This is a genomic window from Microbulbifer bruguierae, from assembly GCF_029869925.1.
GTDB classification, from domain to species: Bacteria; Pseudomonadota; Gammaproteobacteria; order Pseudomonadales; family Cellvibrionaceae; genus Microbulbifer; species Microbulbifer bruguierae.
The window spans coordinates 461,227-576,569 of record NZ_CP118605.1 but is presented as its reverse complement, the minus strand read 5'-3'; the positions used below and the strand labels follow the sequence as shown (position 1 = coordinate 576,569).

At 55.8% G+C, this 115,343-nt stretch carries 94 protein-coding genes and 3 tRNA genes (2 of these 97 only partly in view); 66 read left to right on the top strand and 31 right to left on the bottom strand.

The features are described 5' to 3' along the window. The 11 genes from PVT68_RS02500 to PVT68_RS02450 form a co-directional block, all read left to right on the top strand. On the top strand, positions 1-481 hold the 3' portion of the coding sequence (locus PVT68_RS02500; protein WP_280321008.1) for a hypothetical protein. The gene continues 302 nt to the left of window position 1, outside the view; only the last 481 of its 783 coding nucleotides appear in the window; its start codon lies beyond the left edge, outside the window; the stop codon is at positions 479-481. Between the two features lie 272 nt (positions 482-753). Continuing rightward, the gene (locus PVT68_RS02495; protein ID WP_280321007.1) at positions 754-1,374 is read left to right on the top strand and encodes a MotA/TolQ/ExbB proton channel family protein; all 621 of its coding nucleotides are present in this window, start codon (positions 754-756) and stop codon (positions 1,372-1,374) included. A 29-nt stretch (positions 1,375-1,403) separates the two neighbouring features. Continuing rightward, a complete protein-coding gene (locus PVT68_RS02490; RefSeq protein WP_280321006.1) occupies positions 1,404-1,823 on the top strand; it encodes an ExbD/TolR family protein in 420 nt (139 codons plus the stop codon). 112 nt (positions 1,824-1,935) lie between these two features. Further along, on the top strand, positions 1,936-3,777 hold the full coding sequence (gene msbA / locus PVT68_RS02485; protein WP_280321005.1) for a lipid A export permease/ATP-binding protein MsbA: 1,842 nt from the start codon (positions 1,936-1,938) through the stop codon (positions 3,775-3,777). A 70-nt stretch (positions 3,778-3,847) separates the two neighbouring features. Next, positions 3,848-4,879, top strand: coding sequence for a tetraacyldisaccharide 4'-kinase (gene lpxK / locus PVT68_RS02480; protein WP_280321004.1), 1,032 nt, complete (start codon positions 3,848-3,850; stop codon positions 4,877-4,879). 91 nt (positions 4,880-4,970) lie between these two features. Then, positions 4,971-5,726, top strand: coding sequence for a 3-deoxy-manno-octulosonate cytidylyltransferase (gene kdsB, locus PVT68_RS02475; RefSeq protein ID WP_280322568.1), 756 nt, complete (start codon positions 4,971-4,973; stop codon positions 5,724-5,726). A 35-nt stretch (positions 5,727-5,761) separates the two neighbouring features. After that, complete coding sequence (murB, locus tag PVT68_RS02470) at positions 5,762-6,826, top strand: UDP-N-acetylmuramate dehydrogenase (protein WP_280321003.1); 1,065 nt, start codon at positions 5,762-5,764, stop codon at positions 6,824-6,826. Between the two features lie 333 nt (positions 6,827-7,159). After that, positions 7,160-7,804 (top strand): response regulator, encoded by a 645-nt coding sequence (locus PVT68_RS02465; protein WP_280321002.1) that lies wholly within the window; start codon positions 7,160-7,162, stop codon positions 7,802-7,804. A gap of 79 nt (positions 7,805-7,883) precedes the next feature. Further along, a complete protein-coding gene (uvrC, locus tag PVT68_RS02460) occupies positions 7,884-9,698 on the top strand; it encodes an excinuclease ABC subunit UvrC (protein WP_280321000.1) in 1,815 nt (604 codons plus the stop codon). 104 nt (positions 9,699-9,802) lie between these two features. Continuing rightward, positions 9,803-10,369, top strand: coding sequence for a CDP-diacylglycerol--glycerol-3-phosphate 3-phosphatidyltransferase (gene pgsA / locus PVT68_RS02455; RefSeq protein WP_280320999.1), 567 nt, complete (start codon positions 9,803-9,805; stop codon positions 10,367-10,369). Between the two features lie 282 nt (positions 10,370-10,651). After that, complete coding sequence (locus PVT68_RS02450; RefSeq protein WP_280320998.1) at positions 10,652-11,236, top strand: HNH endonuclease family protein; 585 nt, start codon at positions 10,652-10,654, stop codon at positions 11,234-11,236. A 12-nt stretch (positions 11,237-11,248) separates the two neighbouring features. Here the strand turns inward: PVT68_RS02450 and PVT68_RS02445 are convergent, their stop codons facing one another. From PVT68_RS02445 to PVT68_RS02430, 4 genes are all read right to left on the bottom strand, one after another. Next, on the bottom strand, positions 11,249-12,583 hold the full coding sequence (locus PVT68_RS02445) for a serine hydrolase domain-containing protein (protein WP_280320997.1): 1,335 nt from the start codon (positions 12,581-12,583) through the stop codon (positions 11,249-11,251). A 109-nt stretch (positions 12,584-12,692) separates the two neighbouring features. Further along, a tRNA-Leu gene (locus tag PVT68_RS02440) sits at positions 12,693-12,779 on the bottom strand. A 76-nt stretch (positions 12,780-12,855) separates the two neighbouring features. Continuing rightward, a tRNA-Cys gene (locus PVT68_RS02435) sits at positions 12,856-12,929 on the bottom strand. 558 nt (positions 12,930-13,487) lie between these two features. Then, complete coding sequence (locus tag PVT68_RS02430; RefSeq protein WP_280320996.1) at positions 13,488-14,726, bottom strand: hypothetical protein; 1,239 nt, start codon at positions 14,724-14,726, stop codon at positions 13,488-13,490. Between the two features lie 394 nt (positions 14,727-15,120). Here PVT68_RS02430 and PVT68_RS02425 point away from each other — a divergent pair, with 394 nt between their 5' ends. Together PVT68_RS02425 and PVT68_RS02420 are read left to right on the top strand one after the other, a co-directional pair. Beyond that, the gene (locus PVT68_RS02425) at positions 15,121-15,975 is read left to right on the top strand and encodes a phage integrase Arm DNA-binding domain-containing protein (protein ID WP_280320995.1); all 855 of its coding nucleotides are present in this window, start codon (positions 15,121-15,123) and stop codon (positions 15,973-15,975) included. Positions 15,976-15,997: 22 nt separating this feature from the next. Beyond that, entirely contained in the window at positions 15,998-16,546 is a 549-nt protein-coding gene (locus PVT68_RS02420) for a hypothetical protein (protein ID WP_280320994.1), read from the top strand. A gap of 281 nt (positions 16,547-16,827) precedes the next feature. Here the strand turns inward: PVT68_RS02420 and PVT68_RS02415 are convergent. Together PVT68_RS02415 and PVT68_RS02410 are read right to left on the bottom strand one after the other, a co-directional pair. Next, positions 16,828-16,904, bottom strand: a tRNA-Pro gene (locus PVT68_RS02415). 120 nt (positions 16,905-17,024) lie between these two features. Continuing rightward, the gene (locus tag PVT68_RS02410; protein WP_328517460.1) at positions 17,025-17,849 is read right to left on the bottom strand and encodes an acyl-CoA thioesterase; all 825 of its coding nucleotides are present in this window, start codon (positions 17,847-17,849) and stop codon (positions 17,025-17,027) included. Positions 17,850-18,195: 346 nt separating this feature from the next. On the opposite strand from PVT68_RS02410, the gene PVT68_RS02405 reads away from it, so the two are divergent. The 4 genes from PVT68_RS02405 to PVT68_RS02390 all read left to right on the top strand — a co-directional run bounded on the left by PVT68_RS02405 (position 18,196) and on the right by PVT68_RS02390 (position 24,297). Further along, positions 18,196-18,894 (top strand): TetR/AcrR family transcriptional regulator, encoded by a 699-nt coding sequence (locus tag PVT68_RS02405; protein WP_280320992.1) that lies wholly within the window; start codon positions 18,196-18,198, stop codon positions 18,892-18,894. Then, positions 18,887-19,453 carry a DUF1285 domain-containing protein gene (locus PVT68_RS02400; protein WP_280320991.1) on the top strand — a complete coding sequence of 189 codons (567 nt, stop codon included), beginning with the start codon at positions 18,887-18,889 and terminating at the stop codon, positions 19,451-19,453. Before PVT68_RS02405 ends, PVT68_RS02400 begins: the two co-directional genes overlap by 8 nt. 338 nt (positions 19,454-19,791) lie before the next feature. Beyond that, positions 19,792-21,447, top strand: coding sequence for a serine/threonine protein kinase (locus PVT68_RS02395; protein ID WP_280320990.1), 1,656 nt, complete (start codon positions 19,792-19,794; stop codon positions 21,445-21,447). Positions 21,448-21,552: 105 nt separating this feature from the next. After that, positions 21,553-24,297, top strand: a complete 2,745-nt coding sequence (locus PVT68_RS02390) for a TonB-dependent receptor domain-containing protein (RefSeq protein WP_280320989.1) — start codon at positions 21,553-21,555, stop codon at positions 24,295-24,297. A gap of 190 nt (positions 24,298-24,487) precedes the next feature. On the opposite strand, the gene PVT68_RS02385 is transcribed toward PVT68_RS02390, so the two are convergent. Further along, positions 24,488-26,110: an electron transfer flavoprotein-ubiquinone oxidoreductase gene (locus PVT68_RS02385; protein WP_407666169.1), complete on the bottom strand. Its 1,623-nt coding sequence runs from the start codon at positions 26,108-26,110 to the stop codon at positions 24,488-24,490. Between the two features lie 453 nt (positions 26,111-26,563). Between PVT68_RS02385 and PVT68_RS02380 the strand changes: the two genes are divergently transcribed. From PVT68_RS02380 to PVT68_RS02305, 16 genes are all read left to right on the top strand, one after another. Beyond that, a complete protein-coding gene (locus PVT68_RS02380; RefSeq protein WP_280320987.1) occupies positions 26,564-27,313 on the top strand; it encodes an electron transfer flavoprotein subunit beta/FixA family protein in 750 nt (249 codons plus the stop codon). Then, positions 27,313-28,242, top strand: a complete 930-nt coding sequence (locus PVT68_RS02375) for an electron transfer flavoprotein subunit alpha/FixB family protein (RefSeq protein WP_280320986.1) — start codon at positions 27,313-27,315, stop codon at positions 28,240-28,242. The genes PVT68_RS02380 and PVT68_RS02375 overlap by 1 nt, the downstream gene beginning before the upstream one ends. 203 nt (positions 28,243-28,445) lie before the next feature. After that, positions 28,446-29,129 (top strand): type II secretion system protein N, encoded by a 684-nt coding sequence (locus PVT68_RS02370; RefSeq protein WP_280320985.1) that lies wholly within the window; start codon positions 28,446-28,448, stop codon positions 29,127-29,129. A gap of 78 nt (positions 29,130-29,207) precedes the next feature. Next, complete coding sequence (gene gspD / locus PVT68_RS02365; protein WP_280320984.1) at positions 29,208-31,172, top strand: type II secretion system secretin GspD; 1,965 nt, start codon at positions 29,208-29,210, stop codon at positions 31,170-31,172. Further along, on the top strand, positions 31,172-32,650 hold the full coding sequence (gene gspE, locus PVT68_RS02360) for a type II secretion system ATPase GspE (RefSeq protein WP_280320983.1): 1,479 nt from the start codon (positions 31,172-31,174) through the stop codon (positions 32,648-32,650). Before gspD ends, gspE begins: the two co-directional genes overlap by 1 nt. 1 nt (position 32,651) lies before the next feature. After that, entirely contained in the window at positions 32,652-33,869 is a 1,218-nt protein-coding gene (gspF, locus tag PVT68_RS02355; protein WP_280320982.1) for a type II secretion system inner membrane protein GspF, read from the top strand. 110 nt (positions 33,870-33,979) lie between these two features. Then, a complete protein-coding gene (gene gspG, locus PVT68_RS02350; RefSeq protein ID WP_280320981.1) occupies positions 33,980-34,408 on the top strand; it encodes a type II secretion system major pseudopilin GspG in 429 nt (142 codons plus the stop codon). Between the two features lie 19 nt (positions 34,409-34,427). Further along, positions 34,428-35,066 carry a type II secretion system protein gene (locus tag PVT68_RS02345; RefSeq protein WP_280320980.1) on the top strand — a complete coding sequence of 213 codons (639 nt, stop codon included), beginning with the start codon at positions 34,428-34,430 and terminating at the stop codon, positions 35,064-35,066. Further along, a complete protein-coding gene (gene gspI, locus PVT68_RS02340; protein ID WP_280320979.1) occupies positions 35,056-35,499 on the top strand; it encodes a type II secretion system minor pseudopilin GspI in 444 nt (147 codons plus the stop codon). The genes PVT68_RS02345 and gspI overlap by 11 nt, the downstream gene beginning before the upstream one ends. Before the next feature lie 3 nt (positions 35,500-35,502). Continuing rightward, positions 35,503-36,375: a type II secretion system minor pseudopilin GspJ gene (gene gspJ, locus PVT68_RS02335; RefSeq protein ID WP_280320978.1), complete on the top strand. Its 873-nt coding sequence runs from the start codon at positions 35,503-35,505 to the stop codon at positions 36,373-36,375. Between the two features lie 29 nt (positions 36,376-36,404). Continuing rightward, positions 36,405-37,349 (top strand): type II secretion system minor pseudopilin GspK, encoded by a 945-nt coding sequence (gene gspK, locus PVT68_RS02330; protein ID WP_280320977.1) that lies wholly within the window; start codon positions 36,405-36,407, stop codon positions 37,347-37,349. Beyond that, positions 37,350-38,687: a type II secretion system protein GspL gene (gspL, locus tag PVT68_RS02325; protein WP_280320976.1), complete on the top strand. Its 1,338-nt coding sequence runs from the start codon at positions 37,350-37,352 to the stop codon at positions 38,685-38,687. It begins immediately after the preceding gene. A 59-nt stretch (positions 38,688-38,746) separates the two neighbouring features. Then, positions 38,747-39,235, top strand: coding sequence for a type II secretion system protein M (locus PVT68_RS02320; protein ID WP_280320975.1), 489 nt, complete (start codon positions 38,747-38,749; stop codon positions 39,233-39,235). A gap of 224 nt (positions 39,236-39,459) precedes the next feature. Next, on the top strand, positions 39,460-39,729 hold the full coding sequence (locus PVT68_RS02315; protein WP_280320974.1) for an acetyltransferase: 270 nt from the start codon (positions 39,460-39,462) through the stop codon (positions 39,727-39,729). A gap of 184 nt (positions 39,730-39,913) precedes the next feature. Beyond that, positions 39,914-40,120, top strand: a complete 207-nt coding sequence (locus PVT68_RS02310) for a DUF2788 domain-containing protein (RefSeq protein ID WP_280320973.1) — start codon at positions 39,914-39,916, stop codon at positions 40,118-40,120. 57 nt (positions 40,121-40,177) lie between these two features. Then, a complete protein-coding gene (locus PVT68_RS02305) occupies positions 40,178-42,382 on the top strand; it encodes a hybrid sensor histidine kinase/response regulator (protein ID WP_280320972.1) in 2,205 nt (734 codons plus the stop codon). 71 nt (positions 42,383-42,453) lie between these two features. Here the strand turns inward: PVT68_RS02305 and PVT68_RS02300 are convergent, their stop codons facing one another. After that, positions 42,454-45,603: a TonB-dependent receptor gene (locus PVT68_RS02300; RefSeq protein ID WP_280320971.1), complete on the bottom strand. Its 3,150-nt coding sequence runs from the start codon at positions 45,601-45,603 to the stop codon at positions 42,454-42,456. Between the two features lie 344 nt (positions 45,604-45,947). Here PVT68_RS02300 and PVT68_RS02295 point away from each other — a divergent pair, with 344 nt between their 5' ends. Continuing rightward, positions 45,948-46,745, top strand: coding sequence for a S1/P1 nuclease (locus PVT68_RS02295; RefSeq protein ID WP_280320970.1), 798 nt, complete (start codon positions 45,948-45,950; stop codon positions 46,743-46,745). Positions 46,746-46,859: 114 nt separating this feature from the next. Here PVT68_RS02295 and arsH read toward each other — a convergent pair whose 3' ends face one another. The 6 genes from arsH to PVT68_RS02265 all read right to left on the bottom strand — a co-directional run bounded on the left by arsH (position 46,860) and on the right by PVT68_RS02265 (position 53,304). Beyond that, positions 46,860-47,582 carry an arsenical resistance protein ArsH gene (gene arsH / locus PVT68_RS02290; RefSeq protein ID WP_280320969.1) on the bottom strand — a complete coding sequence of 241 codons (723 nt, stop codon included), beginning with the start codon at positions 47,580-47,582 and terminating at the stop codon, positions 46,860-46,862. Beyond that, a complete protein-coding gene (gene arsB / locus PVT68_RS02285; RefSeq protein ID WP_280320968.1) occupies positions 47,572-48,633 on the bottom strand; it encodes an ACR3 family arsenite efflux transporter in 1,062 nt (353 codons plus the stop codon). Before arsB ends, arsH begins: the two co-directional genes overlap by 11 nt. 2 nt (positions 48,634-48,635) lie before the next feature. Then, positions 48,636-49,109, bottom strand: coding sequence for an arsenate reductase ArsC (locus PVT68_RS02280; protein WP_280320967.1), 474 nt, complete (start codon positions 49,107-49,109; stop codon positions 48,636-48,638). A 127-nt stretch (positions 49,110-49,236) separates the two neighbouring features. Beyond that, positions 49,237-50,052 carry an exodeoxyribonuclease III gene (gene xthA, locus PVT68_RS02275; protein ID WP_280320966.1) on the bottom strand — a complete coding sequence of 272 codons (816 nt, stop codon included), beginning with the start codon at positions 50,050-50,052 and terminating at the stop codon, positions 49,237-49,239. A 135-nt stretch (positions 50,053-50,187) separates the two neighbouring features. Beyond that, a complete protein-coding gene (locus tag PVT68_RS02270; RefSeq protein WP_280320965.1) occupies positions 50,188-52,290 on the bottom strand; it encodes a carboxy terminal-processing peptidase in 2,103 nt (700 codons plus the stop codon). Between the two features lie 369 nt (positions 52,291-52,659). Beyond that, positions 52,660-53,304 (bottom strand): TetR family transcriptional regulator, encoded by a 645-nt coding sequence (locus PVT68_RS02265; protein ID WP_280320964.1) that lies wholly within the window; start codon positions 53,302-53,304, stop codon positions 52,660-52,662. Between the two features lie 396 nt (positions 53,305-53,700). On the opposite strand from PVT68_RS02265, the gene PVT68_RS02260 reads away from it, so the two are divergent. Together PVT68_RS02260 and PVT68_RS02255 are read left to right on the top strand one after the other, a co-directional pair. Next, on the top strand, positions 53,701-54,918 hold the full coding sequence (locus tag PVT68_RS02260; RefSeq protein WP_280320963.1) for an efflux RND transporter periplasmic adaptor subunit: 1,218 nt from the start codon (positions 53,701-53,703) through the stop codon (positions 54,916-54,918). A gap of 5 nt (positions 54,919-54,923) precedes the next feature. Next, on the top strand, positions 54,924-58,106 hold the full coding sequence (locus PVT68_RS02255) for an efflux RND transporter permease subunit (RefSeq protein ID WP_280320962.1): 3,183 nt from the start codon (positions 54,924-54,926) through the stop codon (positions 58,104-58,106). A gap of 146 nt (positions 58,107-58,252) precedes the next feature. Here the strand turns inward: PVT68_RS02255 and modC are convergent, their stop codons facing one another. The 3 genes from modC to modA are packed head-to-tail and all read right to left on the bottom strand — an operon-like array spanning position 58,253 to position 60,889. Continuing rightward, complete coding sequence (gene modC, locus PVT68_RS02250) at positions 58,253-59,404, bottom strand: molybdenum ABC transporter ATP-binding protein (RefSeq protein ID WP_280320961.1); 1,152 nt, start codon at positions 59,402-59,404, stop codon at positions 58,253-58,255. Beyond that, positions 59,397-60,086, bottom strand: a complete 690-nt coding sequence (modB, locus tag PVT68_RS02245) for a molybdate ABC transporter permease subunit (protein ID WP_280320960.1) — start codon at positions 60,084-60,086, stop codon at positions 59,397-59,399. Before modB ends, modC begins: the two co-directional genes overlap by 8 nt. Before the next feature lie 2 nt (positions 60,087-60,088). Further along, the gene (gene modA, locus PVT68_RS02240; protein WP_280320959.1) at positions 60,089-60,889 is read right to left on the bottom strand and encodes a molybdate ABC transporter substrate-binding protein; all 801 of its coding nucleotides are present in this window, start codon (positions 60,887-60,889) and stop codon (positions 60,089-60,091) included. A gap of 234 nt (positions 60,890-61,123) precedes the next feature. Here modA and PVT68_RS02235 point away from each other — a divergent pair, with 234 nt between their 5' ends. Continuing rightward, positions 61,124-61,765: an RNA polymerase factor sigma-70 gene (locus PVT68_RS02235; protein ID WP_280320957.1), complete on the top strand. Its 642-nt coding sequence runs from the start codon at positions 61,124-61,126 to the stop codon at positions 61,763-61,765. 2 nt (positions 61,766-61,767) lie between these two features. After that, entirely contained in the window at positions 61,768-61,980 is a 213-nt protein-coding gene (locus PVT68_RS02230) for a zf-HC2 domain-containing protein (protein ID WP_407666119.1), read from the top strand. A gap of 37 nt (positions 61,981-62,017) precedes the next feature. Here PVT68_RS02230 and PVT68_RS02225 read toward each other — a convergent pair whose 3' ends face one another. The 4 genes from PVT68_RS02225 to PVT68_RS02210 are packed head-to-tail and all read right to left on the bottom strand — an operon-like array spanning position 62,018 to position 67,266. Further along, a complete protein-coding gene (locus PVT68_RS02225) occupies positions 62,018-62,875 on the bottom strand; it encodes a mechanosensitive ion channel family protein (protein ID WP_280320955.1) in 858 nt (285 codons plus the stop codon). Positions 62,876-62,935: 60 nt separating this feature from the next. Beyond that, complete coding sequence (locus PVT68_RS02220) at positions 62,936-64,150, bottom strand: efflux RND transporter periplasmic adaptor subunit (RefSeq protein ID WP_280320954.1); 1,215 nt, start codon at positions 64,148-64,150, stop codon at positions 62,936-62,938. Position 64,151: 1 nt separating this feature from the next. After that, positions 64,152-66,527 carry an ABC transporter permease gene (locus tag PVT68_RS02215; protein ID WP_280320953.1) on the bottom strand — a complete coding sequence of 792 codons (2,376 nt, stop codon included), beginning with the start codon at positions 66,525-66,527 and terminating at the stop codon, positions 64,152-64,154. A 7-nt stretch (positions 66,528-66,534) separates the two neighbouring features. Beyond that, on the bottom strand, positions 66,535-67,266 hold the full coding sequence (locus PVT68_RS02210; protein WP_280320952.1) for an ABC transporter ATP-binding protein: 732 nt from the start codon (positions 67,264-67,266) through the stop codon (positions 66,535-66,537). A gap of 167 nt (positions 67,267-67,433) precedes the next feature. Here PVT68_RS02210 and atpD point away from each other — a divergent pair, with 167 nt between their 5' ends. The 8 genes from atpD to PVT68_RS02170 are packed head-to-tail and all read left to right on the top strand — an operon-like array spanning position 67,434 to position 73,647. Further along, on the top strand, positions 67,434-68,822 hold the full coding sequence (gene atpD / locus PVT68_RS02205; protein ID WP_280320951.1) for a F0F1 ATP synthase subunit beta: 1,389 nt from the start codon (positions 67,434-67,436) through the stop codon (positions 68,820-68,822). A gap of 14 nt (positions 68,823-68,836) precedes the next feature. Then, on the top strand, positions 68,837-69,232 hold the full coding sequence (locus PVT68_RS02200; protein WP_280320950.1) for a F0F1 ATP synthase subunit epsilon: 396 nt from the start codon (positions 68,837-68,839) through the stop codon (positions 69,230-69,232). A 19-nt stretch (positions 69,233-69,251) separates the two neighbouring features. Next, on the top strand, positions 69,252-69,557 hold the full coding sequence (locus PVT68_RS02195) for an AtpZ/AtpI family protein (protein ID WP_280320949.1): 306 nt from the start codon (positions 69,252-69,254) through the stop codon (positions 69,555-69,557). Between the two features lie 3 nt (positions 69,558-69,560). After that, positions 69,561-70,250, top strand: a complete 690-nt coding sequence (locus tag PVT68_RS02190; protein WP_280320948.1) for a F0F1 ATP synthase subunit A — start codon at positions 69,561-69,563, stop codon at positions 70,248-70,250. After that, entirely contained in the window at positions 70,243-70,518 is a 276-nt protein-coding gene (gene atpE / locus PVT68_RS02185) for an ATP synthase F0 subunit C (protein WP_280320947.1), read from the top strand. Before PVT68_RS02190 ends, atpE begins: the two co-directional genes overlap by 8 nt. Positions 70,519-70,543: 25 nt before the next feature. Beyond that, on the top strand, positions 70,544-71,305 hold the full coding sequence (locus tag PVT68_RS02180) for a F0F1 ATP synthase subunit delta (protein ID WP_280320946.1): 762 nt from the start codon (positions 70,544-70,546) through the stop codon (positions 71,303-71,305). Positions 71,306-71,308: 3 nt separating this feature from the next. Then, the gene (locus PVT68_RS02175) at positions 71,309-72,796 is read left to right on the top strand and encodes a F0F1 ATP synthase subunit alpha (protein ID WP_280320945.1); all 1,488 of its coding nucleotides are present in this window, start codon (positions 71,309-71,311) and stop codon (positions 72,794-72,796) included. Beyond that, on the top strand, positions 72,793-73,647 hold the full coding sequence (locus PVT68_RS02170) for a F0F1 ATP synthase subunit gamma (RefSeq protein ID WP_280320944.1): 855 nt from the start codon (positions 72,793-72,795) through the stop codon (positions 73,645-73,647). Before PVT68_RS02175 ends, PVT68_RS02170 begins: the two co-directional genes overlap by 4 nt. A 3-nt stretch (positions 73,648-73,650) precedes the next feature. Here the strand turns inward: PVT68_RS02170 and PVT68_RS02165 are convergent, their stop codons facing one another. Beyond that, positions 73,651-75,990: a heavy metal translocating P-type ATPase gene (locus PVT68_RS02165; protein ID WP_280320942.1), complete on the bottom strand. Its 2,340-nt coding sequence runs from the start codon at positions 75,988-75,990 to the stop codon at positions 73,651-73,653. Between the two features lie 225 nt (positions 75,991-76,215). Here PVT68_RS02165 and PVT68_RS02160 point away from each other — a divergent pair, with 225 nt between their 5' ends. Continuing rightward, positions 76,216-78,924 carry a cation-translocating P-type ATPase gene (locus PVT68_RS02160; protein ID WP_280320940.1) on the top strand — a complete coding sequence of 903 codons (2,709 nt, stop codon included), beginning with the start codon at positions 76,216-76,218 and terminating at the stop codon, positions 78,922-78,924. A gap of 14 nt (positions 78,925-78,938) precedes the next feature. On the opposite strand, the gene PVT68_RS02155 is transcribed toward PVT68_RS02160, so the two are convergent. From PVT68_RS02155 to ppsA, 3 genes are read right to left on the bottom strand one after another with little or no spacing between them, the layout of a single operon-like run. Next, positions 78,939-79,349: a low affinity iron permease family protein gene (locus tag PVT68_RS02155; RefSeq protein ID WP_280320939.1), complete on the bottom strand. Its 411-nt coding sequence runs from the start codon at positions 79,347-79,349 to the stop codon at positions 78,939-78,941. A gap of 15 nt (positions 79,350-79,364) precedes the next feature. Further along, positions 79,365-81,260 carry a potassium transporter Kup gene (locus tag PVT68_RS02150; protein ID WP_280320938.1) on the bottom strand — a complete coding sequence of 632 codons (1,896 nt, stop codon included), beginning with the start codon at positions 81,258-81,260 and terminating at the stop codon, positions 79,365-79,367. A 46-nt stretch (positions 81,261-81,306) separates the two neighbouring features. Continuing rightward, entirely contained in the window at positions 81,307-83,739 is a 2,433-nt protein-coding gene (gene ppsA / locus PVT68_RS02145) for a phosphoenolpyruvate synthase (RefSeq protein WP_280320937.1), read from the bottom strand. Between the two features lie 236 nt (positions 83,740-83,975). On the opposite strand from ppsA, the gene PVT68_RS02140 reads away from it, so the two are divergent. The 4 genes from PVT68_RS02140 to groL all read left to right on the top strand — a co-directional run bounded on the left by PVT68_RS02140 (position 83,976) and on the right by groL (position 95,811). After that, a complete protein-coding gene (locus tag PVT68_RS02140) occupies positions 83,976-84,965 on the top strand; it encodes a universal stress protein (protein WP_280320936.1) in 990 nt (329 codons plus the stop codon). After that, positions 84,962-93,595: a GH36-type glycosyl hydrolase domain-containing protein gene (locus tag PVT68_RS02135; protein ID WP_280320935.1), complete on the top strand. Its 8,634-nt coding sequence runs from the start codon at positions 84,962-84,964 to the stop codon at positions 93,593-93,595. Before PVT68_RS02140 ends, PVT68_RS02135 begins: the two co-directional genes overlap by 4 nt. A 124-nt stretch (positions 93,596-93,719) precedes the next feature. Beyond that, positions 93,720-94,172 carry an Hsp20/alpha crystallin family protein gene (locus PVT68_RS02130; RefSeq protein ID WP_280320934.1) on the top strand — a complete coding sequence of 151 codons (453 nt, stop codon included), beginning with the start codon at positions 93,720-93,722 and terminating at the stop codon, positions 94,170-94,172. Positions 94,173-94,266: 94 nt separating this feature from the next. Further along, positions 94,267-95,811 (top strand): chaperonin GroEL, encoded by a 1,545-nt coding sequence (gene groL / locus PVT68_RS02125; protein WP_456085775.1) that lies wholly within the window; start codon positions 94,267-94,269, stop codon positions 95,809-95,811. 144 nt (positions 95,812-95,955) lie between these two features. Here groL and PVT68_RS02120 read toward each other — a convergent pair whose 3' ends face one another. Beyond that, positions 95,956-96,873 carry a 1-phosphofructokinase family hexose kinase gene (locus tag PVT68_RS02120; RefSeq protein ID WP_280320933.1) on the bottom strand — a complete coding sequence of 306 codons (918 nt, stop codon included), beginning with the start codon at positions 96,871-96,873 and terminating at the stop codon, positions 95,956-95,958. 23 nt (positions 96,874-96,896) lie between these two features. Further along, complete coding sequence (gene gap / locus PVT68_RS02115) at positions 96,897-97,895, bottom strand: type I glyceraldehyde-3-phosphate dehydrogenase (RefSeq protein WP_280320932.1); 999 nt, start codon at positions 97,893-97,895, stop codon at positions 96,897-96,899. Between the two features lie 346 nt (positions 97,896-98,241). Between gap and PVT68_RS02110 the strand changes: the two genes are divergently transcribed. Genes PVT68_RS02110 through hypE form a run of 11 tightly spaced genes read left to right on the top strand, consistent with a single transcriptional unit; the run spans position 98,242 to position 108,255 of the window. Then, the gene (locus PVT68_RS02110) at positions 98,242-99,363 is read left to right on the top strand and encodes a 4Fe-4S dicluster domain-containing protein (RefSeq protein ID WP_280320931.1); all 1,122 of its coding nucleotides are present in this window, start codon (positions 98,242-98,244) and stop codon (positions 99,361-99,363) included. Beyond that, complete coding sequence (locus PVT68_RS02105; RefSeq protein ID WP_280320930.1) at positions 99,360-99,842, top strand: cyclic nucleotide-binding domain-containing protein; 483 nt, start codon at positions 99,360-99,362, stop codon at positions 99,840-99,842. The genes PVT68_RS02110 and PVT68_RS02105 overlap by 4 nt, the downstream gene beginning before the upstream one ends. Next, complete coding sequence (locus PVT68_RS02100; RefSeq protein WP_280320929.1) at positions 99,839-100,663, top strand: FAD/NAD(P)-binding protein; 825 nt, start codon at positions 99,839-99,841, stop codon at positions 100,661-100,663. Before PVT68_RS02105 ends, PVT68_RS02100 begins: the two co-directional genes overlap by 4 nt. Beyond that, positions 100,639-101,460 (top strand): NADH-quinone oxidoreductase subunit B family protein, encoded by an 822-nt coding sequence (locus PVT68_RS02095; RefSeq protein WP_280320928.1) that lies wholly within the window; start codon positions 100,639-100,641, stop codon positions 101,458-101,460. Before PVT68_RS02100 ends, PVT68_RS02095 begins: the two co-directional genes overlap by 25 nt. Continuing rightward, entirely contained in the window at positions 101,447-102,766 is a 1,320-nt protein-coding gene (locus tag PVT68_RS02090) for a Ni/Fe hydrogenase subunit alpha (protein WP_280320927.1), read from the top strand. Before PVT68_RS02095 ends, PVT68_RS02090 begins: the two co-directional genes overlap by 14 nt. After that, on the top strand, positions 102,763-103,248 hold the full coding sequence (locus PVT68_RS02085; protein WP_280320926.1) for a hydrogenase maturation protease: 486 nt from the start codon (positions 102,763-102,765) through the stop codon (positions 103,246-103,248). Before PVT68_RS02090 ends, PVT68_RS02085 begins: the two co-directional genes overlap by 4 nt. Next, a complete protein-coding gene (locus PVT68_RS02080; RefSeq protein WP_280320925.1) occupies positions 103,230-103,499 on the top strand; it encodes a hydrogenase/urease maturation nickel metallochaperone HypA in 270 nt (89 codons plus the stop codon). The genes PVT68_RS02085 and PVT68_RS02080 overlap by 19 nt, the downstream gene beginning before the upstream one ends. Next, positions 103,492-105,864: a carbamoyltransferase HypF gene (gene hypF / locus PVT68_RS02075; RefSeq protein WP_280320924.1), complete on the top strand. Its 2,373-nt coding sequence runs from the start codon at positions 103,492-103,494 to the stop codon at positions 105,862-105,864. The genes PVT68_RS02080 and hypF overlap by 8 nt, the downstream gene beginning before the upstream one ends. Beyond that, positions 105,855-106,097, top strand: coding sequence for a HypC/HybG/HupF family hydrogenase formation chaperone (locus PVT68_RS02070; protein WP_280320923.1), 243 nt, complete (start codon positions 105,855-105,857; stop codon positions 106,095-106,097). The genes hypF and PVT68_RS02070 overlap by 10 nt, the downstream gene beginning before the upstream one ends. Positions 106,098-106,100: 3 nt before the next feature. Then, the gene (hypD, locus tag PVT68_RS02065) at positions 106,101-107,228 is read left to right on the top strand and encodes a hydrogenase formation protein HypD (protein WP_280320922.1); all 1,128 of its coding nucleotides are present in this window, start codon (positions 106,101-106,103) and stop codon (positions 107,226-107,228) included. After that, a complete protein-coding gene (hypE, locus tag PVT68_RS02060; RefSeq protein ID WP_280320921.1) occupies positions 107,218-108,255 on the top strand; it encodes a hydrogenase expression/formation protein HypE in 1,038 nt (345 codons plus the stop codon). The genes hypD and hypE overlap by 11 nt, the downstream gene beginning before the upstream one ends. Positions 108,256-108,304: 49 nt before the next feature. Here hypE and PVT68_RS02055 read toward each other — a convergent pair whose 3' ends face one another. After that, entirely contained in the window at positions 108,305-109,324 is a 1,020-nt protein-coding gene (locus PVT68_RS02055; RefSeq protein ID WP_280320920.1) for a site-specific integrase, read from the bottom strand. A gap of 218 nt (positions 109,325-109,542) precedes the next feature. On the opposite strand from PVT68_RS02055, the gene PVT68_RS02050 reads away from it, so the two are divergent. The 4 genes from PVT68_RS02050 (at position 109,543) to PVT68_RS02035 (ending at position 113,438) form a co-directional block, all read left to right on the top strand. Next, positions 109,543-110,616, top strand: coding sequence for a DNA-binding protein (locus PVT68_RS02050; protein WP_280320919.1), 1,074 nt, complete (start codon positions 109,543-109,545; stop codon positions 110,614-110,616). Positions 110,617-110,704: 88 nt separating this feature from the next. Then, positions 110,705-111,223, top strand: coding sequence for an acyl-CoA thioesterase (locus PVT68_RS02045; RefSeq protein ID WP_280320918.1), 519 nt, complete (start codon positions 110,705-110,707; stop codon positions 111,221-111,223). A 54-nt stretch (positions 111,224-111,277) separates the two neighbouring features. Then, a complete protein-coding gene (locus tag PVT68_RS02040) occupies positions 111,278-111,910 on the top strand; it encodes an NAD-dependent epimerase/dehydratase family protein (protein WP_280320916.1) in 633 nt (210 codons plus the stop codon). 259 nt (positions 111,911-112,169) lie between these two features. Continuing rightward, positions 112,170-113,438: a tyrosine-type recombinase/integrase gene (locus PVT68_RS02035; RefSeq protein WP_280320914.1), complete on the top strand. Its 1,269-nt coding sequence runs from the start codon at positions 112,170-112,172 to the stop codon at positions 113,436-113,438. 18 nt (positions 113,439-113,456) lie between these two features. Here PVT68_RS02035 and PVT68_RS02030 read toward each other — a convergent pair whose 3' ends face one another. The 3 genes from PVT68_RS02030 to PVT68_RS02020 all read right to left on the bottom strand — a co-directional run. Beyond that, the gene (locus PVT68_RS02030; protein ID WP_280320913.1) at positions 113,457-114,050 is read right to left on the bottom strand and encodes a ferritin-like domain-containing protein; all 594 of its coding nucleotides are present in this window, start codon (positions 114,048-114,050) and stop codon (positions 113,457-113,459) included. Positions 114,051-114,257: 207 nt separating this feature from the next. Next, positions 114,258-114,893 (bottom strand): response regulator transcription factor, encoded by a 636-nt coding sequence (locus tag PVT68_RS02025; RefSeq protein ID WP_280320912.1) that lies wholly within the window; start codon positions 114,891-114,893, stop codon positions 114,258-114,260. Between the two features lie 27 nt (positions 114,894-114,920). Then, positions 114,921-115,343, bottom strand: partial view of a histidine kinase gene (locus PVT68_RS02020; RefSeq protein ID WP_280320910.1) — the end only. It continues 1,173 nt past the right edge of the window; 423 of the gene's 1,596 nt are visible here — the last part of the coding sequence; its start codon lies beyond the right edge, outside the window — the gene reads right to left on this strand; its stop codon occupies positions 114,921-114,923.

The following is a 115,343-nucleotide window of genomic DNA, read 5'->3' as shown; positions in this document are numbered from 1 at the left end:
GCCTGAAATGGAAGAGGGGAAAGGCGGTCACGCTGGTATGGGTTACGGAAACGTTCTGATTACCATGGCACTTGCTGAAAAGCTTGCCGGTATGTATGAGGTTGAGCCCGTTGAAGGCGAAGTGGACGGCGAGATCGCCCCGGGTGCCGAGTATTACGTCAATCAAATCCTGGGTATGCGCCAGCGAGATGGTATGGGGTGGGGCAATATCGCCAAAGAGCTCGGCGTTAACCTGGGTGAAATTGTCAGTGGTATTCACTCCAATCGCCCGGAAATGACCGAGAAACTGGCACGCCGCGATTCTCGCGATGCCATGCGTGCGGAGAAACACGCCGCGCGAGATTTGGCTCACGCAGAGCGCGCAGAGAAGGGGGCGAAGGTAGAGCGTGTCGCGAAAGTTGATCGCCCGGAAAAGCCTATGCGCGCTGAAAAGGTCGAACGCCCCGAGAAGCCGCAACGTCCAGAGCGTCCCGGCAAGTAAACGCGGGTGCGTGAACCATATGAAGGGCCGCCTGAGGGCGGCCTTTCTCGTTTCGGGCTCGGGTGGGAGAGTGGGATGGCAGCGTCAATACCTGATTTTGCGAGGGTTTGAAGCGGAGATTGTTGTGGAACACTGATCACAGGGATGAAAAACATGCCGAAGTCCCTCTTAGCCGGCGCCAAGACCTGTGGTAGAGTCACCGGCCACGACCTGAATTCGCTACGTTCAAGGTTCGGTCATATTCCGTTCCGTTGTTTTGGGGCAAAGAAAACGTGTTAGAAATTATAAAAAGCGGCGGCTGGTTGATGCTGCCAATCCTGCTCTGTTCTGTTGCGGTAATCGCTATTTTCATTGAGCGCCTGTGGACATTGAATGAGCGCAAAATTGCGCCGCGTAGCCTTCTGGGTGAAGTCTGGAGGGGGTTGAAGAGCAATCAACTGACAACAGAGAAAATTAAGGAATTACGGGATTCCAGCCCGCTTGGTCGTATTTTCGCCGCCGGCCTGTCCAATTCCCGTCACGGCCGTGAAGTCATGAAAGACAGCATCGAAGAGGCCGCCAGTCAGGTGGTACACGAGCTGGAGCGTTTTCTGAATGTGTTGGGTACCATCGCTGCAGTGGCACCGTTGATTGGCCTGCTGGGTACCGTGGTGGGGATGATCCAGGTGTTTACTGCGATCATGCTGGAAGGCACCGGCAACGCCGGGGTGCTTGCCGGCGGCATATCCCAAGCCCTGATCACAACTGCTGCAGGCCTGACCGTCGCCATTCCGGCGCTGATGGCGCACCGCTACTTCCAGCGCCGTGTTGACTCCATCGTGGTCACCATGGAGCAGGAAGCGGTAAAGCTGGTGGACGCCCTGCACAGCGATCGCCGTATCGAAACCGCCTGAGTGCTTGACGTTATATCCGGGAGCACTTGATGCAATTTCGTCGCCAGAATACCGAGCAGGACGGGGTAAACCTGACACCACTGATCGACGTGGTGTTTTTGCTGCTGATCTTTTTCATGGTGTCCACCACCTTCACCAAAGAGAGCCACCTCAAGCTGAACCTGCCTGAGGCGGCCGGACCCCAGGCGGAGGTGCCACCATCTACCATTGAAGTTCTGATCAATGCGGATGGCTCTTACTCCGTGGATGGCAGGGCGCTTATCAACAAGAAACTGACCACGCTCAAATCTGCACTGTCGGAAGTATCTGCTGGCGAGTACAATCGCCCGCTTATCATAACCGCCGATGCCACCGCTCAACATCAGGCGGTGGTTCGTGCCATGGATGCCGCGGGGCAGCTGGGATTTGTACATCTCAGTATCACCACCCGGCAGCCAGACGAACAGTAATCTATAAAGTGTTGAACCGCCGGGCTGGGAATTCACCTTGCCCGGGAGTCACCTGTTGGCCCCATGGCATGCTGGTGACTCTAAGCGTGGGGAACACTCTGCCAAGACATTTATGGATAAATCCCCCCAGCCCGTATTGAAGCCCCAACACGGCGCGCAGACTTATCGTCGCTTGCTTTCCTACGCCATACCTCAGTGGCCGCTGTTCGTGGTTGCGGTGTTCGGCTTTATGCTGTTTTCCTCCATGGAGGTTGTGCTGATCGCTGTCACCGAGTTGTTGCTCGATGCGGTGGGGGCGGGCATTCAGGAGGGCAGGGGCTTTCTGTCGCAGTTTGTCGCCAAATATTTCCCCGGTGGGGAAATGCCGCAGAACGTCGCCCGCTGGTTGGTCCCTTTGACCATGCTGGTCATCATCATCTTGCGTGCAATTGGCAATTTTGTCGGTAGTTACGGCCTGGCTTACGTGGCGCGGGCGGTGATCCATCAATTGCGCACCGAACTGTTCGAGCATATTGGCCAGCTCCCGAGTAGCTACTTCGACCGTTACACCGGCGCCTTCCTGATTTCCAAGGTGGCTTATAACGTCGAGCAGGTAACCAACTCCATTACCAAGGCACTGAAGGTGATGATCCGCTCGTCCTTCACCGCATTGGGGTTGTTGACCTATCTGCTGATGGTGAACTGGAAGCTGACGCTGACCTTCTTCCTGTTCGTGCCGATTATTGCCCTGATCGTACGTGTGGTCGGCAAGCGGTTCCGCAAGCTGAGCCATCGAATTCAGAACACCATGGGCGATGTCACTCACGTAACCCAGGAAGCGATCAACGGGTATGAAGTGGTGCGTATGTACGGTGGATGCGACTATGAAAATACTCGCTTTCAGGCCGCCAGTAACGCCAACCGCCAGCAGTTTATGAAGCTGGTGGTGGCGGACAATGCCAGTGTGTCCGTGATCCAGATCATGGTAGGGCTCGCGACCGCAGTGCTGGTGTGGTTCGCGCTGGCGCCGGGGATGGTGGAATCAATGACTCCCGGTGTGTTTGCGTCTTACATTGGTGCCGCCGCCTCGCTGGCCAAGCCGATTCGTAACCTGTCAGAGGTCTATGCCGAAATCCAGAAAGGTATCGCGGCGGCAGAAAGTATTTTTGAAGTGTTCGACGCGCCCAAGGAACCACTCGGCGGTACCTTGCAGCTGCCGGGCCCGGTAACCGGCGCAGTCAGCTTTGAACATCTGGGTTTTCGCTACATCGATGGCGGTCCGGATGTCCTTACAGATATCGATTTTTCTGTAAATGCCGGACAGACAGTCGCCCTGGTTGGGGCATCAGGTTCCGGTAAAAGTACCCTGGTGAGCCTGTTGTCCCGGTTTTACGAGCCGACCAGTGGCCGGATTTTGCTGGACGGTGTGGATATCACCCAGGTCCCGGTGACGGACCTGCGCGCTCAGATCAGTCTGGTTTCGCAAAATATTGTGCTGTTCAACGATACCGTTTACCGCAATATCGCATACGGCGAGCTGGAAAGTCGCTCAGAGCAGGAAGTGTTGCGGGCGGTCGAGCTGGCGCACGCGAAAAACTTTATTGATGAATTACCGAATGGATTGCAGACGGTACTTGGAGACAATGCGCAGATGCTTTCCGGCGGTCAGCGCCAGCGTCTGGCTATTGCCCGTGCGCTATTGAAAGACTCCCCGCTGCTCATTCTGGATGAGGCAACTTCTGCATTAGACAACGAATCAGAGCGACATATTCAGGCCGCGCTGGCGGAAGTCATGAAAAACCGCACCACTTTTGTGATCGCTCATCGTCTCAGTACTATCGAAAACGCGGACTGCATTCTGGTGATGGATCAGGGGCGGATAGTAGAGAGCGGTACTCATCGGGAGCTGCTTGCCCAGGGTGGGCGCTACGCACTGCTGTTGCAGCAGCAGTCCGGCCAACAGGCAATTGAGTGATCGTTAGCGCGCTTTACCGCAGCGGCTGTCACCAAAGCAAATAGGATCGAAATAGGGAGCGCTATGCGCAATGTCGCTTGAGGATTGGTTGAACAAACGCTGGTATCCTGCCTCCGACGGTGGGGACCGTGAGGCGATGCAGTTGCCCCTACTGGCGCCTCTGGAACTGGCTTTTCGCCACGGCAGCCGCTGGCGCAAAATGCGCAACCAACCGCAACCATTGCCGGTGCCGGTGATTGTGGTGGGCAATATCACCGTCGGCGGTGTCGGCAAAACGCCATTAGTGGCGGAGCTGGGTCGCTGGTTGCGGGAGCGCGGGCACAAGCCTGGCATTATCAGCCGCGGTTACGGCGGTCGTGCAAAACACTATCCCTATGACGTCACCGCGCAATCCCACCCCCTGGAATCCGGCGATGAGCCGCTGATGTTACACCTGATGACGGGGCTGCCGGTGATGGTGGCGCCGAAGCGGGTGGAGGCGGCAGAAGCCCTGATTAAACAGCACGGTTGCGACGTTATTCTCTCCGATGACGGTCTGCAGCACTATGGCCTGTGGCGAAGTCTGGAAATCTGTGTGATCGACGGTCGTCGCGGTCTGGGCAACCAGCATCTGCTGCCCCGGGGGCCATTGCGCGAGTCTGTCGACAGGCTCGACAACGTCGACATGGTCGTAGTCAATGGTCAACCCAGCGAACTCGCGCTATCCCAGTGTGGCGATCGAATCGACTTCACCATGGAACTGGTGCCGTCTCGCTGGCACCAGTTCAACCTGGACCAGACCTCCACCCTCAGATTGAAGTCGGGCCCGGAAATTGGTCCCTGCCATGGGGTAGCGGCCATCGGCAACCCGCAGCGCTTTTTCAATACGCTGCGCGCCCTGGGCTATACGGTGATGGAAATGGCGTTTCCGGATCACCACCAGTACAGCCCCCAGGAGCTGCAGCTGGATGGTATCACCCCGGTCATCATGACCATGAAGGACGCGGTCAAATGCCGAGATTTCTGGCAGAGTCACTGGTGGGCGATGGAGGCCCAGGCACATCTACCCGACCTGTTTTATCAGCATATTCATCAGCATCTGGAAAGCTTCAGGGCCGAGTGATTCGCGCGGTCGCCCCACGAGACCAGGGTCGCGAAGTTCGCAGCAACAAGTTTGGAACGAGAGGTAAGAAACCCGCGTGTCTGATACTGAATTGGCGTTTGACGTTATTATCCCCGCGCGATTCGGCTCCAGCCGTTTGCCCGGTAAGCCGTTGGCTGATATTGCCGGCAAGCCCATGGTGCAGCGGGTTTATGAGCGCGCTATCGAGAGTCGCGCGCAGCGCGTAATCGTGGCAACTGACGATATGCGGGTAGCGGAAGTGGTACGCGCATTTGGTGGCGAGGTTTGTATGACCAGCACCAACCATGTATCTGGCACCGACCGTTTACAGGAGGTTGCCGCTAATCTGGCGGTTGCCGACGACAGAATACTGGTCAATGTCCAGGGTGATGAACCCCTGATTCCGCCCTTGGTGATCGATCAGGTTGCACGCAATCTGGCACAAAATCACCGGGCCGGAGTTGCCACCCTGGCGGAACCGATCACCAGCGTGGAAGACTTCCTCAATCCCAATATCGTCAAGGTGGTTGCGGAGGAATCCGGTCTGGCCAGGTATTTCTCCCGCGCACCGGTCCCCTGGCCCCGGGATGCCTTTACTCACGGGCAGCAAGCCCTGCCGGATGGTCTGAACCCTCGCCGGCATATTGGCATCTATGCTTACCGGGCCGGTTTATTAAAGCTGTTTGTGAGTTGGCCTGTGGCGCCAATTGAGCGGTTTGAATCGCTCGAGCAGCTGCGCTTTCTCTACCATGGCCATGACATCCACGTGGCGGATGCCTGTGAAGAGGTGCCTGGTGGCGTGGACACCGCGCAGGACCTCGAGCGCATGCGTGCACTTTTCACGTAGCTTTTAACTGGTTGATTTTATGTCGGTGTGGGGACGTGGGGCACTGGCTTCTGGCCGGCTACCGGCGCGAATTTTGGGATGACATGATTCAGTCTGACGTTGATTTACAGCCGTTCAATACCATGACCATAGCCGCGCAGGCGAAATACTTCTGTGCGGCGTCCTCTCTTGACGACGTGCGCGAAGCCCTTGTATTCGCTCGAGAGCATCAGCTTCCTATCCTGCCTCTCGGAGGCGGCAGCAATATCGTTCTGACCGGCGACTATCCTGGGCTGGCACTGCATCTGGGCCTGCAGGGGCTTGAATTTGAGACGCTCGATGAGGGAGTGCGCGTGCGGGCAGCCGCGGGCGAAAATTGGCACCAGCTGGTGATGCGCTGTGTGGCAATGGACCGGGGGGGACTGGAAAACCTGGCGCTGATTCCTGGCAATATCGGCGCGGCACCCATCCAGAATATCGGCGCTTACGGGGTGGAGCTGAAGGACAGCTTTGAGCAGCTCACGGCGATGGAGATTGCCAGTGGCGAGCTGGTGACCTTTTCCGCTGCGGACTGCAGGTTTGGCTACCGGGACAGCGTGTTCAAGGGGGCGGCCAAAGACAGGTATTTGATTTGTGAGGTGGTGCTGAAGCTCTCGAATGACTGGCAGCCTGCGGTTGAGTACCCTGCGCTGCAACAGTATTTTGCCGAACGCAAGCAATCTCAGAAGGGGCTCACCCCGTCGGCTATCGCTAATGCGGTTATTGCAATCCGTAATAGCAAGTTGCCAAACCCGGTGGAAATTCCCAATACCGGCAGTTTCTTTAAAAATCCACTGGTCAGCTCAACCAAATATACGGCGCTCAAGCTTCAGTACCCGGATCTGGTGGCTTTCGCCGCTGGCGATTGTTGGAAGCTGGCTGCAGGCTGGCTGATTGACAAGGCGGGCTGGCGGGGATTTCGCAGGGATGGCGTTGGGGTACACGACCGCCAGGCCCTGGTGCTGGTCAACCCCGGGCATCGCTGCGGGAGCGAAGTGGTGGCTTTGGCGAACGATATCGCCGCGGATATCCAACATAAATTCGGCGTAGTGCTGGAGCCGGAGCCGAGGTTTTATCCCTAGTTGCACCTCTGTCCGGCTTGGCGTGAACCTGCGTGGTGGTGTGCTGTGATCGCATTGTGGCTGGGCTGCGTAGAATCTTGAGTGGCGGCATTTAACGTCGACTCGGGCAGCCCTTCATGATCGGTCAGAAACCCTGATTTATGTCTTTCGCAAACTGCGATCTGCTCGCTTTTCAGTACCAGATTTGTCTGGTATGTTCAGCGAAGGCTCTGTGGATGGATCTTTGCGAGGATGACTCGCTGGGCAATAAAAATAAAATACGGTTTCGCGCATAGAGTGATAGGTAGGAATTTTTTGCGCGCCGCTGTCTAGATATCCGTGGTTGGGTCTAAATTGATAAAAGTCTTAGTAGTAGACGATCACGACCTTGTGCGTATGGGTATATCGCGCATGCTCGGCGACGTCGACGATATCCAGGTGGTGGGCGAGGCGCAGAGCGGTGAGGCCGCCATTGCGTTTGTGCGCGAGGCTGAGGTGGACGTCATCCTGATGGACGTCAGAATGCCTGGCATGGGCGGATTGGAGGCTACCCGAAAACTGATCTCCCGCTTCCCTTATTCCCGCGTAATCGCGGTCAGTGCACTTGATGACGACCTGTTTCCAAGCCGCCTCATTCAGGCGGGGGCCAAAGGCTATGTGACCAAAGGGGCTGATCTTGCGGAGATGGTGCGTGCCATTCGCGCTGTCGTCGCCGGAGAGACCTACATCAGCAGCTCTATGGCCACCAAACTGGCTCTACGGCGTGTCAATGGCGGCGCCTCTCCCTTTGATGACCTCTCCGAGCGGGAATTGCAGACCGCGGTGATGATCGTAAATGGGAGTAAGGTGGCTGACATTGCTGAAACACTCTCCGTCAGCCCTAAAACCGTCAATACTTACCGCTACCGAATATTTGAAAAGCTTGGGCTTCAATCCGATGTCGAGCTGACCTTGCTTGCAGTCAAACACCACGTATTGGATCCAGAAGAAGCGTTGTAGAATACGCCTTCCTCTACATCAGTGAATTTAAGAACAGGGGCCGACACCGGCCCCTGTTTTTTATCCGGCAAACCTATAGATGTTCGACAGTAAACGCTTTCTCACCACGGTTACCCGCAAGCCTGGTGTCTATCAGATGTTCGATGCCCAGGGAAAGGTGCTGTACGTCGGCAAGGCCAAAAATCTGCGCAACCGGTTGGCGAGTTATTTTCGCGCTTCCGGGCTCACGGCAAAGACCATGGCACTGGTGGAGAAAATTGCTCACGTCGAAGTCACGGTCACCCGTAGCGAGACAGAGGCGCTGGTGCTGGAGCAGAGCCTGATCAAGTCCCAGCGGCCGCCCTACAATGTCATGCTTAAGGATGACAAGGGTTACCCCTACATTTTTCTTTCCAGCAAAGACACTTTCCCGAGAATTGCCTTTCACCGTGGTAGCAAACGCAAAAAAGGGGATTACTTCGGCCCATTTCCCAACGCCTCGTCTGTGCGTGACAGCCTCAACTTTTTACAGAAAACTTTCCGCATTCGCTCCTGTGAAGACAGCGTCTTTGCAAACCGCTCGAGACCTTGCCTGCAATATCAGATCGAACGGTGTACGGCCCCTTGCGTGGACTATATCAGCGCCGAGGATTATCAGGCCGATGTGCGGCACGCGCAGATGTTTCTGGCGGGAAAGAGCGACAGTATTATCCGCGAGCTCGCAGACGAGATGGAGCAGGCCTCGGTCGCACTGGAGTTTGAGAAGGCCGCGCGGTTGCGGGATCAGATAGTTGCTCTGCGGCGGCTGCAATCGGATCAGGTTGCTGAGAGCGCTGCTGGCGATGTGGATGTTCTGGGTGTCGCCACACAGGGTGGGCTTTGCTGCGTGCATGTACTGTTTATCCGCCAGGGGCGGATTCTCGGGAGTCGCAGTTATTACCCCAGTGAAAAACTGGGATTGGATGGAGCTGCGTTGCTATCAGCATTTATTCCACAGTTCTATCTTGGCGCCAATCGGGAAATTCCCCGGCAGGTGCTCGTGTCGGAAATGCTGGAAGATCTCGAAGTCCTGCAGGAGGCGCTCTCTCAGCAGGCTGGGCGCGAAGTACAGCTGGTTAACCGCCTGCGGGGCAACCGCGCTACCTGGGTCGAAATGGCTCAGCAGGCGGCCCTGCAGAACCTGCAGAGTCGTACCGCCTCCCAGCAGCGGCTACAGGACCGCTTTGAAAACCTGCGCGATGTACTGCGTCTCGGTGAAATCCCGGAACGACTGGAATGTTTCGATATCAGTCATTCCAGTGGTGAGGCAACAGTGGCCTCCTGTGTGGTCTTCGATACCGGGGGACCGGTGAAGTCAGACTACCGGCGTTTCAATATCGAGGGGATTACCGCCGGTGACGACTACGCGGCGATGGGCCAGGCCCTCAAGCGTCGCTATACACGACTCTCAAGTGGGGAAGGGCGCTTTCCCAATATTTTGTTGATCGACGGCGGTAAGGGCCAGGTTAGCCAGGCGGTTGAAGCACTAAACGATCTGGGCGTAACCGGTGTGCAAATTATTGGTGTTGCCAAGGGCACCACTCGCAAGGCCGGGTTTGAGACACTGCATGTGGTGGCAGAAAATCGTGAGCTGGTGCTGGAATCCGACTCGCCGGCGTTACATCTGATTCAGCAGATCCGTGATGAGGCGCATCGGTTTGCCATCACCGGCCACCGGCAGCGCCGGGACAAGAAGCGGCGCGAGTCACCCCTTGAGGGTATCCCCGGTGTAGGCCCGGCCAGGCGGCGTGCGCTGCTCCATCATTTTGGCGGTTTGCAGGAAATCAAGCGCGCCTCAGTGAACGAGCTTGCCAGCGTGGAAGGGGTGAGCCGCAAGCTTGCGCAGGATATATACTCGGCTTTGCACAATGAGTAACCGCTGGCCAGTTAAAAACGGTTAATGGCGTTTATTTTTGTATGACAGGTTGTTAAGTTACCCGCTGCCGACGAAGTATGTTCAGCGAATGTAAAAGGACCAGCATGACTCTCGCAAATCGTTTGACCCTGTTGCGCGTGGCGCTTATTCCGGTTTTAGTGCTGGTTTTTTATCTCCCCTACAAGTGGAGCTATATCGCTTCTGCTGTGATTTTCTCCCTCGCGGCGGCGACCGATTGGCTGGATGGCTATATTGCGCGCAAGCTCGATCAGAGTACGCCTTTCGGTGCTTTTCTGGATCCGGTCGCGGATAAATTGATGGTGGCCACGGCTCTGGTGCTACTGGTACATCTGCACAACGACATCTTCTTCACCGTTGCTGCGGCAGTGATTATTGGGCGGGAAATAGCCGTTTCTGCACTGCGAGAGTGGATGGCGGGGTTGGGTCTGCGTAGCAGTGTGGCGGTGAACTATATCGGAAAGATCAAGACTACGGCGCAGATGGCGGCGATTATCGTCCTGCTCGCGTTCGATGTCCGCGAGTATCCAGTGATGGAGCGCGTTGGGTATGTTCTGTTGTACGTTGCGGCTGCACTGACTCTCTGGACCATGGTGATCTACCTGCGTGCCGCCTGGCCGGCACTGACCAGTGACGAAACTCCCAGCTTGTGACATTCGGTTTGGGCTAGTTCAGGTGCGGCGCTTGATGCCTGCACCTGGACAACGCCTGTTCGGCCTGTCTAGTCGTCAATCCCTCCCAGAATAGCGTCGGCTGTCGTTGCCGATCTTTGAGCGCTTCTTTGGGATAGGAGCAAAAGGCCTTCGCCTTTTGCTGGCAACTTCCTGCACAGATATCGACTTCGCCACAAAACGGGCTGGAGGGGATTTTCGCGCCGTAAATGATTCTGTACGATCGTGCCAATCAATAATAAGCACGACAACGGAGTCTCTGTGGTGCGATTCTTTTTTACCCAATCTTTCTCATTTTCTGCGTTCCTTTTTCTCAGACCTCTGGTCGCTTCAACTCTGATTTTTGCTGGCAGTAGCCTCGCTCAGGAATATGATCGTCGGGAATGGCTCCCTCACTGGTCGGATGTCGACAGAGATTGCCAGGATACCCGGCATGAGCTGCTGATTCGCCACTCTCTTGCTCCTGTCGTGTTTACTGGTCGCAGTCAGTGCAAGGTGGCGTTCGGTTTATGGTTGGATCCTTACACCGGCAATTTTTATGAAAAGGCCTCCGACCTGGATGTAGAGCACATAGTCCCCCTCAAATGGGCGCACGATCACGGCGCGGCCGGCTGGAGTACCGCGCAAAAACGGAAATTTGCGGAAGATCCAGATAACTTGTGGTTGGTCGACGATGGTCGAAATCAAAGCAAGGGGGACCGCGGCCCAGACCGGTGGATGCCTCCGTACGGACCTGTACGTCGTTACTACATTCAACGGTTTATGGCGGTGGCAGAAAAATACAACCTCAAGTCCTCTGCGGAGGAGCTGCACATATATCTCGCACTGCTGGAGAGCCGGCAGGGATGAGCCTGGCCAGCGCTATTCAGGTAGCGCCGCCAGCAGTGCGCCAAACCTTGATTCGACAGGATACGGGCTTGACGACCAGCCGAGCCGTGCGATGACTGCGTTATGACCAGGTGCCACCATCAGCTTTTGTTCTCGATTGCCCAGCATGAAATAACTGTCTGCAGGCAGGCTCGGGTGCCGCGGCGGAATATCGCCGCCCGAGTTGAGCCATAACTGATAGCCATAGCGTGGCTCGTTGTTGCTGCCATTGGCAGAAGTTGCGCGGTGGATCCAGTTGTGACTGAGGACTTGCCGGCCACTGGCGATACCATTGTTGAGAAGCAGAGTGCCGAGGCGTCCCCAGTCTCGGGCGGTTAGAAAGGCGTACGAGCTGCCTACGAAAATGCCATCGGTATCCGTCTCGAGAATGGCACCATTCATGCCCAGCGGTTCGAAAATTTCCCTCTGCAGAAAGCGCATCATTTTAGTGGTGCCACCAAGTTGGCAATGGATCCAGCGTGCAAGGAGGTTTGTTGTGCCAGAGGAGTAGGAAAAGCATGTTCCGGGGGCGTGTGTCAGCGGACGCTGTAATGCATAGCGGCTTGGACTGTATTCGCCAAATAGCATGCGAGTCACATCACTATCCGGGCGGTAGCTTTCAGTAAACGCCAGCCCGTCACACATTTGCAGGAGGTTTTCCAGGGTGATTTCACGCCGCCGGTCATCCTCCCACTCTGGAAACAGTTGGTGCTGTTCGGTATCCGCAAGCCCAAGGGTTTCCATCCGTCCCCAGAGAATAGCCAGAAGGCTTTTCGCCATTGACCAACCTAGTAGGCGGGTTTCGGCGCGGATAAATGGACAATAGGCTTCGGCGATCAGCTGGTTGTTGTGAATGACGATCACAGCTCGTGTGTCGAGCCCTAAGCGGTTGTCTCTTTTCAGTTGCTCTTCGGCGAGTCGCTGCAGTTTTCTATTGGTCGCGGCCTGAATCGGCGAAGGGGCTAGGGCGGGTGGTAGTTTCGCTTGCCTCAGAACCCGGGATTCCGCTGTCAGTTGCGCTCCCAGCTGCGGATGGAATTCTGCACTCGCGGTAAAGCGCTTCCACAGGGTTGCAGTCGTTGTATTTTTCTTGTGGGTGATTTTTACGAAGCAAAAGAGCAGGGAGTAGCTGCGCAGATCGCGCCGGATTCTGGCGTCGCATAAATGCGAAATATGTCTGGCTGAGCAGGCGAGCTTCGCGCTCATCCGTACGACAAGCTGAAGTGATTCCCGTAATCGTTGCGCACTGTCGCTGCGTTCGCGGTAAACAAGAAATGTCACGACGAGCGCCACGCTAAGTAGGCTTGATGCAAGCAGCGCACTTTCCATATTGATTTGATGCAAAATTCTGATGACAGAATCAAAGACTGGTAAAGCTTCAGCAATCAGGAAAGGTGTGTGAAGAAAAATTAGCGGGAAAATACTGAGGAAGAAAATATGGTGCCCAGAGCCGGACTTGAACCGGCACGACCTAACGGTCGGGAGATTTTAAGTCTCCTGTGTCTACCAATTCCACCATCCGGGCAGTGCGGGAGATCAGCTGGCCCATGGTTAGCGGCCAGTGATAAAGCCAGTCCGATAAAATAGACCGACAAGAAAAATGGAGGCTAGGGTCGGAATCGAACCGGCGTACACGGAGTTGCAGTCCGCTGCATGACCACTCTGCCACCTAGCCTATAAGACTCTATAGAGGTTTTCGCCGGTTCGAGTCTCACCGGGCCTCTTTGTTTTGCGCTGGGTGTTCGAGTTGCATTCCGTAGAATGTTCACTCTTTCACCCTGTGCAGGCATCGCCTGATTGCGCTAAAAACGCCGCGGATTCTAGCGGATAGAGCTGAAAAATCCTAGCATTTTCTGATACTTACGCGCCGGGGCGTGTAAGAGGGCGCTATTCTATGGTTTGCCGGGGATTAGTCAAGGGTTCTTCTGAAGAACATAATTTTATGGTCACTTATTGTTCGGTAATGGCCTGGACGTCATGTAATAACCGATGTGTAATGCTCCCACCGCTAGCATAGCCAATTGTTCTAAATTTTTTCCGCTTGGAGCTGGTAATCACGGGTGACTGGCCAATACTGAATGTAGCTGGCTTGCACACATCTCCCCCCTCGTCGTGTTTAGTAGTGCCGGCCGGACACCGTGCTCCATGTAGGGTGTCCAGTGTGTTGTAAGGATGAAATCCTCCAAGTTTCACTCCTAATGGTCTTGGCCCTGACGCTCTCCCCCCCCCGTCGTCAGGGCTTTTTTTTGCCTGAAAGAAATGTCCGTTCGAGCTGGGGTAGTGGCTTGCCCGCGACTTTTTCTGCGAGCGTGCGGAATTTCTCCAGAGAAATTTCTCCGCGCTCAGCCGCCAGGGCTTTAACGACATCGTCCAGGCTTGCATTTCCCTCACAGGATGCCTGGATTTCTTTGTCTACCGTGTGCAGTATCACCGCAGCACGTGCGGTAACAGGGCCTGCGGATCGTCGCACCAGGAGGTCCGGCGACTCCTGTCCCCACTCAGCCAGTTCTTCCAGAGCTTGATTGAACCTGCGTTCGCTGATGCCGCCAGTTCTTCGCAGTATTTCCAGCGAGTAATACTCTGCAATGCCCTCCACTATCCAGTCGCTTTCTTTATCGCCACGGATACCAGTAGCTACATGGATGAGTTCGTGCAGCATGGTGCTTGTTCGATTGCCGGAAATCAGCGGCCGGTCTGTGTGCATAAACAGGGAGCGTGTCCCAGAGAGTCCGCCCCGCCACATGGGATCACCCGCCATTACGATCAACAATTTCCGGGGGAATTGCGGGAATACTTTTTTCAGCTCGGGCAGTGTCCAGCTCAAAAATGCGAGAGTGTCCTGTCGGCGGACGTTCCCGCCCAGGGGCGCTGCAATAACGGTATCCGTGCCAGCGATAATGTCTTGTCTGCTGCCAATTTTTCCGGCAATCATCCAACCCTTGGGGCGTATAAAGCGCCTACCGGGATCTTTTAGTTGGAAAATTCCATCGCCATCTTTCGCATAGGGTGCGAGCGCATTCCAACCCTCTGGTGCTTTGATTTCCAGAGTGGCGTGTGATTGCAGGGATCTGGGGGCGCGTGCAGAGATGGGGGGGATCAGTTTGTCGGTGCGAAAGATTGTCCAGTCGTCTGTAATGAGCGAATCAAACCTGCCGGAGGACTTTTTTTTATCAATGACAAATTCGTATGCAAGTGTCGCGGTGTTGGCGCTGGGCTGCCATTGAGCCTTGTCACCATCAAAAGTAATCGTGCCGTCTGCAGTTAACGACTGGTGTCGTGTGGGATCCAGGTGGAGTGTAAGGGTGCTGGGGAGGTGGTTTCCTTCCAGTGAAATACGGACGAGGGCAAGGCCGGTCTGTGGCTCAAGCTGTGCGTAATAGTGGATGGAGTAGTCATCTTTCTCGGCATTCGCCGCCACGCTAAAAAAAAGGGTGACAAAAGCGCAGCAAAGTACACGCAAAATCAGTGGCATCTTGATCCAGCTCTTAAATCTACCGTCAGAGGGTGTTCTGACCCCAATCAAGGGTAACAGTGCCACACTTGGTGGTTCAATCTGGGAGACCGGCGGAGTTTGCTGAGGATTCCAGTAGAAGGCATGGCCCACACTTGGGCTGAAGGGGAAAGGCGAGGAAAAAAGAAAATGGTCTGAGAGAGGATTCGAACCTCCGACCCCTTCGTCCCGAAGTAAGTGGAGGGATGCATCAAAACCCAGTAACGGCGAGACCTGTAGCGATTTTTGTGTTCCATTGTGTTCCGCGTAATATGACATTTTTGATGCAATACGCGCAATACGCGCAGGGATACAGTTTTTTGCATGATACGATTCGATGAGGCGGATAATTTAAATAAACTATAAAAAAGCAAAAATGGATAGCAAAGAGCAAAGACCTTTTAGGGTTATGCCACCATATCTCACGCTTCGCAAAGTGGGACGCGGCAGTAAGTTTGAGTGGGTATATTCACCGCCATGGTCATTGAAGGAGGTAAACTTTGGTGCTTCAGGTGATGATGCCCGGCGTGAGGAAATATATGACTTCGCTGAGAAAGTGAACGCTGAATGGGTTAAAAAGCACCCACTTGATCTTGATGATTTCGGACGTCTTGCTGAGCGCCCCGTAAAAGGGGGGCGCCGTGGACCAGAAGGCCGGCCCAAGTACCTTTCCTTTCGTCGCAACTCCACAGGAAAGACCTACTGGCATTATCGTCCGCCATGGTTGGTTAAACCAGTTTCTTTGGGTTCTGATAAAAATGCTGCATTTTCTTATGCGGAGCTGGAAAATGAGCGGCGCGATAAATGGGCTAAGAATCAGGAAGCAAAATTAAGACGGAAAATAAATAAAATTATAAAAAAACGACGAAAGGGTTATTTACTTTCCTGGGATTTTGGATATCTGGTTACTGAATTTTCTAAGTCTTTGAAACGAACGATGTCTCTACGAAAACATCGTTTGGGGGTTAAGCCTAAGCTTGCGTTGTACCATAAATATCTTCATTGTCTGAACGTGGAAGAGGTGGATCTGGAACTTTTACGGATTGTTCTAAAGTTGGGCCTGCACAACCAAGATATATATGAAGAGCATAGGGCCTTGCTTAAGGAAATGTATTCTTACGGAAAGCAAAATTGTTTGGTTAGTTTTGAAGCGGCAAACTTGGGCGAGTTTCTACCCAGTGATTGGGGTCATATCTTAAGGCGCCCAAGCTGCGGTGCTCAACAATTTTAGTCGAAGAAATTACGAGGGAAAAATGTTCGAAGGGTATCTCGCAGTCCTATTCGGTGGCCTAACTGTGATGGTCACAGCATATTTCCGGGAGAGGGGTAAGTTGCAGGCGATGTCCGAAAAAATGGATATCGTTACGCGGGCAATTGAAGGAGTTAAACAAGAATACGCATTCGCTTTAGAGGCTGTGAAAAGTCAGAACCAGGTCCGGATTGTGGCAGCGGAACGGAGGCTCGAGGCTCACCAAGGTGCATTTGCTCTGTGGATGAGACTATTTAGCTCCATACATACTAAAGAGGTTCAGGATGTGGTGCGGGAGTGTTTGGTTTACTGGTCAAAAAACTGCGTTTACATGGAACCTCTCGCTAGGGAAGCATTTTATAGCGCGATTCAAGCTGCTCGGCGACACAAAGAAATTTTGGACTTTAACCGTGGGAAGGACAGTCTGCCGGTAAACGAAAATTGGAATGAGATTGCGAATGCCGGCAACGACATTATTAGGTCAGTAGACCTGCCACCATTAACTGATGAAAATCTCGCCGCTATTGCGAAGGCACAAATCAAAGCTAAATAGTTCAACCTTTACTAAGGTCAGAAGGTAGAAGCCAGCATTTGCTGGCTTTTTTTTGTGTTCCAGGCGCATGTTAAGCGTGGAAGTGGTGGGAAGGGGCAAAACGTTGAGATATCAGGTACTTGAGCGAGTTTTGTGTTCCGGTGTGTTCCAGGTGTGTTCCGACTTGTGTTCCACACGTATTTGTGTGCGAAACAATTCAAAATGGATTTATCCTAAAATGCGGAAAAATTAGCAATTTTTTTGCATAAAAAAACCCGCATATAGCGGGTTTTTCCTAGATGTGGTCGGTGAGAGAGGATTCGAACCTCCGACCCCTTCGTCCCGAACGAAGTGCGCTACCAGGCTGCGCTACTCACCGACAGATTGAGCTTTGTGCTCTGGCTTCCTTGGGAAGCGGGCGGCATTATAGCAGCCGCGACGCTTCTGTAAACCACTGATTTCATTAAATTTAGCCCGGCCAGTGAAACCGGGCTGTTGATCAACCTTTGATCTGTCGAATCAGTCCTTCCTGCGTGGTGGAAGCGACGAGGCGGCCATCTCGGGAGAAGATTTGTCCGCGGCAATAGCCTCTTGCCCCACTGGCGGATGGACTGTCGGTCACATAGAGAAGCCAGTCATCTGCGCGGAAGTCGCGGTGGAACCACATGGCGTGGTCCAGGCTCGCGGGCATCAGGTGCGGGTCGAACAGGCTGATTGGGTGAGGCTGCAAGGCGGTTCCGAGCAGGGCGACATCGGAAGCGTAGGAAAGCGCACAACGATGTTCGACAGGGTCGTCGGAAAGCGGGGATTCCACCCGGAACCAGAACATACAGCGGGGCTCCCGCAACTCGTTGTCGAAGTAGCTGGTGGGATCGAAGGGACGGAAGTCCACCATGTAGCGACGCTGATTGCCCGCAGGGCCTTCCATGCCGGCTTCTTCAGCCAGTTGCTGGGTGTTTTTGAGCTCTTGCGGGGGGACCAGCGTGTCGGTGGGCATCTCTACCTGGTGATCGAAGCCTGGTTCGGCAATTTGGAAGGAAGCCGACATATTGAAGATGGCTTTACCGTTTTGGCGGGCGACCACTCGGCGAGTGGTAAAGCTGCCCCCGTCGCGGATGGGGTCCACATCATAAATTACCGGCATTTCGCTGGAGCCGGGGCGCAGGAAATAGGCGTGCAAGGAGTGGGGCAGTCGATCTTCGACCGTGCGCGCTGCAGCCATCAGGGCCTGACCCAATACCTGGCCGCCAAAGAGAACCTTGCGGTAGTTTTCCACGTGGGCACGGCTGCGATAGAGGTTGCTGTCCAGTCTTTCGACGTCCAAAAGCTTTCTCAAAGATTCCTGCATGAGCTGGGGGACCTATTATCTCTGTGGTGGGCACCAGCATCGGCCGATAGCTGGGCGGCTGGTGAGGGAAGCGGGGAATGATAGCAACTATTTCCACTTGGACTATTGCGAATTCTCTCACCATTCATGTCCGAGGTGTTTAGTTGGGCTGGCCTGGATGGTGATCAGGGCAGTCAGTAGAGCCATCGCAATTAGCGCCAGCTTTCGCTCAAAAGGCGCCAGTTATCTTGAATTACTTTTCCAAAATGGGCGAATTGCCTATTATTCATGAATGGATAGTCAATTTCAGTCTCCAAATTCACGGACAGCTAAGGTCGGAAGTATGGATAAGGCAAAAGAGAAGGTTCAGCGCTTTCGCGCGCGTGAGCAACGTATTCTGGATGCAGCTCTGGAACTGCTTCTGGAGCACGGTGAAGAAAAGGTAACCGTGGAACAAATTGCTGAAAGAGTAGATATTGGCAAGGGCACCATCTACAAGCACTTCATCTCCAAAACAGAGATCTACATGCGGCTGCTGATGGATTATGAGAAGTCCCTCACCGAGCGTCTGAAAAGTGCCGTGGCGACCGCAGAGCAAGGGGACATTACCGCGCCCGCCCGGGCTTACTTCGAGTCCCGCATGGCAGATCCAGCCAGGGACCGGCTGTTCCAGCGGCTGGAAGAAAAGATTATCGCGCTCAACCTGGCTCCGGAAATGATTGCGGAATTGCATGCCTTGCGCAACTCAAATGCTTCTGCGCTGAACCGGGTGTTCGAGCGTCGCATGGAGCAGGGGGTGCTGAAGAAGGTGCCGGCCTACTACTACTATTCCACTTACTGGGCGCTGGTGCAGGGGGCGGTAGAGTTGTATCACTCCAAATCTTTCGCGGATGTGATCGAGGACCGCAAGGGGCTGATGGAGTTCATCATGGATGTGGGGGTACATATCGGTGACATTTCCGGTCGTCGCAGCGGTGGTGAACCGAAACCCGCTCAGGACACGCCAGCCCCGTCATCCACACCGGGCAGCAGCTTTGGCTGAGCCGCTATTCCAGCAGTTAGAGAAACTGCAGCAGGAGTTCCGAGGCCTGCCCCCAGTGGCGTCGTGGAACCCTGATTTGTGCGGTGATATGGACCTGGTCATCCAGTCGGATGGCCATTGGGTCCATGAGGGGACAGAGATCAAGCGGCAGCCGCTGATAAATCTGTTTGCGAGTATCCTGAAGCGAGAGGGGCGTCATTACTACCTGGTGACACCTGTCGAGAAGTGGCGCATCCGGGTCGAAGACGTGCCCTTCCTTATTACTCAGGCGGCGAGAGAAGGGGAGGGCGCCTCAGCCCGGATTCTGCTGACCACAAACACTGGCGACATTGTTGCACTGGATAAATCCCATCCCCTGATGCTAAAGCCGTTTGGGGATCCTCCGCAGCCGATTCCCTACATTGAAGTCCGCGCCGGTCTCGAGGGGCGTATGTCCCGTGACGTTTACTACCAGTTGATCGATTGGGCTGAAGCGCGCGAGCCGCAGGAGCCTCCGGCGCGCCTGTGCCAGCTGTTTTTACGCAGTAGTGGTGAAGAGTTCCTGCTCGGACAGTATTGACTCGGGCTGGGCGCTGCTGCGTTTGTGCCAAGATTACTCCCGTAGAATTCACGCTATACCCTTTCCCTTTCCCTTTCCCTTTCCCTTTCCCTCGCCAGCTCCAGACTTATGTTTGGAGATGTTTTTTGAAATATAACGGAAACGTTAATGAAATATTTCAGAAACATATGGTTAAATTTTTAACACTTTTGAAATAAACGAAGTATTTTTGCTTCCCGCCTTTTGTTCGTAACAAATTCGCAACACTCCATTCCTAGACTCCCCCTCGTCCAAATTGCTTTGGCCCATAAAAATTTTAAGTCACGGATTAATTCACTTCATCCTTGTTAGGGGGATCCATGAAACTTGCATCCAACAAGCTGCTGCTGGCAGCTGCGATTTCTGCGGTACTGGCTGGTTGTGACAGCGGCGGCATCAATATTGAACCGACAACAGTAGATAACTCAGTTGACAACTCCGTTACCAACCCGGGCGGCACCGAAGAAAATATTTGTGCCGAGCTGAGCAGCGGTGTGCAAGGTGCTCAGGATGGCGCCAACTGTCGTTACGATTCCGCGTTTGTTTCATATGCCAATCCTCTAATGGAAAACCTTTACCTGCCGGCCCTGCCGAATGGTGGTGCACACATTTTTGACGATATTCTCTTCGTAGGTGCGAGCTACGGCAGCAGTGCAGACCTGCAGGCTGCGAACATCACTGAGGGCGGTAGTGGCCCGAAACTGGAAATCCAGGCCGGCGCCACTATTGCGTTCAAAGATGAGACGGCATTCCTGGTCGTCAATCGTGGTTCGCAACTCTTTGCGCGTGGAACGGAAACTGCTCCGATCACCTTTACTTCCGAGACCGATGTGCTGGGTACCGTAGGTCCGGAAGACGTGAAGCAGTGGGGCGGAATGGTGATCAATGGCTTCGGCGTTACCAACAAGTGTGTATACACCGGATCTATCGCGGGTGGTGATCTGGCCCTGGACGGTGAGTGTAATCTCCCCGCTGAAGGTTCAGATTCTGATCAAGAATTGCACTACGGTGGCGACAACAACGCAGATAGCTCCGGTGTGATGACCTATGTGCTGGTTAAGCACACTGGTGCTGAAGTTGTACCTGGTAACGAGTTAAACGGCGTAACGTTTGCCGGTGTTGGTAATGGCACCGTGGTTAAAAACCTTGAGGCTTATTCCACGTACGACGATGGTATCGAAATGTTCGGTGGAGCTGTCAACATTGAAAATTATGTTGCGCTGTACGTACGTGACGACTCAATCGATATTGACGAAGGTTGGCAGGGCTCTATCACCAACGCTCTGGTGATTCACAGTGAAACCAATGGTAACCACTGTATCGAAGCAGACGGTATCGGCAGCTATGACGACATGGCCGATGGTACAAAAACCGACCGTCGTGCCGACATCATCGCTCAAGGAATTAACAGCCGTCCGGTGATTGATGGGCTGACCTGTATTGTTTCTGCTGCTTCTACAACTGTTACTCATGATCCAAGCGCTGGATGGCGTCTGCGTGAAGGTATTTACCCGACCATCACTAATTCAATGATTGTTGGTTCTTTTGGTGGAGATGAAAACGGTGCGGAGGGTAGTAACTACTGTCTGCGAGTGCAGAGCGATGAAACCCTGGCTGCACTGGCCGCCGGTACAGATGCAAATCTGGTATCCAACGTTTTCGCTTGTGAAGATCAGGTAAAAGGTGATTTGCCCGGTGGCCTCGCTACAGAGGACTGGGCTGCTGCGACTGGTAACGAGTTTATCGCCATCTCAGGCAAGGTTGACCCGACAGCGAATGCCAACAGCGAATTCGTACTGCTGGGCGGCGTTCCTGCGTTCTATACCGAGGCAAGTGCTGCGCAGATGGGTGTCACTGTTTCTCCAACAGAGCGTGCCTATCTCGGCGCCCTGAGTGTAAATGGTAGCGACTGGACCAGTGGTTGGACTTATGGCCTGCACGAAGGTAGCCGTGCTCAGCCACTGTGGTTTGAGTAAATCGCGAGTGGGGTAATCCCGCGCAAGGGCGCCGGTTCATAGAGAGGGCCGGCGCCCTCTTTGCTTCTACCACAGTAATAGACAGGAACAAAAGAGGCCTGGGTAATGGTTAAGAACGAAAAATTTCAAAGAGCGCCGCTGGTACTGGCTATTACCGCGGTCTCAGCGTTTGCTTCCGGTGCTTACGCGCAGGACGCAGAGCAGGTCGGCGAACAAGCTGATAGCAAGCCTCCGATTGCTGCGCCTCAGATTGAGGAGTTGATGGTTCAGGGGCGTCTGCAAAGCTCTGCGGAAATGCTGATAAACGAGCGCCTGGAAGAAGAGGTGGTTACCGATATTCTAGGTTCCGAGATGATCGGGCGTGTCGGTGATTCTACCGTGGCTGCCGCACTGAAACGGGTGTCCGGCTTAACCCTGGTTAACGATAAGTTCGTCTATGTCCGTGGCCTTGGTGAACGCTACTCCAGTACTAGCCTGAACGGTGCGGTAGTACCTTCTCCCGATCTGACACGGAACGTATTACCCCTGGATCTGTTTCCGACGTCGGTAGTCGAATCCTTGGCCGTTCAAAAAAGTTATTCGGCAGACAAAGCCGCCAGTTTTGGTGGCGGTAATGTAGATATCCGTACAAAGGGAATTCCGGAAGAACTGACTTTTTCCCTTGAGGCTGGCACGGGTATCAATACTGAAACCGACGGTGATGTACTGAGTTATACCGGAGGCGATGACGATGCATTTGGTACCGATGACGGCACCCGCGCGCTTTCCAAGAAAATCGAGTCTGCGCTGCAGCGCTTCCGCGGAGATTTGAGTGTTTCCGGTATCCGGGACACCCTGATTGCAGAAGGCAATCAATATGGCAGCGCGCAAGAAGCGTACGCGGCTGCTCAGGCGGTAAACCGGGAGTTGGCGCTAAATCTCAATCGGGATATTGCCGTCGCAGAGGACTCTTCAAGCCCCGATGCCGATCTGAAAGCGAGTGTGGGGAATAGTTTCTATATTGGCGACAAATGGGAGCTGGGTTTTCTCACCGGCGGCTCCTACAAGAGCAAGTGGCGGGAAACCGAGCGCACCCAGCGCAACCATGCTTTCCCTGAGGAGCGGATCAATAGCCGCAACAAATCCACGTATTCGGTGGATATCAGCGGAAATTTGAATGTCGGTCTTCGCTTCGCGGATGAGCACGAGCTGGAAACTACAAGCCTGTACCTACGTAACACCGACGATGAAACCTCAATCAGTGACTATTTCAATGAGAACCGAGAGGTCTCGGATGGCCGCGGTTTCCGTGACTACGAGCTCAAATATGAAGAGCGTGAAATGGTGGTCAACCAGATTCAGGGGCGCCACCAGATCGGCTCCGAAACCAAGGCACTGATGCCTGCTGGTGTACTGAACTGGGTGCCGGAAGCACTGGCGGTGGACTGGTTCTATTCAGATGCTACCGCCACCACCGATATCCCGAATCAGATCAGTGTTTCCGCAAATACCGAAACTGACCCTGTAACCGGTGCGGTCATCAGCTCTGATGTCCGTGTTGCTGGCAGCAGCGCCAAATTCCGCTTCACCGAACTGGAAGATCAGGTAACCAACTACGGCTGGACCGCCACGCTCCCGCTCGAGTTTACGGCCTCAACACTGGAGCTGAGCACAGGGTTCTCCCGTACCGAGAAGGGGCGAACCTATAAGCAGACAGAACTTCTGATTGACATCCTTGAAGTTGCGGATAACGGCTTCCTGGATGATCCTCTGGATCAGGTGTTCAGTGATGAAAATATCACTGACACCGATAATAACTTTGTCTTTAGTCGCTCTCCGAGCAACAAGCAGAGTTATATCGCCGCAACCTTGACCGATGCTGTATTCGGTAAGGTCGACTGGACTTTTAACCAAACTTGGCGCCTGTCTGCCGGTGCGCGTTGGGAAGATTACAACCAGGTCGCACTCAAGTGGAATCCCTACGGATTTACCGTGGACGATCCGCAGATCACCTCCGATCCTGAAGAGCTGGCAAACGCCGTGTATGCGCAAGAAGATGTGTATCCGTCGCTCTCTCTGACCTACATGGGTTCTCTGTGGGCGGAAACTTTCCAGCTGCGCCTGGGTGCTTCGAAGACGGCAGTACGCCCTGATCTACGTGAAATCACCGACTCACTGTATATCGACCCGATTACCGATGAGCGAGTCCGGGGTAACCCGGATGTGCGCCCGTCTGAGGTGAGTAACTTTGACCTTCGTGGTGAGTGGTTCTTCGGTAACGGTGACAATCTGACGGTATCCCTGTTTTACAAGGACATTGTCGATCCGATCGAGTTCTTTGAGGCGCCGATCAGCGATACCGACCGTCTGCGCGAACTTGTGAACGCGGAGTCCGGTGAGATTTCTGGTATCGAAATCGAGGGAATGAAGGACCTGGCCTTCATGGGCGATTTCATGGAGAGCTTCTTTGTTCAGGGTAACGTAACGTTGCAGGAATCAGAGTTGGTGGCAGGTACTGAGGCGGACCACCCGACCAATCCGGTGCGAACCCTGGCGGGTGCCTCCGAGTATGTGGTAAATACCCTCGTAGGGTTTGATTCACCGGATGGCGCTCATTCTGCGACATTGAGTTATAACGTGTTCGGTGAGCGCCTATATCTGGCGGGCCGTAACGGTGCACCCGATTCCTTTGAGCAGCCGTTCCACTCACTCGACCTGACCTACTCCTGGTACCCCACCGCGGAGATCACCATCAAGGCTAAAATGCAGAATCTGCTGGATGAGGCCATCGAGATCGAGCGTGCCGGTGTGGTCGTGTTCGAGGAGAAGCCCGGTCAGTCGTTCTCGCTGAGTGCGCAGTACCAGTTCTGATCGAAAACATTAAAAACCTGAAGCGACCTGGAAGTTGTAGCGTAAACGCCAACAGGGAATGCTTGATGAGCCGGCACTGGAGACAGTGCCCGGCTTTTTCAGTTTGGACAGCCCAAATCTGGATTACGGGTAAAGGGTAGGCATAAAAAAGGGGCGCCGGAGGCGCCCCATATGTAACGTGAACAGCTGATTACATATTTGGATAATTCGGTCCGCCGCCACCTTCCGGTGCCACCCAGATGATGTTCTGGGTAGGATCCTTGATGTCACAGGTCTTGCAGTGCACGCAGTTCTGCGCATTGATCTGGAAGCGTTTGTTACCGGCTTCTTCAATGACTTCGTAAACGCCGGCAGGGCAGTAGCGTTGCGCGGGTTCGTCATAGATCGGCAGATTGTGATTCAGCGGGATGTCGCTGTCTTTCAGGGTCAGGTGGCAGGGTTGGTCTTCTTCGTGATTGGTGTTGGAAATAAACACAGAAGACAGCTTGTCAAAGCTCAATACACCATCCGGCTTCGGGTAGCTGATTTTTTTACAGTCTGCTGCTGGCTTCAGTTGTGCGTGATCTGCTTTGCCGTCCCGCAGTGTCCAGGGCAATTTGCCTTTGAACAGGTTGATGTCGATAAATGCGTAGGCAGAGCCGAGAATGTTGCCCCACTTGTGCTGGGCGGGGCCGAAATTGCGCTGCATATGCAGTTCTTTCCAGGCCCAGCTTTGCTGGTACTTGGTGGTGTACTCGGTGAGCTCGTCGCTGCCACGCTCTGCAGACAGTGCTTCAGCGACGGACTCCGCTGCCAGCATGCCGGATTTCATCGCCGTGTGGTTGCCCTTGATCTTGGCAAAATTCAGGGTGCCGGCGTCATCGCCAATCAGCAGGCCGCCCGGGAACGTCATTCTGGGCTGGGATTGCAGGCCGCCCTTGACGATGGCGCGTGCGCCGTAGGCGACGCGCTGACCACCTTCCAGATACTGCTTGATGACCGGGTGGTGCTTATAGCGCTGGAATTCGTCAAACGGGCTGACGTGCGGATTGCTGTAGGAAAGATCGGTAATGAGGCCGACCACTACCTGGTCATCTTCCAGGTGATAGAGAAAGCCACCCCCGGCAGAGCCGGATTCGTCCAGTGGCCATCCGGCGGTGTGGACCACCAGGCCCTGCTGGTGCTTGGCGCTGTCGACTTTCCAGATTTCCTTGATGCCGATGCCGTAGTGCTGGGGGTCGCGGTCGGCGTCGAGACTGAATTTCGCGATCAACTGCTTGCCCAGATGACCGCGACAGCCTTCGGCAAACAGGGTGTATTTGGCGTGGAGTTCCATACCCGGCATATACGAGTCTTTTTGCTCGCCCTGGGCACTGATACCCATGTCGCCAGTGGCAATACCTTTAACCGAGCCGTCATCGTTGTACAGCACTTCACTTGCTGCAAAGCCGGGAAAGATTTCGACACCGAGGTTTTCCGCCTGCTCGGCGAGCCAGCGGCACAGATTGCCCAGGCTGATGATGTAGTTGCCTTCATTGTGCATGGTGCTGGGCACCAGCAGGTTGGGAACTTTGAGTGCTTTCTCAGGACCGCGCAAAACGTAAATGTCGTCGCCTTTAACGGCAGTTTCCAGGGGCGCTCCGCGCTCTTTCCAGTCCGGGAATAATTCGTTCAGGGCGGTGGGCTCAAATACGGCACCAGAGAGAATGTGCGCACCGACCTCGGAGCCTTTCTCTACCACGCAAACAGAAATGTCTTCATTGATCTGACGCAGTTTGATTGCGGCGGCAAGTCCGGCGGGGCCTGCACCGACGATGACTACGTCGTATTCCATTGACTCGCGTTCCACTGGTCACTCCTCAATATGATTTAGTTATCCAGCCGTCAAATTACATGCGGCTATTTATAGGTGGGCGCATTATATCGGCGATTTTGCAAGCCCACCAATTGCAGGAGTTAGCAATTCTGCTGGCAAAAGCGGTGTTGCGGCCCAATTTTTCCGCCCGAAATAGCGCGAATTTATGGCTTGAAATTGATCTTGTGAATGGCTGCTAGTCTTAGTATTCCGCTATTGATTTTGGATTGTGAAAGGGCCAACATACAGCCCGCTCAAACAACTGTTTGAACTTGAGATCGGCCCCAACTGCCTGGATTTCACCGCGTGATGCGGGATTGGCAGGGCCGTCATTGTACTCGGCCGGGAGGCTGCCCGAGTTACCCATGTTGCGCCGGCGCCGTCTTGGCTGAGGGGCGCAACTTCCAAGTAGACTACTGAGACGGGATTTTCATGAAAGTTCTTGTAGCTGTGAAACGCGTTGTCGATTACAACGTGAAAGTTCGCCCCAAGGCGGATGGTTCGGATGTGGACATCGCCAATGTCAAGATGTCCATCAACCCCTTCTGTGAGATCGCTGTGGAAGAGGCGGTACGCTTGAAGGAGAAGGGCGTGGTCAGCGAGATTGTCGCTGTTTCCATGGGCCCCAAGCAGTGTCAGGAACAGATTCGCACAGCGCTGGCGCTGGGTGCCGATCGCGGTATTCAGGTTGAGACTGATGCCGAGCTGCAGCCGCTGGCAGTAGCCAAGTGCCTGAAGGCCATCGTAGAGAAAGAAGAACCGCAACTGGTGATTCTGGGTAAGCAGTCCATTGATGGCGACAACAATCAGACCGGCCAGATGCTGGCTGCGCTGACCGGTATGGGGCAGGGCACTTTTGCCTCCGAGGTCAATGTCGCAGATGGTGCGGTCAAGGTTACCCGCGAAATTGACGGCGGCCTGCAGACTGTGGAGCTCAAGTTGCCAGCGGTTGTGACAACCGACCTGCGTCTTAATGAGCCTCGCTACGCCTCCCTCCCCAACATCATGAAGGCCAAGAAAAAGCCTCTGGATGTCACCACTCCCGACGAGTTGGGTGTGGATATCGCCCCGCGCACCAAAACCCTCAAGGTTGAGCCGCCGGCCGAGCGCCAGGCGGGTATCAAGGTTGCCGATGTTGCGGAACTGGTGGAAAAACTGAAAAGCGAGGCGAAAGTAATCTGATGAGCATTCTTGTAATTGCAGAGCACGATAACGCTGAACTGAAGGGCGCTACCCTGAATACGATTGCCGCGGCCAAAGCCATTGGTGGCGATGTTGACGTTCTGGTCGCCGGTAGCGGTTGTGGTGCAGTGGGTGAAGCTGCCTCCAAGGTAGAGGGTGTAAGCAAGGTTCTTGTGGCAGACAACGCTGCGTATGAGCATCAGCTGGCGGAAAATCTGGCCAAGCTCATTGCAGACCTGGGCAAGAACTACAGCCACGTGCTGGCTCCCGCCACCACTACCGGCAAAAACGCTCTACCGCGCGCGGCGGCATTGCTGGATGTGCAGCCAATTTCCGACATCATCGCGGTTGAGAGTGCGGATACCTTCAAGCGTCCAATCTATGCGGGTAACGTAATCGCGACCGTACAGAGCTCGGATGCCATCAAAGTAGCCTCCGTGCGCACCACCGCGTTCGACCCGGTAGCCGCCGAAGGTGGTAGTGCTGCGGTCGAGACCCTTGATATTGCCGAAGATGCGGGTGTTTCTGCATTTGTGGGCGAAGAACTGGCGAAATCTGACCGTCCCGAACTGACGGCTGCGCGTGTCGTGATCTCCGGTGGTCGCGGTATGCAGAACGGCGAAAACTTCGAGCTGCTGTATAAAGTGGCTGACAAGCTGGGTGCTGCAGTAGGTGCGTCCCGTGCTGCGGTTGATGCCGGTTTCGTGCCGAATGATATGCAGGTTGGGCAGACTGGTAAGATTGTTGCTCCGGATCTGTATATCGCTGTGGGTATTTCCGGTGCGATTCAGCATCTGGCGGGCATGAAGGACTCCAAAGTGATCGTTGCCATCAACAAAGACGAGGAAGCGCCGATTTTCTCGGTTGCGGACTATGGTCTGGTGGCAGATCTGTTTGATGCAGTGCCTGAGCTGGAAACAAAACTGTAATTGTCGGGTCATATACTGGCACCATGAAAAAGGCGGCGTTAGCCGCCTTTTTCATTGGCGGAAATTATTGGATCTTGCTGGCTTATTGGTCGTTTATTGATCTTTACTGTGTGTAAGATTGCCTTTCGCGGGCTGAAACCGGAGAATAGGCGCCCAATAACTAAAGGTGACTGTATCTTGATACAGCAGAGACGGTATTTGTCATGTCTTTGGTAAAGCACAAAATTTCATCTGCCCTGCAGGGCCAAAGTGTGCCTGGCGGCGGTAATACCGCGCGGCGCAGTCTCCTGGCAACCAGTGCCGTTATCGGCGGGTGGCTGGCGGTAAACCTGATGGCGTACGGAAGTCTGGCGGTGTCGTCTGAGGCCGATGGCGGTCTCCTGGCGGAGCGCAGTACTCGATCTGCCGGTGCCAGCCCCGCGGCAACACTTCCGACCACGGCCTTCTTTGGCGTGGCAGCGGTAAAAACCGAGGCAGAACCGGAGTTGGACCTCGCGAATATCCCGTTTACCCAGCTGAATCTCGTATTGTCCGGCGTGTTGAGTAGCAGCGTGAAAGACCACGCCAGTGCGCTGGTTGCGGAACGCGGCAAGCCCGCTGAGCGGGTTTATGTGGGGCACTCTCTCCCCGGGGGCGCGGAAGTGTACTCTGTAGAGGTTGATCATATTATCCTCCGTCGCAATGGGCAGATGGAAAAACTGACCTATCCGGATGCGGATGGACGTCCCTCCGTTCCAAAGCAATATGCCAATTACGCGCGGGCTGCTGCCGAGGTAATCAGTGCCAGCGCAGGCGCCGATCGTTCAGAAAAACAACAGTCTATTCGCGAACGTCTCGAACAGCTGCGGGAAATGGCAAGGGAGCGGCGGGATTCCCGCAGCAACTAAATACGTGCGTAGCCGGGGGGCATACATGTACAAGACCATTAATTTTTCGATCACATAAGAATTAGAGTCAGAATTATAATGATGAGCGTTTTTCACCGACGGCTGGTCGCAGTCGCCATGGGTTGTTTGTTGTCTTTTTCGGTGCTGGCTCAGTCTGCTGCAGAGCGGGTGACCCTTTCTCTGGATGACGCGGATATTCGTGACCTGATCAACTGGGCCGCGGATTTCACCGGCAAAAACATCATTGTTCACCCCAATGTTAAAGGCAAAGTGACGGTGGTTGCCGGCGATCCCATGACGCACGCGCAGGCGTTCGATGTGTTTATGTCGGTACTGCAGGTGAATGGCTTCAGCCTGGTTGAGCAGGGAGATGCCTGGAAGGTGGTGCCGGATGCACTTGCCAAGCAGCAGGCTATTCCAGTGATCGATGAGAAGACCCGTGCCCCGGGCGAAGCCCTGGTCGTGCGCACGGTCAAGATTGAGAACATTTCCGCCGCGCAGTTGATTGCGATGCTGCGCCCTCTGATTCCCCAAACTGGCCACCTGGCGGCCTACGCCGATACCAATACCCTGATTGTGGCGGACCGCGCCGCGAACATTGACCAAATCGTACGCTTGATCAAGCAGTTGGACCGTGCCGGCGCAATTGATATTGAGCTGGTCCCGTTAGAGTTTGCTTCGGCCAAAGAGGTGAAGCAGGTAATCAATGAGTTACTGCAGAGCAGCGGTAAACAGGCGGGCAATGATGTACAGCCGCTGCGTATTGCGGTAGACGAGCGCTCCAACAGTATTCTGCTGACCGGAGATCCAGTGACCCGTGCGCAACTGCGGAAGGTGATCGAGCGCCTGGACCAGCCGCTGACCGGGGAGGGCAATACCGCAGTGGTCTACGTTCAGTACGCCAGCGCTGCGGATCTCAAGCCCATTCTCGAGGGCATGAGCGGCAGTATCCAGAAAACTGAAAAAGACCAACAAGTAGCCGATGTCGAGGTTAGCATTCAGGTCAATGAGGAGCTCAACGCACTGGTGCTGACCGCGCCGCCGTCGCTGCTCGAAACCATGAAGGGTGTTATCGCCAAGCTGGACGTACGCCGGGCTCAGGTATTGATTGAAGCAATTATCGTTGAGGTCACCGAGGGTACCGGTAACGAGTTGGGAGTCAAATGGATTGCCGGTAACGGTGATGACGTATTTGCAGGGTTTGAAAATGATTTCGCGGAAACGGCGATCGTTGATGAGGATGGCAATGTGCTTTCCGAATACAACCCTTTCTCCCTTGACCCGGTCAACCTGATTCGCTCGGGCCTCAATCTCGGCTTCCTGAGTGGTACGGATGTGCGTGTGGCAATCAATGCCATGGCCAGCGAAAATAATGCGAATATCCTGTCCACACCCACGATTATGGCCCTGGATAACGAGGAGGCCGAGATACTCGTCGGCCAGAACGTTCCGTTTATTACCGGTGAGCAGCTGTTGTCCGGCAGTAATAATGACCCCTTTACTACCATTCAGCGTCAGGACGTAGGTACCACACTGAAAGTGACGCCGCGGGTGAATAATAACAATTCGGTTACCCTCGAAATCGAGCAGAAAGTTGAGAACGTACTGCCGGTAACCGGGCAGGCTGCCGATATTGTGACCAGCAAACGGGAAATTCGTACCAAGGTGCTCATTGATGATGGCGCAATTCTGGTACTGGGTGGGCTGATTGAAGACAAGGTTACCGAGGTCACCGACAAGGTGCCCCTGCTGGGCGATATCCCCGGTATTGGCCGCCTGTTCCGCAATTCTTCCAAGTCCGTGGACAAGACCAACCTTATGGTTTTCCTGCGCCCGCGTATCTTGAGCAATCAGGTTGCCGGCTATGAAGAGACACGCCGCCGTTATCGCGACATGCAGGAAAAGCAACTGTTCCTACAGGACAGAACCAGCCGTATCTGGGACTGGAATCGCGGTGAGACACTGCCGGATCTACTGCCGCCGGCAGAAGGCTATGAACAGGAGGAACCGGAGTTCCCGCTGGAGTCTGAGGACGGCAAGTGATGGCGGAGCTCGCGGTAAGAAGATTGCCCTACGCGTTTGCCAAGCGTCACCAGGTGCTGCTTGGTGAAGTGGAAGGCACACCGGTATGTCACTATGTGGCGCCGCTGAACCCTTCTGTGCTGGCGGAAGTTCAGCGCTTGTGCGAGCTACCCATTGGGGTCGCTGCAGTCGAGGTGGACGTTTTTCAGGAGGCGCTGCAGCGTCAGTATGAAAACCGCGAAGGTGGCAACCTCTCCGATGTCGAAGGTCTGGGGGATGATCTGGACCTCGCTGCGGTTGCTGATTCGCTGCCGGAAACGGAAGATCTGCTGGAGCAAGAAGATGATGCGCCCATCGTCAGGCTGATCAACGCCATTTTCGCGGAGTCGCTCAAGCAGGGCGCCTCGGATATCCATATTGAAACCTTCGAAAAACGCCTGGTAGTGCGCTTCCGGGTGGATGGCGTATTGCGTGAAGTGTTGCAGCCCCGCCGTGCGCTGGCTCCGTTGCTGGTCTCCCGGATCAAGGTAATGGCGAAGCTCGACATTGCAGAAAAGCGGGTGCCTCAGGATGGCCGTATCTCCCTGTTGATGGGGGGACGTGAAGTCGATGTGCGTGTTTCTACTATGCCGTCGTCTGCCGGCGAGCGCGTAGTAATGCGTCTGCTGGACAAGCAGGCGGGTAAAATGGATATGCGCCACCTGGGTATGTCAGAGAGTGACCTCAAGGTGATGATGGACCTGCTGGGGCGCCCCCACGGTATCCTGTTGGTTACCGGCCCCACCGGTTCGGGTAAAACCACCACCCTGTATGCGGGCCTCGCAAGCATCAACCATCGTGAAAAGAACATTCTTACAGTCGAAGATCCGGTGGAATACAACCTGGAGGGCGTTGGCCAGACCCAGGTAAATACCAAGGCGGATATGACTTTTGCCCGCGGCCTGCGCGCTATCCTGCGTCAGGATCCGGATGTCGTGATGGTGGGGGAGATTCGGGACCTGGAAACCATGCAGATTGCTATCCAGGCGAGTCTTACCGGGCACTTGGTCCTTTCGACTCTGCACACCAATACCGCACTGGGTGCGGTTACCCGTCTGGTGGACATGGGTATCGAACCCTTTCTGTTGTCCTCAAGTATCATCGGCGTATTGGCCCAGCGACTGGTACGGGTACTGTGTCCCGAGTGTCGCCAGTCTCACCAGGCGGACGCATTCGAGTGCAATATCTTGGGAGTGAAAGAGGGCGTCGAAGCCACTATTTATCGCCCTGGTGGTTGCGAAAGGTGCAACCACAGCGGCTACCTCGGCCGGGTCGGTATCTATGAACTGGTGCCGGTCAATGAAAAGCTGCGGCAGATGATTCACGACCGCGCCTCGGAAAGCGCGCTGGTTCAGGAGGCTCGCACGCTCGGACCAAGCATCCGCGAAGACGGCATGGACAAAGTACTGGCCGGTATCACTTCACTGGAAGAAGTACTGCGGGTAACCCAGGAGTCCTGAAATGGGTGCATTCGAGTACACAGCCCTCAACAGTGGCGGCCGCAAGAACCGCGGAACCCTGGAGGCGGATAGCGCCAAGGCGGCCCGCCAGCAATTGCGAGCCAAAGGACTCATTCCTCTGGAGGTCAGCGCGGCTGCCGAGCCCGCGGGCGCCAGTGGAGGCAGTCTGTTCTCCGGCAGCCCGGGATTGAGTATCAAGCAGCTGGCGCTACTTACACGCCAGATTGCGACCCTGTTGCGTGCCGGTATCCCCCTTGAAGAAACCCTCGGCGCCATTGCCAACCAGACGCGCAATCAGAAGATGCGACGCATTGTGCTTGCCGTGCGCGCAAAAGTATTGGAGGGGCACAGTTTTGCCCAGGCCCTGGGCAGCTTTCCCCGGGCATTTCCAAAGTTGTATCGGGCTACGGTGGAGGCCGGGGAGCACTCCGGCCATCTCGATGAGGTTCTCGAGCGTTTGGGTGACTATACCGAGAGCCAGCAACAGTTCCGCCAAAAGGTACAGCTTGCGCTGATTTATCCGTTGGTGCTCGTAGTGATCTGTGTATTGGTGGTCACCGGATTGATGGTTTACGTGGTGCCGGACGTGATCGAGGTGTTCACCGGCACTGGCCAACAGTTACCCCTTGCGACACGCATACTGGTTACCATCAGTAATTTTATTTCTGCGTGGGGCTGGCTGATTCCGCCTGCGGTGGTGATGCTGGTTGTCGGCTGGATCGTATTGCTTCGCCGGGAGGGCTTTCGCTACCGGTACCATCATCGGCTGCTTGAGATGCCACTGATCGGCTGGCTGGTCAGGGGCGGGCAGAGTGCGCGGTATGTGGGTACCCTGGCGATCCTGACCGGTAGTAGTGTTCCCCTGGTCCAGGCAATGGGCATCGCCAGTGGAGTGATGAGCAACGATTACCTGAAGGAGCGGCTGTTGGTGGCACAGAAGGTAGTGCGCGAAGGTGGCAGTCTGCGCAAGGCGCTGGAAGATGTGGAGTATTTTCCGCCGATGATGATCTATATGATCGCCAGTGGTGAATCCTCCGGCAGCCTGGACCAGATGCTGGTGCGTGCGGCGGAGAATCAGGAGCGCGACCTGCAGGGGGCAGTGACTGCTTTTGTCAGTCTTTTCGAGCCCATTATGCTGCTGGTGATGGCGGCTGTTGTGCTGTTTATCGTGATGGCCATCATGATGCCGATCATGAGCATGAACCAACTGGTCGTATGATTCCGGTAGCCAGCCTACGAAGCAGGGCATTATCTTTTTTAATAGTTCCGCGGTAACGTTGCACACGCATCGGAAAATTGCTGCGAAATTGAATACACGCGAGGTGAGTAATGAAAAATCTGCGTAAAAACGGGGGCTTTACCCTGATCGAGATCATGGTCGTGATCGTGATTCTCGGCGTACTGGGCGCATTGGTTGTGCCCAATATCATGGGGCGTACCGGTGAGGCCCGGGTCAAGGCGGCGATTGTCGATCTGCGTGCAATTTCCACAGCACTGGATATGTACCGTATGGATAATTTCGTTTATCCGAGTTCCGACCAGGGACTGGAGGCACTGGTAACCAAGCCCTCCGGTTTCCCTGAAGCCAAGAACTGGAATGAGCCCTACCTGAAAAAGTCACCGAAGGATCCATGGGGTAACGCCTACCAGTACATCAGCCCCGGCAGTTCTGGCGCTTACGATCTGTTCAGCTTCGGCGCCGACGGCAAGCCCGGTGGTGAAGGGGAAGCCTCGGACCTGATCGCCTCCGAACTCTGAGGCGATTCAAGTTGTTCTCATGCGCGCCGTAACCAGCCACCGCCAGCGGGGCTTTACCCTGATTGAACTGTTGGTGGTGATTTTCATCATTGCCATGCTGGCGGGTATGGCGACGCTTTCGCTTAGCAATACCGACAGCCGCAATTGGACCGGTGAAGTCCAGCGGCTGGCAAATTTACTGCAATTGGTGGCGGATCGGGCGGTAATCGACAAGTCCCATTACGGGGTCGTGTTTGAAGACCACCGCTATACGGTGGTGCGATACGAATCCAACGCCATGGAATGGCAGGAGATCGATTTCTCCGGTATTCCCGGTGCGTCCGGCGTAGCCGGTGCACAAAAATTTACCGCACACCAGTTGCCGCCCATCATGCGCCTGGAAATTCTGTCCCAGACAGAACTACCGGGTGCCCAGGATGAGCAGGCGAGTTTTGGCGGAAACCGCCCATCGAACTCAGCTGCCGATGAGGGGGGCAAGCGCAGCAGGAAAAAGGACGAAAAAATTCTCCCGCAGTTTGCTGCGCTGTCGAGCGGCGAGGTACTACCGGTTGAGATCGGTTTTTTCCTGATGAAAGATGGCGATATCGCCCGCGCTGCAATCATTTCTTACAGCAGTCTCTATGGTATGCAACTGGAGTGGCAGTCGGATGACTACTAAACCGCGCTTCTCTCGCAGTTTGCTTTCATCGCCCCAGCAGGGCTTTACGCTCGTCGAAGTGTTGGTTGCTCTGGTTATTTTCGGAGTTATCGCAGCCAGTGTCCTCAAAACATTGCAAGACAGTGTTCGCCAGCAGGCGGCACTCGAGCAGCGCCTGAGTGCCAATTGGGTAGCTCAGCAGGCTTTGGAGGAAATTCGCCTGCGGACAGACTGGCCACCCCTGGGTAAAAAAACCGAGAAACTCCTTCTTGCCGACCGGGAGTGGCAGGTCACCGCTGAGGTGAAATCCACCAACGAGCCGCGTATGCGTCACATCATCGTGCAGGTGGGTCTGCCAGATGAATCTCCCACCCTCACCATCGATTCCTGGATGGCACAGCCGGTCACTTCGAGTAGTGCTTCAAGCGGTACGTCGGGTAAAAACGGAGGCTGAGCAGTGAACGTCAACAAGTACCAGCGAAAACGACACGGCAAGTCAGCACCAGGCTCCAGCCGAGGGTTTACCCTGATCGAGGTGATGGTCGTGCTGGTCATCGTGTCAATCATCGGCATTGGTTCTTACTCTCTGCTGGAAACCTTCTTCACCACGGACCGCATACTGACGGCGCGAGCCGATGAGATGCGTCGGCTCTCCATGGCGATGTACCGTTTGGATGACGATCTGCGCCAGCTCACCGTACGCCCGGTCAAAAATGCCTACAGCGGTTACGAAGCCGCGTTTCAAGGGGTGAGCAACGAATTTGAATTTACTCGCCTGGGGGCTGCGAATCTTACCGGGGAACCACGCGGAAACTTGTTGCGTGTGCACTACGGTATTGGCTACGAGGACAAAGACGCCGATAGCCGCTATGAGCGCTACGGTATTGAAGATGACGATAATTCCGCGCTATTGCTACGCAGCCGCTGGCGGGTTCTCGATCGAGGCCCGGATTCAGAGCCCGTTGCAGAACCGGTTCTGGATGGCATAGTCGATCTCAACATGCGCTATTACGATCGCGATACCGATGCCTGGCTTTCGCAATGGCCGCCGGCATCTTCGACTGCGGTGCCGAATACTGTCGACCTGCGATTGCCGAAAGCCATAGAAATCACCTTGTTGACTCGTAGTGGGGGAGAGATGCGACGCACTTTCTCCCTCCCGGAATACACCGTTATTACCGGCACTATTTCTGCCGGAGGAAGTAGCGGCGGTAATGATGATTCGGGTGGCGATGATGGCGGGAATGATGATGGCGGAAATGATGATGGCGATGGGGGGCAGGAAGCTGATTCTGGAGATGACAATGAAGGCTCGGAGTCATCGGAATGAACAACGGCAGTTTGAAACGACAGCAGGGGGTGGCACTGATCACCGTGTTGCTCGTGATGGTAATTGCGGTCGCGGCCGTCACCCACGCCGTCACCCGTAACCGCCTGGCCATATCCCGTACCAGTGCAATCCTGGCCAATACCCAGCTGGCGGAATTCGTTCATGGCGCAGAAGCCTGGGCCATTATCGCGCTGGAAAAAGACTTTGAAGAAGACCGGACGGCAGGGGCTTCGAGCGACAATCTGGCGGAGGCCTGGGCGCAGCCGCTACTGGAATTCAATCCAGATAATGGAAAAATTCGAATAAAAATCAAAGACTTACAGTCTTGTTTTAATGTGAACAATTTAACATTGAATCTATCTGGTGGCGGCAGTAACAGCAATAGAGAGATATTGCGGCGCCTGGTTCGCAATCTCGGCGGTAGCCAGGATACCGCGCTGGCCATTGAGGACTGGGTCGATCCAGGTGATACACCTCTAGCCTCAGGGACAGAGGATACGGGTTACCTCGGGCTGGAGATGTCACACAGAACCCCGGACACCATGATCACCGATGTTTCCGAGCTCGGGGCGGTTCAGGGCATGGAAGCCGATGAATGGCGTTCATTGGAGAAGGAGCTTTGCGCTCTGCCGGAGTCGGGTACCAGTATCAACGTTAATACCGCATCGGAGGCCCTGCTCTCAGCGGTGTTTCCGTCAGCCAATATTGCCGGGCTCATCAGCGAGCGGGAATCGGGTACCTATTTCACCGGAGCGGGCGACCTCAGTCCCTTCGGGATCAGTGCTGTCGCGGGAGAAGTGGATTTCAATAGCGCGTATTATGTCGCACATATCGCCGTTCAGCTGGGCCTGGAACACCGTCAGTACTGGGAGTCGATCCTGAAACTCGACACGGCTACCGGTGAAGTAAAAACAATTCAGCGCCAAAGGCGCGAGTTTTCCGGGCAGTTATTGCAGGAATTATTGGGGGATTAATTGAGCCAGGATTTGAAATTATTACGGCTCCGTGACAACTGCGGTATCTCACTGGAGTGCTGGGGGGAGGGCGCCTGGCACCCTGTCGCCACTGATCAGCAGTTTCGGCGGGCGTTTCACGGAGGTGCCAGCGATGCGGAGTATGAACTCGATAGCTCTCCAGTTGGACCTGTGGACGTGGCAGAAACAGGGGAAGCCGGGGATATTGACTCGCTATCCTTTGAACCCGGCCAGCGGGCTGTAATTTTGCTGCCAGGCAGTTGGGTATGGAATGGCCTGGAGATGGTTCCCCGTGCAGCGCGACGTCAGAGTAGTGCTGTCGGCTACATGGTCGAGGACCAGTTGGCGGAAGATGTGGATGATCTGCACTTTGTGTGTGAGCCGATAACGGGAGATCTCTGCAGTGTTATGGCCGTTGCCACGGACAAGCTGCGGGCGCTGAAGGTCGAAATCGAACGTCGCAACTGGCCGGTGGTAACCGCGATTCCGGAATACCGGCTGCTGGCAGGGGCGGTTGGAGAATCGGCCATCTGGCTGGAAGATGACCGCGCCCACTTCTGGCAGGGTGCCGGTCGAGGCCTTTCTGTGGGACGCACGCTCGCCGGGGTTGTAGCTGAAAGCCTGTTTGTCCCCGGTGACCTGGATGAGGCGCCGGCGTCTGCAGCTGCTGCGACTGCATCAGATGATGCAGAAACCTCAGCCTCGCTGCGAGTGTATGGTGTTCCCACCGAACTGGAATTGGCGACCTTGCAGCAGCTGGGCCAAGTTGAATCTGTCGGTGAAATGCCAGAGTCTCGGTGGCTGAACGCGGCACCCGGGGTGATTCCCGGCAACCTCCTGAGTGGACCGTTTCAGATTGTCCTGCAAACAGGGCACGGCCCCTGGTGGAAGAGGCCGTTGATTGCTGTTGCCGCGTGCTTTGTTGCTCAGCTCCTGTTTTTTCTCGCGGCCGGAGGTTATTACTCTTTTCAGGCCAGCCAGGCCGATAAAGCCGCCCGTCAGTTGTTCACGGATATATTTCCCGGGGATTCCCCCAGTGCGGATCTGCGCCGCCAGGTAAACGGCTACCTCAACCAGTCCTCTGGTGGCGGTGGTGAATTTGCCAGTCAATTGCAGCAATTGAGCCAAGTATGGGGTACCGGCAGCGCCGGAGACCTGAAATTGCAGTCTCTACGCTTTGATGGCAACCGCGGCGAATTGGTGCTGCAGTTGCGCGCTCCCAGCCTGAGTCAGCTCGATACGGTGGTTAATAAATTATCCAGTGGCCAGTTCAAGGCTGAGCTGCTTGCTGCCAATGAGTTGGAAGATGGCGTATCCGGGCGGATTCGTCTGCGCTGATACCATCCGTTGGTGATCACGGTAATCGATCAAATAAGAAATTAAGTGCCCGCAAGAATATGAAGCAAACCATCGAACAATGGCGCCAGAAGTGGACCGCATTACCTGCCAGTGACCAGCGTGCTTTGGGTATGCTGGCACTATTCCTTGGCGCTATTTTTATTGTATTTGGCCTGTTCAATCCGGCCAAAACCTTCTTTGACAACGCCCGAGCCGAGGCGGAAACCTCTCGTGAGCTGTTGGCCTGGATTGAGCAGCAACGTCCTCAGCTAGAACGTATTCAGCGAACCAGCGGCGGACAGTCTCAGGCTCAGGGTACCTTGCTTCAGCGGGTGACCGCCGCCGCCACGAACCACAAGGTGACGATCAAACGCTTTGAGCCGGAGGGTGACGGCCGGATCCGGTTGTGGATCGATGAGGCTCGATACCAGGATCTTCAGCCCTGGCTGAACACGTTACTGCAGCAGCGATTTGTGATTCGCTCCGTCAGCGTGGATGCTCTGGCCGAGGAGGGTATGGTTTCAGCTCGCCTGACTCTGGAGCGGTAAACCCAGTATTAATCAATACTTTCGCTGGATTATCATTCAGATGTTCGATTAAATGGGATGACTGCTGGTTTTTCTCTGTATTTTTTTTGTTAATTTCGAATAATTTACTTGGCGTTGGCGGGCTTTGTTTGGAAGACAGCGTTACATGACAAGGGAAATTCCCGCAGGAATGACGCTGCTTTCTCCCTATACTCATGAGAAATGAGATGTTGCAGGGGACGAAAATGCTGTTAAGACACGCCGAAAGCAATCACCTGGTCGATGTGGCCGACATCGTTACTCTTGCGAACCCTTACGAACTGACTGTTATCGGGCGGTACCTGTGGGGGGAGGAGGTGCAGGATCCCGAGGTGTTCGACAAAGCGGACCTGTCTTTCCTTTCCGGTGAGGCTTTGCCCAGATGTTGGCATGACAGCCGCTATCGAGATAGGGAGGTGCGGCGTATCAAGTGCGGTACCCGTATCGAAGACAGCGACTATTACCAGGGTGCCTGACAGACCGCCAGGATTTCCGGCGCTCGCGGCGGTTAATTCGTGGTTTCGTACCAATACCTCCTATACAATACGCGCCAATTTTTTAACCCGTTGTATGTGGTGGCGCTTTTACGGTGTGGTCAGCCTGCCTGCACCGTGTGGTATTGCGTATCCCGGATGGCGGCAGAAGCGGATTTGATGTGCCATGAGCTTTGAGACGTTTGAAGAGTACTCCCTGTATCTTGGTGTTGGGGGACTCATCCTGTTTATGGTGTTTATTGTCTGGAATCTGGCCAAAGAATCGAAAGCAGGGCGTTTTGGCACCTTCATTCTGTTCACAGCACTGGGTTTGGGCTTGCTGGGGTTTCTCATCAAAACCGTTTTGGTTGAAGTCATGGGGCTGGGTCAATAGCGCTGCTACGCACCCCTGTTTACTTCGGATACACGGAGAGTTCGCCGGAACCGTCTTATGCCGTTATTTGATCATCCCGAACTGAAAGTACAGAAAGATCGGCGGGTTTGTCGCAACACCGATACACGAATTGCGAAATACAGCCGCCGAGGAATGTTGTTTTCGCTGGTCGCGTTCGCAATTGCCATCACTATGGGTGAACTCAGAGTCATGGCTCCGAAGTTGACCCTTGTACTGGCCATCGTATTGATCGTCATTACGCTCTGTCGGGCTTACTACGTCTTTCGTTTCGAGCAACTCTACTCCACGGGTCCCAAGCGCTGGCGCAACCGTTACTTTCTGGTATCGACCCTCGGCGCGCTGTGGTGGGGCGTTATTCTCCTGAGCCACGTGCTTATGTTGGGGTTTGCGCCTGCAACACATTTTTTGTGGCTGTATACGGTTATTTTTTGTGCCAGCGTGGCATCCGTATTTGCCCCTTATCATCGCTTCCTCACCTGGTTTCTCGCCGGATCTCTTGTCCCAGCTGCATTGCAGGGGTTTATGACGGCAGACATTATCGGCGCAATTTACGCAACACTGACTTTGGCGTTTGTCTGGTTGATGGCGCATCAGGCACGTAAGGAATCCGAAAACTACTGGGATCGTGTTGCCGCAATGCAGGCGCTGCAGCAAAAGGCCAGTAATCTGGCCGCCGCCCGCAAACATTCGGAAGCGGCGGTGGAAGTCACCAATGAGTTTCTGGCCAATGTGGGGCAGGAGTTTCGCAGTCAGCTTTCGGACTCTCTCGGTGCGCTGGCTCTTCTGGAGGGGGATCGCCTGACGGAGCGTCAGCGGGAATGGGTGCGCCTGGCAAAAAATGCCAGCGGCCAACAGCTGAAGCTGGTAGACAACGTCGGGATGTTTACCCGGGTTGCACGCAAAGATATCCACTTGCGCCAGGCACCCTTCAACCTGGTGCGGACCATGGAGAAGGCATTCAAATTCGCTGCTCGGGTGGCCCAGCGCCAGCGCCTCGAATTCAATTTTCAGATCAGCGAAGATCTGCCGGTCATGGTAACTGGTGACAATCGAAAAACCGCGCAGTTGATTCGCAACCTCGTGGATGCCGCCACCATTATTGCCCAGACTGGCGAGCTTTGGGGTGAGGCAACTTTCGAGCAAATCGGCAGTAGTGAAGGGCAGTTGACCCTGAATCTGGTCGATAACGGGCGCGGAGAAATCCTCCCGGATGAATCGGAACTGTTCGGGGCTTTCTCCCGCATGGATACCACTCAGGTTACCACTGGCCTGGGGCTGAATATTGCCAAGGGACTTGCGGAAGCCATGGGTGGCTATCTGCAGCTGCACTCCTCGGAAGGTGGCAACCGCTACCACGCGGTAATCAAGTTCGAAATCGAGCCGAATCAGCGTATCTACCTGCAGCCCGACCGGCGGCTGCAAGACACCGACGTTTTGCTGCTGCACCAGAAAGGCCTTTTTGTCAGTGGCTTGTCGCAGATGTTGCAGTCCTTTGGTATGGATGTGACCAGCAAAAACTGGGATGACGGCAGCACTGCACCGACGGATGAATTGCTGCAGGCCCTGGAGCGCGGCCAGTTGGTCGTGTTGGCGCCGGCTATGGGTGAGTCTCGCCTGCTTAACGGCGTTACGCAGATTATTGCGTCCCACAAAAGCAAGGCAGAGAAACTCCGATTGCTGTGCCTTGGCGGCTATGGCCATAAACTGGAGTTCGCTCCGCTGGCGGCGGCAGAGCCTCAAGCTCAGTACCTGGCGCGGCCAGTTACCCGCAAAGAGATGCACGATGCATTGATTGTGCGACTGTTCGGAGATATCAAGAAAACGAATCGACGTGTTCTGTCGACCAATACGGAAGTGAATCGCAAGCGTCGCTTGCTGTTGATCGAGGAGTCGCGCCAACATCAGGGCGTAACCGAGGAAATGTTGCAGGCACTTGGCTATATGGTGGAAGTGGTGCCTTCGGTAGATGCGGCGCTAACCCTGCTGCCTGATAACAATTACGACCTGCTACTGGTGGACTGCCAGCAGAATACGGCTCATAGCGCGGAAATTATTGAGAAATTACGCCTGTGGGAGAGTGAATATTCCCCGGACGACCGTATGCCGATTGTCGCTCTGACCAGTACTACCGAAGAGCAGTTTGAAGGGCGATGCCTTGCTGCAGGTATGGATGACTTCCTGACCAAACCGCTGAGTAAAGACACTCTGGCGGAGACACTGGAACGTTGGCTGGGGGAGTAATCATAGGCTGAAGAGTGACGGACAAAAAAGCCGGCGCATAGCACCGGCTTTTTTTGTTCCAAATCAGGGGATCAGAACTCGTAACGAATACCCAGACGTGCCTGCCAGAAGGAGGCGTCGGCGACACGGGTTTGACCTGCCGGGTCGAGGAATTCCTCGAACACATAGCGACCCTCGTCGTCGATACTGGTCTCGACAGCGGCCTGGTAGCGCGGGAAGCTGCCTTCGTACATCACACCCCAGTCATCACTCAACAGGTTACCCAGGTTCTCTACGATGAAGTAGGCGTGGGCCCGATCATTACTACGGAAGCCGGGAAGTTCCTGATCAATGCGCAAATCGAACTTGGTCCACCAGTCACTAGTGAGTTCGTTACGTCCGGCAATACTGCCGCGATCCAGACCTTCCGAGTCAGCCCAGGCAAAGAATGCCTCGGCATCGAACCCTTCAGCAAATACGACGGCCGCGTCATCTTCGCCACTCGGCACGTAAAGCAGTTGGCGGTACTGGTCTGCGTAAGCACCGAAATCCGAACCGAATCCGTTGTAGAAGGCGTAAGTGTATGGGCGGCCTTCATTAGCAGAACCAAAGACCGTGAAGCGGGTTGCATAACCGGCAATAAACTCCTTCTCGTAATCCAGTTTCATGGTGAAGCGGTGTGGAACTACGTAGTTGGAGGTGGCCGGACTGGGGTTCTCCGGGTCGGACACGGCAATATTCGAATAATTCGAATAGGCTACGGAACTTGTCATCGGGTTGACGTCTTCCGCATCGGTATAGGCGTAGCCGAATGCCATATCCAGACCAAAATCAAAGGACTTGCTGAGGCCGAGGGACAGCACGTTTGAGTAGCCAGAATCACCGTTGACGTTGGTCAACATATAGTCTTCAGCGCGGCCGTTGGTGTTGCCATAGAGTGGTCGACCATCTGCGAGGTTACCCACCTGCACGCGACTGATGTCGCTGATGATGGCGGCATCTTTGTAGTCACTGTACAACCAGTCGGCGGATACCAGATAGCCGTTTTCGAACTGATAACTTCCTCCCAGCGCGTATTTCCAAACCGAGGGAATTTCAAAGTCAGGGTCCATCAGGTTGACACCGCCAGCACCACTTTCAGCCGTTGCAACGGTATCGTACAGGTTTTGCGGAATGTCATAGATCGGCCGACCTGAGCCAGTCCAGTCCATGTCGAACAGGGAAGTACCGCTGCGATCGCTGACTTCTAACTGGGTGACACCATTGTTGGAATAGTTGTTGGAAATCCAGACGTTGGGGTTGCCACCGGAATACAGGCCGATGCCGCCGTGCATTTCAGCATTGCCGTCAATATTCCAGTTAAAGCCGAGCCTTGGCTGAAGCAGATCAAGTCCGTCCATGTTTTGCTGATTCGAGAATCCGTAGGCTTCCTCAATATCGGCATTCGCCGGCGGGGTGTCACTGCTGGTGTACCAATCGTAACGAAGGCCACCTACCAGGGTCAGATCCACGCTTGCAAAGGTGAATTCGTCCTGGGCATACAGGGTATTGATCTCGTACCCAAATTCCGCGGCAGCATCTGCCGGGTTGTTGGTGCCGGCTGCACTTTCGTAAATGATTCGAGAGGGAATCCCTGCTTCAAAGTTCTCGATACTTGAAAAGCGGAATTCGCCTTCGGCTTCCTGCACGAACATGTTGAACACATCGAAGCTTTCGCGCTCGAATCCGCCGGTCAGGCGGTGTTCACCCAGTTGCAGGGTGCCGGCCAACTTCAGGCTGAGGTTTTCATAGGACAGCTTGTTGGCATGGCGGGAGTCGTCCGCGCCCAGGTACACGGTGGCGTTGGAGGCGTTGCCGTCACCATCATGATCGTTTGAGGTGGAAATCTGGACTTCACCAAACTCCGTGCCACCGAGAGACAGTTGTCGGTTATCCAGTTCTGTGTAGCCGATTTTGATTTCGGTGGAGAAGATGTCACTCCAGTCGGAGAACAATTGACCAACGTAGGAGGTCAGTTCAGCGCCGCGCTCGTAATAATGATTCGACAGTTCCAGCTCATTAGAGTCGCCATCCGACTCGGCAATGGAATATCCATCGTTGTAGTTATAAGTAAATGCCGCGCGCTGGGTGTCGGAAATATTCCAGTCCAGTTTTACCAGCAGCTTTTCGTCTTCTTCTGGCAAGCTACTTGGCAGGCTGCCGGGTTCGTAGTCATAAATTTCACGGGAGATACGCAGAATTTCATCCAACTGCGCCTGCGATACGCCCTGAACCGGTGTGGCTGTGTTGCTGTCGGCAGTGCCGCGGTCGAAGGTGGCGACACCATCCATTTTTTCGTAAGCCGCGAAGAAATAGAGCTTATCGGGGATAATCGGGCCACTCAATGTGGCGGCGTAGCGGGTCTCATCAAAGGGGGCTACGTCGATCTTGTCGCCTTCCAGGGAATCTCCGCGCCAACCGTCATCGGTGTAATCATAGAACACCGAGCCGTGCCACTCATTGTCACCGGATTTGGTTACAGCGTTGATATTACATGCGCTGAAGCCGCCGTATTGCACATCAAAAGGAGCGAGTTCTACAGATACCTGCTGAATGGCATCGTAAGAGAAGGGCATGCGTTCGGTGGGATAGCCATTGCTATTCAAGCCGAAGTTGTCATTCATGCGCACGCCATCAACCGTCAGGCTATTGAAGCGGGGGTTGGCGCCGGCGCATTGAATGGAGTCGACGAATGCCTCATCGACATACACACGAGGGTCGAGACGAACGACGTCTTTGAGGTCGCGGTTTACTGCGGGTGCGCTTTGCAGGTCGTCCAGGTTGTAGTTCGAAGAGGGGCCGGTCGCAACCGAGGCCATATCTTCAAGGCGGGCGTAAACAGTAACCTGCTCGATCGCATCGGCATCGAGGTTGATGGATAGCGGAAGGGTATCACCGAGTGACAGGAAAATATCGTTGAGTACCTGTACCCCCTGTTCGGATTCTACTTTGACCGTGTAAGGTCCGCCTACTCGAAGACCGCTGGCTGAAAAACGACCTTTTTCGCTGGCTCGGATAACGCTGCGGCTTTGGGACGGCTGGTGGATTACCGTGATAGTGGCATTACTCACCGGTTCACCACTGGAAACGATGGTGCCGCGTATTGCAGACGTGGTTTCCTGGGCGTAAGCAACTGGCGCTGCCACCGCGGCTGTGATCACAGCCGCAGATATCAGCGAGCGTGGAAAATCAAAGCATTTCATGAAGCTCTCCTGGTCTTCTTAATTTGGCCAAATAAAGAAGCTTGTCCGTTTGGCCAAGTGTTTGATGTGCCAGCGCCCCCCATTTAATAAAGTGTCAGATTGCTGGCTGCGGCTATTGTTGGAAATATGTTTTACATCTGCATTAAGGTACGGTGACAGAATTGCCGCAAAGCGGTTACATGCAGAATGTGGGCCATTCTGTAAGGGAGGCGGACGAAAGTTACAGGGCAAATCGCTTTAGAGATGAATGCGCTTTAGGTGGCGGAAATCGGTGGGCCGATTTTCGACATAATTGTCACAAACCGTGCATAGTATTTCGCGCATTCATTTTTCTGGATTCGAATATGAAGAGTTGCACCGTTATTGGTCGATTCGTATTTTCAGCATTTTTGTTGATTTATGCGTCAAAGATTTATGCTTGGGGGGATGACGGTCATCGGGTAATTGGGGAGATTGCCTGGCAATATCTCGATGCTGAGGTCCGTGCCGAGGTGCAGGTGTTGCTTGAGAGCGCGGGGGAAGGAAGTCTCGCCGAGGCTTCCACCTGGCCAGACCGGATTCGCGGCATTGACGCTTATCACTGGGCAGCGCCATTGCACTATATAAACCTTCCTCGTGAATGGCAGGGCTATAAGCCAACCATTGATTGCCCACCTGCCGGATGTATTTTACAGGCCATCGAGCGCTTTAGTAGGGAGTTGGCAGACGCCAATCGCACAGAAATGGAGCGCGCCGAGGCGCTGATGTTTCTGGCGCACTTTGTTGGCGATTTGCATCAGCCAATGCATGCAGGGTTGAAAGCGGATCGCGGTGGGAACGATATAGAAGTGTCATTTTTTGGCTTTGATACCAATCTGCACTGGCTCTGGGACAGTAAGCTGCCCGCTGGCTTCATCACCGATTGGCACGCCTATGCGAGCAATGACGATACCTCACCGGAATTGGTCGCAGCCTGGCAGGCGAGCACTCCTGAGCAGTGGACCGCGGAATCCCATCAACTTGCACACGCGAATGCTTACACGGCAACGACGCGGCTCGGAGAGGAGTATTACGTGAAAAACAGACCGGTGGTCGAGCAACGTTTACGCCAGGGCGGAATTCGACTCGCGGCGCTACTTAACGAAGCGTTGATGGATCATTAATCCCGTTGTTAGCGCTTATCTGCTCCTGTTGGCTCAGGTGGTACAGGAGCGTACCACCGTGAGCAAAATACGCGGTTATATCTTCGTCATCATAAAATGCGCTGCTAGCGCGCGTCACATCGAACGCTGGTCAATACGTTTACGAAATTCTTCGCTGCTTTCCTTGCGCTCGGAATAACGATCAGTAAAGTAATCCCGTTTGTCTTTCAGCAGAAACGTAAACTTCATCAGTTCCTCCATGACGTCCACGATTCGATCGTAAAAGGATGAAGGTTTCATCCGATCCTGCTCATCGAACTCAAGCCAGGCCTTTGGCACCGAAGATTGGTTCGGGATGGTCACCATACGCATCCAGCGGCCGAGAATTCGCATCTGGTTCACGGCATTGAAGGACTGCGAACCACCACAGACCTGCATCACCGCCAGGGTTTTACCCTGGGTAGGGCGAACTCCTTCCAGTGCAAGAGGGATCCAATCGATCTGGGCTTTCATTATCCCGGTCATGGCACCGTGGCGTTCGGGCGAAGACCACACCATGCCGTCGCTCCAATTGGCCAGTTCGCGCAGCTCCTGGACTTTCGGGTGATCTGCTTCGGCGTCGTCCGGCAACGGGAGCCCTGATGGGTTGAATATCCGGGTTTCCGCGCCCAGGGTTTCCAGAATACGCTGCGCCTCTTCCGCGGCCAGCCGGCTGAACGAGCGCTTTCTCAGGGATCCGTACAACAGCAGTATTTTCGGTGCCTGCCCGGAAATGGCGTCCTGTAATTGCGCCAGATCCGTAGCCTGGAAGCAATCGTTTTGGAGGTTGGGGAGATCCTGGCTTGGCTCAGTTTTCATGGGAAAAACTCTTTACGCTGGTAGTGGATTCCATTGCGGGGAACCAGTGCCTGGTCCGGTTGGCAAAAGCAACCAGAGAAAGCATAACCGGTACTTCCACCAGTACGCCCACAACCGTTGCCAGTGCGGCACCGGAATGCAGGCCAAACAGGGATATGGCGACCGCGACCGCCAGCTCAAAGAAATTCGAAGTTCCGATCATACAAGCCGGTGCTGCGATATTGTGGGGCAGCTGCATCGCTCGCGCAGTGCCGTAGCTGATAGCAAAAATACCGTACGTTTGAATCAGCAGGGGAATAGCAATCAGTGCGATAGCCAGTGGATTGGCGAGGATCGTTTCGGCCTGGAACCCGAACAGTAGTACTACCGTTGCCAGCAGGCCGGCGATGGAAATGGGTTTCAGTCGTGCGAGAAAGTTGTCGAGCCTTTTGTGGTCATTCGCTTTGTCCAGTTTGTGGCGGGTAACGATGCCCGCAATCAGTGGCAGTAATACATATAGCACCACCGATAACAGCAGCGTGTCCCAGGGCACGGCAATGTCACTGACGCCCAAGAGGAAGGCCGCCAGCGGCGCGAAAGCAAAGATCATGATGATATCGTTAAGTGATACCTGCACCAGGGTGTAGTTGGCGTCACCTCTGGTGAGGTGGCTCCATACAAAGACCATGGCGGTACAGGGCGCAACGCCGAGCAGAATCATGCCGGCGATATATTCCGAGGCAGTCTGCGGATCCACCAGGTTCGCGAACAATACCCGGAAGAACAGCCAGCCGAGCGCGGCCATGGTAAACGGCTTGACCAACCAGTTGATCACCAGTGTCAGCGCCAGCCCCTTGGGCTTGTCGCCGACGTGGCGAATGGAGGAGAAGTCCACCTGCACCATCATCGGGTAGATCATTACCCAGATAAATACCGCTACCGGGATATTTACATGGGCAATTTCCATGGCCGCAAAGGTTTCAAATAAACCGGGCACAAGGTTGCCAAGTAATAATCCTGTGAGAATGCATAGCCCGACCCACAGGGATAAGTAACGCTCGAAAACACCCATGATCAATACTCCTTCACGAGCTGTTGTAATACTTGCCGCAGGTCTTCACCGCGTTTACGGTCCACTCCGGCAGTCAGCATTTGTGCAACCCGGTCTTCAATAATATCGATGGTTTCATTGAATGCTGCTGCCATTTCCGATTCGCTGCCTTGTAACTTGGATGGATCTTTCAGTCCCCAGTGGAATTTTGGTGTGTCTCCCAGCCAGATCGGGCAAGACTCACCTGCTGCGCTATCGCAGACTGTGATGACCGCATCGGGCACCCAATTTTCAAACGAGTCCCAGGATTTGCTATGTAACCCGTCGATCGAGATGTTGCGCCCCTGTAAATATTTGAGGGACAGCGGGTGAACCTCGCCTGAGGGTTGGCTGCCTGCGCTGCGGGCTTCCAACAAACCTCTGCCAAGCTGATTGGTGACCGCTTCACTCAAAATACTGCGACAGCGATTATGGGTGCAGATGTATAGGATTTTCACCGGGGTTTCCTGTCATCGATCGGCTTCAACCAAAAACACATTTAGGCTGGGCGGATTTGGATGTTGGTGAGAGACAGGTGATCCGGTCGGGTCACCTGTCAGGTCGAAAGAGGATATGCCAAGGCAATCAGAGTTTGAATTCAGCCCAGACCGGTGCGTGGTCCGAGGGGCGCTCCATGCCACGAATATCGTAATCGATACCGGTAGCCACACATTTCTCAGCCAAGGGCTGACTGGCAAGAATCAGGTCGATGCGCAGGCCGCGACGGGGCTCGCGATCAAAGCCCCGGCTGCGGTAATCGAACCAGCTGAACAGCTCGTTGCAGTCCGGGTTCATGGCCCGATAGGTGTCCACCAGGCCCCAGTTCTGGATCTTTTCCAGCCATTCGCGCTCTTCTGGCAGGAAGCTGCACTTGCCATCGCGCAGCCAGCGCTTGCGATTGGATTCACCGATACCGATGTCCAGGTCGGTGGGGGAGATATTCATATCGCCAATTACCAGTACCGGGGCGTCTTTATTGCATTCAGCGGAGAGGTAGGCGTCCAGGTCCGCGTAATACTTGCGCTTGGCCGGGAACTTGACCGGGTGCTCACGATTTTCGCCCTGGGGAAAGTAGCCATTTAATACGGTCAGTGGCTGATCGGCGCCGATATCAAACTGGCCCGCGACCAGGCGGCGCTGGGCGTCGTCGGCGTCGGTGGGAAAGCCGTACTGCTTTTTCAGGAATGGATAACGGGCCAGCAGGGCGACCCCGTAGTGGGTTTTCTGACCGAAGTAGATCACTTCATAACCCAGGTCACGGACGACATCTTCAGGAAAATCCTCGTCGGTGACTTTGGTTTCCTGCAGGCCAATGATGTCTGGTGACTGGTTCTGAACAAGCGCTTCCAGCTGATGCAGGCGAGCGCGAATACTGTTTACGTTAAACGATACGACTTTCATTTATCCCCCGAGAGTCATAAAAACCAAAGCCCGCTATTCGCAGGAATACCGGGCCCGGTGTTGGTCAGGTGCAGGCCGGACGAGAGGTTCGACCTGCCTGGTTTGACTTGTTGCTTTTGTCAGTTACTTCAGGTGTTAATCGAAGTTGGCCACCTGAGGTGAGCTGTCGCGTTTTTGCAGCCCGATAAAGTCAGCCATGATAAAACCGGCTTCGTTAAGAACCGGATCGTCCTCCAGGGTGATTTCCACTGGGCCACCCACCGGTGCGGTCTCTTCTGACTCGCTTTTTTCCAGCGCTTCAAAGTCCTTGTAGGGTTCCAGGCCTTTGGCTTCACGGCGCGTGTTTTCCATTGTCAGCATGGTCTGATTCAGGTCTTCGCGCTCTTTGATTCGGGTATCTTCTTTCAAAGAAACAAATTTTTCATTGGAGCGATCGATCTGAACGCGGAACTGCTCTCGCAGGAAGATGAAATCAGGATCCTTGGCGGTGCGCTGCTCGTGCTTACGCGTCAGCTCCGGTACCAGGTCTTTCAGGTTGAAGTACTGAGCATGGCGTACCGCGTGAATACGGTCCCAGGGCAGGGCAGTGTCGTAGGCGCTCTCACCGACGCTCTCGCTGTCGATCAGCTGAGGCATGGTAATGTCTGGCGACACACCGGCATGCTGGGTGCTGTCGCCAGATACCCGATAGAACTTCGACTGGGTGATCTTGAGCTGCCCTTCTTTCAGTGGCGCCATGGTTTGGACAGTGCCCTTGCCAAAGGACTGGTTACCGACCACCAGGCCGCGGTTGTAGTCCTGAATCGCCCCGGCAAAAATTTCTGATGCGGAGGCAGACAGGCGATTGATCAGTACCACCAGCGGACCGCGGTACATGGCGCGTGAACGCGAACGGTTGTGGCGGGAGATCTGTTCATTGGCATGGCGAATCTGTACCACCGGTCCCTGGTCGATAAACAGGTCTGTCAGCATGGTGGCTTCCTGCAGTGAGCCACCGCCATTGTTCCGCAGGTCCAGTACCACACCGTCTACGCCTTCTTTCTGCAGCTCATCCAGCAGGCGTGCGACATCCCGGGTGGTGCTCTTATAGTTCGGGTCGCGCCGGCGATAGGCTTCAAAATCAATATAGAAAGTCGGCAGATTGATTACGCCTACTTTGTAGCTCTGCTCACCGTCGGAGAATTCGAATACGGCTTTCTTGGCGGCCTGGTCTTCCAGTTTTACCTTGCTGCGCTGGATGGTAATGGTGCGATGGGTGCCGTCTCCGCCGGTGGGGATCGTTTCCAGGCGTACGAAAGTGCCCGCGGAGCCTCGGATCAGGTCCACCACATCATCGAGACGCCAGCCCACCACGTCGACCATTTCGCCTTCTTTATCCTGGCCTACGGCGACGATCTTGTCGTTGGGTTTGATTTTACTGGTGCGGTCAGCGGGGCCGCCGGCCACCAGGCGGGCGACTTTGGTGTATTCGTCTTCCATCTGCAACACAGCGCCGATGCCCTCCAGGGAGAGAGACATGCTCATATTGAAATTTTCCAGAGAGCGGGGCGAAAGGTAGTTGCTGTGGGGATCGTATAGACGGGTGAGGGAGTTCATGTAGAGCTCGAACACATCGTCAGAATTCTGCTGGCCCAGACGCTTCAACTGACCCTTATAGCGGCGTTTCAGCAGATCGCCGATCTCTTCGTCGCTCTTACCGGTCAGGCGCAGGTTCAGCACGCTGGACTTCAATCGCTTGCGCCAGAGCTCATCGGCGGCGCTGATAGATTGTGGCCATTCGCTCTTTTCGCGATCCAGCTCCAGGGATTCTTCCCGGGTGAAATCAAACTTGGGCAGGCCATTTTCCAGTTGCGACAGTATGTTGTTCAGCCGGTCTGACATACGCAGCCGGTAGCGGTTATAGATCTCGAAGCCACGATCCACATTGCCGGCTTTCAGGTCGTCGTCCAGCTTGGTGCGCCACTGGCGGAATTCGCTGATATCGGAAGCGAGAAAGTAGCTCTTGGTGGGGTCGAGACTGTCGATGTACTCGTCCCACAGGCCGGTGGACATCTCGTCGCCGACCTTGAGCTTGTTGTAGTGCAGCATTTCGAGCTTACTGACGATCTCGCGGGCGGTATCCCCTTGGTCTTCATGCGGCTTGAGGTTTTCAGAATCCGCCAGGCTCACTGGCGAAGTGACAATCAGGAAGGAAAGGGAAAGGCCGGAAACCAGCGCGGCTAGTCGATTGCTAAGCATAAGGAGTCTCTTTATACGTCCTACATCAAGGCGCCCCACTGGCATCAGGAACCGGAAGCGGGCTTCCGGAGCAGTGGCGACTTATAGCTTAGGACAAGTATAAAGGCTGAAAGCTCCGAAAGGCATGATTTGCTTCCCGTACAAGGTGAAAGATGCTCAGCTTGTACAGGAAAGCGGAAGAATTTTTCCGCCATTTTCCCCGATGTGCGATGGGCTTGTGCTTTTGATAACACTTTGACCAAAAAATTCACCGCCCTGTAACCGGGCAAGGCTATAAAAATCGTCAAGTTGAGCCTTTGAGGCGTTCAGCGGTGCCAGACCCCGTATTACTCGGCCAGACCTGATCGTGGGACAATCCCCCGTGAATACTTAATGTGTCGGACTCGGTTTGCGCAAAAACCGGGAGTTCCGCATCATTTCGAACATGGCGTCAATCTGTTGCTCACCCACCTCCGCCAGGTTGTAAGCTTCCGGCTGCATTAGCCAGTCCTGAAGCAGTCCAAGGACACCGGCGTGGAGGATGGGTACCACAACAGCAATGTTCAGATCCGTCGGTAGTTGCCCGACTTCGACCGCGGTTTCTACCAGTGAGCGCAAGCGCCGGGTCCCCTCAGCGTGTCCCTCGGAGCAGCGCTGCTGGATTTCGCCGTTCTCTGCGACCCATTCACAGCGCAGCAGAATGATGCAGAAGATTCGCCGCCATTCCTCGCTCACCATCACTTGCCGGTACATAAAGGTCCAGCGTTTGCGCAACTCCCCCAGTGGATCGGCGCAGCCCTCGGATGGTGCCTGGCATAGAGACTCGTCGGGCAGCTGGATGCGATCGGTCAGTGCACTGAAAAGATCGGCTTTATTCTGGAAGTGACCGTAGACCGCACCGCGGGTAACGCCAGCGAGTTCGGCAATCTCGGTAAGGGAGGGGCGGGATACCCCGCGGCGATCGAATACTTCGATCGCCGCATCGAGGATCCGCTCCCGGGTTTCCAGTGCGTCTTCTTTTCTGCGTCTGGCCATGAATTCCAAGTCCTGAAACTGTGTACGTTCCCGGTTTTGGCCAGTAGCCAGCGCCGCCGTACTCGCGGGTGGGTCGTGTTTTTGCACGCCCGGTGTTGACACTCGGTTAACTGTGTGTACCGACGACTAGTGCCGGAATAGGGGTGATGTTAATTCATATACATACATGAATAAATAGTTGATATTCATTCATGCATGTATTTAAATTGCGGCTATTAGCCAGATAAGTCATGTTTGTCTGGCCAGACTTACTGCTTTAAAGCCGGGTTTTCAGTCAGCCCGTCACATTCAAGCGACTCACCACCCCGGGGAAGTTTCCCGGAGTGGTTTTTTCGTGTCAGGAATCAATACCACCGGTCCCCGGTATCCGATTAGGGATGCAATTACGAGGTTGTCATGTTGCAAAAAAAGAAGGCGTTTATCTCCGGCAGCCTGCTGCTGGCCGCGGCCCTGCTTGCCGCCTGTGGTGAAAAACAGCCACAGATGGGGGGGCAGCGCACACCTCAGGTGACCGTGGTGACTCTTAATAGCCAGCCGGTAACCCTGACTCGCCAGCTGCCGGGTCGTACCAGCCCCTACAAAGTGGCTGAAGTGCGGCCGCAGGTGGACGGCCTGGTTAAGGCGCAGCTGTTCACAGAAGGTGGTCAGGTCAAGGCTGGCCAGTCGTTGTATCAGCTGGATGACGCTCGTTATCAGGCTGACTATGAAAGTGCCAAAGCATCCCTCGAACGCGCTGAAGCCGCCCGGAATGTGGCCAAGCTGAATGCCGACCGCTCGCAAGCACTGGTAAAGAGCGGGGCAGTGAGCAAGCAGGACAACGATACCGCGATAGCGTCACTGCAACAGGCAAAGGCGGATGTGGCTGCGGCGAAGGCTGCGCTGCAGCGCAGCAAGATTCAACTGGAGTTCGCCCGCATCAGTGCGCCGATCAGTGGTCGCATTGGTATTTCCTCGGTGACACAGGGCGCCCTGGTGACAGCCAATCAGGCAAGCTCACTGGCGACCGTGCAACAGCTGGATCCGATCTACGTGGATCTGACCCAGTCCGTCAGCGAATTGCTGAGCCTGCGTCAGGCTCTGGCGTCGGGCACCATGGAAAGCGCGGACAAGTTGCCGGTGAGCGTACTTCTAGAGGACGGCAGTCGCTATCCCCACGCTGGCAAACTCGAATTCTCTGAAGTCAGCGTTGATCCCTCCACCGGTAGCGTGCGTCTACGGGTAACTGTGCCAAACCCGGATGGCCTGTTGCTGCCCGGAATGTACGTGCGTGCCGAAATTGGCAGTGGTCAGCGTGAACAGGCGATTCTGGTGCCCCAACAGGGTATCGCTCGCGATCCCAAAGGCAATACCTCTGCGATGGTGGTGGGTGAGGGCGATGCTGTGGAAGTGCGACCGGTTAAGGTCAGCCAGACCGTAGGCAGCTACTGGCTGGTGGAGAGTGGCCTGAATGTGGGTGACCGTGTGATTGTGGAAGGCCTACAGAAGGTTCGTCCTGGTGCCGTAGTTAGCGCGGGGGAAGCTGCTGCGCCGGCATCCGTAGATCTGCCAGCGCCCAGTGAAAGCGCCCATTCCAAATCCGGAAAAGAACAAGCCAGCGACGTGAGCAAGGGGTAACAGCGATGGCAGGATTCTTTATTGATCGCCCAATTTTTGCCTGGGTGATCGCAATCGTCATTATGTTGTTTGGTGGTCTCGCGATCAGCAAACTGCCGGTTGAGCGCTACCCGGATATTGCACCGCCGGTGGTCTCCATTAACACGGTTTATCCCGGGGCCTCGGCGAAGGTGATCGAAGATACGGTCACCCAAGTGATCGAGCAAAATATGAAAGGGCTCGACGGACTTATTTACATGTCCGCCAGCAGCCAGTCGATCGGCACCGCAGAAATCACTCTCACGTTTGCCACGGGCACAGACCCGGATATCGCCCAGGTTCAGGTGCAGAACAAGTTGCAGCTGGCGATGCCGCTGTTGCCGGAAGAAGTGCAGCGCCAGGGCCTGACCGTTGGCAAGGGGCGCGCCGGCTTCCTGATGGTGGCGGGGTTCGTATCCACCGATGGCAGTATGCAAAAAGAGGATATCGCGGACTACGTGGTATCGAATGTGGTGGATCCGCTGAGCCGCGTGGCCGGTGTCGGCAACATTCAGGTGTTCGGCTCCAAATACGCCATGCGTATCTGGCTGGACCCGAACAAACTCGACGCCTATAAAATTACGCCCACCGACATCATTGCCGCCGTCCGTGCGCAGAATCAGCAAGTAGCCATTGGTAGCCTGGGTGGAACTCCCGCGGTTGCCGGCCAACAGCTGACCGCGAGTATTACCGCCCAGAGTCGTATGCAGACACCGGAGCAATTCCGCAACGTGACCCTGCGAGCCAACGCGGACGGATCGCTACTCCGGCTTGGCGATGTGGCACGGGTGGAAATGGGTACTGAGAGCTATGACTTCCTGACCCGTTACAACCGCGCACCGGCAACAGGCGTGGCAATTTCGCTCGCCACGGGTTCCAATGCGCTGGAAACCGCACAGGCAGTGAAGGACAAGCTCAATGAAATGAGCTCCAATTTCCCGACCGGTCTTAAAACAGTTATTCCTTTTGATACCACACCGTTCGTGAAGGTTTCCATCCAGGGTGTTATGCAGACTCTGGTTGAAGCCGTGGTGCTGGTATTCTGCGTGATGCTGCTGTTTTTGCAGAATCTCCGCGCCACCATCATTCCCACCATTGCGGTCCCGGTGGTGTTGCTCGGCACCTTCGGTGTGCTGGCTTTCATGGGCTTTTCCGTCAACATGCTGACCATGTTCGCGATGGTTCTGGCCATTGGTCTGCTGGTGGACGATGCCATTGTAGTGGTGGAAAACGTGGAACGGGTGATGCACGAAGAGAACCTGTCGCCCAAAGAAGCCACCAAAAAATCCATGAAACAGATTACCGGCGCGCTGGTTGGTATCGGTGTGGTGCTGTCTGCGGTCTTTGTGCCGATGGCGTTTATGGATGGTTCTACCGGTGTTATCTATCGTCAGTTTTCGGCAACGATTGTCGCGGCAATGACCTTCTCGGTTCTGGTCGCTATCGTGCTGACACCGGCGCTCTGCGCGACCATGCTTAAGCCTGGCTCGCACTCTGCAGAAAAAGGGTTTTTTGCCTGGTTTAACCGCAAGTTTGATCGCGGTTCCAGTCACTATCAGCGCGGTGTACGCGGCATTCTCGCGCGCAGTGGCCGCTTTATGTTTATCTTTGCCGCGTTAGCTGCGGTGATGGTATTCCTGTTCGTGCGCTCTCCCAGCTCCTTCCTGCCGGAAGAAGATCAGGGTGTGCTCTTCTCGCTGGTGCAGACCCCGGTGGGCGCCACTCAGGAGCGCACCATTGAATCTGTCACTAAACTGGAAGATCACTTTCTCAACAATGAAAGTGATCTGGTGGAATCGGTATTTGCGGTGCAGGGTTTCAGCTTTGCCGGCAGTGGCCAGAACAACGCCATGGCATTTATCAAGCTCAAGGACTGGGGTGAGCGCACGGAAGAATCTGAACAGGTGAACGCTGTCGCCATGCGCGGTATGGGTGCCCTGAGTCAGATCAAGGACGCTATCGCCTATGCGTTTTCACCACCGGCACTGCCGGAGCTGGGCACTTCTGCGGGTTTTGCAATGTACCTCAAGGACAGTGGTAACCAGGGGCACACGGCGCTGGTGAATGCGCGTAACCAGCTGCTGGGCATGTCCGCACAGAGCCCATTGCTAACAGGCGTTCGCCCCAATGGCCAGGAGGATACACCGCAGTTCCGCCTGAAAGTGGACAATGCGAAAGCGTCGTCCCTGGGTGTCTCCATTGCGAATATCAACAGCACCCTGGGAGCAGCCTGGGGAGGTCAGTATATCGATGACTTTATCGATCGCGGCCGGATCAAGCGTGTGTATATGCAGGCCGATGCCCCTTACCGGATGAACCCGGAAGATTTCCGGCTGTGGTCCGTGCGTAACAACCAGGGCGAGATGGTTCCGGTGTCTTCGTTTGCCACTTTTGAGTGGGAATACGGCTCGCCGCGCCTTGAACGCTATAACGGTGTGCCTGCGGTCCAGATCCAGGGGCAGGGTGCGCCCGGCGTGAGCTCCGGTGATGCTATGGCAGAAATGGAACGTCTGGTAAGCCAGCTTCCGGCAGGATTTGAACTGGAGTGGACAGCCCTGTCTTACCAGGAAAAGCAGGCGGGTTCGCAGACCACACTGTTGTACGTACTGTCGGTGCTGATTGTGTTTCTATGCCTGGCAGCTCTCTATGAAAGCTGGACGGTGCCTACTGCGGTACTGCTGGTCGCGCCCTTGGGTATTCTTGGTGCGGTGCTGGCGAGCAACCTGCGCGGCTTCGAGCGGGATATCTATTTCCAGGTTGCGATGCTCACCACCGTCGGCCTTACCAGTAAAAATGCGATCCTGATCGTCGAGTTCGCAAAGCAAAACCTGGAAGCAGGCATGGAGTTGATTCAGGCAACCATGAGCGCGGTGCGCGACCGTCTGCGTCCAATCATCATGACTTCACTGGCCTTCGGTCTCGGCGTGCTGCCCCTGGCTATTGCCACCGGCGCTGGCTCCGGTGCGCAACAGGCGATTGGTACCGGTGTATTGGGCGGGATGATCGTAGGTACCTTCCTGGGTATCTTCTTTATCCCGCTGTTCTTTGTGGTGGTACAGAAGCTGTTCGGTAAAAAGCCCGACGGCCATGACAGGAACGATAGTGAAAACAGTATTCACAAGCTGGAGAAAACGTCGCACGAGAGTGAGCGACAGTCAGAACCAGCCTGATTGATCAGTCTGTAAGCCTTGGCCGGGTAATGCGGAAGCAGCCCGGCCTTTTTTATTTTCAGCGCAGTTCCTTTACCGCGTGCCATCAAATCCTCCAATGTCATTCTGATGGAAGAACGATTAGCGCCCTTGGCCCCGGGGAATTCCTACTTGACTATCGCAACCGATTTAATCTGGGCGCAAAGTTCACAGCCCTCGGAAAGGTAGAGTTGGTGCGCTGAGCGTCGGGTAATCCGCGCGATCAGCGGCGTGGCGCCTGCTAGCCGGGCATCGCCATTTCCTGGCCGCGGTTGCAGGCGTACCAGTACCATGGCTGGATCGGTATCGCTACAGATCTCCAGTACTTTAACCGGTAGTCGGTTGAGAATACTGGAATGGTGATCTTCGCTCCGGGTCAGACTGATATCTCTTGCCAGAATCCGCAGCCTGATTGTTTCACCTGTGGCTTCACCGCTGTCACGCAACCAGAGCTCGCCACCGGAAAATCTGGCCTTTACCAGATGCCATTGGTTTTCGCGCTCAACGATCTGGGCTTCCAGCACGACACCCAGGTCATCTCCAAGCTGCACCGGGAAATCTATGCGAGAAAGCAATTCTGTCGCTGCTCCCTCGCGAGAGATTTTGCCGTTTTCCATCAGCAATAAATGGTCTGCAAGGCGGCTGATTTCTTCCACGGAATGACTCACGTAAAGCACCGGGATATCCAGGTTGCGATGCAATTGTTCCAGGTAGGGCAGGATCTCCCGTTTGCGTATCTGGTCGAGGGACGCGAGTGGTTCGTCCATCAGCAGTAATCGGGGCTTGATCAGTAGCGCACGGGCAATGGCGATACGCTGTTGCTCGCCACCGGAAAGGGCCGATGGGTACTGGTTCAGCAAGTGTCCAACGCCCATCAAATCTACAATCTTCCGGTATTCGGGTTCTGCAATTTTTTCATGGGCACGTTTACGCGCGAAGGCGAGATTCGCTTCCGCAGTCAGATGAGGGAATAGACTCGGTTGCTGGAAAACAAACCCCAGCGGACGCCGGTGTACCGGTAGCGTGTTGCGTTTATTCTCGGGGCATTGCCAGCGGTCACCATTAACGACCAAGCTGCCGTGATCGCATGGTTGCAGCCCGGCGACACAGCGCAACAGTGTGGTTTTTCCAGAGCCGGAAGTACCGAAAATTCCGGTGACGCCGCGGCCGGGGAGCGCCAGGTTGACATCGAGGCTAAAAGTCTCGCCAGTGGAATTGCGCGGTAGCTGCAGCAGAAAGCGGCCTATGATTCCGGGACTAAGTTGCAGACGACTAGACATAGCGTAAGTCCGTTGCGGATTTACGTTGCCGCAACAAATAGAGCACTAGAAGTACGCAGAACGAAAAACTAATCATCAACACTGAAAGCCAGTGGGCCTGGGTGTATTCCAAGGCCTCAACGTGGTCGTAGATCTGGACGGAAATTACACGGGTTTCACCGGGAATATTGCCACCAATCATCAATACCACACCGAATTCACCAACCGTGTGTGCAAATCCGAGGACAGCGGCAGTGACTATCCCGGGCTTGGCCAGCGGCAGTGTAACGTGCCAGAAGCTATCCCAGGGGCCTGCACGCAGCGTCGCCGCTACTTCCGATGGCCTTGGGCCCTGGGACTCGATGGCGTTCTGAATTGGTTGCACTACAAAAGGCAGGGAATAGATCAGGGAGGCAATCACCAGTCCCCAAAATGTGAAGGGCAGGGTACCGAGCCCCAGACTTTCAGTGAATTTACCCATCGGCCCGTCGGGGCCCATAAATACCAGCAAATAGAAACCCAGTACCGTCGGTGGCAACACCAGCGGTAGGGCAACGATGGCACTCACGGGTCCTCTGAATATCGAGCGGGTGCGCGCCAGCCAAAGTGCCAGGGGGGTTCCCAAAACCAGCAATAGAAGTGTGACGGTAGTTGCCAATCGCAATGTCAGCCATATCGCCCCAAGGTCGGTGTCATCAATCATCGTTATTCCGTACCGTTACCGGATTCGGGGGTGTAGCCGTAGGATTGGATAATTGCCCGTGCCTCCGCACTTTGTAGAAACTGCCAGAAGTCCGCCAACGCCGACACTTTCGCCCCTTCGCGCAAAATTACCGCGTCCTGGCGGATAGGGTTGTACAGGTTCCGGGGAAGAATCCACGCTGAGCCGCGCTTGATCGTGTCGTCGTGCTGAATCTGGGACAGTGCCACAAAACCGAGCTCGGCATTGCCGCTGGCGATAAACTGGTAAGTCTGAGAAATATTTTCACCCTGTACCCAGCGTCCACGGGTTTGCTCCAGCAAATTCAAACGCTCCAGCACCTCCACCGCGGCTACACCATAAGGCGCCAGTTTGGGATTGGCGAAAGCCAGCCGTTTGAACTGTTGGCGTTTTAGGACTTCGCCGTGGGGGTCGACAAAATCGGGTTTGGCGGACCAGAGCGCCAGTTGCCCCTCGGCATAAGTAAATCGGCTGTCGGCCCTGGCCAGTCCCAGCTCAACCAGTCTCGCTGGCTTGCTTTGATCGGCAGAAAAAAACGCCTGATAGGGCGCCCCATGGCTGATCTGGGCGAAAAACTTGCCGGAAGAGCCAAACGCCAGTTTTACCCTATGATCGCTATTGGCTTCAAACCGTGCCGCAATTTCTTTCATGGGGGCGGTGAAATTGGAGGCGACAGCCACAGTCAACTCTTCTGCGCGCGCCGTACCCAAAGAAAATACCGCAAGTGATGAAATCATGAGCAGCAGGCCGGCCCGAGCGACGTTGATTGCCTGAACAATGCCCAAGAACTTCTCCAATGCGTTACCAAAAACAATAAACTGTGCGAAATTTCCCGGCCATATAGTCGAATATATGGCGAGCTTGCGCAACCTTACTCTCTAGCGAGAGTCTTTGGGCCGGGTGAGACGAGGCAGATATCTTGCAAACGGCAAAGTGACCTTAGATCGGTGTAAGAATTGTGCGTAAAATCCGACTCAAAAAGATACATTTAGAATCCGCTGTCTTCGAGCGAACCGTTCATGAATTATGCTCCCACTTCTGCCCAGCAAGGTCCCGATAACCCCACGAGCGCATCGGAACTACTGGCTGATTCCCAGTTTCTGCAAGAGCTGCGTCGCCAGATGGTCAAATTTGCGCGCCTGCAATTACAGGATGACGATCAGGCGGAAGACGTTGTGCAGGAGGCTTTGGCCGGGGCAATGAAAAATGTTGGTTCATTCGCACGCAAATCGGCGCTGAAAACCTGGGTGTTTTCCATCCTCAAGTACAAAATCGTTGATGCCCTCCGGTATCGTCAGAGGATCATCGTGACCAGTGAACTTGCGGATGACGAGCAGCGGGAACAGCAGTTTATGGACAGCCTATTCAAGTCCAATGGCCACTGGCACAGCGCTGAAAGACCGAGTAGCTGGAACGGTCCGCAAGGGGGGGTTCAAAGTGAGCATTTCTGGCGGGTGTTCGACGCCTGTCTGAATGGCCTCCCCGAAAAACAAGCGCGGGTCTTCATGATGCGGGAATTTGTCGAGTTGGAATCAGAAGAAATATGTGAGCAGCTGGCGCTGACCACAAGCAACCTGCACGTGATTCTGTATCGTGCCCGCATGCGATTGCGGGAGTGCCTGGAAAATAACTGGTTTGATGTGCCGAGAGAGGGACCTTGAGGATGAATTGTAAACAGGCCACTCGACTGCTGTCTGAACGCCAGGAGCGCACTTTGAGCCGCAAAGAACAGATGGCTCTGAAAATCCATATCATGGTGTGCCGTGGTTGCCGCAATTTTGGGGACCAGATGACCGCGCTTCGAAGCTTCTCCAAAAGCTATTCCAAAGCGCGGGCCTCAACGGATCATAATGCCGGTGACAAAAACGAACCTTGAATGCCGTCCGATAACAAGAGGGACTGATGGGCCGGTATCAGGCCTTTGCGCTTTCCGCGAAATCCGAATTGCCATCCTTGCCATACCAGAAGCGGTAAAAGTCCTCGGTCACTTTCTGCTCGATTTCGGTTGCTTCCTCACGGGGGCAAAACAGCGTAATCGTCAGTACATTGTGTCCCAATTCACTGGTTGTGATTTTTACTTTGGGCTCTGTCCCAGCCAGGTCAACGCCCATTCGACTTTCAATTAGTTTGCAGTAGCGCTCCGCCACATCTTTGAAGGATTCACAGTACTCCAGCACGCGGCCGGTGATGTACTGCTTGATCACAAAGGGGTTCTCCCCCTTGTTTTCCCGGGTAATGGAAAATGTGTGTTCGATATAGCGGCGCATAAAGTTGAGATTTTTAACGGACTGCGAAAAGAACACACCATTTGGCACATAAAGGGTGGTACCGGTATAGCCGTTGCCGAGCCCGTGGGGATCAATTTCCAGCAGGGTCGTACTAAACCAGTTGTTGTCGATAACCTCGCCAAACTGGTCGCCGATTTTTACCCAGTCACCGATGGTAAAGGAGCGCATACTGGCCTGGTAGATGCCGCCCACAAGACACTGAACCGCATCCCGCAGAGCCACGACAATGGCTACCGAGAAGGCGGCAATAGACAGTGCAAAATCCCGGAGCTCGGACACCCAGACAGCAAACAGACCGATAACCAGTGCCAGGTTGGTGAAATTGTGCACCATGTGCACCCGTCGACGGATATCCTGCCGCGGCCAGCTGGATTTCCTCATCAGCGTGGTCAGCAAGAAGCGCAGTAAAAAAATGGTGGTGACCAAGAGCAGACTGAGGATGAGTTTGTTGTCTGCCAGCGTTGTCAGTAATTCGGTGGGCATGGAAAATCCAACGGGCTAAATCGGTAGTGCGGTATCAGATGGGGCGAGAGAAGCATAGTCTCATTGCGTCGTCCGCCGGGCAAGTTTTACGCCATCCGCAATCCGTTCACTGGGGTGCAAGACGATCGTTTCGCCAGGCGTGATTCCAGCCAGAATCTCTGCCATCCGTCCGTTATTGTGACCAATTTCAACTTCTGTCTGCACCGCATGATCCGCGACTACCCTGAATACCGCCCACGCCTTTTGATGGCGAAACAGGGCACCGGTGGGAACCTGTACCACATCGTCCGCGCGCCAGATTTCGATGGCGGCGTCCACGCGATAACCGTGGCCGAGCCGAGACCATTCTTCCCTTGGATCGATGAAGTCGACGATCACATTGACCCGTTGCTCCTCGATCCCCAGCGCAGAAATCTTGGTAAAACCGTAGGGCTCTACCAATCGCACGCGCCCGTGCAGGGTTTTGTCGCCACCCCAGGCGGTGATCGCGACCGATGCCCCGGGCTCCACCTTCACCGCATCCCGTGACAACAGATCGATGACGATTTCCAATTGACCTGGATTACCGATTTCCAGCAGCGGTGTGCCGACAGCCACCACCCGTTCGCTCTCCTGTAACAGTTGCAGCACCTGGCCACCCACCGGCGCCGTGACCTTGACCAGATTGCCGTCGTCCAGCTTGGGGGCGCCGCGCTGGGGGGCAATCAACGCCGCACGGGCATTGTCCAGGTCACTCTCGCTGACATGTTCCGCGGCGCGTGCGGTATCCAGCGCGGCCTTGGCGCTATCGAGGGCGAGTTCGGTGCGCTCCAGCTCGACTTTGGAGATATAGCCTTTTCCGGCCAGTTTCCGCGCGCGCTTGGCATCCGCCTCGGCAAACGCCAGTTTGGCCTCTGCATCGCGGCGTTCCGCCTCGGACAGTTTCAGTGCCGCCTGGGCGCTGCGGATGGCGGCTTCCGCCTGGTTGCGGCTGCGTTCGTCAAGAAATTGCGGATGGGTAGGCAGCAGTTCGGCGAGGGTGGTAGTGCCGGCCTTGACGGTGTCGCCCACGTCACTCTGAATACGCAGCAGGTAACCGGTGACCGGCGCAGAGAGCACAAACACATCGTGCACTCTGGTATAGCCTTCGTCGCTGACTGCCAGCTGCATGGGGCCACGGCTCACCTGGTCCATATCCACCGGCACGGGCTTGGGCATAAAGGCATAAACCAGAAAGACCGCGAGTCCCGCGAGCAGTATGGTTCCGACGATACGCTTGAACAGTGTCCGCCCCATATCACTCCCGCGTCTTGAGTACGGCAACAAGATCCAGTTGCTGGATGCGCCGGTGTACCAGCAGGCCCGAGGCCGCAGCGGAGAGCAGCACCACCAGCGCGGCGTAGCCGTAAGTGGAAGAGCTGATGATCAGGGGAATACGGAACAGTTCGGTATTGAACGATTGCACCAGCGTCCACGCCAACAGGTAGCCGAGCAGAGCACCGAGCGGCAGGGCGAGCAGCGTAAGCAGCGCGAGCTCCCCGAGCAGGATGTAGGAGACTTCGCCGCGGGTGAGGCCGAGCACGCGCAGGCTCGCCAGCTCACGGCCGCGTTCGGACAGGGAAATGCGCGCGCTGTTGTACACCACCCCCAGTGCAATCAGGCCCGCAAATAACGTATTGAAAAACACAAAGGTGCCGAGGCTCTCCTGCAGGGTTTCATAAAAGGCGTCCTGGGCCTGCTCCTGCAGGCTGACACCGGCCACCACCGGGGTATTTTTCAATGCCTGGTAAAACTCGTCGGTAAGATCCGGGTCCACCAGTAAATAGGTGCCGGAAATCGCAATATCGTCTTTCAATATCCGGTTCATCACGTCCAGGTCCATGTAGGCGGCGGTGCCCATATAGGTTTTTACAATGCCGCTGACCACTACATCCAGTTCCGGGCGCCGCCCGGTACGCACTTCCAGCCGCAGGAATTCGCCGGTGCGAATATCCAGCAATTCCGCCAGCTTGTCCGAGAGTACGATACCGTAACCCGGCAGTGGCACCGGGCGCAGGTCGGTGTCCACCACGCGGCTCAGTTCTGCATTGGGCTGCAGGCCGATGATCGCTTCACGGCGACTGTTGGTGCCGTTGCGCAGTACCACCGGAATCGCACGGAAGGGTTCAACATACATGGCTCCCGGTGCATGGAGAACATCCTGAACCGCACGCACATTGCGCGGCTCGACGAAGTTCACCGTCACATCCTGGCGGTCGATGACATTGAAACTGATGTCCACCATATACAGCATCGCGTCCAGGGAAAAACTCGAACCAATCAACAGTCCCATGGACATGGCGATGCCGACGCTGGTCATCGCCGCGCGCCGCGGCCAGCGGTACAGGTGCCGCAAAATCATGCGCGACGGCTGGTCAATCCAGCCGGTCATCCGCTCCAACCAGAGTGCCGAGCGGCTGTAGTCCGGCGGCGGTGGCGGCACCATCGCCACCGCCGGGTCCAGCCGCACGACTCTCCGCACCGCGCCGAAAGTGCCGACCGCCGCCACCAGCAGACTGAACCCTATGCCCACAAGATAGACGTCCGGCGGCGCGCGAAATAGCAGAAAGGGAAATTTGAAATAGTCCATGTACATGCGCGCCAACCCGTGGCCGAGCCACAGCCCGAGGGCGATGCCGATAACAATACCGAGCAGCGTCACCAGGCCGATCATTTTCAGGTAGTGCCGCGCTACCGCGCCGTTGTTGTAGCCGAACGCCTTCAACAGCCCGATCTGTTCCCGCTCCGTATCCACCAGCCGGCCGATCACCACATTGAGCAGGAATGCCGCGACCAACAGAAAAATGGGCGGCAACAGCCGGCCCATGGTTTCCAGTTGCTGGATTTCATTGGTCAGGAACTGGTCGGAGATCTGCTGGTTACGGCCGTAGGCGCCGGTGGCGCCGTAGCGTTTCAGCAACAGGTCCAGCTTTTCCAGCAGCGCATCGGTATTCTCGCCGGGAGACGCCAGCAGCACCGCCTCGTTGAACGCGCCGTCCAGGTCGAAGGCGTTGGCCAGGGCCTCCTGGTTCATCCACAGCACACCAAAGCGCTTTTTGTCCGGCACGATTTCGCCGGGGGAAATTGCGTATACATATTCCGGCGACAGCACCAGGCCGGTAATGGTGAGTTTTTTCTTGGTGCCATTGAGGATCGCGTAGAGGTGATCACCGGGTTCGAGCTGGTGGGCTTCGGCAAACGCCTCCAGCGCCAGCACCTCCTCTTCGCGCTCCGGGTCCGGGTAGCGCCCGTGGCGCAGCACGAAATCGTTGATGTGCGGGCCGGGAATCGCCGGCAGGGACTGAATCTCGCCGGTAATAGGGGCAGCGGCACCCTCCACATCGAGAATCACACCGGCGCGGATACGGGTTTCCGCGCGGCGCACGCCCGGCAGTTCGGCAATCTGTTCCAGCAGCGCTTCCGGGGCGCGCTTCACCGGTGCCCAGATATCCGCAAAACGGTAGCGCTCGTAGTAGGCGGCGCGGGTATCGGCGAGGGACGCGAGCATACCCTTGGACATCAGGTACATGCCCACACCGCAGCCAATCACCACGGCAATCGCCAGCGCCTGACCCTTGATGGCCCAGAGATCGCGCAGCAGTTTGCGGTCGAGGGGGGCGAGAAACTGGATCACGGGCGGACTACCAGCTCAGTTCCGCGGGCGCACAGGGGTGCGTGTTCTGTTCGATATTCTGAATACGCCCATCCGCCATGCTCAGAATGCGGTCGGCCATTTTTGCGATGGCCGCATTGTGGGTGATGACCATGGTGGTGGTGCCCAGTTCGCGATTGACCCGTGCTATTGCTTCGAGCACCACGATGCCGGTTTGGCTGTCCAGTGCGCCGGTGGGTTCATCGCACAGCAACACCCGCGGTTGCTTGGCAATGGCGCGCGCGATGGCGACCCGTTGCTGTTCACCGCCAGATAATTGTGCGGGGAAGTGGTCCATGCGCTTACCCAGTCCCACCAGTTCCAGCGCCTGTTCCGGCGTCATCGGGTCGCGTGCGATTTCCGTCACCAGCGCGACATTTTCCCGCGCGGTCAGGCTTGGGATCAGGTTGTAAAACTGGAACACAAAGCCCACGTACTCGCGGCGAAACTGGGTCAGGTGGCGATCGTCAAACGCGGTGAGTTCATCCCGATCAAAAAAGACCCGGCCCTCGCTGGGGGAATCGAGTCCACCGAGAATGTTGAGCAGGGTGGATTTGCCGCTGCCGGATGGTCCCAGCAGCACCACCATTTCACCGCGGGGAATTGCCAGGTCCACGCCGCGCAGCGCGTACACGGTGGATTCGCCGCTGCCGTAGGTTTTCGCCAGGCCCTCGGCGCGTATCGCGGCCAGTTCAGTGCCTGGTTGAATGTCGTTATTCATGGCGGACACCAGTTCCTTTGGCTGTCCATTTCACTTTATCGTTTCACTGCATGGAGACGGGGTAGGGCACCGCTGGCGGCAGATGAGGCGCCAATTCCACATTGCGCGCTACAGGGTCGCGGACTGCTTCTATTCTAGAAGGAAACCTATGACATGAAATAAAAACCATGCTGAACACGGATGACGGCGCCGTAGCCTGCTCGTCCATTGGCACCATTGCAGAAGTGCACGGGCCAGTGGTGGTCATCCGCTGCGAGACATTGCCGCCGCTGCGCCAGGCCCTGCGCGCGTCCATCGATCACGAAAGCTACCTGTTTGAAGTCCACCAGCATCTGGACCGGCACCACGCGCGCGCGATCACGTTGCACCGCACCGCCGGTCTGCGCCGCGGACTGCCGGTGTTTGATACCGGCGCGCCGCTGCATGTGCCGGTGACGCCGGATTGTCTGGGCCGCCTGCTGAATATTTTTGGTGAGCCGCTGGACGGCGGTGCACCGCTGGAGGCGCGGGAATTCCGCAATATCCATACGCCTCCCGCCGCGCTGTGGGATGCGGTGGGCACCGGGGATATTCTGCAGACCGGTATCAAGGTCATCGACCTGCTGTGTCCGTTTGTGCGCGGCGGCAAGACCGGCCTGTTTGGCGGTGCCGGCGTGGGCAAGACGGTGCTGGTGATGGAATTCATGCACGCGGTGGCCTCACTGCACAGCGGGGTGTCGGTGTTTGCCGGTGTCGGCGAGCGCATTCGCGAGGGCCATGAACTGTGGCACGAAATGCGCGAGGCCGGGGTCATGGAACAGACACTGATGTGCTTCGGGCAGATGGATGAATCCCCGGGGGTGCGCTTTCGTGTGGGGCTTTCCGCGCTTTCCTACGCGGAGTACCTGAGGGACTCGTTGCACAAGGAAGTGCTGTTCGTGATGGACAATATTTTCCGTTTTGTGCAGGCGGGCAGTGAGATCTCCAGCCTGCTCGGGCGAATGCCGGCCACCGTGGGCTACCAGCCAACCCTGATCAGCGAAGTCGCGGAAATGCAGGAGCGTATTCTCTCGACCCCGCAGGGCGCGGTGACTTCGGTACAGGCAGTGTATGTGCCCGCGGATGATATGACCGACCCGGCGGTGGACGCGATCCTCGGCCATCTTGATTCCTCGGTGGTGCTGTCCCGCGCGCAGGCGGGCAAGGGCATTTATCCGGCGGTGGAGCCGCTGCAATCCGCCAGCCGCCTGATGGATCGCCATACCCTGGGTGATCGACATTACACGGTGGCGGAAGGGGTGCGCGAGTATCTGGCGCGCTACCACGAACTGGAAGACATCATCGCCATGCTCGGTATCGGCGAGCTGTCCGCAGCCGACCGCCTTGTGGTCATGCGCGCGCGCAAGTTGCAGCGCTATCTCACCCAGCCGTTTATGGTCACTGCCTCCCACACCGGCATCGCCGGGGTTTCCGTGGCCCTTGAAGACACCCTGGATGACTGCGAGGCGTTCCTGCGCGGCGATTATGACGGGCTGCAGGAGGAGGATTGCTATATGCGCGGCACGATTAAGAAGTGAATCAAGAACGGCAGATGAACAGTTTCATGCTCGAGTTGCTATCGGCCACGGAACAACAGCGCTTTGATGGCGTGACCAGCTTTGTAGGCGAGGACGCCTCCGGCAGCTTTGGGATTCTCGCCGGACATACCCGCACCATTGCGCCGCTGGTATTCGGCCTCGCGCGCTTTCGCCGCGGCAGAGAAAACTGGCAGTACCTGGCGCTGCCCGGTGGACTGCTCTATTTTCTGGACAACCGCCTGCAGATTTTCACGCGCCGCTTTCTGCTTGACGCGGACTACGCGCGAATTTCCGCGTTGCTGCAGCAGCAATTGTTGGTAGAGGAGCAGCGCCTTGTGGAAACCAAGGAAAGCCTGGCGCGCATGGAGGAATCCATGCTGCGCCGGCTGTGGGAGTTGAGCCGCGAATAGGCGGGAAACAGGCACAGAGATGGCGACCGATCCAGATCAAAAACAGCGTGACCTAAAACAGCGCAATCAAAAACTGAGCGAGCGCGTGGAACGCCAGGCCAAGCGGATGAAACAGGCCGAGCGCGAACGGGAAACACTGCTGGCACAGACCATCTACATCGGCACCCTGGGACTGGTGTTCGTACTGCCGGTGGTGGGCGGCGCGTATCTCGGTCGCTGGCTGGATGGATTGGTGGAAGGCTATTCGACCCGCTGGACCCTGAGCCTGATTTTTCTCGGTGTGGTGGTGGGCGCCGTCAATGTCTATCTGTTGATACGGGAATAGGGCATGCACGGCGACACCATGTCATTTCCCGTGTTGTTGCAAGTCGGACCGCTCAAGGTAACGACCACGGTTGTGACCACCTGGGTGATCATGGCAGTGCTTGTGCTGGTGGCCTGGCTGGTAACGCGGCACCTTCTGCTGCGCCCAGGGCGCGCCCAAACCGTGGCGGAGGGGATTGTCTCCACCATCGAAGAGGCGATCCGGGCAGTAGCGCCAAACCATGTGTCGCTGTTGCTGCCGTTCATTGCCACATTGTGGATCTTCCTCGTGGTCGCCAACCTGTGTGGCCTGATTCCCGGGGTGCATTCGCCCACGCGGGATCTGTCGGCAACGGCGGCGCTGGCCATCCTGGTGTTCCTGTCGGTGCACTGGTTCGGGATTCGCGACCAGGGCCTGAAGGCCTATCTGCGTCACTACCTGGTGCCGACGCCGGTGTTGCTGCCGTTTCATATCCTGAGCGAAATCACCCGCACCCTGGCGCTGGCGGTGCGTCTGTTCGGCAACATCATGAGCCTGGAAATGGCCGCGCTGCTAATCCTGCTGGTCGCGGGTTTTCTCGCCCCGGTTCCTATACTGATGCTGCATGTAATCGAGGGGCTGGTGCAGGCCTATATTTTCGGCATGCTGGCGCTGATCTATATCGCCAGCGGGCTGCAAACCCAACAATTGAGGCAGGAAACCCGCAATGAATGAACTGTCCTGGTTTGCGACTCTTTCGACCGTCGCCGCGATGATCGGCATGGGTATTGGCGTACTGGGACCCGCGATCGCCATGGGGCGCGCCATCAGCAGTGCACTGGAGGCTATTGCGCGGCAACCTGAGGCGGAGAAGTCGATTCTGCGCACGCTATTTATCGGCCTCGCCATGATCGAGTCGCTGGCGATCTATGTACTGGTCATCGCGCTGATCGTGCTGTTCCGCAACCCGTTGCTGGAATACCTGCTCAACACCAAATCCTGACCCAAATCCTGAACGGGGTACAACCGTGGAGCTGAGCTGGTCGACCTTCCTGCTGGAAATTTTCAACTTTCTAGTCCTGGTGTGGATTCTCAAGCGCTTTCTCTATCGCCCAATCCAGTCGGTGATAGCGCGCCGCCAGCAGGATATCGATGCGCGCCTGGCGCAGGCCAGTGAGAAGGAAGCACAGGCGCAGCAGTTGCAAAACGACTATGAAGGCCGGCTGGCCCAGTGGCGCGACGAGCGCGAACAGTCCCGGGAAGCGCTGGAGAAGGAATTGCGCAGTGAAAGAACGCGGCGGGAAAAATTACTGGCGGACGACCTGGAACAGCAGCGGGCGAAGTCCACGGCGGTGGACCAGCGGCGGCAGGGAGAACAGCGCCGGCAGCTGGAGTTGCAGGCGATGGAGCAGGGCAGCCGTTTCGCCGCGAAATTGCTCGAGCAGGGTGCCGGACCCGAGACAGAAACCCGCCTGGTAAAACTCTTTCTCGCAAGTCTCGCGGACATGCCGGAAGCGCAGCGGCTGCAGCTATGTGCGCAGTTGCGCGATACGAAAAAAGAAAACCCGCTACAGGTGGCGAGCGCGCATTCGCTGGATGCCGAAATGCGCAAAGAAATAGAGCTGGCAATCACGGCTTGTCTGGGGCCGACTGTCGCCTGTCGGTTTGTGGAACAGCCAGCGCTGATCGCCGGCATACAGGTTTCCATGGGGGCCTGGGCAATGGGGCTCAATGTCCGTGACGAGCTGCAGGGCTTTGCACGTCTCGCGCCTGATGCCGTTGAGGGGTGACCGATGAACGGCAGCCTCATCCAGCAGCGCAGCGATTGGCTCGACAAATACCAGCCCAAGCTGCGGATCGCCGAGCAGGGCTGGGTGGTGTCCGTTGGCGACGGCATTGTGTGGGTGGCCGGGTTGCCTGCGGTGGCCATCGACGATGTGCTTGAGTTCAGCGATGGCAGCCGCGCGCAGGTGTTCGATCTCAATGTAAACCTGGTGGGCGGCGTGCTGTTGCAGGCAACCGACGGATTGACGGCGGGTACCCGCGCAACGCGCCGCACCCAGCCCCTCGGCATTGCGGTGGGCGATGAACTACTCGGGCGCGTGCTCGACCCGATCGGCGGACCGCTGGATGGCGGCGCGGTGCCGGAATGCGCCAGCTGGCGCCCGCTGGAAGGGCGCGCGCCGGCCATCGCCGAGCGGGATTTTGTGCAGCAGCCCCTGTACACCGGCAGCAAGGTGCTGGACACCATGATTCCGGTGGGCTGTGGTCAGCGGCAACTGTTGATCGGCGATGAGGGTTTGGGACGCAGTGCGCTGGCGCTGGATGCGGTCACCAATCAACAGGGTAAGAATATCCGCTGCGTGTATGTGTTGATTGGTCAGAAGCGCTCAACGGTCATCGGTACCATCGAGCTGCTGCGCAACAGCGGCGCGCTGGAGTACACCACGGTGATTGTGGCAGAGGCCAGCGCACTGCCGGGGATGCTTCATCTGGCGCCGTTTGCCGGCTGTACCGTGGCGGAATACTGGATGCGCCAGGGCTGGCACACCCTGGTGGTTTACGACGACCTGTCCACCCACGCCAAGACCTACCGCGAGTTGTCGTTGTTATTGCGGCGGCCACCGGGACGCGAGGCGTATCCCGGTGATATCTTTTCCGTACACGCGCGCTTGCTCGAGCGCGCCACCTGCCTTAACGCCGCCAATGGGGGCGGTAGCATGAGCGCGCTGCCAATTGTGGAAACCAAACTCGGTGAAATCGCGGCCTATATCCCCACCAATCTGATCTCCATTACTGACGGCCAGGTGTATCTGGATCGTGATCTGTTCAGCGGCGGTTTCCGGCCCGCCATCGATATCGGCAAATCGGTGTCACGTATCGGCGGCCGTGCGCAGCATCCGGCGGTAAAGCAGGAGGCCGGACGCATGAAGCTGGATTACCTGCAGTTTCTCGAGCTGGAAATGTTCACCCGCTTCGGCGCCAGGCTGGAGGCGGGCATGGAAAAGGTGATCCGTCGCGGCCGGGTACTGCGGGAAATTTTCAAGCAGGATCGCCTGTCGCCATTGCCTATCGAGTTTCAACTGGCGTGGATGGTCGCGTTCAACGACGGACTTCTGGACGATTGCGAGCCCCGCGCTCTTCCGGACATGCTGTCGATACTGGAAAAGCGGGTGGCTGCCTCCGGCCTCACCCTCGACGACGGGCGAGACCGGTGGGCCGAGCTGGCGCGCGACTGGGCTGGTGAGCACAAATCTGACAAACAGGGCGAACCGCTGTGAGTCGTCGCCACGAGCTCCTGCATCACCAGAACCAGCTTTCGGAGGCGAGACAGATTATCGGTGCCATGCAGTCGCTGGCGTTTATCGAAGTCCGCCGCTTGCGCCGTGTGCTCGAGATACAGCAGGGCGTCGTCGCTGGCCTCTACCGAGCCGCGCGGGATCTGCTTGGTTTTCACAGTGAACTGCTGCCAGAGGCGCCGCCTGGAAGCCCGCTCTTTCTGGTGCTGGGGTCCGAGCGCGGATTCTGCGGTGACTTCAATGAACCGCTGTTGCAAACTCTGCAACAGTGCCTGGCGGAAACCGGCAATAAAAATACAGGCTTTGTGGCCTGTGGCCGCAAACTGAGTGGACACCTGGAAACACACCCGCAATTGAAAGCGACATTCGAGGGTGCCACAGTGCTGGATGAGGTGGACGGCACCCTGATCCGTTTGGCCAATGGCTTGGCTGGATTTCTGAAAGGCGATGCCCCGCTGATCGTGATCTATCATGGCGGCACAGACGACGGGATCATTGCGCGCCCGTTGCTGCCGCCGTTTGCAGAACTGCGAGATCAGCCCAGGGAATTTGCCTTTCCACCTCAGTTGAATGTCACTCCCACGCAGCTGATGCAGGAACTCGCCGACCAGTACCTGTTTGCCGCGCTGCACGAAATACTCTATGTCTCGCTGATGGCGGAAAATCACCGCCGGATGCAACATCTTGAGGGCGCGGTGCGCCATCTGGACAAGCGCCTCAACAGTCTGAAAACCCGCGAAAACCAGCTGCGACAGGAGGAAATCATCGAGGAAATCGAGGTGATTCTTCTCAACGCCGAAAATGTCTCGTCGTCGGACTCCAACACTGACTAAGTGTCACGGCTGGGAATCGCTCAGGGTAAAGTAGAGCTCTTCTTCCTGCGCAAAATGCAGCCGTACTATGGCGATAAGGCTGAACAGCAGCCGCCGTAATTCCTGTAGTTGTAACTCGTCGGGAGATGCGCCGGCGAGATCGTCCGCGAGTTGTTGGTACCCGCGCGCGAGGCGAAAAATTTCGCGATGGGTATGACTCATTGCGCCCATCGGATCGAATCCCCGCACCATGGCGGCCAGCGCCGGGTAGAGTTGTTCCTCGTCTTCGCGCTCGTGAGGCAGCAGTTGCTCCCGTATCACTGTGGATACCGCGTCGATTTCATCGGAAGTGGACGGGTGCAGCCCGCCATTCAACCGGTTGCAGGCCTGCTCCAGGCGGTCCAGCACCGGCTGTAATTCACTGTGTTGCAGCCGCAACCGATCGGCCAGTTCAATGGGCATGGCAGCTTCCGAGCGCTGTTCCACTGGCAGACGCAGTGCCCGCAATGCGTTGAAAATGACCGCTACATCGATACCTTCCTGCACCAGGGCGCCGATAACCGGAGGCAGGTATCCGAGCGCGGCAATCAGCATGGCGAGCGCGGACAGTCCCATACCGGCGATCACACTCTGCAATGCGATTTGCCGACCGCGCCGCGAGATATGCAACCCTTCCGGCAAACGGTCGAGCCGATCCACCAGTAAAACCACGTCCGCAGCTTCGGCGGAGGCTCCGGCGCCGCGTGCACCCATGGCGATGCCCACATCGGCGGCCGCCAGCGCTGGCGCATCGTTGATACCGTCACCCACCATCGCGGTGGTGCCGCGCTGGCACTCGGCTTTTACTGCGGCCACCTTGTCCGCCGGTGAGCGCTCGGCGAGTACCGCATCGAATCCCAGCGCCAGCGCCACCGTTTCCGCCACATCCTGGCGATCGCCACTCAGCATGACGGTGCGCTCGACACCAGCGCGGTGCAGTTCCCGCAGCGCGCGGGGTGTATCCAGGCGGATCTGGTCGGCCAGCAACAGCACGCCCGCCATCTGACCGTCAACGGCAACAAAGGCGCCGGACAGACCTCGTAATGCCATGTAGCGCAGACGGGCCGCGGACCAGTTGTCAGCGGAAGCACCATTCAACGCCAGCGCAAGACTGCCGACGGCGACGGTTTTGCCGTCCACTTCGCCACGCAAACCTTCGCCCGGCGTTTCCTGCGCATTTTCCGGGATGGATAGTGCCAGATTGCGCTGCCGCGCCTCGGCCACCAGCGACTGCGCCGTATTGTGCTGGGAAACCTGATCCAGGGATGCCGCTAGCCTGAACACTTCATCGGCACCGAAACCCGGGGGCGTCTCGATTCCCACCAGTTGCTGACGTCCGGTGGTCAGGGTCCCGGTTTTGTCGAACACCAGGTTTTTGGCATCCGCCAGCTGTTCAAGTGCGGCGCCGTTTTTGATCAGGATTCCGCGCTTGGCCGCGAGGGAAATGGTGGCGATGATTGCCACCGGCGCGGCCAGAATCAGCGGGCAGGGGGTGGCGACAACGAGTACCGCCAGCGCGCGCAACGGGTCGCCGGAAATTGCCCAGGCCAGTCCGGCTACAAGCAGCGCCAGGGGAATAAACCACAGCGCGTAGCGATCCGCGAGTCGGGTGAACGGGGCCTTGGCCGCCTGGGCTTCACTTACCATACGCACGATACCGGCGTAGGTACTTTGTTCCGCGGTTTTCAATGTCTGCAGATCCAGCGGGCCACCGGCGTTGATCACACCACTCATGATCTGGTCGCCGCGCACGCGCCGTCGCGGCAGGGATTCACCGGTTACCGCGGACTCGTCCAGCTCCGCGGTCGCGGACAGCAGTAACCCATCCACTGGCACGGCCTCGCCGGATTTGACGATCAGTTGATCGCCGATCTGCACCTGCTCCGCCGGGATTTCTTCGATGGCTGTACCCACGCGACGATGCGCGGAGCGCGGGCTGCGCTCGAGCAACGCCGACAATGCCTGGCGCGCGCGTCCGCTGGAGTACTCTTCCAGCGCGCGACCGCTGGCGAACATAAACGCGATCACCGCGCCAGCCAGGTATTGCCCGAGAATGAGCGCGCCGACCATGGTCAACAGCGCCAGTACGTCCACCCCGGCCTTGCGATGGGCAAGGGCGCGCAGGCTTTCCACACTGGCAACCACAAGCATAAGCACCACCGCGGCAACCCACGGCAACACAGGGGATTTGTGCAGCAGCTGCGCCACGCCACCGGCGGCCAAAAGCACGGCGATAATGACGGCGAGGGATTTGTGCAGATGGCGCGTGAAGAACGAGGAAAAGTACGTTGAATTGCGTTCTGTCGGCTTATTTGCCGATGGCATTGGAGATGGCACTGGAGTTTCTCAGCAGATAGTCGACGGCGCTCTTGAGACTCTGTAATTTCGTGTCGTCCTGTCAAGGATATCCAGTTGGAATTTCCGCTCGATGTTGATGGAAAGCCCCCCGCAAGTAGGGGTTCCTGGCCAAACGCCGAAAACGAAGGACAGAGGGGGCTTTAAACTAAGGTTCCAATAACAGCAATCGCGAAAGTTATTTGTCGAATAATCATGCAAGCCGACGTCGACGAAACAGACAGTAACACCACATGTCCGTGGCATTACCTGCCTGCGCAGGATGTCGCCGAGCGATTGAAAACCGAAGCCACGGGATTGTCGGCTGCAGAGGCAAGCCAACGCCTAACCAGTTATGGCACCAACACACTGCCGCTGCCACGACTGCCGAGCTTTTCGCGGCTGTTTCTGCGCCAGTTCATCAGTCCACTGATTTATGTATTACTGGCGGCGATGCTGGTTTCGCTGATTGCCGGCAAGCTTGCCGATGCCTCGTTCATTGGTCTTATTCTGTTGATCAATGCGTTGATCGGGGCGCTGCAGGAATTCCATGCCCACCGCAGTGCACAGGCGCTGCGCAAATTGATGGTGAGCCGCGCGCGGGTAGTGCGGGATGGCGAAACCAGCGAGATCCCCGCCGAAGATCTGGTGCCTGGCGACCTGGTGCTACTCAGTTCGGGAGACCGGGTACCCGCGGACCTGAGGCTCCTGGATGCAATCGGGCTTGAAGTCGACGAATCGGTGCTTACCGGTGAGTCCCTGCCGGTGTTCAAGCGCAGCGATATTCTGTGCGGTCCACAAACGCCGATCGCAGAACGTGTGAATGCATGTTTTGCCGGAACCCTGGTGGCGGCTGGGCGGGGTAGCGCGTTGGTTACGGCAACGGGTATGGCCACGGAAATGGGCAAGCTGAGCCGGACGATGGAAACCGCAAAGACGGTTCAACCGCCGCTGTTTCAGCGCATTGAGCGCTTCAGCAAGAAGCTCACCCTGGCGTTACTGGTAGCCGTCGCGCTGCTGGCGGCCATCGAATTGGCCCGCAACACCGATCCACTGGTGATCTTTATGACGGCGGTGGCTCTCGCGGTATCCGCGATTCCCGAAGGGCTGCCGATGGCACTGACACTGGTGCTGTCTGTTGGTACCCGCCGCATGGTCAAGCGTCACGTGATCGTGCGCAGGTTAGTAGCGGTCGAGAGCCTCGGTTCCTGTACGGTCATCGCCACCGACAAAACCGGGACATTGACGGAAAACCGGCTTACAGCGCGGGAAATCCGTTTTTTGGATGGCAGCGGTGTAACCGTCGACGGCGGCCGTCTGCCAACAGAGGAATCCCCTCCGCAGCACGAAAATTCGCGCGTCGCGCGCGTCGCGCGGGCGGCCGCATTGTGTAACGAGGCGGAATTACATCCGCTGGAAAACGGCGACTGGCACAGCAGCGGCGACGCGGTGGATCAGGCACTGCTGGGGATGGCGCACAAGGTCGGGGTCGACCCGCGGCGGCTGCTGGATTCCTGGCCCCTGCTGGATCAGGTGCACTATGAACCCGCGTTGGGATTTGCCGCCACGCTGCACGAAAACAGCGCGGGCGCCCCCAAACTGGTTTGCGTAAAAGGCGCGCTGGAAAAGCTCCTGCCCATGTGTGACACCATGACAAGCGCGACCGGCAATACGCCGCTGGATTCTGCGCTCGCTCATATCACGTTGGAGCGTCTTGCCGAACGGGGTGCCCGGGTACTGGCATTTGCCGATGGCGACTGGACGGATAATTGTGAATTTACCGGCAACAACCTTCGAGGCCTCAACTTGCTGGGACTGGTGGGGATGTTTGATCCATTGCGACCAGAAGCGGCTGGCGCTGTAGCTGAGTGTCGGGCAGCGGGCATTCATGTCTGCATGCTTACCGGGGACCATCCGCGCACTGCGATGAGTATCGCCAGGGAGCTGAAACTGTCGGACGAGGGCGACAGTCCGGTAACCGGTGGCGATTTGGTCCAGGCGCAAGCAGAAGGCCCGCATTCGCTGGATGCATTGACGGCTGATACCCGCGTTTACGCGCGGGTATCGCCGGAACAGAAGCTGATCATCGTGCAGTCACTGCAACGACAGGGACAATTTGTGGCGGTGACCGGCGACGGTGTGAATGACGCCCCGGCGCTTAACAGCGCCCACGTCGGTGTGGCAATGGGGGAGCAGGGCACCGAGGTGGCCAAACAATCTGCGGACCTGCTGCTGACTGACGACAACTTCGCTTCAGTGGTGGCCGGTGTTGAGGAAGGGCGGATTGCCTACCAGAATATCCGCAAGGTCGTTTTCTTCCTTATCTCTACCGGCGCGGCGGAAGTGGTGCTATTTGTGCTGACCACCAGTTTGGGGCTGCCGCTACCCCTGACCCCGGTTCAGTTACTGTGGCTGAATCTGGTGACCAACAGCGTACAGAGTATCGGGCTGGCGCTAGAACCGGGCGAAGGCGACGAGATGCGCAAACCCCCACGCCCTCCCGGGGAGTCGCTGTTTAATCCAGTGATGGTTCGTCGGGTATTGGTCTCGGGGCTGGTGATGGGAGGACTGGCTTTTGCCTGCTTTTACACGTTGTTGGCCCGGGGCTGGGACCTGGATGCCGCGCGTAACATTGTGTTGTTGTTGATGGTGCTGTTCGAAAATGTCCAGGTACTGAACAGCCGATCCGAAAGCCGTTCCATTTTTCACCAGCCAATCTTTTCCAACCCGGTTTTACTGTTGGGCACTCTGGCTGCCCAGGCATTGCATATCCTCTGCCTGTATTCGCCGCTGATGCAGGAGGTGCTCAGTGTCTCCCCGGTGAGTGCAACACAGTGGACAGCACTGCTGAGTATCGCGCTGTTGCAGCTGCTGGCGATGGAGCTGTTACTCCGTATCGGCAAGTCCGACCGGGGTACAGGTTGAGCTGATCGCCCGAATCAGGCCTCGGGGGTCCCCGTGTCCTGGACACCGTGAGCTAACTCTTCCCGTGCAACGGCAGCCAGATGCTCGTACCGCCGCAGGAAATCCTGAAGGCTGTCTTCATCCAGCTCTTCGAGGTCCAGCAGGGCATTGTGAGCGCCTTTGGTCGCACGAATGAGTTCGTCCAGCTTGAGCTGGATGGCTTCGGTATCCCGGTTCTGGGTGTTCTGGATCAGGAACACCATCATGAAGGTGACCGTGGTCGTGATGGTGTTGATGATCAACTGCCAGGTATTACTGAAACCGAAAACTGGGCCAGCCAATGCCCACAACACGATAATGCTGAAAGCACCGGCAAAGACTTTTGGCTTGCCACAAATATGTGCGGCTGTTTTTGCAAGTCGTGAGTACCAGGTCGTTGAATGCATACCGATATCCTTTCGTCAGATTTCGATTTGTGTGCCCAGCTCGATTACGCGATTGGCGGGAATCCCGAAATACTCCACCGCGCTGCTGGCATTGCGCGCCATCACTGCAAATATTCGCTCGCGCCAGTAGGCCATACTGCTTGGCAGGCTTTTCAGTGGGGCGATGGTTTCACGGCTGAGGAAAAATGAAACCTGGTCCGGGTCGACATGAAGCCCGTGCTCTACACCCAACCCTAGCAGTGCCTGTGATATGTCCGGGCTCTGCATAAATCCGTAATACAACCTGATACGGATGCAGCCATTGCCGAAATCCTGCAATTGATAGCGTTGATCGTGGGATACCCGGGGTCGATCGATGACTTTCACATTAAGAAATAGCACGCGTTCGTGCAGCACCTTGTTGTGCTTTAGGTTATGCAGCAGTGCGTGAGGTACCGATTCCGGTTTGGATGTCATGAACACTGCGGTTCCCGGTACCCGCAATGGAGGTTCACGAAATAGTAGATTCAGGAAATCCTTGAGCTTTGACTCGTCACACTGCAGTCGTTTGATGAGTAGCTTCCTGCCGTCGCGCCAGGTGATCATCAACACCATCGTCGCAGCGGCAATGACGAGAGGAAACCAGCCTCCGTGCCAGATTTTCATCAGGCTCGATGAAAAGAAGGCGAGATCTATGCTGCTGAAAAATACGGTGCCTGCCACACACAATACTAACGGGTAGCGCCAGCGCAAGCGGTACACAAACGAAGCGATAAACGTGTCCATCAACATGGCCCCGCTCACGGCGACCCCATAGGCCGCCGCCAGATTGGACGATGAACCGAAACCGATGACCGCGGCCAGAACCAGGACCAGTAGCAGCCAGTTGATCCCCGGCATATAGATCTGCCCGGCCTGTACTGGTGAGGTATGTCGCACGGCCATACGGGGCAGATAGCCAAGCTGTATTGCTTGTTTTGCCAGGGAAAAGACACCGGAAATACACGCCTGGGAAGCGATCACCGTCGCTGCGGTGGCCAGAGCCACCATCGGATACAGCGCCCAGCCTGGAAACATACGGTAAAACGGATTGTCCACGGCGCCTGGCTCTGTCATCAGAAGCGCCCCTTGCCCCAGGTAATTCAATGTGAGAGCGGGGAATACCAGCCCGCCCCAGGCAAGCCTGATTGGTCCGCGACCAAAGTGACCCATATCGGCATACAGCGCCTCCGCGCCGGTAAATACCAAAAGTACGGCACCGAGTATGGCGAAGGAGCCGACGCCGTGATTGGTGATAAAAACCAGCGCGTGAGCTGGGTTGAGAGCCTGGAGTATGACCGGGTTGCCAACCATGGCGTGAACACCCGACAGCATGAGTACCACAAACCACAGCCCGGTAATGGGGCCGAACAGTGCGCCGACCATGGCGGTACCAAAACGCTGTAGAAAAAAGAGCACCAGTAAAACGCAGATGGTCAGCGGTAGCACGAAAGGATGCAGGAACTCTACACCGACCTCCAGTCCCTCCATCGCCGATAGCACAGAGATCGCTGGGGTAATCACTGCATCGCCGAAAAATAGCGCCACGCCACACAACCCGGCAGAGGCAATCAGCCAGCGCGTGCGGTGGCTGTGGCCCCGGGTCGCCGCCAGTGCCAGGGCCGTCAATGCCATGATGCCACCTTCACCATCATTGTCGGCGCGCATGATCAGCAGCACGTACTTGATGGTGACAAGGATCATCAGCGCCCAGAATATCGCGGAGATGCCGCCCAGGATGTTGGCCTGTGTCAGGGGCAGGCCGTGTTCAGTGTGAAAGATGAGTTTGACCGCATAGAGCGGACTGGTTCCGATATCACCGAAAACAATTCCGAGCGCAGCCAGGGTTAGGGCTGCGCGACTTCCGCCATTTTCCCGCTTCGATTCATTCATGCGGTGCTTCTGTCAGATGGACAGCCTTGGAAATCCCACGGGTAATCTAGGAGAACTCATCACCGCCCGCGGCAAGTTTGTGTTCCAGTGCCACCACCTTCTCAATGGTGTGGAGGAGGGCGTCTGGACTGAGACTGATGGAGGTAATACCCAGGCTGACGAGATACTCCGCGACTTCCGGATAGTTGGATGGCGCTTCACCGCAGATCCCTGCGGGAATACCGTTGCGCTGTGCGCCCTCGATGGCCAGTCGCAGCATTTCCATCACCCCGGGATCCCGTTCATCGAAGTCGAAAGCGACAATATCGGAGTCTCGATCCACGCCCAGTACCAACTGGGTGAGGTCGTTGGAACCAATGGAAATGCCATCGAACAATTGACTGAAGGCATCGATCTGCACCACGTTGTTGGGAATTTCGCACATCACATAGACCTCAAGGCCCGCCTCGCCTGGTGTCAGCCCGTGCTCAGCCATAACCTGCAGTACCCTTTCGCCCTCGGGGATTCGGCGGCAGAACGGAATCATCACCTTGATATTTTCAAGCCCCATTTCTTCCCTTGCTCGTTTCAATGCCGCACATTCCAGCGCGAATCCCTGTGCGTAGGCCGGATGGCCATAACGCGCAGCGCCGCGGAAGCCGAGCATGGGGTTTTCCTCGTGGGGCTCGAAACTGCTGCCGCCTACAAGACGCGCATATTCGTTGCTCTTGAAGTCTGAGGTACGCACGATCACCGGTCTCGGATAAAACGCAGCGGCGATCGTGCCAATCCCCTCGGAAAGCTTCTGGATAAAATACTTACTTCCACTTTCGTAAAGCGCTGTCAGCCGATTCAATGCGATGCGGTCCTGTTCATCTGTCACCTTGTCTGGACACGCCAGTGCCATCGGATGGGCCTTAATATGTTCGCTGACGATAAACTCCATCCGCGCGAGGCCCACACCCTCGCAGGGCAGGGCGCTCAGACGAAATGCCTGTTCGGGGCTACCGAGGTTGATCATCATCTTGGTTTTGGACGGGGGTACCTCATCCAGTGCGGTGGTGGTGATATCGAAGGGCAGCTCACCACGGTAAATCTTCCCCATATCCCCCTCGGCACAGGACAGGGTAACCACCTCACCGTCCTGGAGCGGGTGGTCGCTGCCAATGCCTACCACGGCGGGAATGCCAAATTCCCGCGCCACGATGGCGGCGTGACAGGTACGGCCGCCGCGCTCGGTTACCACCGCAGCAGCCCTGCGCATCGCGGGGCCCCAGTCGGGACTGGTACTCTGTGCGAACAGGATCTCGCCGTCGTTGAATACTGAAAGTTGCGTCGCATCACTGACCCGGCGCAATTTGCCGCTGGCAATCCCGGTGCCGATGGCTCGGCCGGTGGAGAGCAAGGCAGATTTTTCCGGCTTCTGGCTAAAGCGATAGCGTTTTAACAGATTGCGTGATTTTTGCGAGGCTACGGTTTCCGGGCGCGCCTGCAGCAGATACAGCTGGCCATCGTCGCCGTCTTTGGCCCATTCCAGATCCATGGGGCAGGGCGAACCGCGCTGTGCGCTGTAGTGCTTTTCAGTTGCGATGGCGTAGTCCGTCAGGGTTAATACGTCGGCGTCGCTCAGGCTGTAGTGGGCCCGGCGTGTATCCGGGGTGTCGATATTGTGCAGTTCCTGGCTGTTGAGGTCCTCGTCGCATACCAGCGTCTGCTGCTTTGCGCCGAGTTGCCGACGTAGCACGCAACGATGGCCGAGCTCGTAAGTGGGTTTGTGCACATAGAATTCGTCCGGGTCGACAAGGCCCTGGACGATATTCTCCCCGAGGCCATAGGCCGAGGTGATGAACACCACATCACGAAATCCGCTGTCAGTATCCAGGGTGAACATCACGCCACTGGAACCGTGGTCCGCACGTACCATTTTCATCACTGCGATGGCGAGGAACACCTTGAAATGATCAAAACCGTTGCGCTCCCGGTAGCTGATGGCGCGCGCCGTAAACAGGGAAGCAAAGCAGCGCCGGCAAGCCTCTAACAGGCCTGCCAGGTCACCGATATTCAGAAAACTTTCATGCTGTCCGGCAAAACTCGCTTCCGGCAGGTCCTCCGCGGTGGCGGAACTGCGCACGGCGAGCCGTAACTGCGGCCCGTATTGTTCACACAGTTCCACATAGGCCGTGGCTATTTCTCGCGCCAGCTCATCCGGCAGTCCAGCCTGGTATACGATGACCCGGGCTTGTGCGGCGATTTCGGCCTGCTGATTACTGTCGGCGGTAGCCAGCCCTCCGAGCAGCCGTTTCAACGGCTCCCAGGCGGATGCCTGATCCAGCATGTCCCGGTAGGCTTCTGCGGTAACGCAAAAGCCGTTGGGTACGTGAATCCCTTTTGGGGTCAGGGTTCGATACATTTCACCCAGGGAGGCGGCCTTTCCTCCCACTTCTGCTATATCGGTCAGCCCAATCTCCGCAAACCAGCGGATATAACAAAAATCAGTCATGTTGAGAGTAATGCCCAAGATTGGCTCGTTATTCAACGCGAATTGCGCTGAATTTCGTATAAATCAAAATAGCCGAGCTAAGCTCTAAGCGCGTCCTGTTTTTCCGCATTTCTTGTGTTAAACGCCAGTAATAACGGAGCCATATCCGCTCCAATAAATCCGCTGACGTAAATTTCTTTTCCGCAAAACATTTGCCATTCAAGAATATTTGCCGATCCACTTCCGGGGGAGCCGCTATGCCGTTCAAACATATCTTGATTCCATTGGATAGTTCGTCACTCGCGGAGGAAGCGATTGCCCATGCTGTTTCTATTGCACGCCAAAGTGGAGCAGATATTCACCTGCTGCATGTGCAGAAATCGTCCTCTCACTCAGACGACCACTGTACAGACCCTGTAGACTGGCGGCTGCGGCGGGCGGAAATTCGCAGCTACCTGAACAGCCTCACAGAGCAGATCGTTGCGCAGGATATTCAGGTGACGGTCAACATTGTAGAGGGCCGGCCAGCGGAGCAGATTGTCGAATACTGCGAAAAGTATGGGATCGACCTAATTGTCATTACCGCCTATGGCAAGGGAGGCATCAGCCGCTTTGATTTCGGCAGTACCGCACAAAAAGTATTCACCGGCTCCGGGCGCTCCTTCCTGATTGTGAGACCGGGCGAACGTCCGGCGTCTCAGGAATCGACGTCCTACCGGCGAATTCTGGTGTCGATGGATGGATCGCCACGATCGGAATGGGTGGCGTGCAAAGTGGCATCGTTAATGCGAGGGCAGGAGGTCGAAATTATCCTGCTACAGGTGATTGCAGTACCTGAGATGCCGCGGCGTATGCCCGTTACCCGCGAGGAACATGCGACGCGGGAAAAATTCGTCGAGAGCAATCGCCGTGCCGCTGAGGCTTACCTGGAAGAGATCGCCAATCAGCTCAAAAACGGGATCAAGGTACGTCCGCGTTTACTGGTGTCACAGAATGTCGCCGAGCGTATTTATGCTACCGCGGCGGAAGAGGGCGTAGACCTGATCGCAATGAGTGCGCACGACTGGCAGACCGGAGCGCAACAGGTCACCGGCACTCTCTGTCATACCGTGATGTGCCACAGTAGTCAGCCTGTTCTGGTGTTTCAGGATATGCCGGAATCGCAATTACAGGCACTTCGAGGCAGTGTCGATAACGGAAATCAGTCCTACCCTACATTTGCAAATAATGGCGCCGCGCATCAATGAAACTACGCCGTGGAAACTCCGACGGGTTTGCCCGTGCGCGCGAGTTTTTTTCGCGCAAAAAGAAACAACTTGGTGGGCCCCGACCAACACCCGAGACCGATAATGCCGAGGTAAACCATGGTGCGGATGACGAACAGAAGCGTCGGGCCGAAATCCATGCACTGGCAAAGAGACACCGGCATCTGATCGGCACGGATATTGGCTATCCACTATCTGCCCGCCTGCGTCATCTCGAACGAAATTTTCAGGAAATATACCGGCGCCTTTCAGCGCGTGTAGAAGCGGGCGAGAAAGGCAACCGCAGCGAGGAGTGGTTGCTCGACAATCGCCACGTCGTACAAGAGGCGTTGGAACTCGTACGCGAATCCCTGCCGCGCACTTACCTTCGCCAATTGCCAAAGATTGCATCAGAACAAGGCGCGATCGACTTACGTGTTGGCTCTCTCGCGGCAGCATTGGTGGCAGAGGTAAAACAGCCGCTGGATTTGGGTGCAGTTTATGACCTGGTCGATCATTATCAACAGGAATGCATCCTGACCACCGGGGAATTGTGGGCTCTACCTGCCATGCTGCGGTTGCGCCTGCTCGAGCATCTGGTGCATTTTGCCGAAAATGCGCTGGAAAAGGCTGAAGCTGGGAGCGAAGGCGAAAGCGTAGGCATAGCAAGTGCAATCATCAGTCTGCGGGAGCTCCGCACACACGACTGGCGGGATTTTGTCGAAGCACAGAGTCGCGTCGAGCGGATTCTGCGCGCCGACCCCGCCGGCGCCTATGGGCAAATGGATTTTGAAACCCGCGATCGCTATCGCGGTAGGGTCGAGCAACTCGCAAGAGGTAGCAACATTCCGGAACACCGTATCGCCGAACAGGTAGTAGAGCTGAGTGAAAAGGAGATTCACGAGGCGCGTCGTCGGCACGTCGGTTTTTACCTGGTGGATAATGGGCGCAGGGAACTGGAAAAGTTACTGGAGTTCACGCCGGATGCTTTTCTGCGTTTACATCGCTGGATACTTGAGCACGCAGCAACGGTCTATTTTTCCACCTTGGGTTTATTCTCGATACCGCCGCTTGTGGCTCTGGCCGTTTACCTTTTTCACCACAATACCCCTCTTGGGGTACTGTTAATTACCGTAGCAATTGTTGCAATTCCAATGATCGGTGTGGCGCTCGCGCTGGTCAATGGATTGATTACGCACAGCCTTGCACCGCAGATCCTGCCAAAGATGGACTTCGAGAGCGGTGTTCCGGATGAATGCCGCACTGCCGTGATCATGCCGGTACTGTTTGCCGATACGGATGATGTGGAGAAAATTCTGCAGTGCCTGGAAATCAACTTCCTCAACAACGACGACGCAAATCTTGTCTACGTGGTATTGGGTGATTTCGCCGATGCCGACAATCAGAGTACGGCGGAAGACGCGGCGTTGCTCGAATTCGCCAGGGATGCGATCGACGCACTGAATCAACGCTATGCCGACAATGACGGGCGAGAACCCTTTCTGTTGTTACATCGTGAGCGACGTTGGAATTCCGCGGAAAAATGCTGGATGGGTTGGGAGCGTAAGCGAGGCAAGCTGATCGAGTTCAATCGTTTGCTGAAAGGACATGACGACCACAGTTACACCACTTGTATCGGCAATCGATCCGCGCTGAAAAACATACATCTGGTCATAACCCTGGACGCAGACAGTCAGATGCCGCCGGGTACGGCGGCGCGCCTGGTCGGTACCATGGCACACCCTCTTAACCGCGCGGTCATTGATGAACGCAGCCGCCGGGTGGTCGCCGGGCACGGGTTCCTGCAGCCGAGGCTGGAAACAGATCCCGCGGGTGCGGCGGATACCTTGTTCATCGAAATATTTTCCGGTGACCGCAGCGTGGATCTCTATACCCATGCGGTGTCCGATGCCTATCAGGACCTCTTCGGTGAAGCAATTTTTGCGGGGAAAGGGATCTATGATCCCCGGGTGTTTTCCCAGACCCTGGCAGGGAATCTGGCGCAAAACGCAATCCTGAGCCACGACCTGCTGGAAGGCTCGATCGGCGGTGCCGCGTTGCTTTCCGACACCATTTTTTACGAACAGTACCCTCCCAACGTGGTTGCATTGTTACGTCGTTCCCACCGCTGGATTCGGGGCGACTGGCAATTGTTGCCGTGGCTGTTTGATCGCGTGACCATTGATGGTGGCGAGCGGGTAATCAATCCGTTGCCACCTATACACCGCTGGAAAATTGCTGACAATCTGCGCCGCAGCCTGGAGGCACCGAGCCTGCTGGTCCTTTTCCTGTTGGCCTGGAGCGGCGTATTGCCCGGCAGTCCCTGGGCGTGGACATTGGGCCTGCTATTCCTTTCCGCCGGTCCTGTCTGGCTAGAACCCCTGTCCACCTTGTGGAGAGGCGTGTCAAAACCCAACCGTGTCCATCACTACCTGCGGAACCTGCCGGGCATACTGCAGCAGAGAGTCCAGCACTGGCTGCTGTCACTGGCGCTATTGCCGGTGCAGGCAGTAAATGCGCTGGATGCTATCGTGCGCACTCTCTACCGGCTTGGAATTTCACACCGGCGCTTGCTGGAGTGGACATCCGCCGCCCATGTAAACAGGTCCAGTACTTCCACTACCGGTCGCAGTTGGCGCGAATTCTGGTTCTCGCCTGTGCTCGCTATCATGATCGGGCTGTGGCTGGCGGTTACCTCGCCCCTCAGCTTGTTACCTGCGCTGCCCCTGCTGCTGGCCTGGTTGTCGTTACCTCAGCTAAACCAACGTATTAATCGTCTCTATAAACGAGAAAAGCAAACACTGTACGAAACGGACGAGCATGAATTACGCATGCTCGCCCGTCGCACCTGGTATTTTTTTGAACACTTCATGGGCCCGGATGACCACTGGTTACCACCGGACAATTACCAGGAGGAGCCAGTAGCGGTACTCGCACGGCGGACTTCGCCCACGAATATTGGCCTGGGCCTTCTGGCAACGCTCAGCGCCTACGATTTTGGTTATCTGGACCTGTCCCAACTATTAGCCCGGCTCAACAACACATTTGACCGGATGCGCGGGCTGCAACGCTATCGCGGCCACTTTCTCAACTGGTATGAGACCCGTGAACTTCACCCACTGGACCCAAGATATGTATCCACGGTCGACAGCGGCAACCTCGCGGGCAGCCTCCTGACCCTGGCGAGTGGACTCGAGGCTCTGGATTCCACACCGATAAACGGGCGCCAGTTGGTACAGGGTATCGCCGATACCCTGGGGGTCGTCGTTGAGACACTGCAACCACCAGAACCTGAAGTAGCATCGAGTGCACTGCGTGAGGTCATTGGCTACATCACCCAGCTGCGGGAGAGACTGGAGTCCAGGGTGGGGGACGGTCACTGGTGGCAAATCATCGACGATATCTACGAACGCGAAGTGCCAGCATTGCAGGACCGGGTGGTGGCGCTGATCGAGGGCGACGAAAGTTTCAGTGCGGAGTCTTTGGGGCGTCTGCGCCACTGGCTCGACGAACTACTCCAGCACTCGGTGGCCGCACGTCGCTACCAGGAAAGCCTCGAACCCTGGCAGCGACTTATCGCCGCGCCACCGGTAGCGTGTCGGGAGCAGGGCGGAGAGGTCGCCGAGCATTTTCGCGTACTGCACGAACAGCTGAACGCTCCCGTCACCCTTGTGACATTGAGAGAAACCTGTGCGCAGGCGTCGCAGCAACTGAATATATTGCAGGCAGAGTTGGCCTCCGTCGGTGGCAGTCAGAGGGAAGAGGCCGGCGAATGGATTGTCAGGATGCGCCAATCTTTTGTGGTGGCACAGGACAATGCAGAGAAATATCGGCGCGACCTGAAACGTATCGCGGGAAGGGCGCGGCAATGGGTTGAGGAAATGGACTTTGCATTCCTCTACGACTCCGAGCGCCACCTGTTCCATATCGGCTACAACGTCAACGACGCGGCACTGGACGCGAACTACTACGACCTGCTGGCATCCGAGTCGAGACTGACCGGATTTGTTGCGATCGCCAAAGGCGATGTGCCGGCGCGCCACTGGCGCCATCTGGAACGCCCGTTCCGGCGCATCCAGCGCAGGACCGTGTTGATGTCCTGGAGTGCCACGCTGTTTGAATACCTGATGCCGCGCCTGCTGATGGATACGCCGGATCACAGTCTGGTGGGGCGCGCGTGCCGCAATGCCATCGACGTGCACCGGGAATTTGCCGACCGTTTTGGCGTGCCCTGGGGTATTGCCGAGTCCGGCTTTTATGAACTGGACAGCCACCTGCACTATCAGTACCGCGCGTTCGGCGTGCCGGGGATAGGCTTTCGGCGCGACCTGGGGGAGCGGTTGGTCATCGCTCCGTATGCGTCCATGATGGCACTGCCGTTTTGTGCCGATAAGGTAATGGAAAATCTGCGTCAATTGCGCAGTCAGGGCGGCTATGGGCAGTTCGGTCTGCATGAAGCTATTGATTTCGGGCGCACATCCAAGCCCGCACCGCGCCGCGCGCGCACGGTGCGTTCGTACATGAGTCACCACCAGGGAATGATCCTGCTCGCGGTCAATAATTTCCTCCATGGCGATGTCATGCTGCAACGCTTCCACACTGATGCTCGTATTAGCGGCCTGACGCCCTTATTGCATGAACGTATGCCCTCATCGCCACCTGCGCTCAGGCCGTGGAAACGTCCGGGGGTTATGCGCAGCTTCCACGCCGAAGTGGTGCTCGAAACCTGGTCGGCACAGCCGTCCCGTCCGTATCCGCAATACAATCTCCTGTCAAATGGACACTTTTCCACTGTGCTTGCGGCCGATGGTGCTGGCGGTAGCTACTGGGACAATATCGCGTTGACGCGCTGGCAGACGGATCCAACCTGCCACCAATGGGGGCGCTATTGCTATGTGAGGGATCTCGACAGCGGTGATTTGTTTTCCGTCGGACTTGCCCCGTGCGGCGGCGAAGCCCAGCGCAGTGCCGCCTACTTTTCGCCACAGAGTGTGGAATATCAACAGCGAAAATCAGAGCTCTTCTGTCGCCTGCATGTCGCTGTCAGTTCCCAGCACGATGTAGAAGCGCGACGCCTGAACATAAAAAATGAAAGTGATCGTGAGCGCCATTTGCTGCTGGCAGATTTCGCCGAAGTAGTGCTGGCACCAGAACGTGACGACTTACGGCATCCGGCGTTTGCGAAATTGTTCGTGGAAAGCCAGTACCTGCCCGAAGAGCAGGTGATGATCTACCGGCGTCGTCCGCGTGGAAGCAACGAAAAACCGATTTATCTTGCCGTCTCTGTGCTTGTACAGCCTGGTGTACGCCACAGGTTGGCGTGGGAAACCGATCGTTTCCGTTTCCTGGGTCGCGGCGGTTCTGCGACTCGGCCCCTTGCCATGACTGAGGGGCTGTCCAGCTTCAGCGGTACCACTGGTCCGGTGCTTGATCCGGTCATTGCCGCGGCACAGGAAGTCACGATTCCGCCACAGTCGGAGATAGAGGTCATCTACCTCACCGGTGCCAGCAAATCCCGCAGAGAATTACTCGCTACCCTGAGCGCCTACCGTTCCCGACCGAAAGCCCGCTGGGTGTTCGATCTCGCGCGTATGCAGTCGGAACAGGAGTTGCGCAATCTGCATATCACTGCCGGCTCCATGCACTGGATGATGGAGCTCCTATCGGCCGTGCTCGCGCCAATCGCGCCGCTGCGTGCACCTTCCCGTGTACTGGCCCGCAGTCGTCACATTCAGCCCGGGCTCTGGAGTAAAGGTATCTCGGGGGATAACCCCATTTTGCTGGTACATATCCGCAACCAGCTCGAAACCGATTTTGCCGAACCGATTCTCCAGGCCCACACCTACTGGTGTGGCCGTGGGATCGGTGTCGATCTGGTAATTATCGACGAGGAATCGGCGGGCTATGAACAGCAGGCCCGCGATCGGTTGCAGGAAATGATCACGGATGTTCGCGGGCGCACCTTACGCAAACTGCCCGGGTCGGTGGTAATGATTCCCGGGCAGGAGTTGCCAGGGGATGTACGAATACTGTTGCTGGCAGCGGCGCGGGTAATTCTCGACTCCTCCGCGGGTTCGGTACAGTCTCAATTGCAAAATGGTTTTTCCGCCCTGCAGACACAGCTGCAGCCACTGCCACCATTTGTGCCAGTGGCTGCCGCTGACAACACCGCTCCGCCGACACCGGAATTACGCCGCCCGGACGACCTTCTGTTCGACAATGGTCTCGGGGGGTTTTCCGCGGATGGTCGCGAATATGTACTGCATCTGGAGCCGGGGCAACGCCCTCCAGCACCCTGGGTGAATGTCATTGCCAACCCCACCTTTGGATGCCTCGTTTCCGAAGGTGGCTCTTGTTGCACATGGGCGGGGAACAGTGGCGAGCATCGTCTCACCGCCTGGAACAACGATCCGGTGCGAGACCCGAGCGGGGAAGTCCTTTACCTTCGAGACGAAGAAACGGCCGAGGTTTGGACGCCGACACCCGCACCGCGGCCCGGCAATGGGGCCTATCAGGTACGGCACGGTGCGGGATACAGTGAATACCGGCATAACAGCCAAGGTCTTGAACAATACTGGCGGGTATTCGTCGATCGCGAAGCGCCGGTAAAGATCGGTCGTCTTACGTTGACCAATACCTGGGACAGGCCGCGCAGGCTAACGGCAACCTATTACGTTGAATGGATCCTAGGGCTCGTGCGGGCCAATAGCTGGCCGCATCTGGTGTGCGAATTTGAGGCCGAAAGTTGTGCGTTGCTGGCTCGCAACGCCTTTGTAGCTGATGCCAAGCCCGGCGTGGCTTTCCTGACATCCAGCTTGCCCCCCCATGGTGTCACTATGGACCGCCATGAGTTCATCGGGAATTCCACGGGTCTTGAAGCACCTGAAGCGATGTTCAGAATCGGGCTATCCGGCCGAGTGCAATGTGGTAGCGACCCCTGTGGGGCGTACCAGGTGCATGTCGACCTGGCGGTTGGGGAAACCCAGCATATCTATTTCATCATTGGTGAAGGTGTGGACCGCGCCCAGGCGCTTGAACTGGCTAAAGAGTTCCGCATTCCCGGAAGGGCGGAAACCGCACGGGAAGAGTTTGAGCAGTTCTGGGAAGATTTTCTCGGTAGTGTGCAGGTGGAGGTCCCCGATAAAGCCACCGAGATACTGGTCAACCGCTGGTTGCCTTACCAGACTCTGGCCTGTCGATTGTGGGGACGCAGCGGCTTTTACCAGTCCAGTGGTGCTTTCGGATTCCGCGATCAGCTACAGGATGTGCAGGCACTGCTGTGGACTCATCCCGAGTGGACTCGTGAACATATCCTGCGCGCGGCGTCGCGCCAGTTCCAGGAGGGTGACGTGCTGCACTGGTGGCACGAAAAACCATTGCGTGGGGTTCGCACCCGCTGTTCCGACGATCTCCTGTGGTTACCGTTTGTCACCGCGCAGTACATTCGCACTACCGGTGACTACGGCATTCTCGATGAGCCGGTGGCCTATCTCAGCGGCGCGCCGCTCAAGAAGGATGAACACGAACGCTACGCGGAGTTTGATATCAGCGATGAATCGGGTTCACTCTACGAGCACTGTTGCCGGACCATAGAGCGAGCGAGCTCCGTTGGTCCTCATGGATTGCCCATCATCGGCAACGGCGACTGGAATGATGGCTTCAGTCGTATCAGTACCACGGGGCGCGGTGAAAGTGTCTGGATGGGGTGGTTCCTTCTGCGGGTTTGCCGGGATATGGCGCCCCTTTGTGAGCACGTTGGCGATACCGCGCTGGCCGAGCACTATCGCAAATTGGGAGAAAATTTTCGCGAGCAGGTGGAAGAAAGTGGCTGGGACGGCGCCTGGTACCGGCGGGCTTATTACGATGACGGTACGCCAGTCGGTTCAAACGAGAGTGATGAATGCAAGATCGACCTGATCGCGCAAACCTGGTCCGTATTGTCCCAGGAAGCGCCGACAGCGCGCGCGAGAGAGGCGATGGCATCCGCCTACACGCATCTCGTAAGGCAGGACGCGCGACAGATACTGCTATTAAAACCGGCATTTGATAAAACCAAGAAAGATCCCGGATATATAAAAGGCTATCCTCCCGGAATTCGCGAAAATGGTGGCCAATATACCCATGCGGCGACCTGGGCGATTTGGGCGGCAGCCGGCCTTGAGCACAGCGAGCGGGCACATCATCTGTTTAGCTTATTGAACCCGATTACTCACACTGACAGCGCAGAGGGTGTTGCCCGTTATCGCACGGAACCTTACGTATTGGCTGGAGATGTCTACGGGGTCCCGCCGCATGTCGGGCGAGGGGGCTGGACCTGGTATTCCGGCGCATCCGGGTGGTTATATCGCGGTGCGCTGGAGGCACTACTGGGCGTGCGAATTCTCGACGGAAACAGCCTGGAAATAAAACCCTGTCTGCCGGAAACCTGGGGGGAATTCCGCATGTCGCTGCGCTTCGGGAATAGCCGCTATGACGTTGAAGTGCAACGTTGCGGAGAGTGTCCTCGGAACATCGCCGAACTGACACTGGATGACGAACCGGTCGCGGGTGAGCGAATTCCACTGCGGGACGATGGCGACAATCATCGTGTGCGACTGGTGTTCTCTGTCGCCGCAATAACCAGTGAAAATTGAGCCCGTTTTCACTGCTAGACAACGTTGTCAGCTTGGGTCCGCGATTGCCGGGTCACTATAATTTTTTTCGCCAACCCCGGCCGCTCCTGGGGTGGTGTTAATTCGGAAAACTGGAGACTCAATCATGAAACACCCGGCGAGAAGACCAACGGATCTGTGGCATCGATTCCAGGATGATTTCGAACAACTGACACGTACGATGAACGAGCGATGGCCCTCTCTTTTTGAAGAAGAGGGTGAAATGGCATCCCGTGAATGGTCTCCCTCCGTGGATGTCATTGAGGAGGACAATCAATTCCTCATAAAGGCCGATATCCCCGGTGTGGATCCAAAGGATATTGAAATCACACTGGACAGCGGCAACCTCGTGATACGAGGTGAACGCAAGTGGGAGAAAGAGGAAAAGAAAGAAGGCTATATGCGCAGTGAATGCTCCCACGGCATGTTTTACCGCCGTTTCAATCTGCCAGACTCCGCAGACCCGGAAACGATTGAAGCCAAGGGCAAAGATGGCGTGCTGACAGTGACCATTGGCAAACGGGAAGTATCACAGCCAAAACGTATTTCCATTCAGTAAATCAACCGCTTTTGGGGTGCCTGGTACCGGCCCTGTTTCCAGCCTCGGCATGGCACCCCGTCACTCGTATATTTGACATCTTCGGGATCCACGTATGCCAGCCAAGCTCATCAAGTTTGGAACAGACGCCCACACTCAACTCATCGCCGGTGCGGCGATCCTGGCCGACGCCGTCAAAGCCACACCGGGGCCGAAAGGCCGCAATGTCATCATTGAGAAGCATTTTGGTTCGCCGGGAGTGACCAAGGATGGTGTTTCCCTGGCCAAGGAAGTCGAGCTGGAAGACAAGTTCCAGAATATGGGCGCACAGATGCTACGGGAAGTTGCGGCGAAAACTTCGGACGTGGCGGGCGACGGGACGACCACCGCCACGGTCCTGGCTCAAGCCATCATGCAGGAAAGTTTCAAAGCAGTGGTGTCGGGCATGAATCCGATGGACATCAAGCGTGGCATTGATCTTGCGGTCACCGCAGCCGTGGATCAGCTACATAAACTGGCAACACCGTGCGATACCAGCAAGGCCATTGAGCAGGTGGGCACCATCTCGGCCAACGGCGACGAGGATATCGGCAACATTATCGCCCGCGCCATGGATACGGTCGGAAGGGATGGTGTGATTGCCATTGAAGAAGGGTCCGGGCTCATCAATGAACTTGAAATCGTCGAAGGCATGCAGTTTTCTCGCGGCTATCTTTCTGCTTACTTCGTCAATGATCGCAGTGCCATGCGGGTAGAGCTGGAAGATGCCTACGTGCTCCTTTACAACAAGAAAATTGGCAATATTCGAGACTGTCTGCCGCTTCTGGATCAAATAGCCAAGACAGGCAGGTCGCACCTGTTTATTGCAGAGGACGCAGAAGCAGACGCATTGGCAACGCTGGTGGTGAACGCCATGCGCGGGACGATACACACTGTAGCCATCAAAGCGCCTGGCTTCGGCGATCGTCGAAAAGCCTTACTGGAAGACATCGCCGTCATGACCGCAGGACGAGTAATCACCGACGAGGTAGGTCTCAGCTTTGAGAACGCCACACTGGAGGATCTGGGGCGCGCACGCAAAATCATAGTGACCAAGGAGGACACGACTATCATTGGCGGCGCCGGCTCACAGGAAAGTATCAACACTCAGATTGAAAATATCCGGGGACAGCTTGAATACGCACCCGTGGAATATGAAAAGGAAAAGTTGCGAGAGCGCCTGGCCAAGCTGTCAGGCGGTGTAGGCCTGATCAAAATTGGTGCGGCTACTGAAATCGAAATGAAGGAAAAGAAAGACCGGGTCGATGACGCGCTGAATGCCACGCGCGCGGCGGTGGAGGAGGGCGTAGTACCGGGTGGCGGAGTGGCGCTCATTCGCGTTATGCAGGCACTAAAGAAAGCCAAGCTGAAAGGCGCCAATCACGATCAGGATGTAGGTATCGGTATCGCCATCGCTGCCCTGGAGCGGCCGTTGCGAGAAATTGTGAACAATGCCGGTGAAGACGCCTCTGTTGTGATCAATGAAGTGAAAAAGCACAAAGGCAGCTACGGCTATAACGCGCAGACGGAGAAATACGGCGACTTGCTGGAAATGGGGATCATTGATCCTGCTAAAGTGGCTCGAACCGCGCTGCAGAATGCAGCGTCCATTGCGGGATAGATGATTACCACCGCGGCTATGATCGCGATCAAACCCCAACCACAGGAACCTCAACCGGGCATGGATCAGGGTATGTGAGGTCTACGGCTTTCCGCTGCGCCTCTATCCGATGATCGTTTTTTATTCGGTGTCCGGAAACAAGTTTCACATACTTTTAAACAGCAGCTCTACATCTTCACTGCGGCAAAGTTCCGTTCCCTCTGTCATTACGGCCGCCGCTCCGGCCGCCACACCAAACTTCGCCGCCTCCCGCAGTGGCATGCCTCGTGACAGGGCCGCGAGCAGTCCTCCGACCACGGCATCGCCGGCCCCGACTTTACTTCGCAGGCGTACGGACGGCGCCGATATCCGCTCTATGCGATGTTTGACCGCAAGTAATACGCCGGCTCGGCCGAGGGACAGGATTACGACTTCGGCACCATTGCGGTCGATAATTTCACGGACTGCTCGCTCGATAGCGGCGTCATCGGTAAGCTCACGGCCAACCAGTTCCTCCATCTCGCGTACGTTGGGTTTGATCAGAAAGACGCCGACCTCAAGCGCGTGACACAGAGCGGCCATTTTCGTGTCCACCACGACACGTATCCCGGCAGGTACGGCCTGTAGCAGCTTTCCATACCACTGTGGCGGCACGCCCTCGGGCAAGCTCCCGCTAAACACCACGTACTGGGTTGAAGAGGGGAGCTCCCGAATCCGCGCCACCCATTGTCCCTGTTCTACCTCCGAAAGCAACGGGCCAGGCATGCCAAAGCGGAAAAGGTTTCCGCTGGACTCTTCCTGCACAATCAGGTTCTCCCGCACAGCTCCTGCGATCGGAATCGGCGTGTGTTGAACCTTTTCGTGGTCGAGGAATTGCCCTAACCTGCGACCATTTTCGCCGCCACAGGTCCAGTATGCACAGGCATCGGATCCAAGGCGCGTTAAGACCCGGGCGACGTTAAGCCCTCCACCGCCGGGATAGGCGCCAACATCACGACAGGTAAGCTTGCAGTCGGGGATGATCTGCGCAACGGATACCGTCTTGTCTATGCAGGGATTGAGGGTAACGGTGACGATACTCATCAGCGCGGCACCTTCTCTGGCAGCTATAGCATCCGCGTGATCATATCGACGCAGCGCTGGGAAAATGCCCACTCGTTGTCATACCAGGCAAACACCTTAAGGAATTTGTCGCCTACCATCAGGGTATCTTTGGTGGTGATGATCGCACTGTAGGGTTTGCCAACGATATCGCTCGAGACTAATTCCCGATCGTCGATCGCAAGGATGCCCTTTAACGGGCCTTCCGCCCAATGCCGGAACACATTGTTCACTTCGTCTACGTTGGTGCCTTTTCGCAGGGTGCAAGTGAGATCCAGCAAGGATCCACACTTTAGTGGTGTGCGTACCGCACAGCCATGCATCTTGCCCGCGAGTCCCGGCAAAATCAGACCGATGGTAGCGGCCGCCCCGGTGGTAGTGGGCACCAGATTGGCTGCGGCCGCACGACCGCGGCGGAATTTACTGCTGTGACCGTCAACCAGATTCTGGGAAGCGGTGTAGGCGTGGATGGTATTGATCATGCCATATTCGATACCGAACTCTTCGTTCAGAACCTTCGCCACTGGCGCCAGGCAATTGGTGGTACAGCTGGCGGTGGAAATAATGTTGTGGCGGTGTCGGTCGTAACGATGGTCATTGACGCCGACAACAAAATGCCCGTCGAGCATGCTTTTTCCGGGCGCTGAAATCAGTACTTTTTTGGCACCGGCAGCGATGTGTTTTGCGGCCCCGGTTCTGCTGCGAAACATACCGGTAGCTTCGAATACGACGTCGACACCTTTCTCTCCCCAAGGCAATTTGGCGGGGTCTTTCTCTGAACTGACAGAAATTGCCTGCCCATCAATCAGCAGTACATCGCCCTCACCATGAACCTTCATATCGCGGGTGTGGTAGGTGGTATCCAATTCCAACAGATAGGCAAGGTTTTCCACACTGGCCAGATCGTTCACATGGACAACTTCCACGCCGCCGTGATGGGATTCAAGCGCAATACGTAGTACTTGCCGGCCAATACGGCCAAGTCCATTTATGCCGATTCTCATCCTTTATTCCCTAATGTCCGTGAGCGATCACGTGCGGTTGAGAGGGGCCAACTCCGAGGTTGAAACAATTTCTTGTACGAGGGACAGGTCGAGTGCACTGATAACTTGTGTGTGGTCATCTGGACCCATTTGGTTCTCCCAGCCCGTCGCCTTGGCGAAGTTAGGTAAGCCGGTATTGGAAACAAAATCGAGGTTCATTCGACATTGTCGCCTGCTCACACGCAACTGTGGCCGTGAGTTTCTACACTCTGCCTGAATAATAGTTCTGTGCGTCTACTACCGCCCCTTCCGCAGAGGCAATTCATGCACAATCTTTGGCGATCCGGCACGGGGTAGGGATCTGACCATGACAAATTTCCTGTTGCAGGCAGACGATCTGGATACGCTTGTCCGGGTTATTTGCGGGGAAGGGCACCAGCTTATCGGACCAGTTTTGCGGGATGGCGCGATTATCTATGACGCCATCCGCTCTGCCGGTGATTTGCCACGCGGCTGGACCGACGAGCAGGAAAAAGGCCAATACCGAATTAAAAAACGCGAGGACGGTGCCTTTTTCGGATATGCCGCCAGTCCACACTCCTGGAAACAATTCCTGCAGCTTCCGCGCAGGCAAGTGTGGCAGGCAGAACGAGATAACAGCGGAATTCAGATCAATGCTATCGAAGAACCGGTGCAATCACTGGCGTTTATCGGTGTTCGCAGTTGCGAGCTTCACGCCATTGCCATCCAGGATCGTGTCTTTATGGGAGGCCGGTTTACCAATGACAGTTACACCAGGCGACGACAGCCGCTACTGATCATTGCCGTGAACTGTACCTCCGCCGCATCCACCTGTTTTTGCACCTCAATGAATACGGGACCCGAGGTGACACTACCCGCGGACCTGACCATGACCGAAGTCATCGACGGCAATGCGCACTTTTTCCTGATCGCTGCCGGTTCAGTGCGGGGCGAAGGTATTCTGCAGAAATTACCGGTGCAATCTGCGGGAGCACATCAAATCGAACTGGCACAGAGGGCCATTCAGGGTGCGGTAGTACAGATGAAGCAGGGTGCGCGGAACTTCGACAGTTCCGATGTAAAGGAGTTGCTGTATCGCAATTATGAAAGTCCCGTGTGGGATCAGGTGGCCGAGCGCTGTCTGTCCTGCGCCAACTGCACGATGGCTTGCCCTACCTGCTTCTGCTCCACAGTGGAAGACACCACTGATCTCAGCGGCGACAACGCGGCACGCTGGGAGCGCTGGGACTCCTGTTTCACCGGTGATTTTACCTATATTGCCGGTGGCGCCGTACGCGCGGACACACGTTCCCGCTACCGCCACTGGATGACACACAAACTGGCAACCTGGCACGACCAGTTTGGCACTTCGGGTTGTGTCGGCTGTGGTCGCTGCATCGCCTGGTGCCCGGTGGGGATAGACCTCACCGAAGAACTACAGCGCATACGGGAGTTGGAAGGCCAATGAAAAGCATGGCGCAGTTGCTACACGAGCACCCGTTCTTCAAAGGTATGCAAGAACGGCATCTGGATTTTATGGCAGGCTGTGGGGAAAACCATATTTACAACGCGGGCCAATACATCGCGCGTGAGAATGAACCGGCAGATAATTTCTATCTGATCCGGGATGGGCAGGTGGCGGTTGAGTGCTTTGTGCCGAACTATGGCGCGATTTGTCTACAAACTCTGCATAACGGCGATATCTTTGGCTGGTCGTGGCTGTTTCCACCCTACCTCTGGACCTTTGATGCCCGCGCTGTCGATGAAGTGCACGCGATCCGACTGGATGGAAAATGTCTGCGGGAGAAATGCGACAAAGATACTGAAATGGGCTTCGAACTGATGAAGCGTTTCGCACAGATCGTGACGCAGCGGCTGCGTGCGACACGTATACAGCTGTTGGACGTTTACAGTTTGCAGCGTCCGAATCTGGATCGCGAGACATGATACCCACGCTCTTTCGTATTGAGGATCGCCACGAAGAATTTTCCGGCACGTTTACCCTGAGAATTCGCCCGGAGCCTGGCATGAGTCTGCCATCGTTTACTCCCGGGCAGTTCAATATGCTCTACGCATTCGGCGCTGGCGAAGTGCCAATTTCCATGAGCGGTTCACCGGATGACGATGGCAGTTACGTGCACACAATTCGCTGTCAGGGTTTGGCCACCCGGGCACTTGAGCGACTGATAATGGGCGATGCCCTCGGTGTGCGCGGTCCTTTCGGCTGTGGCTGGCCAATGGCAGCCACAGCCGGCAAAGAGGTTCTCATTATTGCCGGAGGTTTGGGGCTGGCGCCGCTGCGCCCGGTGATTTGCACCTTGCTGAGTGGACACCACCGGGCAACACGGGTGCGGCTATTTTACGGCGCACGCCGGCCTCAGGAAATTCTCTACCGCCGTGAGCTCGCGCGCTGGAAACAGGAATACCGCAGTGATGATCTCGAAGTCACTGTTATCGTGGATCAAGCCGACAGCACATGGAATGGCCGCATCGGTGTGATTACCCAGCCCCTTGAAGCGGCAAATATCGACAGCACCGACACATTGGCTTTCCTGTGTGGCCCGGAAGTGATGATGCGTTTCTGTATTCAGTCCCTGCTCACCAAGGGGTTGCCTGTATCCGCCATTTACCTGTCGATGGAACGCAATATGAAATGTGCTACCGGCCTCTGCGGCCACTGCCAATGGGGACCCAACTTTGTGTGCAGAGACGGGCCGGTATTCTGTTACGGGAGCGTGCAATCGTGGTTCAACCTGCGCGCAATCTAGACGGGTCCAACACCAAGGCACGCCTTGCAGTATGGAAATTCACGTCCTGTGACGGCTGCCAGCTGAGTCTGCTGGATTGCGAGGACGAACTGCTGCAGTTGGCGGACTGCGTGGAAATCGCCTACTTCATGGAGGCCTCCAGCGCCACATCACCAGGGCCCTATGACCTGTCGCTGGTGGAAGGTTCTGTGACTACGGCGGATGAAGTGCGCCGCATCCATGAAATCCGTGCGCAGTCGCGGATACTCGTGACCATCGGAGCCTGTGCGACGGCGGGTGGTATCCAGGCTTTACGCAATTTCTCCGATGTCGATGATTTCATTGCCGCGGTTTACGCCCACCCTGAATACATCGACACCCTGAAAACTTCTACGCCCATCGGTGCGCATGTACCGGTGGATTTCGAACTGCACGGTTGCCCCATCAATAAGCGACAGCTGCTGGAAGTAATCAGCGCTTTTCTGCACCAGCGACCGCCACAGGTGCCCGCGCATTCGGTATGCATCGAGTGCAAAATGCGTGGCAACGTATGTGTCTGGGTAGCCCATGGCACACCCTGTCTGGGGCCGGTAACCCATGCGGGTTGCGGTGCCATTTGCCCCACGTATTCCCGTGGTTGCTACGGATGTTACGGTCCAAAAGAAAATCCCAACACGGTTTCCCTGTGTCACTGGTGGCAGCAAGAACTGGGCGCCGAGAAGGCGCTCGTGATTGAGTATCTGCGCAACTTCAATGCCGCCTCACCAGTTTTTGAGGCCGCAAGCAGGAAACTGGAAGGCGACGATGGCCAAGAGTAAGACCATCAAAGTCGATTACCTCGCGCGGGTTGAGGGTGAGGGTGCGCTCTACGTCCGCTACGACGATGGCGGTGTGCACGATGTCAAGTTGAAGATCTTTGAGCCGCCACGATTTTTTGAAGGCTTTATGCGAGGGCGGGATTTGCGCGAAGCGCCAGATATCACCGCACGTATCTGCGGCATCTGTCCGATTGCTTACCAGATGAGTGCCGTATACGCGATGGAAGATGCCCTGGGGCTGACTCTGCCGCCAGAGCTCCATGCGCTGCGCCGGTTGATCTACTGCGGTGAGTGGATCGAAAGCCACACTCTACACATCTATATGCTCCACGCCCCCGACTTCCTTGGCTACCCCGGTGCCGTCGCTATGGCCAAAGATCACCCACAGATTGTTCAGAATGGCCTCCGCATCAAAAAGGCTGGCAATGCCATAGTAGGTTTGTTGGGGGGCAGAGAGGTGCACCCGATCAACGTGCGTGTTGGAGGGTTCTACCGGGTTCCGAATGCAGCTGAGCTGCAACCACTTCGCGAGCAACTGTTGCACGCCCGCGACATGGCCATCGAAACTGTGCGCTGGACCGCGTCCTTGCCATTTCCAAACTTCGAGCGCGCCCAGTCTGAACAGTACGAATTTGTCGCACTCTCACATGCAGATGAATATCCGATGAATCGTGGTTCGATTACCTCAACGCGCGGTTTGGCGATACCGGTAAGCGCGTACGAGAGCCATTTCCGCGAGGAGCACATTGAGTACAGCAGCGCGCTGCACAGTACCCTGATCGAACGCGGAGCCTATTTTGTTGGCCCGATGGCACGCTACAACCTGAACGCAGACAGGCTATCGCCGTTGGTGCGACAGCTGGCTGATGAGGTCGGCTTTCCGCCGTTTACAGCGAATCCGTTCCAGAGCATCGTGGTGCGAAGTCTTGAGGTGCTGTTTGCGTTTGATGAAGCGTTACGACTTATCGACAATTACCGTCGACCGGACGTTTCGTATGTGCCAGTAGCACCCTGCGCTGGAACGGGCTATGGGGCCACCGAAGCACCGCGCGGTCTGCTCTACCACCGCTATCAAATTGACGACGCCGGCAAAATTGCCGCGGCGAAGATCGTCGCACCAACCTCGCAGAATCAGAAAACCATTGAGGATGACCTGCGCCTGATACTGCCAAAGTTCATGCACCTGCCAGAAAAGCAGTTGCAGGCGCGGTGTGAGCAGGCAATCCGCAATTACGATCCGTGTATTTCCTGTTCTACCCATTTTCTGAAGCTGCACCTGCAGCGTTCAGAGAGGATCGGGCCATGAGCGATTGGGCGGTAATCAGTCTCGGTAATCGCTTTCGAGGAGACGACAGTGTAGGCCCGTATCTGCTTCACCGTTTGCGGTCGCAAATCGAGCCTGCGGTACCCTGCATTGAAAACGGTGGTGATATGGTGAATCTACTGGAGGCCTGGAAAGACCGCAGAATCTGTCTGGTGGACGCCGTCGCCAACGACGATCTCGCTGCCGGTGCGATCCTGCGTCTCGACGGACTCTCGGAAACGGTGCTGCCGAGCCTTTGCACCACGTCCAGCCACGGTATCAATCTTGGGGAGGCACTTGAGATGGGGCGCCTTATGCACGCCTTGCCACAACGACTGGATATCTATGGGATTTGTGGGGAGAACTTTGCCATCAGCGCTGGCCTGTCGCCGGCAGTGTTGGCCGCTGCAGAAATCGTGGAACAGGAAATTCTCGATCTGCTAGATACACACACCGGAGGTCGGACGTGCACGAGCAATCCCTGATCAGCGATTTACTGGAAAAAATCTACCGGCTGGCGGCCTCTGAAGACGGCAGACTGGTAGCCGCGAAACTTCGCCTGGGAGCGTTAGCCCATATCTCTTCAGAACACTTGCGTGAACATTTTGACCAAGCTATCTCAGGCACGGCGTTGGAGGGGCTGCGGTTACACATCGAGGAGCACAAGGACATACACCACGCCGAAGCCCAGGAAATAGTCCTCGATAGCCTGGAGTTTGAGCATCCCGATGAATAGTGAAACCAGGCAGCGCTTGCGACTCGAAATAGTCGGGCTGGTACAGGGGGTTGGATTTCGACCTTTCGTGTATCGCCTGGCCGTTGATTGCGGTCTTAGCGGGTGGGTTGCCAACGGCAGCGCTGGTGTCTGTGTCGAAGTAGAGGGGGAGAGCACTGACCTCCGTCGATTCCAACTAAGGTTACCACTGGCAAAACCAGCACTTGCACAAATTGAGTCTGTTGCCTGCACACCCATTCCATTGCAGCGCGATTGTAGTTTCCGCGTTCGTGCCAGTGAAACGGGCACGGCAGCAGTGCCGGTGCTTCCCCCTGATCTGGCACCCTGCGATGACTGCCTGCGGGAAATGTCCAATCCGGGAAACCGTCGTTTCAAGTACCCGTTTATCAATTGCACGCAATGTGGCCCGCGCTTCAGTATTGTCGAGCGATTACCTTACGACCGCGATCACACCGCGATGAAACATTTCCCCTTGTGCGCAGCCTGTAAAAGCGAGTACGACGACCCGGCGGACCGGCGCTTTCACGCCGAGCCCATCGCCTGCCCGGAATGCGGGCCGCAGCTGAAGCTCCAGGATAGTAGCGGAAATACTCTCGCAGCGGGCGACCAGGCGCTGCAGCTCGCGGCCCTGGCGCTCAGTGACGGCCAGATCGTTGCACTGAAAGGCGTCGGTGGTTTTCAGTTACTGGTAGATGCCGGTAATACCATTGCGGTTAAGCAGCTGCGAACGCGCAAACGCCGCCCTCAAAAACCGTTTGCTTTGATGTACCCGGATTTAACGCAGCTAAAAAAGGACTGCGTTACCTCCGTGCAAGAGGAAGCCTGCCTGATTGCCAGCCAAAGACCCATTCTACTGCTGAAAGCGAAACCCGGGGCGGGGACACGTATCAGCTCGGCAGTGTCACCAGCAAACCCGAATCTCGGTGTCATGCTGCCCAGCGCGCCGTTGCATCATTTACTGCTGGAATCAATACAGCGCCCTCTGGTTGCTACCAGCGGCAATTTGTCGGGAGAACCGATCTGCATCGACAACGATGAGGTCGTCCACCGGCTGGGACAAATAGCAGACCTCTTTTTAGTCCACGACCGCGAGATCCTGCGTCCACTTGACGACTCGGTAGTGCGGGTGATGGATGGGCAAACGGTGCTGCTTCGCCGAGCCCGCGGCTATGCGCCGCTACCGCTTCCATTACCGGAAGCATCGTGCAGCAATCGAGCACTGCTGGCGCTCGGCGCGGATCTTAAAAATTGCGTGGCCACCAGTCTCGGCAATACCGCGTATCTCAGTCCTCATATCGGCGATCTGCAAGATCACCGCACACTTCAGCAATTTGAACACGCCGTCGCCGATCTCATACATTTGCACAATGAGGCACCAACCACACTGCTGTGTGATCGCCATCCTGGCTATGAATCGAGCCGTTGGGCACGCAAGCAATGGGCAGACATGCGTGGCGAAACACCTCGTAAACCGTTAGAAGTACGACCACATATAGAGGTACAACACCATATTGCGCACTTGTTTTCCTGTATGGCTGAACATCAATTTCGTGGCGCTGCACTGGGAATCTGCTGGGATGGCACTGGCCTCGGGGAAGACGGTAGCCTGCGCGGCAGCGACTGCCTGTACTGGAATGGCCGCGGCGCGGTGACGCGTATTGGCAGCCTGCGAGAATTTCCACTACCCGGAGGTGAACAGGCGATCCGCGAGCCCCGGCGTACCCTGGCGGGACTGCTGTATGAATGCCTGGGGGAACGGGCATTTTCCTGCAATATTTTGATGAAATTGTTCACCGTTTCAGAATTGTCAGTGATTCGTACCATGCTCGAGCGCGGCATCAACAGCCCGCGCTGCTCGAGTGTGGGCCGTATGTTTGATGCGGTGGCGGTGATTCTGGGACTGGTTGATTCTGTCAGCTTTGAAGGGCAGGCGGCGATGGCAGTGGAGTTTGCTGCAGGGGAATTCGGTACCGATGCGCACTATCACTTCAATATTGATGATACGACACAGGCCACATGTAGCCTGGACTGGGCGCCGATAATCATGTCGCTGCTCGAAGATATGGATCGGGGAATCTCCTCTGCCTGCCGGGCTGCAGCTTTTCACAATACGCTCGCGCAAATGGCGCTGGCTACTGCACTTCGAGCCAATGTGCGGGATGTTTTCCTTTCCGGCGGAGTATTCCAAAACAAGCGTCTAGTGGAACGTACCGCTGAACTTTTGCGGCTGAATGGCTTTCAGGTATACAGCCACCGCCAAGTGCCGCCCAACGACGGCGGTATCGCCCTTGGGCAGTTATATTACGCTCGCTGTATGGACGATTGCCTGATGGTGAGCGAGGAGGGTAGTGCACTGTGTGTCTAGGTATTCCGGGGCGCATCGAGGAAATTCTCAATCTTGTAGCACTGGAGCGTACCGCGCGGGTCAGCTTTGGCGGTATTACCAAGGAAATCAATATCGCCTATGTACCCGACGCCGTCGTCGGGGATTATGTGATTGTGCATGTGGGGTTTGCCATCAGTCGGGTGAACGAGCAGGAAGCGCAACGGATATTCGATTATCTCGGACAGCTCGGTGACCTGGAGGAACTGGGGTAACGCATGAAATTCCTCCACGAATACCGCCAGCGTCCAGGCATAGAGCGGATAGCACGAGAAATCGTGCGTATCACGACTCGCCACTGGACCATCATGGAAGTGTGCGGCGGCCAGACGCATGCCATCGTCAAATATGGTCTGCAACAGTTTCTCCCGTCCCAGATACGGCTGGTGCACGGCCCTGGCTGCCCGGTGTGCGTGACGCCACTGGATATCATCGATCAGGCAATCGCCATTGCTGCGCGGCCGGACGTTATTTTCTGCACATTTGGGGACATGCTCCGGGTGCCAGGCAGTGAGGGCGATCTGCTCGGGGTCCGAGCACGGGGTGGGGATGTACGCATGGTTTACTCACCACTACACGCATTGGATATCGCCAGGCGTAACCCCAATCGCAAGGTGGTGTTTTTTGCTGTCGGGTTTGAGACCACTGCACCAGCCAACGCCATGGCCGCATTCCTCGCGCACGAACAAGGGCTGAACAATTTTTTCTTGCTTGTTTCCCAGTTCCTGGTGCCACCCGCCATTGCGGCAATCAGTAGTGCCGCCGATACCCGTATCGACGGGTATCTTGCGGCGGGCCATGTCTGCGCGGTAACCGGATTTGAGTCCTACCAACAACTCGCCGATACATTTCGCGTGCCCATCGTGGTAACAGGCTTTGAACCACTGGATATTCTCCAGGGTATTTTGATGTGTGTGCGACAGCTGGAGCGCGATAAATATCAGGTGCAGAACCAGTATGCGCGCGCGGTAGAGCCCGCCGGTAATCCCCATGCTCAGCACATGCTACAGCAGGTGTTCGAGGTGAGCTCACAAACCTGGCGTGGTGTTGGCAATATTCCGGCCAGTGGTTTGCGCCTGCGCGCCGCATACTCCGTGCTGAATGCCGCTCCGCTATTTGACGAAAAAAGATCGTGCCCCGACGATACCAGAGGCTGTATCAGCGGGGAGATCATGCTCGGGAAAAGAACGCCTCCCGATTGCCCGCATTTTGGCGAGAGCTGCCAGCCGCAGCACCCTCTGGGCGCGCCAATGGTGTCCTCTGAGGGCGCTTGCGCAGCCTATTATCGCTATCGCGCTCAGGTCATTACCAGCGACGCAACGGATCGTGCGACCCATGAACATTGACTGCCCGCTTCCCGCAGATATAGAAGACACTATTCGCCTGGGCCACGGCAGTGGCGGTGAGTTGAGTCAGAATCTGTTCCGCAACTACATCTATCCCTACATTAAAAATCCCTGGCTGGATCAGGCGCACGATAGTGCGCTGCTGACCATCAAGGGATCACAGCTGGTGTTCACCACGGATTCTTTCGTAATAACGCCGTTGTTTTTCCCTGGCGGCGATATAGGCGAGCTTGCCGTGTACGGTACGGTCAACGACCTGGCCATGAGTGGCGCGCGGCCTATGTACTTGAGTTGCAGTCTGATCCTCGAAGAGGGACTGCCGTTGAACACCTTGAAGAGAATCATGGCGTCCATGGGCCGTGCTGCCGCGCAAACCGGCGTACACCTGGTCACAGGTGACACCAAGGTTGTTGAGCGGGGTAAGGGGGATGGCTTGTATATCAATACCGCTGGGATCGGGGTCCTGGAACATGAGCAGGAGATAGGTCCCGGTGCCATTCGAGCGGGTGATCGGATATTGCTGTCTGGGGATATTGGTCGGCACGGTATGGCAGTGATGGCGAGTCGCGAGGGACTTTCGTTCGATACATCTTTACACAGTGATTGCGCACCGCTGCATGAACCGGTGCGCGACCTGTTGGCAGCGGGCATTCAAGTACATTGCCTGCGGGACCTGACTCGCGGCGGTCTCGCCACCGCACTGGTGGAACTGGCGAACGCTCGGGGAGTATCGGTTGAAGTACAGGAAAGCGCGGTACCCATAGACGAATCCGTGGAGGGGGCGTGCGAGTTACTCGGACTAGATCCCCTGTATGTCGCCAACGAAGGACGTTTTGTCGTGTTTGTGCCAGAAGAAGAAGAAAAGGCGGCGTTGGATATTTTGCGCTGTCATTCGGTCTCTGCCGGAAGCCAACGGATAGGGCTGGTGACTGCCACTGGCCGGACGGGGGTCATACTGAAGAATTCACTGGGTTGCGAACGACTGCTCGACCTGCTGCAAGGAGAACAGTTACCGCGTATTTGCTGAGCCCCGCTTACAAGTATTCTTGAGTAGCTAACGTAGAGGCCCCGGCTACTTAGTCCATTTTTTCGTGCATTTCAGCGAGAGTGGCCATTTTCTCCATCAACACAGTGGTAGCGTTGTCAGTTAGGCGTTGGCCTTCCTCGATGTACTCCCACACGGTTGCATCACTCTTCCAGCCACCCTGTTTCTTGATCAGCTCGAAATCCACCTTTTCCCGTGCTGCGGAAGTGGAGAGTCCACGGCGGAAACTATGGCTGCTTAAGCTGTCGACAAAATCAAAACCACACTCCGTGCCCAACTGTTTGAGCAGTTGATTGATGGCGCCGGGATTGAGCGGCTTGTGCTGAATCTGATCCCAGCGGTTGACGGCTCGGAACACGGGTCCATTCTGTATATCCGCAGCGTCGAGCCAGCTTCGTAGTGCTGTGCCGGGACATACTGCTGAATTTCCGAAGGGCAGGGCTCGTAGTATCCCCTGACCAGTCTGATCCGTCTTGGATCGAGGCAGGCGCACAATCAATCCTTCGTCTTCCCAGATCAGATCCTCCACCCGAATCGCCGCCAGCTCACTGCGTCGGAATGCACCGAAGAATCCCACCAATAGCAATGCAAGATCACGGTGCTTCTTTTTACTCTCTGTGCGAGCCCGAACGTGATTCGCCATCGCCGCGACATGTTCGAGGCGCAGCGCTTTCGCTTTCTGCTTGGGTTTGGCGTGCACACGCCGGATCCCATTCATCGTTTTTTGTATGAGTGGCTCAGATACCGGATTTTCGACGCCTTGATAGCGATGCCACTGGCCAATGGCGGTGAGGTGCAGTTCGAGGGTGCGTGGATTCAAGGTTTCCGCCCGATCCAGCAGGTATTGCATCAGGGTTTCGCTGTCCGTAGGTAAACGGCCGCCCCATTTTTCAAATTGTCGGATTGCTGAGCGATAGGCTCTACGTGTGCTTTCTGAGGTGGCGGCGTTCAGATACGCCTGCAGGGTTTCCCGGGGTAGCGGAGCTCTGGTTTCCGATGTGCGAGTTGGGGGCAGGGCGTTGATTCGCGTGTCTGGGAAGCGATTTTTCATATTCTGGGGGGATGCTGAAATTGGGGTTGTGTACCGGGCTGGCAGAGATTTTCGCATAACTTGTTTTCATAACCTACGATAAGTTTGATTATCGAAGGTTATGAAAAGTGAAATATCTAGTGATTTAAGCGACACCAATTATGTATTATTACGTATCACGTAATACGTTATGAAATTTATCCGAGACCCACTTCAGCCCGAATCGACAAGGAGTTCAAATGGCTCGCACAGGTGTTAATTACTTCGATATTGCGCAGGCCGCACAAACCATCAAGCAGCGCGGCGAAGAGCCGACGGTAGATCGTGTGCGGGAAGCGCTGGGTACAGGAAGCAAAAGCACCATTGCACCACTGTTGAAACGCTGGAAAACCGAGACCGGAAAAGCTCAAACTGATACTTCCGGCCTGCCGCAAGACTTGCTGGATGCGGTCAAAGCGTTGTATCAAAGCATCCAGCAGGAAGCCGACCAAAAGGTGGATGCGGTGCACGAAGAGTCTGCAAGCCAGGTAAAGCAAATTCAGGCAGAACTTGTGCAGGTACGAGCGCTACTCACCGAACGCACGGACGAGCTGCAAAAACTGGAGCAAAAATTGCTGGAGAGCCAGCAAGAGAACCGGGAGCTTCGCCATTCGCTGAACGACACACAGCAGTCATTGACGAAATGTGAATACCAGCGAGACGAGGGCAGGGCACGGATCAGTGAACTCCGCACAAATGTTGATGAACTCAAACAAGAGAATCGTACGGTCCGGGACCATTTTGAGTTCTTTCAGCAGCGGATGGCGGATGATCGCCAGCAGGAGCGCGACCAGTTCCGGCAAACCAACACACAGCTAAACAACCAGATTTCGTCCCTGAATGAGCAGATCACCATTGCTGCCCAGCGGCTGACTGAACGAGAACAAAAAATCGAAGACCTTTCTGAGCTCAACACTCAGCAAGCGTCCGAGCTGCAGCAACTTCAGCAAACTCTGCTCACGAATCAAACTGAACTGCTCTCAATGCAGCGAAACGTCACTGAACAACAGGAGAAATTGGAGCAAAAGGCCCTGGAATCAGCGGGGTTGCAGCAGCAAATCACCAGCCTGTCGAGCAGTAACGCTGCCCATATCCGGGAGTCGGAATTACAGCGCGACACCTGTAATAAACTGGAAGCAGAATTACGGACCCAGCGGGATTCACTGGTATCGTTGAGTGCAGAAATCAAGGTGGCGCTGCAGCAAAAAGCCGAGCTGCAGAGCCAGCTGACACGCCTTCAACGTGCACCCGACAGGACTGAGCCGGCCACCTAACCGGATCGGATTCTGCCCAGACACAGAAATTGATAACGAAATTCAAATAACTTTCAAACAACTAAAGTAGCAAAAAAGGACAGTAGACATGGAGGACCGCCGCGATCACCAGCTCAGTATGAGCGTGCTGATGACACCGGACATGGCGAACTTTACCGGCAAGGTACATGGCGGCGAGCTGTTGTCATATCTGGATAAGGTGGCCTACGCTTGCGCCAGTCGTTATGCGGGGTGCTATGTCGTCACCCTTTCCGTTGATCGCGTCATGTTCCGCCAGCCAATTAACGTTGGGGAACTGGTGACATTCCTGGCTTCGGTCAACTATACCGGCAACACCTCACTTGAAGTTGGTATCAAAGTCGTGACCGAAGATATCCGGTCCCGGGTGATGCGACACACCAACAGCTGTTATCTGACAATGGTGGCGCTGGACGATGAAGGTAAGCCGGTCAAGGTTCCACCGTTTATACCGGAAACACTGCTTGAGAAGCAGCGCTTTGAAGCGGCGGTGCTACGAAGGAAGTTACTCCACGAGCAGGAAGCTGCCCACGAAGCCATAAAGGCAAAAGTAAGAGAATTTCCGTTTGCGGTCAGTGAGCCGTCATAACCGTATTTCCGGTAGGATAGGCGACCGGATTACCATAATGACGACAGCAACCCAATGAATCTGATGATTGTCGGCGCGACCGGGCTAGTCGGTCGCCATGTCCTAGATCTCGCACTTGCCAATACCGCCGTCCACCGGGTTATTGCCCCTACACGACGGCCGCTTCCGGCACATCCGAAACTCCTTTTGCCGCAGGTCGATTTTGAACAGTTACCGGATGGGGTCGATTGGTGGCAAGTGGACGCCGTCATCTGTGCGCTGGGCACTACCATGCGCATCGCCGGTTCCCGAATCGCATTTACGCGGGTAGATCACGACTACCCACTTGAGGTAGCGCGCCTGACGCATCGCGCAGGCGCTAGTGTCTACGTCCTCAATTCAGCTTTGGGCGCCGATCCCGATTCTCGGTTTTTCTATAACCGGACCAAAGGAAAATTGGAGTACGATCTCAAACAAATAGGGTTTGAGTCCCTGGCCTTCGTCCGCCCGGGGTTAATTGGCGGCAACCGCGAAGAATTCAGACCGGGTGAGCGTATGGCTGAGTTATTGCTACGACTGATGCATCCATTAATACCCAGGCGATGGCGCATTAGTCCCGCGCAAAATATCGCGCGTGAGCTACTCGGCGCCGCTTTAAAGCCCGAAGCAGGCATTCGGATTGTGAGCTCCCAGGAGCTGACCTATTAAATTGTTGCTACAAGATTGTTTCTGCGCGCTGAGCGAAACGCCCATCCAAATTTAACCCATCAATCTAATGCAGTCTGAGTAGGTGGGATTCCTGCGTTGACCACCAGGTAGCCAGGTAGCAGGTAGCAGGTAGCAGGTAGACTGCAACTCAGGCACTGCCGGCAGATCCTTATGTCCAATACTGTTTAGTGTTCGACTTCGCGTGTAGGGGCGGTTAGAATGGCTGTTCGCGTATTTTACCAGCCCAAGGCGTCCAGATATGGCTATTCCGAAACCCGTCCCGCTGTATCCAACCTATACCGAATTGAAAGCTTTCAAGCCTTTAAGTCCGGACCAGACATTTTTTAACAGTTTTCCCGACCTGAAGAAGTTTCTCCAATCTGGCGAATCTTGGTGGATGCCGCACTGGCTTTGGGGCCAGGAATTTTTGAGCTATATCGGCCGCAATAAATCTGAACATACATTTACGCGTTTTCGCAATGAAGCCGAGCGCTTCCTTTTGTGGCTGTTTCTGATCAAGGCTGCGCCTATGGATCGATTGCGCAAGGCGGACATTTTAGAATACGCAGACTTCTGCTGGCAGCCGCCGGTGGACTGGATTTGCATCGCAAACCATGAAAAGTTCCAGTTTATTAACGGCAGTTTTGTCCAGAATCCAGCCTGGGCGCCATTTCGCCTCAAGCTTCCGAAAAATAGCCAACCCGCAGAATCCGAATCCGATAAAAAGAAATATCGCCCATCCCAGCAAACACTGACGGCCACATTCACCGGGATAATCGCGTTTTACAAATATCTGATGAATGAGGAATACCTGTACGGTAACCCGGCACAAATTGCCAAGACCGATTGCCGCCACTTTATCAAGGATGCCCAGGTTAAGGAGATTCGGCGCCTTACGGAAGCTCAGTGGCAATATTTGTTTAACGTGGCGCTTCGGATGGCCGACGAAGATCCGCTTCACGAACGCAGCCTGTTTGTTATTTGCGCACTAAAAACACTGTTTTTACGGATTTCCGAGCTCTCTGAGCGAAGTAACTGGACACCGGCAATGAGCCATTTCTGGCAGGATTCTGACGGCAACTGGTGGCTCAAAATTTTCGGAAAAGGGCGAAAGTTAAGGGATGTCACCGTACCCCCAAGCTTTATTCTTTACCTCAAGCGCTACCGTAACTATCGCGGTCTGAGCCCCCTACCCGGCGCCGGTGAAAACCAACCTATTGTGGAAAAAATTCGTGGTCAGGGTGGAATGACATCTCGGCAGCTAACCAGGATCGTTCAGCAGGTTTTTGACCGTGCCTACGATGAAATGCGGCAGGCCGAAGGCGAAGATAAGGCGTATAAACTGAAAGAAGCATCTACACACTGGCTAAGACATACTGGCGCCAGTATGGAAATTGAACGCGGTCGAGCGCTCAAGGACCTATCTGAAGACCTGGGACACTCGAGTATGGCGACAACGGATACCGTTTATGTAAATACCGAGAACCGAGTACGTGCCCATAGCGGTAAAAATCGCACCGTAGATTGATCTTATTTTCTGAAATAATCAGCAAGTACAGGCGTTTATGGTCTGCGGATATGAAAACGACGCAGGTTGGTACAGGTAAGATTCAACTTGCCAGAGTAATTGCTCAATATTTCGGAAAACCTGGACAAGTAAGTCTGTTGTACCAGTGTCGCCGAAACCAGAAACTTCTACTATCGCACGGCTGACAGACTGACCAAACTGGGCCAATCCATCGCAGATAATCAATAATTGATGGTTGATATTCCGGAAATCGGGCGAAAATTTGGACAAGTTAGATATTGATACCACACTATTCACCTCCCCTGTCACAATTCCGCCCAGCGCGATACATCGTCCAGCTATTTTTTCAGTCAATTCTTCAATATTCCTTAAGACCTTGTCGAATAGATCGTGCAAAGCTGTAAACGTCGGCGCTTTGACATTCCAATGTGCGAATTTAACCTGTACACCTAAATCCAGAATGCCCGATAAATAACAGTTCAATAGGTCTATAGAATTATGACGGACATGTTCCGATAATTCCTTTTTGCTCTGAACAGCACAAATATCCATATTCCACCGTCCTGGCGCGAATTTATATTTTAATAAATGGAAAGAAACATCGTATTTCAAATCGGCGCCATCTCGTTGTCATGATCCACACTGATACCGCTTTATATGACGCACGTTAAGATGGCATGACACTAGAATGGAGGGAGTGATCTTCGAATAAAACAACCTAAGAAACGAAATATTTCTACGACTCTTGGAGGAAGGTAATATCCTTCTTTCGAAGGATTGACGATATGAGCCAGACACTACCGATGTACATTTTTTAATCTACAAATGGATGAGACCGCGCCGATTAGCCTCCATAATAGCTTCCGTTCGGTTTGCGACATCTAATTTTGAAAAAATATTACGTAGATGTGATTTAACCGTTGTTTCACTTATAAAAAGCTGACTACCAATATCTTTGTTGCTTTTTCCCCTTGCGAGCAATTGAAGTACTTCCTTCTCACGTCCGCTTAATGGTATTCCATGTATCCCTTGAGCCAGCTTTTCTATCAAGCTGTGTTGAATACAGGTACCGCCCCGATGGACTTTCCTTATACAATCGAGTAATTCACCAATTTCGGCATCTTTAAGTAGGTATCCTTTCGCTCCAGCTTTAATTGCACTGGCCAATTCATTATCTGAATCGAAGGTAGTCAATACGATTGCGCGGGCTTTGGGGTCTTCCTGCAGGATATGAGCGATTACATCAATGCCATTAGTGACAGGCATACGTAAGTCAAGCAGTATTATATCAGGACGATGTTTGTGCCAAAAATCTATGGCCTCTCCCCCGTCTTGGCCCTTTGCAACAACGGCCATATCAGTTTGGCGATTTATGATCGAGGCTAATCCTTCAAGCACTGTAATATGATCATCAACGATCAGAATTCTTATCTTATCTCGTGAAATATCACTCATAATATTTTCTCAACGCGACGATTCCGGCTACAAAACTCGCTCGGGTAATAGGGGAAGCACGATAGAGATAGCGGTAAATTTTCCAATTTCGGTTTCCAAGTTAAATCTTCCTCCCAGCTCAATTACTCTTTCTTTCATTCCAATCAGGCCAAATCCCTCTAATCCATTTTCTTGATTTACGCCACGTCCATTGTCCACCAATTCTAGTTTCAGACTTTTTTCCATAAAGTATACGTCGCACCTAAATTCACTCGCATTTGAGTGCCTTAACACATTGGTCAGTGCTTCATTGACCATAAATAATATGTTTTCATCCCAGCCTTGAGGAAGACTACGTTTTCTGCCATTAATGAAAATTTTCGTTTCAAGTGAAATACCTTGAGTACGACGAATAAATAATTCTTCAATGGCTTGCCAGAGTTCCTTTGTCATTAGCACATTCTGTCTTAG

Bases quoted from the DNA above. Each gene is read 5' to 3' on its own strand.
- PVT68_RS02490 (WP_280321006.1), top strand. From the start codon at position 1,404: ATGCAATTTCGTCGCCAGAATACCGAGCAGGACGGGGTAAACCTGACA.
- msbA (WP_280321005.1), top strand. From the start codon at position 1,936: ATGGATAAATCCCCCCAGCCCGTATTGAAGCCCCAACACGGCGCGCAG.
- lpxK (WP_280321004.1), top strand. From the start codon at position 3,848: ATGTCGCTTGAGGATTGGTTGAACAAACGCTGGTATCCTGCCTCCGAC.
- uvrC (WP_280321000.1), top strand. From the start codon at position 7,884: ATGTTCGACAGTAAACGCTTTCTCACCACGGTTACCCGCAAGCCTGGT.
- pgsA (WP_280320999.1), top strand. From the start codon at position 9,803: ATGACTCTCGCAAATCGTTTGACCCTGTTGCGCGTGGCGCTTATTCCG.
- PVT68_RS02445 (WP_280320997.1), bottom strand. From the start codon at position 12,583: ATGGAAAGTGCGCTGCTTGCATCAAGCCTACTTAGCGTGGCGCTCGTC.
- PVT68_RS02430 (WP_280320996.1), bottom strand. From the start codon at position 14,726: ATGCCACTGATTTTGCGTGTACTTTGCTGCGCTTTTGTCACCCTTTTT.
- PVT68_RS02425 (WP_280320995.1), top strand. From the start codon at position 15,121: ATGGATAGCAAAGAGCAAAGACCTTTTAGGGTTATGCCACCATATCTC.
- PVT68_RS02420 (WP_280320994.1), top strand. From the start codon at position 15,998: ATGTTCGAAGGGTATCTCGCAGTCCTATTCGGTGGCCTAACTGTGATG.
- PVT68_RS02405 (WP_280320992.1), top strand. From the start codon at position 18,196: ATGGATAAGGCAAAAGAGAAGGTTCAGCGCTTTCGCGCGCGTGAGCAA.
- PVT68_RS02395 (WP_280320990.1), top strand. From the start codon at position 19,792: ATGAAACTTGCATCCAACAAGCTGCTGCTGGCAGCTGCGATTTCTGCG.
- PVT68_RS02390 (WP_280320989.1), top strand. From the start codon at position 21,553: ATGGTTAAGAACGAAAAATTTCAAAGAGCGCCGCTGGTACTGGCTATT.
- PVT68_RS02385 (WP_407666169.1), bottom strand. From the start codon at position 26,110: ATGGAATACGACGTAGTCATCGTCGGTGCAGGCCCCGCCGGACTTGCC.
- PVT68_RS02380 (WP_280320987.1), top strand. From the start codon at position 26,564: ATGAAAGTTCTTGTAGCTGTGAAACGCGTTGTCGATTACAACGTGAAA.
- PVT68_RS02375 (WP_280320986.1), top strand. From the start codon at position 27,313: ATGAGCATTCTTGTAATTGCAGAGCACGATAACGCTGAACTGAAGGGC.
- PVT68_RS02370 (WP_280320985.1), top strand. From the start codon at position 28,446: ATGTCTTTGGTAAAGCACAAAATTTCATCTGCCCTGCAGGGCCAAAGT.
- gspD (WP_280320984.1), top strand. From the start codon at position 29,208: ATGATGAGCGTTTTTCACCGACGGCTGGTCGCAGTCGCCATGGGTTGT.
- gspE (WP_280320983.1), top strand. From the start codon at position 31,172: ATGGCGGAGCTCGCGGTAAGAAGATTGCCCTACGCGTTTGCCAAGCGT.
- gspF (WP_280320982.1), top strand. From the start codon at position 32,652: ATGGGTGCATTCGAGTACACAGCCCTCAACAGTGGCGGCCGCAAGAAC.
- gspG (WP_280320981.1), top strand. From the start codon at position 33,980: ATGAAAAATCTGCGTAAAAACGGGGGCTTTACCCTGATCGAGATCATG.
- PVT68_RS02345 (WP_280320980.1), top strand. From the start codon at position 34,428: ATGCGCGCCGTAACCAGCCACCGCCAGCGGGGCTTTACCCTGATTGAA.
- gspI (WP_280320979.1), top strand. From the start codon at position 35,056: ATGACTACTAAACCGCGCTTCTCTCGCAGTTTGCTTTCATCGCCCCAG.
- PVT68_RS02320 (WP_280320975.1), top strand. From the start codon at position 38,747: ATGAAGCAAACCATCGAACAATGGCGCCAGAAGTGGACCGCATTACCT.
- PVT68_RS02315 (WP_280320974.1), top strand. From the start codon at position 39,460: ATGCTGTTAAGACACGCCGAAAGCAATCACCTGGTCGATGTGGCCGAC.
- PVT68_RS02310 (WP_280320973.1), top strand. From the start codon at position 39,914: ATGAGCTTTGAGACGTTTGAAGAGTACTCCCTGTATCTTGGTGTTGGG.
- PVT68_RS02305 (WP_280320972.1), top strand. From the start codon at position 40,178: ATGCCGTTATTTGATCATCCCGAACTGAAAGTACAGAAAGATCGGCGG.
- PVT68_RS02300 (WP_280320971.1), bottom strand. From the start codon at position 45,603: ATGAAATGCTTTGATTTTCCACGCTCGCTGATATCTGCGGCTGTGATC.
- PVT68_RS02295 (WP_280320970.1), top strand. From the start codon at position 45,948: ATGAAGAGTTGCACCGTTATTGGTCGATTCGTATTTTCAGCATTTTTG.
- arsH (WP_280320969.1), bottom strand. From the start codon at position 47,582: ATGAAAACTGAGCCAAGCCAGGATCTCCCCAACCTCCAAAACGATTGC.
- arsB (WP_280320968.1), bottom strand. From the start codon at position 48,633: ATGGGTGTTTTCGAGCGTTACTTATCCCTGTGGGTCGGGCTATGCATT.
- xthA (WP_280320966.1), bottom strand. From the start codon at position 50,052: ATGAAAGTCGTATCGTTTAACGTAAACAGTATTCGCGCTCGCCTGCAT.
- PVT68_RS02270 (WP_280320965.1), bottom strand. From the start codon at position 52,290: ATGCTTAGCAATCGACTAGCCGCGCTGGTTTCCGGCCTTTCCCTTTCC.
- PVT68_RS02265 (WP_280320964.1), bottom strand. From the start codon at position 53,304: ATGGCCAGACGCAGAAAAGAAGACGCACTGGAAACCCGGGAGCGGATC.
- PVT68_RS02260 (WP_280320963.1), top strand. From the start codon at position 53,701: ATGTTGCAAAAAAAGAAGGCGTTTATCTCCGGCAGCCTGCTGCTGGCC.
- PVT68_RS02255 (WP_280320962.1), top strand. From the start codon at position 54,924: ATGGCAGGATTCTTTATTGATCGCCCAATTTTTGCCTGGGTGATCGCA.
- modC (WP_280320961.1), bottom strand. From the start codon at position 59,404: ATGTCTAGTCGTCTGCAACTTAGTCCCGGAATCATAGGCCGCTTTCTG.
- modB (WP_280320960.1), bottom strand. From the start codon at position 60,086: ATGATTGATGACACCGACCTTGGGGCGATATGGCTGACATTGCGATTG.
- PVT68_RS02235 (WP_280320957.1), top strand. From the start codon at position 61,124: ATGAATTATGCTCCCACTTCTGCCCAGCAAGGTCCCGATAACCCCACG.
- PVT68_RS02230 (WP_407666119.1), top strand. From the start codon at position 61,768: ATGAATTGTAAACAGGCCACTCGACTGCTGTCTGAACGCCAGGAGCGC.
- PVT68_RS02225 (WP_280320955.1), bottom strand. From the start codon at position 62,875: ATGCCCACCGAATTACTGACAACGCTGGCAGACAACAAACTCATCCTC.
- PVT68_RS02220 (WP_280320954.1), bottom strand. From the start codon at position 64,150: ATGGGGCGGACACTGTTCAAGCGTATCGTCGGAACCATACTGCTCGCG.
- PVT68_RS02210 (WP_280320952.1), bottom strand. From the start codon at position 67,266: ATGAATAACGACATTCAACCAGGCACTGAACTGGCCGCGATACGCGCC.
- atpD (WP_280320951.1), top strand. From the start codon at position 67,434: ATGCTGAACACGGATGACGGCGCCGTAGCCTGCTCGTCCATTGGCACC.
- PVT68_RS02200 (WP_280320950.1), top strand. From the start codon at position 68,837: ATGAACAGTTTCATGCTCGAGTTGCTATCGGCCACGGAACAACAGCGC.
- PVT68_RS02195 (WP_280320949.1), top strand. From the start codon at position 69,252: ATGGCGACCGATCCAGATCAAAAACAGCGTGACCTAAAACAGCGCAAT.
- PVT68_RS02190 (WP_280320948.1), top strand. From the start codon at position 69,561: ATGCACGGCGACACCATGTCATTTCCCGTGTTGTTGCAAGTCGGACCG.
- atpE (WP_280320947.1), top strand. From the start codon at position 70,243: ATGAATGAACTGTCCTGGTTTGCGACTCTTTCGACCGTCGCCGCGATG.
- PVT68_RS02175 (WP_280320945.1), top strand. From the start codon at position 71,309: ATGAACGGCAGCCTCATCCAGCAGCGCAGCGATTGGCTCGACAAATAC.
- PVT68_RS02165 (WP_280320942.1), bottom strand. From the start codon at position 75,990: ATGCCATCGGCAAATAAGCCGACAGAACGCAATTCAACGTACTTTTCC.
- PVT68_RS02160 (WP_280320940.1), top strand. From the start codon at position 76,216: ATGCAAGCCGACGTCGACGAAACAGACAGTAACACCACATGTCCGTGG.
- PVT68_RS02155 (WP_280320939.1), bottom strand. From the start codon at position 79,349: ATGCATTCAACGACCTGGTACTCACGACTTGCAAAAACAGCCGCACAT.
- PVT68_RS02150 (WP_280320938.1), bottom strand. From the start codon at position 81,260: ATGAATGAATCGAAGCGGGAAAATGGCGGAAGTCGCGCAGCCCTAACC.
- ppsA (WP_280320937.1), bottom strand. From the start codon at position 83,739: ATGACTGATTTTTGTTATATCCGCTGGTTTGCGGAGATTGGGCTGACC.
- PVT68_RS02140 (WP_280320936.1), top strand. From the start codon at position 83,976: ATGCCGTTCAAACATATCTTGATTCCATTGGATAGTTCGTCACTCGCG.
- PVT68_RS02135 (WP_280320935.1), top strand. From the start codon at position 84,962: ATGAAACTACGCCGTGGAAACTCCGACGGGTTTGCCCGTGCGCGCGAG.
- PVT68_RS02130 (WP_280320934.1), top strand. From the start codon at position 93,720: ATGAAACACCCGGCGAGAAGACCAACGGATCTGTGGCATCGATTCCAG.
- groL (WP_456085775.1), top strand. From the start codon at position 94,267: ATGCCAGCCAAGCTCATCAAGTTTGGAACAGACGCCCACACTCAACTC.
- PVT68_RS02120 (WP_280320933.1), bottom strand. From the start codon at position 96,873: ATGAGTATCGTCACCGTTACCCTCAATCCCTGCATAGACAAGACGGTA.
- gap (WP_280320932.1), bottom strand. From the start codon at position 97,895: ATGAGAATCGGCATAAATGGACTTGGCCGTATTGGCCGGCAAGTACTA.
- PVT68_RS02110 (WP_280320931.1), top strand. From the start codon at position 98,242: ATGACAAATTTCCTGTTGCAGGCAGACGATCTGGATACGCTTGTCCGG.
- PVT68_RS02105 (WP_280320930.1), top strand. From the start codon at position 99,360: ATGAAAAGCATGGCGCAGTTGCTACACGAGCACCCGTTCTTCAAAGGT.
- PVT68_RS02100 (WP_280320929.1), top strand. From the start codon at position 99,839: ATGATACCCACGCTCTTTCGTATTGAGGATCGCCACGAAGAATTTTCC.
- PVT68_RS02090 (WP_280320927.1), top strand. From the start codon at position 101,447: ATGGCCAAGAGTAAGACCATCAAAGTCGATTACCTCGCGCGGGTTGAG.
- PVT68_RS02085 (WP_280320926.1), top strand. From the start codon at position 102,763: ATGAGCGATTGGGCGGTAATCAGTCTCGGTAATCGCTTTCGAGGAGAC.
- hypF (WP_280320924.1), top strand. From the start codon at position 103,492: ATGAATAGTGAAACCAGGCAGCGCTTGCGACTCGAAATAGTCGGGCTG.
- hypD (WP_280320922.1), top strand. From the start codon at position 106,101: ATGAAATTCCTCCACGAATACCGCCAGCGTCCAGGCATAGAGCGGATA.
- hypE (WP_280320921.1), top strand. From the start codon at position 107,218: ATGAACATTGACTGCCCGCTTCCCGCAGATATAGAAGACACTATTCGC.
- PVT68_RS02055 (WP_280320920.1), bottom strand. From the start codon at position 109,324: ATGAAAAATCGCTTCCCAGACACGCGAATCAACGCCCTGCCCCCAACT.
- PVT68_RS02050 (WP_280320919.1), top strand. From the start codon at position 109,543: ATGGCTCGCACAGGTGTTAATTACTTCGATATTGCGCAGGCCGCACAA.
- PVT68_RS02045 (WP_280320918.1), top strand. From the start codon at position 110,705: ATGGAGGACCGCCGCGATCACCAGCTCAGTATGAGCGTGCTGATGACA.
- PVT68_RS02040 (WP_280320916.1), top strand. From the start codon at position 111,278: ATGAATCTGATGATTGTCGGCGCGACCGGGCTAGTCGGTCGCCATGTC.
- PVT68_RS02035 (WP_280320914.1), top strand. From the start codon at position 112,170: ATGGCTATTCCGAAACCCGTCCCGCTGTATCCAACCTATACCGAATTG.
- PVT68_RS02025 (WP_280320912.1), bottom strand. From the start codon at position 114,893: ATGAGTGATATTTCACGAGATAAGATAAGAATTCTGATCGTTGATGAT.